The sequence below is a fragment of the Corallococcus exiguus genome, from assembly GCF_009909105.1.
Lineage (GTDB): Bacteria > Myxococcota > Myxococcia > Myxococcales > Myxococcaceae > Corallococcus > Corallococcus exiguus.
Genome location: NZ_JAAAPK010000001.1, coordinates 626,304 through 738,852, shown reverse-complemented (window position 1 = coordinate 738,852; position 112,549 = coordinate 626,304). Strand labels below are relative to the sequence as shown.

97 protein-coding genes and 1 tRNA gene (1 of these 98 running past the window's edge) are annotated in these 112,549 nt (G+C 70.7%); 48 read left to right on the top strand and 50 right to left on the bottom strand.

The annotated features are described in order from the left end of the window. Positions 1-31 precede the first annotated feature (31 nt). Entirely contained in the window at positions 32-448 is a 417-nt protein-coding gene (locus tag GTZ93_RS03060) for a VOC family protein (RefSeq protein WP_139923253.1), read from the bottom strand. Between the two features lie 105 nt (positions 449-553). Further along, a complete protein-coding gene (locus GTZ93_RS03055) occupies positions 554-1,705 on the bottom strand; it encodes a BMP family lipoprotein (protein ID WP_161662638.1) in 1,152 nt (383 codons plus the stop codon). A gap of 50 nt (positions 1,706-1,755) precedes the next feature. Between GTZ93_RS03055 and GTZ93_RS03050 the strand changes: the two genes are divergently transcribed. Then, positions 1,756-3,333, top strand: a complete 1,578-nt coding sequence (locus tag GTZ93_RS03050) for a hypothetical protein (protein ID WP_139919933.1) — start codon at positions 1,756-1,758, stop codon at positions 3,331-3,333. A gap of 3 nt (positions 3,334-3,336) precedes the next feature. Here GTZ93_RS03050 and GTZ93_RS03045 read toward each other — a convergent pair whose 3' ends face one another. Next, the gene (locus tag GTZ93_RS03045) at positions 3,337-4,308 is read right to left on the bottom strand and encodes a hypothetical protein (protein ID WP_139919934.1); all 972 of its coding nucleotides are present in this window, start codon (positions 4,306-4,308) and stop codon (positions 3,337-3,339) included. A 78-nt stretch (positions 4,309-4,386) separates the two neighbouring features. Here GTZ93_RS03045 and GTZ93_RS03040 point away from each other — a divergent pair, with 78 nt between their 5' ends. The 3 genes from GTZ93_RS03040 to GTZ93_RS03030 all read left to right on the top strand — a co-directional run bounded on the left by GTZ93_RS03040 (position 4,387) and on the right by GTZ93_RS03030 (position 8,980). Beyond that, positions 4,387-6,063 (top strand): amidase, encoded by a 1,677-nt coding sequence (locus GTZ93_RS03040; RefSeq protein WP_139919935.1) that lies wholly within the window; start codon positions 4,387-4,389, stop codon positions 6,061-6,063. Between the two features lie 147 nt (positions 6,064-6,210). Then, positions 6,211-7,797, top strand: coding sequence for a HEAT repeat domain-containing protein (locus GTZ93_RS03035; RefSeq protein ID WP_139919936.1), 1,587 nt, complete (start codon positions 6,211-6,213; stop codon positions 7,795-7,797). An 82-nt stretch (positions 7,798-7,879) separates the two neighbouring features. After that, a complete protein-coding gene (locus GTZ93_RS03030) occupies positions 7,880-8,980 on the top strand; it encodes a PE-PPE domain-containing protein (protein WP_139919937.1) in 1,101 nt (366 codons plus the stop codon). A gap of 36 nt (positions 8,981-9,016) precedes the next feature. Here the strand turns inward: GTZ93_RS03030 and GTZ93_RS03025 are convergent, their stop codons facing one another. Both GTZ93_RS03025 and GTZ93_RS03020 read right to left on the bottom strand, forming a co-directional pair. Then, positions 9,017-9,418, bottom strand: a complete 402-nt coding sequence (locus tag GTZ93_RS03025; protein WP_126934703.1) for a hypothetical protein — start codon at positions 9,416-9,418, stop codon at positions 9,017-9,019. Positions 9,419-9,550: 132 nt separating this feature from the next. Next, on the bottom strand, positions 9,551-10,090 hold the full coding sequence (locus tag GTZ93_RS03020; protein WP_121752088.1) for a nuclear transport factor 2 family protein: 540 nt from the start codon (positions 10,088-10,090) through the stop codon (positions 9,551-9,553). Between the two features lie 88 nt (positions 10,091-10,178). Here GTZ93_RS03020 and GTZ93_RS03015 point away from each other — a divergent pair, with 88 nt between their 5' ends. From GTZ93_RS03015 to GTZ93_RS03005, 3 genes are read left to right on the top strand one after another with little or no spacing between them, the layout of a single operon-like run. Then, on the top strand, positions 10,179-10,958 hold the full coding sequence (locus GTZ93_RS03015; RefSeq protein ID WP_139919938.1) for an alpha/beta fold hydrolase: 780 nt from the start codon (positions 10,179-10,181) through the stop codon (positions 10,956-10,958). Beyond that, positions 10,940-11,737, top strand: coding sequence for a ZIP family metal transporter (locus tag GTZ93_RS03010; RefSeq protein WP_139919939.1), 798 nt, complete (start codon positions 10,940-10,942; stop codon positions 11,735-11,737). The genes GTZ93_RS03015 and GTZ93_RS03010 overlap by 19 nt, the downstream gene beginning before the upstream one ends. Before the next feature lie 28 nt (positions 11,738-11,765). Then, the gene (locus GTZ93_RS03005; protein WP_121781578.1) at positions 11,766-12,566 is read left to right on the top strand and encodes an SDR family oxidoreductase; all 801 of its coding nucleotides are present in this window, start codon (positions 11,766-11,768) and stop codon (positions 12,564-12,566) included. Positions 12,567-12,568: 2 nt separating this feature from the next. On the opposite strand, the gene GTZ93_RS03000 is transcribed toward GTZ93_RS03005, so the two are convergent. The 4 genes from GTZ93_RS03000 to GTZ93_RS02985 all read right to left on the bottom strand — a co-directional run bounded on the left by GTZ93_RS03000 (position 12,569) and on the right by GTZ93_RS02985 (position 21,778). Beyond that, positions 12,569-14,929, bottom strand: coding sequence for a hypothetical protein (locus GTZ93_RS03000; RefSeq protein WP_139919940.1), 2,361 nt, complete (start codon positions 14,927-14,929; stop codon positions 12,569-12,571). Positions 14,930-15,130: 201 nt separating this feature from the next. Beyond that, positions 15,131-16,168, bottom strand: a complete 1,038-nt coding sequence (locus tag GTZ93_RS02995) for a trypsin-like peptidase domain-containing protein (protein ID WP_139919941.1) — start codon at positions 16,166-16,168, stop codon at positions 15,131-15,133. Between the two features lie 205 nt (positions 16,169-16,373). Continuing rightward, positions 16,374-18,749 (bottom strand): alpha-2-macroglobulin family protein, encoded by a 2,376-nt coding sequence (locus GTZ93_RS02990; protein ID WP_167547797.1) that lies wholly within the window; start codon positions 18,747-18,749, stop codon positions 16,374-16,376. Further along, on the bottom strand, positions 18,746-21,778 hold the full coding sequence (locus tag GTZ93_RS02985) for an MG2 domain-containing protein (RefSeq protein ID WP_306464238.1): 3,033 nt from the start codon (positions 21,776-21,778) through the stop codon (positions 18,746-18,748). Before GTZ93_RS02985 ends, GTZ93_RS02990 begins: the two co-directional genes overlap by 4 nt. Positions 21,779-21,960: 182 nt before the next feature. On the opposite strand from GTZ93_RS02985, the gene GTZ93_RS02980 reads away from it, so the two are divergent. Beyond that, a complete protein-coding gene (locus GTZ93_RS02980; RefSeq protein ID WP_139923248.1) occupies positions 21,961-23,148 on the top strand; it encodes a hypothetical protein in 1,188 nt (395 codons plus the stop codon). Between the two features lie 63 nt (positions 23,149-23,211). Here GTZ93_RS02980 and GTZ93_RS02975 read toward each other — a convergent pair whose 3' ends face one another. Both GTZ93_RS02975 and GTZ93_RS02970 read right to left on the bottom strand, forming a co-directional pair. After that, positions 23,212-23,502 carry a hypothetical protein gene (locus tag GTZ93_RS02975; RefSeq protein ID WP_139923246.1) on the bottom strand — a complete coding sequence of 97 codons (291 nt, stop codon included), beginning with the start codon at positions 23,500-23,502 and terminating at the stop codon, positions 23,212-23,214. Beyond that, positions 23,495-23,710, bottom strand: a complete 216-nt coding sequence (locus GTZ93_RS02970; RefSeq protein WP_233597148.1) for a hypothetical protein — start codon at positions 23,708-23,710, stop codon at positions 23,495-23,497. Before GTZ93_RS02970 ends, GTZ93_RS02975 begins: the two co-directional genes overlap by 8 nt. 277 nt (positions 23,711-23,987) lie before the next feature. Between GTZ93_RS02970 and GTZ93_RS02965 the strand changes: the two genes are divergently transcribed. Next, positions 23,988-24,197: a hypothetical protein gene (locus GTZ93_RS02965; protein ID WP_014393545.1), complete on the top strand. Its 210-nt coding sequence runs from the start codon at positions 23,988-23,990 to the stop codon at positions 24,195-24,197. Positions 24,198-24,230: 33 nt separating this feature from the next. Here the strand turns inward: GTZ93_RS02965 and GTZ93_RS02960 are convergent, their stop codons facing one another. Next, on the bottom strand, positions 24,231-25,136 hold the full coding sequence (locus GTZ93_RS02960; RefSeq protein WP_139923244.1) for an AEC family transporter: 906 nt from the start codon (positions 25,134-25,136) through the stop codon (positions 24,231-24,233). A gap of 242 nt (positions 25,137-25,378) precedes the next feature. On the opposite strand from GTZ93_RS02960, the gene GTZ93_RS02955 reads away from it, so the two are divergent. After that, entirely contained in the window at positions 25,379-26,632 is a 1,254-nt protein-coding gene (locus tag GTZ93_RS02955; protein WP_120598934.1) for an MDR family MFS transporter, read from the top strand. A gap of 66 nt (positions 26,633-26,698) precedes the next feature. On the opposite strand, the gene traC is transcribed toward GTZ93_RS02955, so the two are convergent. Beyond that, a complete protein-coding gene (traC, locus tag GTZ93_RS02950; protein ID WP_161662636.1) occupies positions 26,699-28,516 on the bottom strand; it encodes an outer membrane exchange accessory lipoprotein TraC in 1,818 nt (605 codons plus the stop codon). Positions 28,517-28,791: 275 nt separating this feature from the next. Between traC and GTZ93_RS02945 the strand changes: the two genes are divergently transcribed. Both GTZ93_RS02945 and GTZ93_RS02940 read left to right on the top strand, forming a co-directional pair. Next, positions 28,792-29,028 carry a hypothetical protein gene (locus tag GTZ93_RS02945; RefSeq protein ID WP_120581469.1) on the top strand — a complete coding sequence of 79 codons (237 nt, stop codon included), beginning with the start codon at positions 28,792-28,794 and terminating at the stop codon, positions 29,026-29,028. Between the two features lie 108 nt (positions 29,029-29,136). Further along, positions 29,137-29,928 carry an FRG domain-containing protein gene (locus tag GTZ93_RS02940; RefSeq protein ID WP_139923937.1) on the top strand — a complete coding sequence of 264 codons (792 nt, stop codon included), beginning with the start codon at positions 29,137-29,139 and terminating at the stop codon, positions 29,926-29,928. A 510-nt stretch (positions 29,929-30,438) separates the two neighbouring features. Here GTZ93_RS02940 and GTZ93_RS02935 read toward each other — a convergent pair. After that, positions 30,439-31,194, bottom strand: coding sequence for a hypothetical protein (locus GTZ93_RS02935; RefSeq protein WP_257979563.1), 756 nt, complete (start codon positions 31,192-31,194; stop codon positions 30,439-30,441). A 99-nt stretch (positions 31,195-31,293) separates the two neighbouring features. Next, positions 31,294-31,491, bottom strand: coding sequence for a hypothetical protein (locus tag GTZ93_RS02930; RefSeq protein WP_139923934.1), 198 nt, complete (start codon positions 31,489-31,491; stop codon positions 31,294-31,296). Between the two features lie 373 nt (positions 31,492-31,864). Here GTZ93_RS02930 and GTZ93_RS02925 point away from each other — a divergent pair, with 373 nt between their 5' ends. The 3 genes from GTZ93_RS02925 (at position 31,865) to GTZ93_RS02915 (ending at position 35,405) form a co-directional block, all read left to right on the top strand. After that, positions 31,865-33,676 (top strand): acyl-CoA dehydrogenase, encoded by a 1,812-nt coding sequence (locus GTZ93_RS02925; protein ID WP_139923381.1) that lies wholly within the window; start codon positions 31,865-31,867, stop codon positions 33,674-33,676. A 1-nt stretch (position 33,677) separates the two neighbouring features. Then, the gene (locus GTZ93_RS02920; protein ID WP_139923383.1) at positions 33,678-34,487 is read left to right on the top strand and encodes a hypothetical protein; all 810 of its coding nucleotides are present in this window, start codon (positions 33,678-33,680) and stop codon (positions 34,485-34,487) included. Positions 34,488-34,580: 93 nt separating this feature from the next. Further along, positions 34,581-35,405 (top strand): hypothetical protein, encoded by an 825-nt coding sequence (locus GTZ93_RS02915; RefSeq protein WP_257979521.1) that lies wholly within the window; start codon positions 34,581-34,583, stop codon positions 35,403-35,405. Positions 35,406-35,524: 119 nt separating this feature from the next. Here GTZ93_RS02915 and GTZ93_RS02910 read toward each other — a convergent pair whose 3' ends face one another. Beyond that, positions 35,525-37,741, bottom strand: coding sequence for a M4 family metallopeptidase (locus GTZ93_RS02910; protein ID WP_139923385.1), 2,217 nt, complete (start codon positions 37,739-37,741; stop codon positions 35,525-35,527). A 258-nt stretch (positions 37,742-37,999) separates the two neighbouring features. Between GTZ93_RS02910 and GTZ93_RS02905 the strand changes: the two genes are divergently transcribed. After that, the gene (locus tag GTZ93_RS02905) at positions 38,000-39,196 is read left to right on the top strand and encodes a DUF1615 domain-containing protein (RefSeq protein ID WP_161662635.1); all 1,197 of its coding nucleotides are present in this window, start codon (positions 38,000-38,002) and stop codon (positions 39,194-39,196) included. 18 nt (positions 39,197-39,214) lie between these two features. Here GTZ93_RS02905 and GTZ93_RS02900 read toward each other — a convergent pair whose 3' ends face one another. From GTZ93_RS02900 to GTZ93_RS02880, 5 genes are all read right to left on the bottom strand, one after another. Beyond that, positions 39,215-40,831: a hypothetical protein gene (locus GTZ93_RS02900; protein WP_139923176.1), complete on the bottom strand. Its 1,617-nt coding sequence runs from the start codon at positions 40,829-40,831 to the stop codon at positions 39,215-39,217. A gap of 162 nt (positions 40,832-40,993) precedes the next feature. Beyond that, positions 40,994-42,481, bottom strand: a complete 1,488-nt coding sequence (locus GTZ93_RS02895; RefSeq protein WP_257979508.1) for a M16 family metallopeptidase — start codon at positions 42,479-42,481, stop codon at positions 40,994-40,996. 35 nt (positions 42,482-42,516) lie between these two features. Continuing rightward, complete coding sequence (locus tag GTZ93_RS02890; RefSeq protein WP_139923180.1) at positions 42,517-43,923, bottom strand: M16 family metallopeptidase; 1,407 nt, start codon at positions 43,921-43,923, stop codon at positions 42,517-42,519. 96 nt (positions 43,924-44,019) lie between these two features. Continuing rightward, positions 44,020-44,562: a hypothetical protein gene (locus tag GTZ93_RS02885; RefSeq protein ID WP_139923182.1), complete on the bottom strand. Its 543-nt coding sequence runs from the start codon at positions 44,560-44,562 to the stop codon at positions 44,020-44,022. A gap of 103 nt (positions 44,563-44,665) precedes the next feature. Continuing rightward, complete coding sequence (locus GTZ93_RS02880; RefSeq protein WP_161662679.1) at positions 44,666-47,059, bottom strand: ABC transporter permease; 2,394 nt, start codon at positions 47,057-47,059, stop codon at positions 44,666-44,668. Positions 47,060-47,357: 298 nt separating this feature from the next. Here GTZ93_RS02880 and GTZ93_RS02875 point away from each other — a divergent pair, with 298 nt between their 5' ends. Next, positions 47,358-48,128, top strand: coding sequence for a hypothetical protein (locus GTZ93_RS02875; protein ID WP_139919159.1), 771 nt, complete (start codon positions 47,358-47,360; stop codon positions 48,126-48,128). Here GTZ93_RS02875 and GTZ93_RS02870 read toward each other — a convergent pair. Continuing rightward, the gene (locus GTZ93_RS02870) at positions 48,125-49,168 is read right to left on the bottom strand and encodes a sulfotransferase (RefSeq protein WP_139919158.1); all 1,044 of its coding nucleotides are present in this window, start codon (positions 49,166-49,168) and stop codon (positions 48,125-48,127) included. The two genes, GTZ93_RS02875 and GTZ93_RS02870, sit on opposite strands and share 4 nt — an antisense overlap. Positions 49,169-49,478: 310 nt before the next feature. Between GTZ93_RS02870 and GTZ93_RS02865 the strand changes: the two genes are divergently transcribed. From GTZ93_RS02865 to GTZ93_RS02830, 8 genes are all read left to right on the top strand, one after another. After that, a complete protein-coding gene (locus GTZ93_RS02865) occupies positions 49,479-49,946 on the top strand; it encodes a hypothetical protein (RefSeq protein WP_121751561.1) in 468 nt (155 codons plus the stop codon). 16 nt (positions 49,947-49,962) lie between these two features. Then, on the top strand, positions 49,963-51,237 hold the full coding sequence (locus GTZ93_RS02860) for a JmjC domain-containing protein (protein WP_120577424.1): 1,275 nt from the start codon (positions 49,963-49,965) through the stop codon (positions 51,235-51,237). Between the two features lie 4 nt (positions 51,238-51,241). After that, positions 51,242-51,511, top strand: a complete 270-nt coding sequence (locus GTZ93_RS02855) for an NHLP leader peptide family natural product precursor (RefSeq protein ID WP_158624421.1) — start codon at positions 51,242-51,244, stop codon at positions 51,509-51,511. A 62-nt stretch (positions 51,512-51,573) separates the two neighbouring features. Beyond that, entirely contained in the window at positions 51,574-52,116 is a 543-nt protein-coding gene (locus GTZ93_RS02850) for a 2OG-Fe(II) oxygenase family protein (RefSeq protein ID WP_161662634.1), read from the top strand. Continuing rightward, entirely contained in the window at positions 52,113-54,821 is a 2,709-nt protein-coding gene (locus GTZ93_RS02845; RefSeq protein ID WP_139919155.1) for a thiopeptide-type bacteriocin biosynthesis protein, read from the top strand. The genes GTZ93_RS02850 and GTZ93_RS02845 overlap by 4 nt, the downstream gene beginning before the upstream one ends. Before the next feature lie 196 nt (positions 54,822-55,017). Continuing rightward, positions 55,018-56,313, top strand: a complete 1,296-nt coding sequence (locus GTZ93_RS02840; protein ID WP_161662633.1) for a cupin domain-containing protein — start codon at positions 55,018-55,020, stop codon at positions 56,311-56,313. Next, on the top strand, positions 56,303-57,367 hold the full coding sequence (locus GTZ93_RS02835; RefSeq protein WP_139919153.1) for a sulfotransferase family protein: 1,065 nt from the start codon (positions 56,303-56,305) through the stop codon (positions 57,365-57,367). Before GTZ93_RS02840 ends, GTZ93_RS02835 begins: the two co-directional genes overlap by 11 nt. 25 nt (positions 57,368-57,392) lie before the next feature. After that, positions 57,393-58,586: a hypothetical protein gene (locus GTZ93_RS02830; RefSeq protein ID WP_139919152.1), complete on the top strand. Its 1,194-nt coding sequence runs from the start codon at positions 57,393-57,395 to the stop codon at positions 58,584-58,586. 19 nt (positions 58,587-58,605) lie between these two features. Here GTZ93_RS02830 and GTZ93_RS02825 read toward each other — a convergent pair whose 3' ends face one another. Both GTZ93_RS02825 and GTZ93_RS02820 read right to left on the bottom strand, forming a co-directional pair. Continuing rightward, on the bottom strand, positions 58,606-60,486 hold the full coding sequence (locus GTZ93_RS02825; RefSeq protein WP_257979231.1) for an ABC transporter ATP-binding protein: 1,881 nt from the start codon (positions 60,484-60,486) through the stop codon (positions 58,606-58,608). A 42-nt stretch (positions 60,487-60,528) separates the two neighbouring features. Beyond that, positions 60,529-61,398, bottom strand: a complete 870-nt coding sequence (locus GTZ93_RS02820; RefSeq protein WP_139919151.1) for a flavoprotein — start codon at positions 61,396-61,398, stop codon at positions 60,529-60,531. A 235-nt stretch (positions 61,399-61,633) separates the two neighbouring features. On the opposite strand from GTZ93_RS02820, the gene GTZ93_RS02815 reads away from it, so the two are divergent. Continuing rightward, the gene (locus GTZ93_RS02815) at positions 61,634-62,653 is read left to right on the top strand and encodes a radical SAM protein (RefSeq protein ID WP_139919150.1); all 1,020 of its coding nucleotides are present in this window, start codon (positions 61,634-61,636) and stop codon (positions 62,651-62,653) included. 63 nt (positions 62,654-62,716) lie between these two features. On the opposite strand, the gene GTZ93_RS02810 is transcribed toward GTZ93_RS02815, so the two are convergent. Then, a tRNA-Phe gene (locus GTZ93_RS02810) sits at positions 62,717-62,789 on the bottom strand. Positions 62,790-62,879: 90 nt separating this feature from the next. Beyond that, the gene (locus tag GTZ93_RS02805; RefSeq protein WP_139919149.1) at positions 62,880-63,683 is read right to left on the bottom strand and encodes a sigma-70 family RNA polymerase sigma factor; all 804 of its coding nucleotides are present in this window, start codon (positions 63,681-63,683) and stop codon (positions 62,880-62,882) included. A gap of 124 nt (positions 63,684-63,807) precedes the next feature. Here GTZ93_RS02805 and nhaR point away from each other — a divergent pair, with 124 nt between their 5' ends. Beyond that, positions 63,808-64,707, top strand: a complete 900-nt coding sequence (nhaR, locus tag GTZ93_RS02800; RefSeq protein ID WP_014393518.1) for a transcriptional activator NhaR — start codon at positions 63,808-63,810, stop codon at positions 64,705-64,707. Between the two features lie 6 nt (positions 64,708-64,713). On the opposite strand, the gene GTZ93_RS02795 is transcribed toward nhaR, so the two are convergent. Then, the gene (locus tag GTZ93_RS02795; protein ID WP_139919148.1) at positions 64,714-66,312 is read right to left on the bottom strand and encodes an amidohydrolase; all 1,599 of its coding nucleotides are present in this window, start codon (positions 66,310-66,312) and stop codon (positions 64,714-64,716) included. 11 nt (positions 66,313-66,323) lie between these two features. Beyond that, the gene (locus GTZ93_RS42595) at positions 66,324-66,449 is read right to left on the bottom strand and encodes a hypothetical protein (protein WP_257979230.1); all 126 of its coding nucleotides are present in this window, start codon (positions 66,447-66,449) and stop codon (positions 66,324-66,326) included. 343 nt (positions 66,450-66,792) lie between these two features. Here GTZ93_RS42595 and GTZ93_RS02785 point away from each other — a divergent pair, with 343 nt between their 5' ends. Beyond that, on the top strand, positions 66,793-68,127 hold the full coding sequence (locus tag GTZ93_RS02785) for an NfeD family protein (RefSeq protein WP_257979229.1): 1,335 nt from the start codon (positions 66,793-66,795) through the stop codon (positions 68,125-68,127). Then, positions 68,124-68,948, top strand: coding sequence for a slipin family protein (locus GTZ93_RS02780; protein ID WP_121751569.1), 825 nt, complete (start codon positions 68,124-68,126; stop codon positions 68,946-68,948). The genes GTZ93_RS02785 and GTZ93_RS02780 overlap by 4 nt, the downstream gene beginning before the upstream one ends. 80 nt (positions 68,949-69,028) lie before the next feature. Here GTZ93_RS02780 and GTZ93_RS02775 read toward each other — a convergent pair whose 3' ends face one another. Both GTZ93_RS02775 and GTZ93_RS02770 read right to left on the bottom strand, forming a co-directional pair. Next, complete coding sequence (locus tag GTZ93_RS02775; RefSeq protein ID WP_120577448.1) at positions 69,029-69,544, bottom strand: peptidylprolyl isomerase; 516 nt, start codon at positions 69,542-69,544, stop codon at positions 69,029-69,031. 139 nt (positions 69,545-69,683) lie between these two features. Next, positions 69,684-70,175, bottom strand: a complete 492-nt coding sequence (locus GTZ93_RS02770) for a DUF2721 domain-containing protein (RefSeq protein ID WP_120577438.1) — start codon at positions 70,173-70,175, stop codon at positions 69,684-69,686. Positions 70,176-70,290: 115 nt separating this feature from the next. On the opposite strand from GTZ93_RS02770, the gene GTZ93_RS02765 reads away from it, so the two are divergent. The 4 genes from GTZ93_RS02765 to GTZ93_RS02750 all read left to right on the top strand — a co-directional run bounded on the left by GTZ93_RS02765 (position 70,291) and on the right by GTZ93_RS02750 (position 75,429). Continuing rightward, on the top strand, positions 70,291-70,779 hold the full coding sequence (locus GTZ93_RS02765; protein ID WP_120577439.1) for a MerR family transcriptional regulator: 489 nt from the start codon (positions 70,291-70,293) through the stop codon (positions 70,777-70,779). After that, on the top strand, positions 70,776-73,499 hold the full coding sequence (locus GTZ93_RS02760) for a VIT domain-containing protein (RefSeq protein WP_139922129.1): 2,724 nt from the start codon (positions 70,776-70,778) through the stop codon (positions 73,497-73,499). The genes GTZ93_RS02765 and GTZ93_RS02760 overlap by 4 nt, the downstream gene beginning before the upstream one ends. A 101-nt stretch (positions 73,500-73,600) precedes the next feature. After that, complete coding sequence (locus tag GTZ93_RS02755) at positions 73,601-74,749, top strand: hypothetical protein (RefSeq protein ID WP_139922128.1); 1,149 nt, start codon at positions 73,601-73,603, stop codon at positions 74,747-74,749. A 41-nt stretch (positions 74,750-74,790) separates the two neighbouring features. After that, complete coding sequence (locus GTZ93_RS02750) at positions 74,791-75,429, top strand: phospholipid scramblase-related protein (RefSeq protein ID WP_120577442.1); 639 nt, start codon at positions 74,791-74,793, stop codon at positions 75,427-75,429. A gap of 3 nt (positions 75,430-75,432) precedes the next feature. On the opposite strand, the gene GTZ93_RS02745 is transcribed toward GTZ93_RS02750, so the two are convergent. Together GTZ93_RS02745 and GTZ93_RS02740 are read right to left on the bottom strand one after the other, a co-directional pair. Next, entirely contained in the window at positions 75,433-75,726 is a 294-nt protein-coding gene (locus GTZ93_RS02745; RefSeq protein ID WP_233597072.1) for a YkvA family protein, read from the bottom strand. A 93-nt stretch (positions 75,727-75,819) separates the two neighbouring features. Then, positions 75,820-76,875 (bottom strand): ABC transporter ATP-binding protein, encoded by a 1,056-nt coding sequence (locus tag GTZ93_RS02740; RefSeq protein WP_139922127.1) that lies wholly within the window; start codon positions 76,873-76,875, stop codon positions 75,820-75,822. A 179-nt stretch (positions 76,876-77,054) separates the two neighbouring features. Here GTZ93_RS02740 and GTZ93_RS02735 point away from each other — a divergent pair, with 179 nt between their 5' ends. Further along, on the top strand, positions 77,055-77,681 hold the full coding sequence (locus tag GTZ93_RS02735) for a nuclear transport factor 2 family protein (RefSeq protein WP_139922126.1): 627 nt from the start codon (positions 77,055-77,057) through the stop codon (positions 77,679-77,681). An 87-nt stretch (positions 77,682-77,768) separates the two neighbouring features. On the opposite strand, the gene gyrA is transcribed toward GTZ93_RS02735, so the two are convergent. The 3 genes from gyrA to GTZ93_RS02720 form a co-directional block, all read right to left on the bottom strand. Further along, entirely contained in the window at positions 77,769-80,582 is a 2,814-nt protein-coding gene (gyrA, locus tag GTZ93_RS02730; RefSeq protein WP_139922125.1) for a DNA gyrase subunit A, read from the bottom strand. 263 nt (positions 80,583-80,845) lie between these two features. Then, positions 80,846-81,610, bottom strand: a complete 765-nt coding sequence (locus GTZ93_RS02725) for a tetratricopeptide repeat protein (RefSeq protein ID WP_121758243.1) — start codon at positions 81,608-81,610, stop codon at positions 80,846-80,848. A gap of 90 nt (positions 81,611-81,700) precedes the next feature. After that, positions 81,701-82,546 carry a class I SAM-dependent methyltransferase gene (locus tag GTZ93_RS02720; RefSeq protein ID WP_161662631.1) on the bottom strand — a complete coding sequence of 282 codons (846 nt, stop codon included), beginning with the start codon at positions 82,544-82,546 and terminating at the stop codon, positions 81,701-81,703. 275 nt (positions 82,547-82,821) lie between these two features. Here GTZ93_RS02720 and GTZ93_RS02715 point away from each other — a divergent pair, with 275 nt between their 5' ends. The 3 genes from GTZ93_RS02715 (at position 82,822) to GTZ93_RS02705 (ending at position 85,434) form a co-directional block, all read left to right on the top strand. After that, positions 82,822-84,156: a M24 family metallopeptidase gene (locus GTZ93_RS02715; protein WP_121751579.1), complete on the top strand. Its 1,335-nt coding sequence runs from the start codon at positions 82,822-82,824 to the stop codon at positions 84,154-84,156. A 148-nt stretch (positions 84,157-84,304) separates the two neighbouring features. Further along, positions 84,305-84,664 (top strand): response regulator, encoded by a 360-nt coding sequence (locus GTZ93_RS02710; RefSeq protein WP_120594668.1) that lies wholly within the window; start codon positions 84,305-84,307, stop codon positions 84,662-84,664. A gap of 23 nt (positions 84,665-84,687) precedes the next feature. After that, a complete protein-coding gene (locus GTZ93_RS02705; RefSeq protein ID WP_139921432.1) occupies positions 84,688-85,434 on the top strand; it encodes an endonuclease/exonuclease/phosphatase family protein in 747 nt (248 codons plus the stop codon). Here the strand turns inward: GTZ93_RS02705 and GTZ93_RS02700 are convergent. The 7 genes from GTZ93_RS02700 to GTZ93_RS02670 are packed head-to-tail and all read right to left on the bottom strand — an operon-like array spanning position 85,410 to position 91,841. After that, the gene (locus GTZ93_RS02700) at positions 85,410-86,213 is read right to left on the bottom strand and encodes an acyl-CoA thioesterase (RefSeq protein WP_139921430.1); all 804 of its coding nucleotides are present in this window, start codon (positions 86,211-86,213) and stop codon (positions 85,410-85,412) included. The genes GTZ93_RS02705 and GTZ93_RS02700 overlap by 25 nt on opposite strands. A gap of 60 nt (positions 86,214-86,273) precedes the next feature. Then, positions 86,274-87,488, bottom strand: coding sequence for a hypothetical protein (locus GTZ93_RS42590; RefSeq protein ID WP_257979406.1), 1,215 nt, complete (start codon positions 87,486-87,488; stop codon positions 86,274-86,276). Positions 87,489-87,507: 19 nt separating this feature from the next. Continuing rightward, the gene (locus tag GTZ93_RS02690; RefSeq protein WP_161662630.1) at positions 87,508-89,124 is read right to left on the bottom strand and encodes a TIM44-like domain-containing protein; all 1,617 of its coding nucleotides are present in this window, start codon (positions 89,122-89,124) and stop codon (positions 87,508-87,510) included. Beyond that, a complete protein-coding gene (locus tag GTZ93_RS02685; RefSeq protein ID WP_120580051.1) occupies positions 89,121-89,750 on the bottom strand; it encodes a TPM domain-containing protein in 630 nt (209 codons plus the stop codon). Before GTZ93_RS02685 ends, GTZ93_RS02690 begins: the two co-directional genes overlap by 4 nt. Before the next feature lie 38 nt (positions 89,751-89,788). Continuing rightward, positions 89,789-90,469 carry a uracil-DNA glycosylase gene (locus tag GTZ93_RS02680; RefSeq protein ID WP_139921426.1) on the bottom strand — a complete coding sequence of 227 codons (681 nt, stop codon included), beginning with the start codon at positions 90,467-90,469 and terminating at the stop codon, positions 89,789-89,791. A gap of 56 nt (positions 90,470-90,525) precedes the next feature. Beyond that, the gene (locus GTZ93_RS02675; RefSeq protein WP_139921424.1) at positions 90,526-91,092 is read right to left on the bottom strand and encodes a hypothetical protein; all 567 of its coding nucleotides are present in this window, start codon (positions 91,090-91,092) and stop codon (positions 90,526-90,528) included. Further along, on the bottom strand, positions 91,089-91,841 hold the full coding sequence (locus GTZ93_RS02670) for a hypothetical protein (RefSeq protein ID WP_139921422.1): 753 nt from the start codon (positions 91,839-91,841) through the stop codon (positions 91,089-91,091). The genes GTZ93_RS02675 and GTZ93_RS02670 overlap by 4 nt, the downstream gene beginning before the upstream one ends. A 143-nt stretch (positions 91,842-91,984) precedes the next feature. Between GTZ93_RS02670 and GTZ93_RS02665 the strand changes: the two genes are divergently transcribed. The 5 genes from GTZ93_RS02665 (at position 91,985) to GTZ93_RS02645 (ending at position 98,921) form a co-directional block, all read left to right on the top strand. Next, positions 91,985-93,706: a CpaF family protein gene (locus GTZ93_RS02665; protein ID WP_161662629.1), complete on the top strand. Its 1,722-nt coding sequence runs from the start codon at positions 91,985-91,987 to the stop codon at positions 93,704-93,706. 181 nt (positions 93,707-93,887) lie between these two features. Beyond that, on the top strand, positions 93,888-94,856 hold the full coding sequence (locus tag GTZ93_RS02660) for a hypothetical protein (RefSeq protein ID WP_139923724.1): 969 nt from the start codon (positions 93,888-93,890) through the stop codon (positions 94,854-94,856). Then, entirely contained in the window at positions 94,847-96,583 is a 1,737-nt protein-coding gene (locus GTZ93_RS02655) for a hypothetical protein (RefSeq protein WP_161662628.1), read from the top strand. The genes GTZ93_RS02660 and GTZ93_RS02655 overlap by 10 nt, the downstream gene beginning before the upstream one ends. A gap of 140 nt (positions 96,584-96,723) precedes the next feature. Beyond that, a complete protein-coding gene (locus tag GTZ93_RS02650; RefSeq protein ID WP_161662627.1) occupies positions 96,724-98,430 on the top strand; it encodes a serine/threonine-protein kinase in 1,707 nt (568 codons plus the stop codon). An 8-nt stretch (positions 98,431-98,438) separates the two neighbouring features. Next, complete coding sequence (locus GTZ93_RS02645; protein WP_126932936.1) at positions 98,439-98,921, top strand: hypothetical protein; 483 nt, start codon at positions 98,439-98,441, stop codon at positions 98,919-98,921. 7 nt (positions 98,922-98,928) lie between these two features. On the opposite strand, the gene GTZ93_RS02640 is transcribed toward GTZ93_RS02645, so the two are convergent. Beyond that, complete coding sequence (locus GTZ93_RS02640) at positions 98,929-99,714, bottom strand: transglycosylase domain-containing protein (protein WP_139919889.1); 786 nt, start codon at positions 99,712-99,714, stop codon at positions 98,929-98,931. A 55-nt stretch (positions 99,715-99,769) separates the two neighbouring features. Between GTZ93_RS02640 and GTZ93_RS02635 the strand changes: the two genes are divergently transcribed. Then, a complete protein-coding gene (locus GTZ93_RS02635; protein ID WP_120575135.1) occupies positions 99,770-100,462 on the top strand; it encodes a ferredoxin reductase domain-containing protein in 693 nt (230 codons plus the stop codon). Here GTZ93_RS02635 and GTZ93_RS02630 read toward each other — a convergent pair. The 4 genes from GTZ93_RS02630 to GTZ93_RS02615 all read right to left on the bottom strand — a co-directional run bounded on the left by GTZ93_RS02630 (position 100,456) and on the right by GTZ93_RS02615 (position 106,114). Next, positions 100,456-102,096, bottom strand: a complete 1,641-nt coding sequence (locus GTZ93_RS02630) for a WD40 repeat domain-containing protein (RefSeq protein ID WP_139919888.1) — start codon at positions 102,094-102,096, stop codon at positions 100,456-100,458. The two genes, GTZ93_RS02635 and GTZ93_RS02630, sit on opposite strands and share 7 nt — an antisense overlap. Next, positions 102,093-104,237, bottom strand: a complete 2,145-nt coding sequence (locus GTZ93_RS02625) for a penicillin-binding protein activator (RefSeq protein WP_257979315.1) — start codon at positions 104,235-104,237, stop codon at positions 102,093-102,095. Before GTZ93_RS02625 ends, GTZ93_RS02630 begins: the two co-directional genes overlap by 4 nt. A 187-nt stretch (positions 104,238-104,424) precedes the next feature. Next, entirely contained in the window at positions 104,425-105,546 is a 1,122-nt protein-coding gene (dnaJ, locus tag GTZ93_RS02620) for a molecular chaperone DnaJ (RefSeq protein WP_120593915.1), read from the bottom strand. A gap of 127 nt (positions 105,547-105,673) precedes the next feature. Continuing rightward, on the bottom strand, positions 105,674-106,114 hold the full coding sequence (locus GTZ93_RS02615) for a hypothetical protein (RefSeq protein ID WP_139919886.1): 441 nt from the start codon (positions 106,112-106,114) through the stop codon (positions 105,674-105,676). Between the two features lie 159 nt (positions 106,115-106,273). On the opposite strand from GTZ93_RS02615, the gene GTZ93_RS02610 reads away from it, so the two are divergent. The 3 genes from GTZ93_RS02610 to GTZ93_RS02600 all read left to right on the top strand — a co-directional run bounded on the left by GTZ93_RS02610 (position 106,274) and on the right by GTZ93_RS02600 (position 109,571). Next, positions 106,274-108,037, top strand: coding sequence for an ABC transporter ATP-binding protein (locus GTZ93_RS02610; RefSeq protein WP_139919885.1), 1,764 nt, complete (start codon positions 106,274-106,276; stop codon positions 108,035-108,037). 45 nt (positions 108,038-108,082) lie between these two features. Then, the gene (locus GTZ93_RS02605; protein WP_233596700.1) at positions 108,083-108,556 is read left to right on the top strand and encodes a hypothetical protein; all 474 of its coding nucleotides are present in this window, start codon (positions 108,083-108,085) and stop codon (positions 108,554-108,556) included. Between the two features lie 82 nt (positions 108,557-108,638). Beyond that, a complete protein-coding gene (locus GTZ93_RS02600) occupies positions 108,639-109,571 on the top strand; it encodes a hypothetical protein (RefSeq protein WP_139919884.1) in 933 nt (310 codons plus the stop codon). On the opposite strand, the gene GTZ93_RS02595 is transcribed toward GTZ93_RS02600, so the two are convergent. Next, complete coding sequence (locus GTZ93_RS02595; RefSeq protein ID WP_257979314.1) at positions 109,540-110,232, bottom strand: hypothetical protein; 693 nt, start codon at positions 110,230-110,232, stop codon at positions 109,540-109,542. The two genes, GTZ93_RS02600 and GTZ93_RS02595, sit on opposite strands and share 32 nt — an antisense overlap. Before the next feature lie 145 nt (positions 110,233-110,377). On the opposite strand from GTZ93_RS02595, the gene GTZ93_RS02590 reads away from it, so the two are divergent. Continuing rightward, positions 110,378-111,139, top strand: a complete 762-nt coding sequence (locus tag GTZ93_RS02590) for a hypothetical protein (protein WP_139919882.1) — start codon at positions 110,378-110,380, stop codon at positions 111,137-111,139. 2 nt (positions 111,140-111,141) lie between these two features. Next, positions 111,142-111,696, top strand: a complete 555-nt coding sequence (locus GTZ93_RS02585) for a hypothetical protein (protein ID WP_169824949.1) — start codon at positions 111,142-111,144, stop codon at positions 111,694-111,696. Here the strand turns inward: GTZ93_RS02585 and GTZ93_RS02580 are convergent, their stop codons facing one another. Beyond that, positions 111,697-112,407 (bottom strand): hypothetical protein, encoded by a 711-nt coding sequence (locus GTZ93_RS02580; RefSeq protein WP_139919881.1) that lies wholly within the window; start codon positions 112,405-112,407, stop codon positions 111,697-111,699. Then, positions 112,407-112,549: the final stretch of a hypothetical protein gene (locus GTZ93_RS02575; RefSeq protein ID WP_139919880.1), read on the bottom strand. Its footprint extends 841 nt past the window's final position; 143 of the gene's 984 nt are visible here — the last part of the coding sequence; the start codon falls outside the window, past its right edge; the stop codon is at positions 112,407-112,409. Before GTZ93_RS02575 ends, GTZ93_RS02580 begins: the two co-directional genes overlap by 1 nt.

Below are 112,549 nucleotides of genomic sequence, written 5' to 3'. Positions count from 1 at the left end.
GCTGAAGCGACGCGAGCCGTGAATCTCCGGCTCAGCGTGCCCGCTTCGCCTCGTCCGGATCCAGCAACACCTGCTGCATATAGGTGGGGACGATCTGCCAGGACAGCCCGAAGCGGTCCTTGAGCCAGCCGCACTGCACCGGCTTGCCACCGCCCGCGATGAGCTTGTCCCACAGCTCATCCAGCTCCGCCTGCGTCTCACAGTCCACGCTCAGCGAGATGGCGTCCGTGAAGGGAACACCGGGTCCGCCGTTGAGCGCGACGAAGCGCTGTCCCGCGAGCTCGAACTCAATGGTCAGCACCTTGCCCTTGGGCTGGGGGCCCGCGTCCGTGGAGTGCGTGACGTTCAGGACCTTCGAGTCCTTGAAGACAGACGTGTAGAGGGCGACAGCCTCCTCCGCGTTGTTGTTGCACCACAGGTTGGTGACGATCTTCTGGGCAATGGCCATGGGGGACTCCTCCTGGCCGGAGGGTGGACGCGGCGTGCGCGCCGGGCAGCAGCACAAGGCTGGACCGCCCCCCTTCCCTCCGGTCGTCCGAGCAGGCGCCTGTGCTCAGGGATTGGCGCCAGCCGTCCCGGCGGGGACCGGCTGTGTGGGCACCTTCAGCTCCCCGGAGATGATGCGGGCCTTGAGCGCCTCCACCGTGCGCAGCGCCTCGTCCTTGCCCGGGAAGTCCAGCCGCACGGGAGCCAGCCCCATGCCGCCCTCCTTCAACCCGAGCGAGACATTCCCACCCTGGAACCGTCCCTGGCGCTGTTCGCGGATGGCCTCGTACACCACCAGGTCCACGTGCTTCACGACGGCGGACAGCACCGCCTCCGGCGCCAGGTGGGACGGGTCGGAGTCCACGCCAATCACAGACACGGTCTTGCCCGCCTCGCGCGCCTCCTTCACGGCCTGGATGGCCCCCAGGCCGTCCACGCCGGCCGCCGCGAAGATGACGTCCGTGTTCTTGAGCAACAGGTCCTGCCCCACCTGCTTGCCCAGGGCGAAGTCCGTGAAGCTGCCGGTGTAGTTCACCAGCACCGTGGCGTTCGGGTTCGTCGCGGCCACGCCGGCGCGGAAGCCGGCCTCGTAGCGCTGCACCAGGGGAATCTTCATCCCGCCCACCATGCCCACCCGGCCCGTCTTCGTGACGAGCCCGGCCAGGGCGCCCGCGAGGAAGCAACCCTCCTCCTCGCGGAACACCACCGTGCGCACGTTGGGCAGCGTGATGACCCGGCCCTGCGCGTCCAGCAACGGGCTGTCCACCAACAGGAAGGGCAGTGAGGGATTGCGCCGGGCCACCGTCTCCACGGCGTTCTCCAGCATGAAGCCCACGCCCATCGCCAGCGACACGCGCTGCTCCGCGAGCAGTTGGAGGTTCGGCTCGTAGTCCTCCGCCACGCGGCTCTGGAGGACCACCGGCGTGATGCCCAGCGGAATCATCTCCCACCCGCGCGCGGCGACGTCCGGCGCCAGCGAGGCCTTCCGCTCGGACGCGGTGGTGTCCTGATATCCAGCCTTCTCGTATTTCACTCCGCCGGCCCACTGCTCCAGTCCCCGCAGGGCGGAGTCATTGAAGGCGTGGTCGCCCCGGCCTCCCAGCCCCAGCACCAGGCCGATGGCGGGCTTGGAAGGCGCGGCCGGCGCCTCCTTCTTGCAGCCAGTAGCGACCGCCAGCAGACACACGACGAGGGGGAGGATTCGGCGGCGCGGGCTCATGACGCCGCGTAATATATCATGCGGCTTCTGGCGCTCCCCCAGGGTGGACGATGCTCTACTACTTCAAGTGTCAGAAGTGCCTGAACACCAGCGGCATCTTCCTGGAGAGTGAGTTGCCGGGCGACATGCCGACGTGCAACCACTGCACGAAGGAAGGCGGCAGCAGCAAGGTCGACAAGCTGTCGACGATGGCCTTCTTCTTCGGCTGCGCTGACTGCAAGGGCCGGTGGATGTACTCCGCGCCCAGCACCTACTCGGATGAGAAGGCGAACCGTCCGGACTGCCCGACGTGCGGACACAACCACTCCATCTTCTTCGTCCCGCTGACGACGGACGCCAACAAGGCCCAGAAGCGCAAGAAGGCCGGATTGCTCAACCCGGCGCGGCACGACGTCAGCGGCTCGCTCGACATCGCTCCGGACGCGGCGGTGCTGAACCTCAAGCGGCGGCGGCTGGACGACGGCTTCCAGGACGAGGTCCCCACCTTCAGCGTGAAGCCCGTGGAGGACGATGACGCCAAGGCGCGCATCGACACCGAGCGGGCCTACCAGAAGGTGAAGAGGCGGCGGCAGGACTACGACACGAAGTTCGGGGCACTGTCGAATGCACAGAACCCGAAGACGACGACCACGCACCCGGGCCGGGTGGTGTCACTCAACCAATACAAGACCCTGCTGACCCACCGGGAGACGGTCAACAGCACCAGCTATCCCCGTCTGAGCCAGTCCGCCCCCACGGTGGTGAACGCCGCGAAGATCGTCGGCCGCGACGCCGTCTGGGATTACCGCGAGCTGGGCCCCAACTCCTTCATGCGGCGGCTGTGCACGCTGCTCTACACCATCGACTTCGGCGGAGACTCGATGAACCCCGTCGAGCTCCAGGCCATGTGGGCGCACGGCTCGCTCTTCATCTCCTCCAACAACTACTCCTATGGGCTGGAGCTGGAGAACTCCCTGGGCACGCACGGGACGCTCAAGGCGCTGATTGGGCAGATCAAGATTGGCAAGACGGGCGCGGGGTCCATCAACTCCTCCAAGCGCAACCTGAAGAAGTCCCACACGGATCGACTGCCAGATTACAAGGCGGCCTTCGTCTCGAACACCGAGGCGGCCTATTCGGAGTACTTCCAATATCAATGGAAGTACATCTTCAAGCAGCTCCGGGCGTCGTTGAACTGCGCGAACCACGAACTCCTCACCATCACGAAGAACGGCGACGACTACACGGCCTGGACGGCGCCCGCGGTGGCTCCGGGCCGCGTCTACCTGGTCGTGCCGGAGCAGGGCCGCGGGACCTTCACGAAGAAGGACATCCACGCGGAGCAGATGTTCTATCCCATCCTCATGAACCTGGACGCGGCGGGACTGTTGAGCGAGTCATCCCCCGCGTTCATCGGTGGCGTGAAGACGCCCTGCCGGACCTGCTACGAGGTGCTCCAGGCGGCCTCCGGCGCGCTGGGCACCAAGCTCGTGCTGCCGACGGATGCCTCCGGACACTACTGGGAGGCGTCCGGCATGCACGTCCCGGGCACCGTCTTCCCGCCAGCCCATCAGACGATGGTGTTTGGCAAGCCGGGGTCGGACAAGATCTTCGACACGGAAGTGCCTCCGTCCCCCACGGGCCACTGACGCTCAGGCGTCATCGCCATACATGCCAATGGGGATCTTCGCCTTCACAGCCTCGATGACGGCCGCGGGGCACTTCGCCTCGGCCGCCGTCATGAGCGCCTTGGGCGATGCATGGAGGGTGACGGCGCCCAGGGAGTACTCGACGAGCGGCACCGCCATCTTGCAGGTGGTCTTCAGGTAGAAGCGCAGGTCCAGCGCCCCCCGGATGGCCTCCACGGCGTCCTGGAGGGCGACCTCCGCCGTGCGCGCGTTGTCCGCCTGCTGATACGCGGTGATCTGCTGCTGGCTCAGCAGCTCCGCGTAGACTCCCAGGACGTGCTCGGGGAGGTAGTGCACCTGGGCCTCGCCGTAGGGGATGGAGGCCGCGTTCAGGTAGGGCGCCTTGATGACGCCGCTCGGGAACGAAGTGCCGTCGTCCAGGACGATGTTCCGCTCCACACCGCGCTGCTTTCCAGTGGAGCTGACGTCGGGCCGGGTGCCATTCACCCGCTCCCGCATCTCCACGAGCTTCGCGCTGACCAGATCCCAGGTCCCCAGGGTCTTTCCATTGGCCTGCGGCGCCGCGGTGCGGGGGAACGCGCCGGGGTACTGGGTTTCGAGGACGTTCTTGGTGGGCAGCCCCAGGTCCCCCTTTCCCCAGCCAGCGAGCTCCGCCTGGTTGCTGATGACCACCCCCGGGCATTTGAAGGAGTCGTACTCCTGGATGGGCAGCCCCTGCAGCACGGTGAACGCCGCGTGCCAGTAGTTCTTGTCCAGCGAGGGCTCCACCGCGTCGATGCCCAGGTGGTAGTATTTGTACCTCGGGTGGATGTTGTATTTGATTTCATCCTCCACCCGCCGCGTCTTGCGGATGCAGAGCACCCGGGCGAACTCGGTGCGGATCCGCTCGGAGAGGGTGGCGACGCTCGCCTGACTCTCCGTCTTGGACAAGTGGTTGAAGCGCTTCGGGCGGGTGCCTCTGGCAATCTTGGGCATGACTTGAATCTACGAGCTGTTTCAGGCGCAGGGAACGACCTGATGCGTGGACGTGCATGGGGTGTAGGCTCGGGGGTCATGACCTACCGACGCGCTCCGGTGAAGGCTCCGCGACTCTCCGGCATGGCCCTCAAGGCCATGGTCAACACGCTGGAGCGGGGCGGCGTGGGCCCGGCACTGATGGAGAAGCTGATGCGGGACAGCGGCATCGAGCAGTGGCGCGAGCTGTCCGCCGGCGATGCTCCGCCCATCCAGTACCCGCTGCCCCCGGGTGCGCCGCCTTCCGAATCACAGACACCGGTGGAGCAGGCCGCGCGCGCCGCCGCCGCGTCGCCCGTGACGCCGAGGCAGGAGACGGTCGCGGCGTTCGCTCGCGCCTACCGGGACGGGAGCACGGATCCGGTGGCGGTGACGCGCAAGGTCCACGAGGCGATTGAACGGCTGGACGGCGGCGCGGACCGCCTGGGGCTCTTCATCGCTCGCAAGCCGGAGGAGGTGCTGCGGGCCGCGGAGGCGTCCGCGGAGCGGCTGCGCGCCGGAATGCCCTTGAGCGTGCTCGACGGTGTGCCCGTCGTCATCAAGGACGAGCTGGACCTGGCGGGCTTCCCCACGACGCTGGGCACCACGTTCCGCACCGAGCCGGCCCAAGCCGATTCCACCGTGGCCGCCCGGCTGAAGGCCGCGGGCGCGGTCATCCTGGGCAAGGCCAACATGCAGGAGATTGGCATCAACCCCATCGGGTTGAACCCGCACCACGGCGCCGCGCGCAACCCGTGGAGTCGGGGCCATATCACCGGAGGCAGCTCCAGCGGCTCTGGGGCCGTGGTGGCGGCGGGCCTGTGCCCGGTGAGCATTGGCGCGGACGGCGGCGGCTCCATCCGCATCCCCGCCGCGCTGTGCGGCATCGTCGGGCTCAAGGCCACCTGGGGCCGCATCCCGGAGACGGGCGTGCCACCGCTGTGCTGGAACGTGGCGCACGTGGGCCCCCTGGGCCTCACCGTCGACGACGTCGCGGCGGCGTATGCGATTGTGGCCGGACCGGATGGACACGACGTCGTCGCCCGGCAGCAACCTCCGCATCACCTGTCTGGCTATGAAGACGGCGCGTTGAAGGGCGTCCGGCTGGGAATCTGCACGCCTTATCTTGAAGACGCGGACGCGGACGTGGTCGCTCGCTGCCGCGAGGCCGTGCGCGCCCTCACCGACGCGGGCGCCACGGTGGTGGAGCTGCCCGCGCCGGACCTGAACACGATTCTCTGGACGCACAGCTGCATCATCCTGAGTGAGATGGCGGAGGCGATGCTGCCGCAGGTGAAGGCTCGCGCGTCGGTGTTCGGGCTCGACTCGCGCACCAACCTGGCGCTGGGGCGTCACTTCCGGGCCACGGACCTCATCCACGCGCTGCGGCACCGGCACCGGCTGACCCGCGAGCTGCTGGCGCTCATGGCGAACGTGGACGTCATCGTCACGCCCACGACGGCGAGCACCGCGCCCGCCATCCCCGAGGCGACGCTCCCCGCCGGAGAGTCGAACCTGCCGGTGGTGGACGCACTGATGCGCTTCATCCGCCTGGCGAACCTCACCGGCTGCCCTGCCCTCTCCGTGCCCGCGGGCTTCGACCGCGCGGGCCTGCCCGTGGGCGTGCACCTCATGGGGCGCCCCTACGAAGAGCACCTGCTGCTGCGTCTGGGCCGCGTGGTGGAGCGCGCGACGGAGCGCCGCACGCCGGGCATCCACGTCAGCGTCCTGCCCTGACACGGGGCGCTGGCTTGCGAGGCGATTCCAGGCTGGCTTAGCCTTGTCGTGAAGCCTGCACCCTCGCAGCCGGCCTCGCCCACCGGTCCCAATCCGGCGTCCACCTTGGCTTCCCTGCCAGTGCTGACATGGTCTTCGCGCGAGAACATGCGCATGCAGGTTCACGAACACCTGCAATCCCTCTCACCAGGGGAAGACCCCGTCCGGGAGAAGCTGCTGGACCTGCTCGGCCTGTTCGGTGGGCAGGAGCAACTTCCCTTCCTGGAGGCGCTGCTCCTCGACCGGACGGCAGGCTACCCCATCCGGGTCAGCGCCCTGAGGGCTGGCCTGCGGCTGGGACTCGACATGTCGGGCCCCGAACTCGTCAGGCTCCTGGAGGCCTCCATCGCGGAGGCATGCGGCGAAATCACCCACGACCCCTACGCCCCCGCGCTCGACGACCTCCTGCTCCTGATTCGCACGGACCAGGCCCTCGCCGATGCCAGGCGTTCCCTGCTTCGCATTCCACTGCGTTCCCTGGCGAACGCGCTCGCCCATGAGCGATGGCGCCCTCCTGGCCTGTTTCCGGCGCTGAAAAACTGGATGCACGCGCGCTGGGCCAGACAGCTCGCGCGACTCTCGCCGGAGGAGGTGGAGGCGGACCTTCGACTGCACTTGCGTGTGGCGGTCGCCACTTCGCCCCATCCCGAGTCCCAGGCGTTCGTGTCGCGCCAACTGCGAACACCGACGGCGGAAGCGCGGGAGCTCCTCTTCAGGATGCTCACGCCGGAAGCCATCGCATGGTGGACGGCGCCGCACCCCCAGGCCTTTCGACATGCCGCGGAGACGCTGCGGTTGCCATTGCCACTGCTGCTCTCCCACTTCGGTCCGGAGAGACTGCTCCGGCGGTTGGAGGACGTCGTGCGCGCCCAGCCACCGCCCCATTTACTCTCACACGCCGCCGCGGTGCTCGGCGCATGGACGGACGCGCACCCGCTGCTGCCACGCTGGCTGGACGACCCGGAGCTGACGGAGGCATTCCGCCGGACCTTGCTGGAACAGTTCCTGGGGCACGCGCGACCGGGCGACGTTCACTGGGGACGAGAGGCCATGACCCGCCCGGAGAACGCACCGCTGTTCCGCGTCCTGCTGCACCACCGGGTCCTGGCGCCAGCGCCTGGCGACCGGGAGGTGTTCCTGGAGGCCCTGCATGGCTCCGACGCGGTGGCGCAATGCTTCGCCATCGAGGGGCTGCTGGCCTTGAGGGAATCCGGCGATGGCTGGAGGGATCGGCTCATGTCCCTGCGTCAGGCCCGCCATCCCGCGCTGAGGATTCGCGCGGAGGCAGGGCTCGCTCGCGAAGGCCAGCCCGGCGCCTTGTTCGAGCTGCGGTGGACCGCGCGTGACGACGAGCCCTCGCTCCGCGCGGAGGCGGTGCGCTGGCTGGGGGAAGTGGCTGTCGAGGAGGGCCATCCCGTCATCGTGGACGCGCTCGAAGACCGGGGACAGGTGCGGAACCGAGAGGTCCCCCTGGGCTCGGACGAAGCCGTCTGGGCGCTCTCGCGGCGGGGAAAGCGGGAGGACCTCACCCTCCTGCTCCTGGCGTTCGTGGGTGGCAGCTACTCCTATGTGCTGGAGCGGCACCTCGCGTTCCATCTCGCGCGGCAGGAGGGGGCCTCTCCCGAACCGCCGCGTCCCCCCGCCTGCCGCCAATACGCGCTCGACCTCCTGGAGGCTGGCGCTCTCCACGGTTAGCGGTGGATCCGCTCCCAGGGCACAACTCCTTCTCTCATCTCCCGATAACCTTCTCGAACCGCGAGCACGGAAGGTCCGGGACATGTCCATCGACGGAGTGGGAAGAGGCGGAGTCCGGCAGGTGACGCCGCGCGCCGTGGAGGGACAGTCCGGCCCCGTGGCGAAGAACGCGCTCGCGCGCCCGCTGGCGGCCAAGGACGTCTTCGAGGCGAAGAGCGCCCAGTCCTCCAGCTCTGGCAACGCGAACCTGCCGCCCATCCAGTCCAACACGGGCACGGTGCAGGCCGGCACGGTGCAGCTGGATGACGCGACGAAGGTGGCTCGCGGCGCGCTGAAGATCGACTCGAACGCGGATCCGAAGACCTACGACGGCATGTACCTGGGCTCGGACGGTTACGCCTACCCGCCGGACAAGTTCTCCGTGTCGGAGGTGCCGCCGTTCAAGCCGGAGAAGCCCATCGCCTCCCCGACGCCGACGACGTACCACGTCAACGGCATCCTCACGCAGCCGCAGGGAGACGGGAACGCCACGGGCGAGGCCCAGAAGCTGGCGAACGAGACGGGCACCAACGTGGTGCCCATCTACAACGCCACGGAGGGACTGCCCGCGGACGTGACGCAGACGGGCATGGACCGGTTGGGCCTTGGCGACAACAAGGCGGCCCAGACGCTGGCGGACGCCATCTACCGGGACCTGCAGGCGGGCAAGAAGGTCAACGTCACCGGCTACAGCCAGGGTGGCGCCATCGTGTCGAGCGCGCTGCGCGACGTGGACAACCGCATCAAGGACGACATGGGCGGCTTCTGGGGGAACCTGCCCGTCTTCGGCGACGGCAACCGCGACAAGCGCGAGGCGCTGCTCGGGAACATCAACGTCTCGACCTTCGCGGGCGCGGGCAAGACGTTCCCGGACGGGCCCAAGTACACCTTCTACGTGAACAAGCAGGACCCCGTGCCCACGTGGCTGGGCACGCACGCGTTCAACCCGGTGACGGACATCGTGAGCGGCATCGCGTCCGGCCTCTTCCCCGGCATCGGCATCCTCAACGGCGGCCCGTCCACCCAGTATCCGGAAGGAGCCACCATCCACACCTTCGACTCCGCCGGGAACGGCGAAGTGTTCGCCCTGGATGGCAAGCACGGCATCGACACGTACCTGAACAACATCCAGGACGCGGTCTGAAGCCACCGGGGCGCGGTGCTCCTGCACGCCCCGGGATCACGGTGAGGCGGGCGCCTGCTCCTCGGTCCGCGTCCGGTTGGGACGGCGCTCGGGGACGGGCGCGACGCCGCCCACCCACTCCCAGTCCATGCCGTTCCACGCCTGTTCGCACCAGCGCAGGTCCGTGGCCAGCTCGCGCGCCTTGGTCCCGTGGGGGATGAGCGCCCAGCCCAGCCGGGACTGCTTGCACTCGCCGCTCTTGAACTTCAGCAGCCGGCGCTGACCCTGGGCCTCGGCGCGCTCCGCTTCCCAGAGCGCCTGGTTCCGCAGGCCGTCTCCCTGCGCGTCCACGCCGTTCCACTCACACCACGCCTGAACGTCCTTCAGTCGGACCAGCTTCGATCCCCGGGAGAGTTCCGTCACGGCCGCGACGAGAAGGTCGGGGGTGATGACACGCATGCGTTGGGGCCTCCGGTACAGCGCGGCGAAGGACTCCAACGTACAGCGTAGGAAATGGCGGAGGGCCTCAGCTCCGCCATGCGTTTGTCATGGTTCTGTCATGAAGCCCGGCATGACGCAGGCGGGCATGCGTCAGGGCTTCGGCGCGGGCTTGCTTGCAGGGGCGGGCGGTGTGGCTGCCTTGGCCTTCGAGTACGTGGCGATGCGGTTCGTTACCTCGCCCATCAAGTCATTGGGGATGGGGACGGAGAGGTTGTACTGGGCGATCTTCCAGCCGGCCGCGTCCTTCACCAGCACGCCGCTGCCGCGCGCGGGGCCCAGGTTGGGCGTGTCCAGCGCCTCGTCGAACCAGGCGACCTGGCCGTCCTTGGAGAAGAACACGTTGCGGGACACCGACTTGAACGACCACGCCTTGCCCTTGGAGAAGTAGGGCTTCGACCACGCGCGGAACTGGTCCACCGTCCAGCGCTCCTCGCCGTCCGTGCCCATGAAGACCGCGTCCGGCGTGAAGAAGGAGAAGTAGCGCGGCTCGTTGGCCACCGCCGCCGCGCGGTGCCAATCGTCCAGCACCGTGGCCACCGCGACCTTGGGGTCGGCCGGAGCCTGGGCCGCGGCCGGAGCAGCGACGGGGTTGGCGCCGAGCGCCAGCAACAACCAGGAGACGGATGCCATCGGGTTCACCTCGACGAAAGGGGGGTTCGCGGTATGAAGCGGCAGGCGTGCCTCCAGGTCAAGGCATGCGACACAAGGCGGTGGTGGCGTGGTGCTCGAAAGTTTTCAGGTGGGCACGGGGGATGTGCTCACGGTGATGTTGCACGGATTCCTCGGCACGGGCCGCAACCTGCGCTCGCTGGCCGTCGCGTGGACAAAAGCCGATCCGCGCCGCCGCATCCTCCTGCCCGACCTCACCGGCCACGGCACCTCCCCGGCCCTGCATCCGGACGCGGACCTGACCACGCTCGCGCGCGACGTGGTGGACACGCTCGACGCGCAGGGCTTCACCGGCGCCGTGGACTGGGTGGGCCACTCGCTGGGCGGCCGCGTGTCCCTGGCCGCCAGCCTGGAGTCCTCCGAGCGCGTGCGCAGCGTGGCGCTGCTCGACATCGCGCCCGGGCCCGTGCCGGTGAACCTGTCGGACAGCGGCGCGGTGCTGGACATCCTGCTGAAGGCCCCGCCGCGCGCGGACAGCCGCAAGGACCTGCGCGCGAACCTCACCGGAAACGGCCTGTCGGAGTCGCTGACGGACTGGATCCTCATGAACCTCACGCCCGACGGTGACGGCGTGCGCTGGCGCTTCGACCGCGACGCGCTCCTCCGGCTCCACCGCCGCGTCACCGGCGAGGACCTCTGGCCCGCGGTGGAGCGCCCCGTGCACCCGCCCCTGCGCTGCATCCGCGGCGGGCGCAGCCGGTACGTGTCAGATGAGAGCGCCCAGCGCCTGGAGGACGGCGGCTGCCCCGTGGCCTTCCTCCCGGACGCCGGCCACTTCGTGCACGTGGACAGTCCCCAGGACGTGCTCACGTGGCTGATGGCCCCCTGATGGATACACAGACCGTCCTGCTCGTCTTCGTCGCGGTGGGGCTGGACGGCCTGGCCGGGCTTGCGGGCGGTGTGTTGTCCGAACGTTGGCTGCAACGGCGGCTGCCCGCGCTGGTGGCCTTCGCCGCCGGAACGCTTTTGAGCGCGGTGTTCCTGGAGGTGCTGCCGAAGGCGGTGGAGGCCAAGGGCGATGCAGCCTTCGCGTGGGCCTTCGCCAGCTTCGTCGTGCTGACGTTCATGGAGTGGGCCCTGGGCCATCACCATCACGACGCGGAGGCCGCCGCCGGACACGCGCACGGCCATCATCATGCGCACCCGGTCTCGCCCACGCTGCCCACCGCGCTGCTCGCATCGGATGCGTTGCACAACGTGGGTGACGGTGCGGCGGTCGCGGCGGCCTTCCTCGTGTCTCCTCAAGCAGGCTTCGCCACCGCGTTCGCGGTCATCGTCCATGAGCTGCCGCAGGAGGTGGGCGACTACGCGCTCCTGCGCGCCGCGGGCTGGACTCGCGCGCGGTCGCTGGTCGCGTTGGGCGCGGTGCAGCTCACCGCCGCGGTGGGCGCCGCCGGCGTGTTGCTGGGCACGCGGTATCTGCCCTCGCTCCAGGGCACGGTGCTGGCCATCGCCGGAGGCTCGTTCCTCTACATCGGCGCGGTGGACCTGTTGCCGGAGCTGCGCCGGGGCCCGGACTCACGCCAGCGCGTGGTGGGCTTCCTGTGTGGCCTGCTGCTCATTGGCGGACTGCACTTCGCGGAAGCCTTCGCGGGAGGCCATGGCTGAAGGGCCGCGCCCCTGAGAGGATGGGGCCATGCAAGGAAAGACCGTGATTGTCACCGGGGCCTCCGCGGGCATCGGCGAGGCGCTGGCGGTGGCCCTGGCCGGCCGGGGCGCGAACGTGGCGCTGGCGGCGCGGGATGCCCAGGCGCTGGAGCGCGTGAAGGCGAAGTGCGAAGCCGCGGGCGGCAAGGCGCTGGCGGTGCCCACCGACGTGGGCGACCCGGAGGCGTGCCGCGGCCTGGTGGAGCGCACCGTGGAGGCGTTCGGCGGCGTGGACGTGCTCGTCAACAACGCGGGCATCACCATGCACTCGCGCTTCGAGGACGTGAAGGACCTGGGCCTCTATGAGCGCCTCATGCGCATCAACTACCTGGGCGCGGTGCACTGCACCTTCCACGCGCTGCCGTACATCAAGGCGCGCAAGGGATTGCTCGTCGCCGTGTCGTCGCTGACGGGCAAGACGGGCGTGCCCATGCGCACCGGCTACGCTGGCAGCAAGCACGCCATGCAGGGCTTCTTCGATTCGCTGCGCATCGAACTGTTGGGCACCGGCACGGACGTGCTCGTGGTGTCACCGGGCTTCGTGGCCACGGACATCCGCGCGCACGCGCTGGGTCCGGAGGGCCAGCCCCTGGGCCAGAGCCCTCGCGACGAAGCAGGCCCCACCATGGACGTGGACACCTGCGTGGCCCTCATCCTGCGCGCCATGGAGCGCCGCGACCGGGAGCTGGTGATGACGCTCACCGGCCGCGTGGGACTGGTGCTCAAGCTGGTGGCGCCGGCGCTGGTGGACAAGCTGGCCGCGCGCGCCATCCGCGGCAAGAAGGCCTGAGGCTACTTCTCCAGCCGCGACACCATGCCCCACAGGCCGTCGAAGGTGGCGTTGCCCACCTGATGCAGGCCGAAGCCCCAGAGGAAGGCGGTCATCCACCCACCGGAGCCACCCCACGTGGGCGCGAAGACGTCCAACACCTGGAGCCCCAGCAGCACCGCGATGATGGACATCATCCCCAGCACCGCGAGCTCCACCTTCCACAAGTCCCTCGAGCGCGGCAGGGGAATCCAATCCAGGTTCACCAGCGCGTCGGTGCTCGCCTTCGTCGATGACGGTGGCAGCGGGGAGAGGTTCCCGGTGGCGGGACCGCCGGGCAGCGGCGATGGCGACGGCTGCGGCGATTCCATGGCCGGCTGCGAGAAGGGGTCCAGCGTCACGGCGGAGGGGACGGACTCCAGGGCCAACCGGCCGCCCGTGGACACCGGGGGCGGCGGGAGCGTGACGTGGCGCGCGAAGTCCTCGCGGGCGGCGCGGTACTCCGCCGCGGCCAGGTTTGCTTCGCCCTTGTCCAACTGCTCTCGCGCCGCCGCCAGCCGCGCGTCCACCGCGGTTCGCCAGTCCGCCAGCGTGTTCAGGCCCCCTCCGGATTGCGCCTGGAGCTGCGTCAACGCCTCCTCCAGGTTGTCCACCAGCTCGCGCAGGTACAGCGCGTGCGCGGACTGGTAGTAGAGGTATGCCTCGTCCACGCTGGCGGACATGCGGGCCCGCGACCGGGCCAGCTGTTCGCCCACGCGCAGGCGCAGCGCCGCCCACTCCTCCTGCGTGAAGCCGCCGGGAAGCTCCTTCGCGGTGAAGGCGTCCTCCAGGTCCGTCAGGAGGATTTCGAGGAACGCCTCGCGCGCGGTCTCCACCAGCCGGCGCGACGCCTCCAGGTCGGGCCCCGGCAATTGCTGACGCGCGCGCAGCACGTACAGGGGCAGCTCGCCCTGGAGCCGGCGGCTCACGGGGTCATCCCCGCGCTGGGAGGACAGCGTCCTCGACTGCTGCTCCAGCTCCGTCAGCCGCGCCTCCAGCACCGCGCGGGCCACCGCCTCCAGGTCGAGCGTGCGCAGCAGTTGCACCTGTTCGGTGAAGTCCGCGGACGTGGCTTCATCATTCTGGAGCAGCGTCTCCACCGCCTTGAGCTTGCGCTCGGCGTCCAGCAGCGCCACGCCCTTGAGCCCCTCCAGCTGCCGCAGGAGCACGGACCAGAGGGAGAAGAGCTGGAGGCGCGCCTCGAAGAGGGCGAGCACGGAGTCCTGCACGACCAGCCCGCTCAGCGGCCGCTGGATGTCCGCGAGGAGCGCGTCCACCTGACGGCGCAGCGACGCGGCCACGGTGGCCTCGCGCTCCAGCGGACGGGCGGGCACCAGCGAGAGCAGCTTCTGTCTCGCGAACTCCGCGCGGCTGCGCAGGTTCACGCGAGGGCGCACGCGCTGCACGTAGAAGCGCACCGCCGCGGACGTCACCACGCCCAGGAAGATGAGGAACGCGCCGAACAGCGCGGGCGTCTTCACCCAGACGGTGAAGGCCTGCTCCACCGCCGCGCCCTCCGGCACCAGCAGCCGCACCGTGCCGGTGTACTCGCCGGACTCCGGCAGGTCGTCCACGTCCAGGCTCAGCAGGCCGGTGCCATAGGCGGGCACCTGGAGGATGCCTTCCTTCCCCGTGCCTTGCGGTTGGCCATCCGGTCCTCGGAAGAACCACTTCGCATCCTGCGCCTGCACGGGCGCGGCACCGTCACCCGAGCCGCCCGCCCTGCGGTCCAGTTGCACCACCGCCGCGGGCCCCACCGCGCCGCCCACGCCCGCCGTCTCCCGGAAGGTCAGCCGCACCGTGGCCTTGCCGGAGAACGGCCCCAGCGTCCAACCGCGCGCGGGGGCCACCGGATAGAACTGCACCGTGGGCGCCATCGCCACTCGCTGCACGACGAGCGGGGTGACTTCCCGCACGCCATCACCCAGGAGCACCACGCGGCCGTGGTAGTCGCCAGCCGCGGGCAGGTCCGCGGACAGCGTCACCGTCACCGGCTGCCGCACGGAGATGGGCACCTCCGCCGCGCCTTCCGTCGTGCCCACGCGCACCGTCACCGGCACCTGCGTGCCGTCCGCAGCGAGCAGCGGATCCACCAGCACCGTCACCCGCGTGACCTCCGCGCTCGCGTCGCGCGGTGACTCCGGAGACACGTCCGTGGGCGTGGGCAGCAGGTCCACGCGCAGCACCGTCTCCAGGTGGGCAGTGGACGTGCGCAGGCGCACCTGGTTGTTGGAGGACAGGCCGGCGAGGCCGAAGCGCGGCGCCGCGCCCGCGAGCATGGGCCACAGGCAGAGCACGGCGCACGCCAGTGTCACGCCCGTGGGGAGCAGGACCTTCGCGGCCATGGTGCTTCGAGCGGGAAGGCTCATGCGCGCGGACGATAGCAGTCCCCTCCTCCGCGCTCGCATGCGCGTCCACGCGTGCGGATCGGTGGCCTCGTCACAACACGGGTGTAGCAACCCCGCTTCCAGGCTCGCTGTGGGCGGCGCACCGCGCGAACCTGTCCGACTGTCGGACAGGTACTGGAAGACCGGGGCCCGGCCTCGTCACTCCCAGCCCAGGCGGCGCAGCACGCTCCCGGACAGGCTCCCGCGGATGGCGTCCAGGGGGATGCCCTCGTCGTCCTCGGCGGATTCGTGGCCGGGGCGCGGGTCTCCGCTGTGGTGCAGCGCGACCAGCTCCAGGTCCGGCGTGAAGCACGGCGACCCGGACGAGCCCGGGTGCGTGTTGGTGCAGTACGTGACTCGCGTCTGGGAGCGGTTGACCGTCTGGAACGTGTCCAGCGCCACCTGCATGGGCCGGCCCTTCGGGTGCTGCACCACGAGCGCCAGCGCGCCAGGCTCGAACGCCGTGGGCGACGACGGGGCCAGCGGGACGAAGCCGCGCGACTGGTCCCCCACCCGGTCCTCACCGGGGGCGTCCTGGATCTGAAGGAAGGCGTAGTCCAGCTCGTCGCGCGTGGCCTCGCGCGGACGCGGGTGCATCAGGTCCGCCGGGCTGTGCGGACTCTGCGCCAGGCACGCCGTCACCGCGTACACCCGGCCGGGATGCACCGCGATGCGGTCCGGCAGCACCTTCAAATCGAAGCGCACGCGCAGCGCCTCCAGCAGCCGGTGCTCGATGACGTGCGAGTTCGTCAGCACGATGTCCGGCGCCACCAGGAAGCCCGTGCCCAGCGCGCGGCCGCCTTCCAGCTCCACGCGGCACACGCGCCGCGACAGCGTGGTCAGCCGGTCGCGCCAGGCCTGCGGCGTCAGCACCAGCCTGGACTGTTGGACGATGCGCGCCAGGGCACTGCCGGACACGCTGCGCTGCACGGAGGACAGGTAGCCCTGCAGGAAACGGCGGATGCGCGGATGGCCCGGCGCCGCCGCGTGCGCGCCGCGCACCAGCACGTCCGTCCACCCCTCCGCCTCCGCGGTGCGCACGAGCGCCCGGGCCCGTGCCGCCCCCTCCCGTTCGACGGGGGGCACCAGGCTGCGGCCGCATTTCACCTCGACCATCCGGAGGAGCTCCTCCACCGAGGTGAACGCGCCCAGGAGGGCGTGGGTCAGTTCCTCCTGTTCGGAGCCTTCAAGCTCCATCCGTCTCCTCGCTGCCGCGCGATGCATTTCCGGCGTGCACCCTGAAGTGTACGCATGCGGGCAGCGATTGCACCGGGCGGGGGGCGCCCGGAGGGACGGGCCCCTGCCGCGCTTCCGGCGCGCATTCCACCTGCCACCGAGGCCGGACGGAAGGGACCTGCACCGGCGCCGTGAGTGGAGAATGACCCCACGGCACCGGAGGATGTCAGCGCACCGCCCAGGTGGTGGGCGGCAACGACGCGGTGATGTCCGGCCGGCCAGGCACACCCAGTCGCGCCGCGCCCGCCTGCAACGTCCCGGCGAGCGTGGGCAGCACGCGGAACTCCACCTGCACCAGCGCGCCCTGCTCCCTGGGAGAAAGGTCCAAGGACAACGCACCATCCTGCACATCCCAGGAGGTCACCTGTCCGGACGCCACGAGCGCGGCCAGGCTCGCGGGATCCACCTGCACGCCCGCGGGCAGCTCCTGCTGGAAGCGCAGCGGCAACGAGGACGGAGCACCCACCTGGACGCGCACGTTCGTCAGTTGTCCCACGCGCGCCTCCTTCGGCCCCGTCACGGCCAGCTGCAGGCCGCCCTTCACCTCGCTCTTCCAGGGCACCGCCGCGGACAGCGCCAGGGAGAAGCCCAGCCCCGGCACCGCGGGCTCCGCGCGCACGGTCCACGTGTGCGACCCCGCCGAGCCCGGCGCCGCGGCCTCCAGCGCCAGCACTTCGCGCAACGCCTTCGTGTCGTAGGTGCCCTCCGTGACGACCTGTCCGTCGCGCGCCACCGACACGCGCACCTGGGCAGGCAGCGGATCCTTGAAGAGGGCCAGCGCCGCGCGCAGCCCCACGCGGTTGGCCTGCCCATCCCCCCAGCCCAGGCCCGGCGTGTAGTGCGCGAGCAGCCAGGCGCCCAGGTCCGCGAGCGGCGCCTTCGCATCACCCTGGAGGGCGAGCACCGCCATCGCCGTGGCCTCCGCCTCCGAGGGCATCTCCCCGTCCGCGCGCACCGTGTCCGGCTCCACCGGCAGCCACGCGGTGCCGTCCGCGCCGGTCTTCAGCGCCTCGCGCACGCGGGTGCGCAGGGCGTCCGCCACGCCGCCCTCCGCGGAGCCCTCCGCCAGCAGCACCGCCGCCGTGTAGCCGTCCTTCACCTGCGGCAGGTAGCGCTCGAAGACGCCCGACGCGCGCACGGTGAAGGCCGCCGCGCGCTGCTTGCCCTCCGGGGTGCCCTGCGCCGCGCGCACCGTGCGGGCGCAGTTCGCCGTCGCCACCAGCAGCCGCTGGAGCGTCCAACCCTCACCGCCCTGGCAGGTGCCATCCGGCCGCTGCGCCTGGGCCACCTGAGCCACCAGCCGCTCGCCCAGCCGCGCGAGCACCGGGTTGTCCGGGTGGGCCAGCGCGCCCTCCGCGAGCCGCGTCGCCACCTCTATCGACGGCGCCCGCGCCGCGCGCAGCACCCGCTGCGTCGCCACCAGCGACAGCGCCTTCAGCGCCGCGGGGTCCGCCGTCTCGCCCAGCGACTTCAAGAGCTCCGGCGCCTGGCCCGCGAGCAGCAGCGCGTACGCGTCCCCGGCCACGTCCACGGGACGGCGCTCCACCGCCGCCAGCTCCGCGCGCACCATGCCCAGCGCGCCCGGGTACACCTGCAAGCGCACCCGCTCGCTGCCAACCTGCGCGTCCGCGGGGCCCACCAGGGACAACGTGCGCGGCGCCGCCAGCGAACCGCCGCGCGTCTGGACCACGGGCTGACCGGTGGCCCACACGTCGAAGTCACGCACCACCGCGTCCGTGTCCCCCAGCGAGGCGCGCAGCGTCACCGGCCCCGCGCCTCCGGCCTTCACCGTCACCAGCTCCACCACGCTGCCGCGCGCGGGCACCCGCACCGTGCGAGCGCCGGCCTCCACCTGCGCGCCCTTCACGTCCACCTTGAGCGAGGCCTCCACGGCCTTGTCCGTGGTGTTCACCACCTGCACCGGCAGGCGTACCGTGTCGCCCGCGCGCAGGAAGGGCGGCAGCACCGGATCCACGTACGTGGGCAGCGTGCCCGCGAAGGACGTCACCGCCCCCGCCTGCGCGCCGGAGCGAGAGTGCGCGAGCGCCAGCACCCGCCACTGCGTCAGCCGGTCCGGCACCGGCACCGGCACCGTCGCCGAGCCGTTCGCGTCCGTCACCACCAGCGGTTCGAAGAGGAACGTCTCCGGGAACCACGCGCGGGTGGGCGCCGCCGCGCCGTCGCGGTCCTTGCTGACGCCCCCTTCCTCCATCTCCGGCTCCGGAGGAGGTGCCGCCATCTCCATCACGGGCGCCGCGGCCATCGGAGCCTGGGCCGGTCCGCCGCCTCCCCGTGAACCGACGGACTCGTCGTCATAGGAGTTCGCCGAACCGAAGCTCTTCATCGTCTTGCGCTGCAGGCCCTCATCGCCGAAGCCTGGCGCACTCTTGGTCGCGACGAACTCATCCCCCGCGAGCGCCGCGGCGGAGCTCCCCATGAGGCGGCGGACCGACTCCCCAGTCACCACCGCGATCATCACCCCGCCCAGCACGAACCCCACCCCGAGGCCCACCGCCCCGGACATCCACGAGCGCTGCTTCATGGCGCCTCCCGGGCGACCCACGCGCCCCAGTTCACGACGTCCTCCGGCAACCGCGTTCCATTCACCACTACCGCGCGCGGATCCGTGAGGGCCAGCAGGTCCTCCGGCAACCGCGACAACCGCAGCTTGCGGCCGAACGCATCCGTCACCTTCTGCCCGCGCTGCTCGCAGGCGGCGAGCGACTCCGCCCACAGCCGCGCGAGCCCCGCGGGGTCCAACGTCTCACCCTCGGGCGCGGTCTCCTCCCACTTGCGCGTGCGCGCGTGCAGCTCCGTCAGCACCGCGTAGAAGGGCTCCGTCAGCTCCGCGTCCGGGGAGAAGGGGCTCGTGGCGCTCGCCGACAGGGGCGTCTCCACATCCTCCAGCGTGGGCACCGCCGTCACGCGCAAGAGCGCCGCCGCGGCCGCGTTCGCGCCCCGGATGCGCCCCATGGCCAGCGCCTGACCGTCCAGCACGCCGAAGGCCGGCGTAGCCACCGACGGAGCAGGCCTCAGCCCATCCAGCGCATCCGCGCCCGGCAGCGGCGCCAGCTGGGCGAGCGTCTCGTCCACGCCGAAGAGGCCCACTGCCGCCTCGCCGTCCTTGCCGTCCACGCGCGTGTGGACCTGGAGACGCGCCAGCTCCCCGGGCGCGTACGCGGGCTTGTCCGGAGACACCTCCACCGTCAGCGATGCGCGAGGCGCCACGTACACGCGCGCGGTCGCCGCCACGCCCTCCACCTGCGCCCAGCCCTCGAAGTCCTTGGGCAACGTGAAGTGCGCGGAGCGCGTGGCCGCGTCCAGCTTCTCCTTGAGCCGCGTCGGCCCCGCTACCAGCTCCAGCGTCTTGGGCAGCTCGCCCGTGAAGCCGGGGCCGCGCAGCAGCTCCACCTTCACGGACTCGCCCGCCTTCGCCAGCACCGGCGTCATGCGGAGGCGCAGCGGCGGCAGGCGCGCGGGGCGGAGCACGAACTTCGTCTCCCCCATGTCCTGGCCGTCCCACTTCGCGCGGACCTTCAACTCGTAGCCCAGGAACGTGGTGGCCTGGGGCGGACGGGGAATGCCGTTGCCGCCGTACGTCGGCTGCGTGATGAAGCGCACCACGCCCATGGCCTCCGACGGCCTGCGTCCCGCCAGCAGCTCCGCCTGCGTCGAGGCGGGAACGCGGATGCGCGCGAAGCGCTCCTTCACGCACGCCAGCACCGCCGCCGGGAGCGCGTCATCCGTCGCGGGCTCCGCCACCCAGGACAGCGCCAGCTCCGGCTTGTCCGCCCACCGCCGCCACGTCATCACGCCGGGCACCGCCACGGCGCGGTCCAGCGTGGGCGGCAGGCACGAGCGCGCATCCAGCGCGGCGACCGTCAGCCCCTCGCTCACGCCCCGCTCGTCCCCGAAGGCGACCTGCGTGTTCCAGCGAATCGAGGGCAGCCCTGGATCCATGACCTGGAAGCGCAGCTGGAGCATCCGCTCCGCGCGCGCCGGCAGTCCCCGCGCGCGCAGCGCCGACGCCATGCACGCCTCCAACCCCTCCTCCGCGCCGGCCACGTCCAGCACCTGCCCGGACGCGCCCACCCGCACCACGAACTCCGCCATGGAGGCGCCGGAGGACGGGCTGACGAAGCGCGCGCAGGGATGCAGCACCGGCAGCAGCCGCTCCAGCGCGAGCTGATCCTCCAGCGACGACTGCCCTCCCTGCGCGCCCAGCAGATCCCTCGACGACGCGAGCGACACGGGCGGCGGACGCGGCTGCACGCGCACCGGCAGCGGCGGCACCACCACGTTCACCGCGGGGCCCGGGTCCAACTGGAAGGCGGCCACGCCGTCCTCGTCCGCCACCGCGCTCACGCCCTTGTCGCGAGGGTCCCACGCGCGCGTCACCATCACCTCCGCGCCCGGCAGCACCTGGCCCGACGCAGTGGTGGCGCGCAGGTAGACGCGGTTGCTGAAGCCCGCCACCAGCCCGTCCTCCAGCTCCGTCACGGAGGACACGGCCACCGCGTCCTCGGACAGGAGGAGCGACACGCCGCCGCGCACCGGCTCGCCCGTGGGGTCCTTCGCCTCCAGGCTCGCGCTCAGCGTGGCCTGGCCGCGCAGGTCCTGGGGCACGCGCGGCAACGTCACGCGGAAGCGGCCGGCGGCATCCGTGCGAGCCTTCGTGGGCAGCTCGCCCCGGAGCCACTCCGTCGGAGGAGGCCATGCGCCCGCGTGGCTCCACGCCAGCGTCACGTCCGTGTCCGCCACCGGCGCGCCGGACGCGTAGGACACCTGCCCCGTCACCTCCGGCGTGTCGTTGGCGCGCCAGAAGGGCCGGGGGCTCTTCGCCTCCATCCGCAGGCGCGGCAGCGTGAAGGGCTCCACCGTGAAGGTCGCGTCACCGGAGGCGCCACCGCTGGTCCACGCCACCGACCACGTGCCCGTGGGCGCGCCCCGGTCCAACGGGAAATCCCCCGCCACCACGCCCCAGTTGCCCGCGGGCGCGCGCTCCTCCAGCACCACCTCGCCGGAAGGGTCCATCACCTTCCACGTCCCCGGCCGTCCATCGAGCGGCGACAGGTCCTTCGCGCGCAGCGCCACCGCGCGGAAGCGCACCCGGTGCCCGGGCTCGTAGAGGGGCCGGTCCGTCAGCACACGCACCCGCGCGGGCGCGTACAGGGGCAGCGCCGCGTCCACCGTGCCGGTGCCCAGCGGCGTGGTGAGGCGTGCGCGCAGCTGGTAGTCGCCGTCCGGCACCGCGGGCAGCGTCACCGGCGCCGACAGGGAACCGGAGTCTTCGCGCTCCCAGCGGCCCTTGGCATCCAGCGGCAGCGGCGTCTCCTTGCCGGCCGCGTCCACCAGGAACAGCGCCGCCGTGCCGCGGCCCACGAGTGCCTCGAGCTCGCGGCCCTCCGCGTCCATCCCGTGCGCCTGCGCCCAGACCGTCACCCGGCTGGAGGCGCCTCGCGCGAGCCCGCTGGCGGACATGCTCACCGTCTGGCGGAACTCGCCGTCCGGACACCACGGCACCTCCACGCCCTGGAACATCCAGGCGGACAGACACCGCCCGGAAGCCATGAAGGCCAGGCCTCCCCCCAGAAACAACAGCCCGAGCCCGCCGGCCACCCATCGCCGACGCTGGATGCCACCTGTCATGCGTTTTCTCCCCGTCTTTCCACTGTACGCCGGAAAGCGCGGAGCCGGTCCCCACCTCCCCCCGTTGACGTATCCGTCGGGCGGCTGAGCTAGGGTGATGCGTCATGGTCGTTTCGAAGAACCGTCCCCCGCAGGATGCCCTGCCGCCCCGCCTGGATGCGCTACTCGAAGCGTTGATGGACCGCGACTTCGCGACGCGGCTTCGCAAAGTCTACCAGGCGGCCGCGGTCGCCATCGACCGGCTGGGGCACCTGAGCATCGTGAAGTACGAGCCCACCACCGCCGAACCCGACGACGCCGCGGACCTGTCGTTGTGGGAGACCATGGCGCCCGCCATCGGCGAGACGCTGACGGACGTCAACAAGCTGGTGGCCGCCATCCGCGACGCCTTCCCGCCGCCCGCGCGCCCCGCCGCGTCCAACGACGGCGGCTGGGCCCCGCCGCCCGCGAGCTCCGACGAGCGCCTGTCGCAGGAAGCGGAGGCCGTGCTGCACGCCAGCGCGGAGCGCCTGTCCAAGCGCGTGCAGGAGCTGGGCGTGCAGATGCGCCGGCCGGAGGTGGTGAGCGACCGCTGGACGCTGATGTCGGAGCTGGCCGCGTCGCGCGCGGACTTCCGCAACCGCATCGGCGACCTCGTGTACCTCACCGCCGCGGCCTTCGCGGACGTGCGCCGCGAGGACGTGGTGCCCGGCTACACGAACCAGGTGGGCGCGCGCGTGGCCCTGCGAGGCGCCACGGCGGATCTGCGCCGCTCACTGCAGGGCCGCCTGGAGCGCGCCGCGAAGGCCACGGACGCGCAGCGGCCCGCGCTGGCGAGGCAGGCCGAGGAGAGCCTGGCCGCGTTCGTGTCCCTGCCCGCGTCGCTCGCGCTGAAGACGCCCACCAAGCGCGAAATCGTCGCGGCGCGAGGCCGGCTGCGCGAAGCGGGCACGCAGTCCGCGCTGGGGCCAGACGTGCTGCCCGGGCTCGTGGAGCCCTTCCTCGCGCTGATGGAAGAAGCCATGGAGGAGCTGACCCGCGCGTGGCTCACCGTGCACGACCGCGCCGTGTGGGCGGCGAGCGGTGTCCGGCTGGAGCAGGTGGACATGCACCTGGAGCTGGGGTCCCCCGGCGCGGCGCGCGTCCTGGAGGAGGCGGTGTCGGCGGCTGGCGCGCTCTCGGGCCGCTCGGCGCCCTTCGACGCCTTCCTGCGCAAGGGCCGTCAGGAGGCCTCGGAGGGGCTCAACGAGGTCGGCGCGCGCGACCTGCTCGCCCGCTTCCGCGAGCGGCTGGCCAGTCTGCCGTTCAGCTAGCGGGCCTCACGCCTCCACGGGGCCCGGGAACCTCCGGGCCCTGGAAGCGGACGGCCCGTCGATTCAGGGCTTCGCGGGCGTGGCCGTCGCGGGCAGCGCGGGGGCGTCCTTCTTCGGAGGCAGGATGCGCAGCTCCTCGAAGCGCTCCGCCAGCGTCTGCGGCGTCAGCTCTTCCTGCCACTGCTTGGGGTTGGTGTTCCACCCGAAGTCGGCCGGCACCTTGCCGCCGCCCTGGCTGGTGTAACCAATCATCTCCGGGAACTGCGCGGACCAACGGCCGCCCGGATCCGGCTCCTTGGTGACGTGCTGCCGGTTGGGGAGGATGAAGGGCTTGGGCTTGGGAGCATCACTCATGCAGCCAAGCCTCTCCGAAAGAGACCTCATTGGGTAGAGCCAAGCAGGGCTCCTGCCGCCTTCGCGCGTGGTTCTTGGGGGGCAGCACGCTCGGCCCCAGTTCGAACACCGCCGCGAAATAACGCGCCTGCGACTCGCTGCCGTACCGGTAGCGCCGCACGCCCGCCGAGTGCGCCACCTCCACCCGCCAGCCCTTCCGGTCGCACATGACCTTCACTGTGTTCCCTACACCCATCCCGCACCTCCCCCATCCCGTTGCTGTCCGAGGGGGTGCGCCATGAAATCCCCGTGCCAGCGCTCGCCAGCCCGCTCAAGAGGTTGCGGTGTCGACGGGTGAGCAGTCGGAGATCGGCCGGTAACCTTTGCAGGCTGCCTTGGAGGGCCGTCTTCTGTGCCCGAAAGGTGGGGCAAGGCGCCATACCGGGTCCTCGCGGGGAGGGAACCGGTCTGCTTGTGTCGGGCAGATCCTGCGTTAACTCAATGGCATGACCCAATTCGAGACCCAGAGCGGAGAGCGGTTCGCGGACTTCGATCTTCCCGAGGGCTGCATGATGTGTGGCGGCGCGGTCTCCATCCGGGCCACGCCAGCGGGTGCCCACGGCTATTGCCCGCACTGCCATGTGCTGTCGCGTCCACAGATGCGCGTGAAGCCCAATGGCGTCGAGCTCTCCTTCGAGACCACGGCGCTCGCCTGAAACGAATCGCCTGACGCCCGTGCCGCACGGGCGTCAGTGCACCAGGGACAGGAGCAGCGGCGCGGTGGCGAACGACAGCGGAATGCCCACGCCCACCATCAGCACCGCCAGGTCCGCGTCCAGGTCGTGCTCGGCGGCGAGGATGGCCGCCGTCACCATGGGCGCCATGGCGATTTGCAGCACCGTGGTCTGCTTCACCACCAGCTCAAGCCCGGGCATGAGCATCAGCAAGCCCAGCACCGCCAGCGGCGCGAGCACCAGCTTGTAGGACAGCCCCAGCGCGAGCGCCGGCACACGTGGCCAGAGCCCCTTCAGCCGCAGCTGGAAGCCCACGACGAACAGCGCCAGCGGCGTGAGCAGGTCGCCCAGCCGCTGCAGCACGGATTCCAGCCAGTCCGGGAAGGGAAAGGGGCGCAGGAGCAGCGCCAGCACCAGCGCCTGGAACGGGGCGAACCCCAGCACCTTGCGAGCGAGCGTGCGCACGGACAGCTCCGTCCGGGCGCTGGCCCTCGCCGCCGTCAGCGTGGCGAGCGTCGCCAGCACCAGGAACGAGCCCAGCTGATCCGCCACCACCGCCACCGGCACGCTCGAGGGCCCCAGGAGCGCGGCGGCCATGGGCAGGCCCACGAAGGCCGTATTGCCCAGCCCCGCGGTGAGGATGAGCGCCGTCACCGACTCGCGCGACAGCCCCAGCCGGGGCCCCAGCAGGCGAAGGAAGAGCACCGCCCCCACGAAGAGCAGCCACGGCGCCGCGGCGGCCACCACCAGCCCGGGCGCGAACTCCAGCCGGTGCATGGCGCGCAGCACCAGCGCCGGCAGCGACACGTTGAGGAGGAAGACGTTGAACGCGGGCGCCGTCCCTTCCGGGAACCGGCCGCTGCGTCGCGCCAGCACGCCCAAGACGAGGCACACCCCCAGAAGTCCGATGACCTGCCCCATGCCCGCCTTGCGTCCCGCCTTCCAGGGTGTGGATTGGCGCGGCAACCTGGAGGAGCCCGCCAACGATGTCCAGCGCCATGAAGGTGCGCCCGGGGAAGTCGCGTTTCGCGCGCGACTGGAATGCATGAGGCTCCAACCGCCCGTGTGAGCCAGAGGGCGCATGGAAACGCGCGGGGCGCGAGCGCATGCTGGCGCGCGCCCGCGGTCAGTCCCTCCTCTCCACGTCCGTCGGGCATCCCGCCATGAATCCCGTTGCCACGGTGTTGAGAGCGCTGGGCGGGGGTGGCCTGCCACGGACGTATTGGGTCCTGTGGGTGGGCACCTTCGTGAACCGGCTGGGGTCCTTCGTCGCGCCGTTCCTGGCGCTCTACCTCACGCGCGAGCGCGGCTTCAGCATCGAGCAGGCGGGCTTCATCGTGGCGCTCAACGGCGCGGGCGCGGTGCTGGCGGCGCCGCTGGGGGGCATGCTCGCGGACCGGGTGGGCCGGCGGCTGACGCTCGCGGGGGGCCTGTGGCTGGGGTCGGGGGCCATGCTGCTCATCGGCCACTCGGAGACGCCGGGGCGCATCGCGGTGGCGGCCTTCCTCCTGGGCATCCTGGGGGACCTGTACCGGCCGGCGGTGTCCGCGGCGGTGGCGGACCTGGTGCCGCCCCAGGACCGGGCGCGCGCGTACGGGTTGCTCTACTGGGTCATCAACCTGGGCTTCGCCATCGCGCTGCCGCTGGCGGGCCTGCTCGCGGGGATGGGCTACCGGCTGCTCTTCATCGCGGACGCGGTGACCACGTTCCTCTACGGCTGCTGCGTCTGGGCATTCGTGCCGGAGACGCGGCCCCCGGAGGCCCGCGCGGCGCACGCGGAGCACTCCCCGCTGGGGGCGGTGCTGACGCCCTTCCGTGACAGCGTGTACCTGGCCTTCTGCCTGCCGGTGTTCGCGCTGGCCCTGCTCTTCCACCAGAGCTTCATGAGCCTGCCGGTGACGCTGACCCAGCAGGGCCTGACGCCCGCCCAGTACGGGCTGGTGATGTCCGTCAACGGCGTGCTCATCGTCGCGCTCCAGCCGTTCGTCGTGCGCGGCGTGGGCCGGGTGCGCCGCTCCACCGCGCTGGCGGTGGCGGGCGTGCTCACCGCCGTGGGCTTCGGGCTGCACGCGCTGCCGGCCACCGTGCCGCTCGCGATGGCGGCCGTGGCGGTGTGGACGCTGGGCGAAATCGTCCACTCGCCGGTGGCGCCGTCGGTGGTGGCGGACCTGGCGCCGGCGGAGCTGCGCGGCAGCTACCAGGGCGCGTACCACATGATGTGGGGCCTGGCGTCCAGCGTCGCCCCCGCGTTGGGAGGAGCGATGCTGGGCCACGTGGGAGCCACCGCGCTGTGGGCGGGCTGCTTCTGCGTGGGCCTGGCCGCCGCCGCGTGGCACCTGACCATCGCGGGAGCGCGCAGGCGCCGGGTGGAGACGCTGAGGCTGGAGCGCCCGGAGATGAGCGCCAGCCTGGACTGAAGGGCGCGGCGGGCGCCCTGGCGCGAAGCCGGAGCGCACCGCGCCGGGTGAGGCAGGTGCGGCGGCCTACTGCCCGACGCCCAGGAGGGCCTCCGGCCGGGTGAGGCCGCGCGCGCGGGCGACGGGCTGGAGGATGTCCTGCGGGGGCGCGTCCGCGGTGAGCAGCAGCGCGCGCACGGCGGTCTCCACCACGTCCTCCGCGCCGGGGCGCACCATGCCGCGCCGGGCGTCCTCCACGCGCTTGCCGCGGTACAGGTCGAAGCGCTCCTTCACGTGCTTCGCCACGTCCGCCACGGCCTTGTCGCCCGCGTCCACGCGCAGCTCCAGCTCGTTGCGCAGCTGCACGGGGTCCGCGAGCACGCCGTAGCGGTCATAGCCCTTGTGCGCCAGGTCCTCGTGCAGCACCGCGTAGTCCTGCGTGTTGGGCGCGGGCACCTGCTGGGGCGTCAAGAGGTCGCGCATCACCGACGTCACCGTGGCCGTCACGGTGAGCCGGTGCAGCTGCACGTCGTAGACGAAGTCCGAGTACATGGGCTCCTCCACGGTGATGGGCTCGCGGAAGACGGAGTCGCGGTTGCGCTGCACCTCGGTGCGCTGGGTCTCCGCCTTGTCCAGGGCCACCTGCACCGCCACCTCCAGCACGCGCGCCGCCTTGGACTTCATCGACATCAGGCCTTCATCCTGGGTGCACTGCCCCGAGCACCGCTCCGGGTCGCACTCGCTGGGCACCTTGCCCGGGCTCTTCGCGTCGCGGGCCTCCTCGCCGCACTCCTGGATGGCCGCGCGGCACTCGCGCTTCTCCCGCTCACGGCAGCGTTCGGCGACGTCGCGCAGCGTGCCCAGCTCCAACTGGGCCTTGAGGTACTCGCGCAGCACGGCGGCCTGCTTGCGCTCCACGCCCTCCAGGGTGCGCTCCGCCTCCAGCAGCTTCTTCTCGTAGTCGCCGCGCTTGGGGTTGGGCACGGAGCGGTTGCCCGCGAGGTAGCGCTGGCTGCGCTGGGAATCCTCCACCGCCTTGAGCGGCAGCACGCGCTCCAGGGACAGGTCCAGCTTCACGCCCACGCGGCCCGGGGGCGCCTCCGTCACGACCTTCAGGGGCAGCTTCGTGGGGAGCGCCGAGGCCAGCCGTCCCGCGCTCAGCCGCTGGGCGACGTCGGGGGCCTGGGCGTTGTCCTCCACGGGCGTGGCCACCACCAGGAAGGCCACCTCGTCGCGCAGCCGCTGCCGCACGGACTCCGCGCGCTCACGGGCGGCGGTGGCACCCACGCGCTCCTGGTCCGCGCGCACGTAGGCCACCAGCGCGTTGCCCAGCTTGCCGGCCTTCTCCAGCGTCTCCGCGCTGGCGAAGAAACGCTTCGCCCACGCCACCTGCACGGCATCCACGCCCTTGCGAGCGTTCACATGGTCCGGCGCCACGGCCAGCACCGCGTCCAGCTCCGCTCGAGCGTCCTGGAGCTTCTCCTCCTTGAGCAGTCCCAGGGCCACCTGGACGCGCGCATCCAGCGTCTGGGCGAGCAGCGCGCGGGCCCCTTCATGGTCGGGGTTCAGCTCCAGCACGCGCACCAGCAGCTTGGTGGCGGACGGCAGGTCCCCGGAAGCGTGGGCGGCGCCGGCCTCCTGGTACACCTCCTCGCCCCACTCCCTGCGCACCGCGCGCAGCTTCACGGTGATTTCGGAGGCCTCCGGATCCGCGGCCAGGGCGCGCAGGTAGGCGGCTTCGGCTTCCGCCCAGTGGCGCTCCTTCACGGCGCCGTCGCCCTCGCGCACCGCGCGGGAGAAGGCGGAACAGCCGCTGAGCAGCACGAGCGACAGCAGGGCCAGGGCGCTCAGCCAGCGGGAGGAATCGCGGGGGGGTCGGGCGGCGGGGGAGCTCACGCGCTGCATTCTCGCGGGAAAGCGCTCCGGGCGTGAAGATTCCGACGGCCTGCCCGGCTGGTTGCTCCGCGTGAAGGCAGACATCCTGGCGGGACGGGCCAGGGCCGCCCGCCGTCATTAGGCTGTTGTGCCTTTTGAATGTGTCGCACCCACACGGTCTTCTGCTGGCAGCGATGAGCCGGGGTGCAAGCGTTCAGTGTCCAGGCGACGGACTGCCGGGAATGACGCGACGCACCAGTCAGTAGAGGGAATCAGCACCCACGAGGGGGGCTAGAGAGAACCCAATGCCTTGTCCACAGCCGCGTCCCACCAAGTTCCACCTCCCGCTGCGGGCCGATACCTTCTCCATCGAGGATCACCGCAACGTCCACTGCCGTTTCTACGGTGGCTGCATCGACGTGGCGGTCCGTCAGGACTGGGAGAGTTTCACCTGCGCCAAGTGCCCCATGTTCCAGCAGGACAAGGCACCAGGCGCCAGCTCGTTTGCCTTCACGCAGCCCGCGAACTTCGGGCAGCCGTAGGTGTCTTTGTTTCAAGCTCTGTGATTGAGCCGGCCGGGCGTCCTGGACGCCCGGCCCCTGCGTTCCAGGAGGACAGGGCCCACCTTGTCAGGCGGCGAGGGGGCAGCGATGGAGGAGCGTCGTGTCACATCCTGGTTGGAGTTGCAGGACCTGGTGTTCGCGGGCTCATGGAATGAACCGCTGGGCCGGTTCCGCACGAGCTTCGTGTTCCGGGGCGTTCCGGACGCGACGTTGGATTTGACGGCGACGCTCAACCGCCAGGGAGCATTCGTGCGGTTGGAGCGGGACCTGCTGCGGGCCTTCCGCAAGTACGCGCGAGGCGTGCCGGGCACGGAGCGGCTGACGTCCATCTGGGACTGGCTGGCGCTGGCGCAGCATCACGGGATGCCGACGCGGCTGTTGGATTGGACGTTCAGTCCCTATGTGGCGCTGCACTTCATGACGGAGCGCATGGACCTGCTGGAGCAGGACGGCGCGGTCTGGTGCGTGGACTATCACCAGACGAACCAGCAGTTGCCCCGACCGCTGCGTGAGCAGTTGCGGTTGGAGGGGGCGGACGTGTTCACGGCGGAGATGCTGGCGACGGTGGCCGGGGACCTGGCGACGTTCGACGGGCTGGGGGAGCACCCGTTCGTGTTGTTCTTCGAGCCGCCGTCGCTGGATGCGCGCATCGTGAATCAGTTCGCGCTGTTCTCGGTGATGAACGGGCCGGGGCTGAGCCTGAACGAGTTCCTGGGGCACCAGCACCAGGGCGTGCGCAGGCTGGTGGTGCCGGCGCGGCTCAAGTGGGAAATCAGGGACAAGCTCGACCAGGCGAACATCACCGAGCGGGTCCTCTTCCCCGGCCTGGACGGCCTCAGCCGCTGGCTGCGCCGCTACTACGCTCCGCGTCCCCGGTAGGAGCAGGTACCTGTGGCTCCGGCGCGGGCGGTGGGGCTGGTGCCTCTTGCGCGGGAGGCTCCGGAGGAGGCGCCGCATTTGGAGCCGATGACGGCCGGGCTTCCCCTGGCCCCAGCGGATCCTTCGCGACAACCTGGCCTTGAGGGGTGACCGCATAGACATCCCAACCATCCAGGAGGCGGAATCGCGGCCCACGGCACCGGCCGAAGTCGTGGATCACCCTCACGTAGTAGAGCCCCTCCGTCGGTCCCGTGAAGACCACAGCCACCAGTCCCTGCTCCGGGCTCGAACAACCTTCGAACAGGTGTGGATAGGGGTTGGTACGGATCAACTCGCGGATGGCACCTGCCGCCGCGAGAACAGCTCCTCCCTCCAGGGGTTGGCCCACGAGTTTCGCGGACTGCTCGTCAGGCCATTCGACAGTCCCCCTCCAGGCAGGAACCCGGGCGGCACATCCCGTCGCCATCACCACGAAGCCGAGCAGCGCACAGACCTTCTTCATCCCAGTTCCTATTCGGCCAGGAGTTGGACTGCTCCGTCCCGGCACAGCGGCGCGGAGTTGTAACGGGTTCGCGTCGGGATGCATGTTCCCAGAAGCCGCCAGCGGCGCTCCTGCTGGCTCCATTGTTCGATCTCACCCGTAGGAAAATAGCGAAGGAAGACGCGCGAACCATCCGTCCGCTCCGCGACGAGGGCCGAGGCCATCAGGAGGGCCTGGCCCTTGAACATCGCGGGAGCTGGGTTGCCCGGGATCATCCGGAACTCCGCCAACGCGGGCTTGCCTGCGAATGCATCCGTGGGCCACACCGTGAGGTCGAGGGTGGAGGGAGGCGTTCCGCACGGATGATTGTGGATATAGCCCACGATCCAGATCTGCTCGGCCGAATGCTCGCTGTCCGTCACATCGGATGACGGCTGGCATCCGTTATAGGACCCACGAAGCGGCTTCGTGACCCGCCAGGACAACGCATCCTCCGTCCCGGCGACGTAAACCGTCGAGCAATACTCCATGGAGAGTCCGACGATGGGCCGTTGACTGCTGGGGTCGCACGTCTTCGCACCAGGCAGTTTGAGCAACGCGTCGGCCACGTCCCTGAGCAGGTCGATGGGGATGGTGACATCGCCCGTCGGCATTTCGAACGAAGCGACTTCCGACCAGGGCCCCCGCACAGGTTCGCCCCGCCCAGGTTCGACGTAGCGCTCATTGGAGGAAGGCACGCTCGCGCAAGCCGTCATGAGCACGAGCAATGGCCAGAGACGTTTCATCAAGGGACCCGATCCACAGTAGCGGCTCATGCACCCGGCCGCGCACGGACCACCCTAGCCGCATGCCCCTTCAGGACCAATGCCCGGCCCATCGGGCTTTCACGCGTGCAAGGGTTCCCCACCCATGGGCCCGGACTCGTCCCGGTCGCGCCGTGACGCGCGCTCCGCGTCTTCCTTCGCCCACCGCGCGTCATCCTCGCGCGCGTTCTTGTGCGCGAGCACACCCCCCACGATGGCCCCACCTATCACCAGCATCATCACCAGGACTCCCACCACCACCGCGCCGACGATGAGCATCTGAACCACCTCCACCTCCAACTGTGCGTCGCGCCCGCCCCTCCCGCAGGCCTGAGCCGACACGCCCTGCGGGACCTTGTCTCCTTGTCTGTCCCCACCCGTGTCTGCGACCCCGGGGTCCCCCGCCTGGCAATGGACAGACGTGGGACGCACCTTTGCCAAAGAGCCGTTGGGACACCCCACATGGAGGTGCGCCAATGCCAGACACCACCGGCATCAAACGCCCCAGCCCCCCACCCCCTCCCTGGAAGCCCAAGCCCTCGTTGCCCCCGCCCGCCCCACGCCCGGACGCCGCTCCTCCCGCGTCCAACGGTGGATGCCCGCCGCACGACGACTTCGACGACCCCATCGCGTCCTGGTAGGGAACCAGGGCATGAGCGTGCCCCGCCCCAACCCCCTGCTGTCGGACCGCGACGTGGACTTCCAGCTCTACGAAGCGCTGGACACCACCGCCCTCTGCGCGCTGCCTGCCTTCCAGGAGCACTCGCGCGACACCTTCGCGCTCCTCCTGGACAGCACCCGCCGCTTCGCCCGCGAGGTGCTCGCCCCCACCTACCGGCCCATGGACGCCGCCCCGCCCGTCTTCGAACACGGCCGCGTGCGCGTCCATCCGGCCATGCGCTCGCTCTACGCAGGCATGGTCGACCTGGGCCTGCTCACCGCCACCCGCCCTCCCGACGTCGGCGGCCAGCAACTCCCCCTCACCGTGCACGCCGTGGCCAGCGCCTACCTCATGGCCGCCAACCTGAGCGCCTATGGCTACCTGGGCCTCACCATTGGCGCCGCGCACCTGCTGGAAGTGTTCGGCACGCCCTTCCTGCGCGACACCTTCATGGCCCGGCTGTACCGGGGCGAGTGGACCGGCACCATGGCCCTCACCGAGCCCCAGGCCGGCAGCAGCCTCGCGGACGTGAAGACGCGCGCCACGCCCGCGCCGGACGGCTCCTACCGTCTCCAGGGCTCCAAAATCTTCATCAGCGGCGGCGACCAGGACTTCACCGACAACGTCGTGCACCTCACCCTCGCCCGCATCGAGGGCGCGGAGGGCGGCACGCGCGGCGTGTCCCTCTTCGCCGTGCCCGCGCGCAGGCCGGAAGGGGACTCCTTCGTCCCCAACGACGTCCAGGTGGCCGGCGTCATCCACAAGATTGGCTGGCGCGGCCTGCCCAGCCTCGTCCTCAACTTCGGCGAAGCCAATGACTGTCACGGCTGGCTGGTGGGCCAGCCCGGACGCGGGCTCGCATGCATGTTCCAGATGATGAACGAGGCGCGCATCATGGTGGGCCTCAACGGCGTGTCCACCGCCGCCGTCGCCTACCAGGAGTCGCTTGCCTACGCGCGCGAGCGCCCCCAGGGCCGCCCCGCCGGCATCCGCGACACCACGCGCGCCCAGTCCCCCATCATCGAACACGCGGACGTGCGGCGCATGCTGCTGCGCCAGAAGGCCATCGTGGAGGGCGGCCTCGCGCTCCTGCTCACCGCCTCCACGCAGGCGGACCTCGCCCACCACGCCCCGGACGAAGCCACGCGCAAGCGCGCGCAGCTGCTCCTGGACCTGCTCACGCCCATCGCCAAGACGTTCCCCGCGGAGAAGGGCTTCGAAGCCAACGCGCTCGCGCTCCAGATTCACGGCGGCTACGGCTACTCCAGCGAGTACCTCCCGGAAGCGTGGCTGCGCGACCAGAAGCTCAACAGCATCCACGAGGGCACCACCGGCATCCAGGGCCTGGACCTGCTCGGCCGCAAGGCGGTGGCGGAGGGCGGCGCCGCGCTCCAGGCGCTCGACGAGGAGGTGCGGGCCACCACCGCCCGCGCCCGCGCCGCCGGAGTCGAGCCCGCGTGGAGCGACGCACTGGAGGACGCACTCCAGCAGGCCGCGGCCCTCACGCTGGAGCTGGGCGCGCGCGGCATGGCGGGGGAAGTGGACGTGATGCTCCGCCACAGCACGGACTTCCTGGAGCTCTTCAGCGTGGTGGCCGTGGCGTGGCGCTGGCTCGCGCAGGCCGCCGCCGCGAAGGAGGGACTCGCGCGCGCGTCCTCACCGGAGGACTCCGCCTTCTACGAGGGCAAGCTCGCCGCCGCGCAGTACTGGTTCGCGGTGGAGGTGCCGCGCGTGCCGCTGCTCGCCCACCTGTGCCGCACGGGCGAGGACTCCTACGCGCGCATGCGTCCGGACTGGTTCTGACATGTCCGTCTCCTTCCACCTGTGCCAGCCCGGCGCGGGCGCCTCGTGCGGCGCCTGCTGCGGCCTCTACAACTTCCAAGACCACTCGCGCGCGGCGCTGACCCGGCGGCTCACCACGCAGACGGAGCGGCTCTCCCGCACGCCCCACACGCCCGAGGCCTACGCGGAGGCCGCGCGCGAGCTCACCGCGAACCGGGACGCCCCCGCGCTCTTCCCCATCGTGCGGGTGTGTCCCCTGCTGGGATTCCTGGACGCGGAGCACGAACGCGTGGGCTGCCTGGGCCACCCCCTGGTGACAGGCGGCACGGACCTGCGCGACTGCGGCGTCTACCGCGCCACCATCTGTGAGACGTTCACCTGTCCGTCCTTCGGCTGGCTCACCGACGCACAGGCGAGGCTGGTCCAGGCCGCGTGCGCGGACTGGTACCTGTACGGACTCGTCATCACCGACGTGGAGTTCGTGCGCGGCTGCCTGAAGCTCCTCGAGTGGGAGCTGGGAGGCCCCGCGTCCCCGGACCTGCTGCGCGAGCGTCCCGAATCGCTCGCCGCCGTGCGCCGCCTCTTCGCCCTCAAGGAGACCGCGCCCGGCCGCGACGGCCAAGCCACCGTGTTCGGCCGCTTCACCCACGACACGGAAGGCGAACCCGCCCCGCGTTCACTCGACTACGCGGCGCTGGGCACGCGCGCCGCCCCCGAGGACGACGTGGTGCTGTGCCTGGGCTACACGCCCTCGGATGCGACGGAGCTGCTCACCGCCAGGGCGCTGGTGCGCGAGCACGTGCGCGCCGTGGCCGCCACGTTCCCCGCGTAGCCTCCGCCATCCAGAACCCAACACCCCGTCGCACGCCGGACGCTTGCAACGACAGGGGGTCGTCCGCAGGTTTGCCTGCGGGAGGGTTGGCGGATGGGTGGACGGTGGATGTGGTGGGGGATGGTGGGGCTGTGCTCGCTCGCTTCCGGCTGTCAGGAGCATGACACCGAGGACGCGGTGCCAGCGTCACCGACGACGATGCAGGCCCGCGACTCCGCGAGCGGCGGACTGATGGTGCCGGCCACGCCCGCGCTGGCGAGGAACACCGTGGACGGCGACCGCGCCCCCAGCGGCGACGCACTGCCCACGGCGAACGCGCAGGTGCCTCCGGACACGGCGCCGCCACCCGGTGCCCGGCCGCTGCCATGCCCCCGCGTGAGCGAGCCCGCGCAAGGCGCCACGGCGCAGGCCCCGGCCCGTCAGAACACCCAGGCCAACCCGAACGCCGCCCGGCCCCAGCAGGCCGCTCCGGCGAATCCGAACACCCAGCAGGCGAACGCCCCGCAGCGGCCCCAGGCCAACCCGGACGGCACGCCCGCGACGCAGGCGCCCGCCGAGGGTCGCGTGATGATTGGCGCCCAGGCCGTGCAGGCCAACGACGACGAGTCCTGGTACGAGGGCGCGGCCAAGGCGGCGCAGGCGGCGGTGACGGACACCTCCGCCAACCGGCCGCTGGAGCAGGTCGTCATCGCGTCCAGCACGGTGAGTGGCCGAGTGACACGCGTGGGCAGGGACACCCTGCACGTGCGCGACGGCGAGGGCACCGTCTACGAGCTCCAGCTCGACCAGCGCAGCCGCGGCCTGCGCCAGGGCCAGCGCGTGCCCCTCAAGGAGCTTGAGGAAGGCACGCCGGTGCGCGCGCAGTTCGTCCTCATGGGCGGCCGCACCGTCGCGCGCGACGTGCAGGTGAGGCGCTAGCCCGAGCTCCTTCCGACGTATGAAACGACGACACCCGGGAAGCCATGAGGGCTCCCCGGGTGCCTGTCTTCGTCCCAGCCCCCTTCACGCGAAGGGAGCAGGGCTGGATGCGGGTGCGGCTAGTAGACGGCCTTGAGCGTCACGCCCGAGTACGCCGAGTAGCCACGGAGCTTCACGTAGTACTTGCCCGCGGTCGTCTTGGAGAGGGTGCACGTCTCCACGTTGCCGGAGTTGTACGGACGGCAGTCGTACGAGGTGGTCGTCGGCGAGGAGCCGAACTTCACGTACAGGTCCGCGTCACCCGTGCCACCCGTGGTGGTGATGGTGACCGTCTTGTTCGCCGGCACGTCCAGGGTGATCCACTCGTTGGTGAACGAGCCGGAGGCGCCGGAGATGCCCGTCACCGGCACGTTGCTCTGCAGCACGTTGCCGCCGCCACCGCCGGGGGCCGTGAAGCTGCCCTTCAGCGTCACGTTCGAGTACGTGGCGTAGGCGTTCAGCATCACGTAGTAGGTGCCCGCCTGGATGTTGGTGATGGTGCACGTCTCCGCGTTGCCGCTGGCGTACGGACGGCAGTCGTAGGTCGAGGAGTCCGGCACCGCGCCGAACTTCACGTACAGGTCCGCGTCACCCGTGCCACCGGAGATGGTGAACGTCAGCGCCGTGGCGCCCGCGGGGACCACCAGCGAGTAGTACTTGCTGTTGCCCGAGCTGTCGGACACCGTCACCGCCGTGCCGTTGGTCAGCGGGGTGGAGGTCGGGGGCGTCACCGTGCCACCCACGCCCACCGCTTCCCAGGCGGCCTTCACCGCGTCCTGCGTGGCCTGGTCGTAGCCCAGGTCCGAGGCCGCCTGGATGGTCCACGTCTTCGCCTGCGCGAACGTGGTGCCCGCCGTGTAGATGTCGGTGTTGGCCTTGTACCAGATGCGAGCGGCCTTCTCGACGCCGATGGCCGGCACGTTGATGGTGCTGCGACCGCGCGGGTGCACGCCGCCCTTGGAGAGCAGCGCGAACGCCAGGTTCGGCACACCGGAGCTGTAGTGCACGTCCGTGCCGGACGTCACGTTGGCCGCCCAGTCCTTGGACGCGCCGTCCTTCGCCGGGTCGTCCATGTAGCGCAGGGCGTCGTTCGCCGTGCCCGGCGTCCAGACGTCCTCGCCCACCATCCAGATGGCCGCGGCCGTGCTCCAGTTGTTCACGCGGCTCTCGCAGACGGCGCCGAACGTGTCGGACATCGCCTCGTTGAGACCGCCGGACTGGCCGGAGTACGTGAGGTTGGACTCGTACTCCGTCACGGCGTGGGTCAGCTCGTGGACGGTGACGTCCGCGTCCTTGCCCAGCTCGATGGAGTTCACGCCGTCGCCATCGCCGTACACCATCTGGGTGCCGTCCCAGTAGGCGTTCACGTAGTTGGTGCTGTAGTGCACCGTGCTGATGAGCGTCGCGCCCGCGTTGTTCAGCGAGTCGCGGTTGAACAGCACCTTGTAGCAGTCGTAGGTGTAGCCCAGCATGTCGTAGTTGGTGTCGACATGCGAGTCACCGGTGGCCGCGCCGCCCTCGCTGCGCTTGAGCGTGCCCGGGGTGCTGGTGCCGTTGTTCGCGCTGTAGACCTTGCGGTTGAGCGCGGAGTGGATCTGCGGGGCGCGCAGCACGACGGAGCCGTCCTGGGCGCTCACGTACACGCGGTCGCGCAGCGGCATCAGGTCGTTCTCACCCGTCACCGTCACTTCGTACGCCAGGCGCAGCGCGCCTTCCTCGGTGCGCACGTACACCAGGCGGGGAGCACCCTGGGCCTCCAGGCCCGTGCCCACCGTCGCGCTCAGCGCCGCCTCACGCGCGGACGCGGCCGCGATGCGCGGCAGCGCGGACACGTTCAGGCCGTCGCGCGCGGAGCCGTTGGCGCGGAACACCGTGCCGTCCGGACGCACGTGCACCACCAGCTCACCGCCGACCACTTCCAGGCCGTTCTTCGTCTGCGTGAAGCGCAGGTGCTGGTTGCCCTGCTCGTCGGTGTTCGACTTGCGCAGCACCATGTCGTCCGCGTTCAGCCGGAACGCCGGGGCCACGCCCGCGACCGCCTGGCGGCTCGCGTCCAGCGTGTTCAGCGTCCGCTCCACCCGGCCCAGCTCGCCCCGGATGCTGTCCGGGATGCCGTCCGCGTGCACGCCCAGCACCTGCGCGCCACCGAGCGCGTTCAGCGTGCTCTGGATGTCCTCGCCCGACTTCTCCTGCTCAGGCGCCTGAACCTCCTCGCCCGAGGAGCCCTGCGTACCGCACGCCGTCAGAGCCACGCCCAACCAGGCCGCGCCAATCGTCTTCAACAGTCGATGAGCCAACGCGATACCTCCATGAAGAAACAGCGGGATGATACGTGACACACTTGAAATCATCAGAGCAACTACTTTTTGGAGAAAGTACGTTTAGCCACTTTCACCCGCCCTGCCGAACAAGCCCAGAGAACCTGAATTGCCGTTCTGGAAAATTTCAACAGCTTTGCAGCTCTTCACCGGCTCTCCCGAGGAAACGGGCCTGCCGCCAGGATGTCTCAAAAAATGTTTCATGAGACGGGCGAGAGGATGCATCAGGGGGCTGACATGACGCGGAACGCCGGGCGCCGGTGGACGGGAGGGCTGTGCGTGGGGGTGCTGCTGGCGCTCACGGCCTGCGCGTCGCGGGCGCCGGTGGTGACGCAGGTGCCAGCGCCGCCCACGTTGTCGGTGGCGCAGGTGGCGCGGCTGCTGCCCGCGAAGGTGAAGGGGGCGGAGCGCGAGGGTTGGGCGGGCGACGTGCTGGCGGCCCTGGACGCGGAGGCGATTCCCGCCGCGGCGCCGGAGGTGTGTCAGGTGCTGGCCATCATCGAACAGGAGTCCGGCTTCCAGGCGGACCCCGCGGTGCCGGGGCTGCCCAGGATGGTGCGTCAGAAGCTGGACGGCACGGCGGGACGGCTGGGTCCCCTGGGACGCAGGCTGCTGGCGGACGTCCTCGCGGCGAAGCCGAAGGGGGCGAAGCGCACCTTCGGGGCGCGGCTGGACACCCTGCGCACGGAGCGGGACCTGGACCGGCTCTTCCGGGACATGCTGGCGTACTACGAAGCGGAGTACCCGGCGGCGTACGCGGCCGCGGACCTGGCCAGCTCGCTGTTCGGCCCGTCCTCGTTCGCGGGGCAGAACCCCGTTACCACCGCGGGCTCCATGCAGGTCAGCGTGCGCTACGCGGTGGCGAAGGCGGGCCCGGACGCGGATCCGGTGGCGGTGCGCGAGTCGCTCTACACGCGCGCGGGAGGCGTGCGCTACGGCACCTCCCGGCTGCTGGGCTTCGAGGCCGCGTACGACGCACCGCTCTACCGCTTCGCGGACTTCAACAGCGGCGTCTACAGCTCGCGCAATGCGGCGCTACAGGCCCAGGTCAGCCGGCTCACCGGCGTCGCCCTGGCGACCGACGGCGACCTCCAGCTGTATGACAAGGACGGTGAGCCGCGCGGCGAGGACAGCCAGAGCCTCAAGGCGCTGCTCCTCTTCCGTCAGCGCTACGCGCCGGACCTGAGCGAGCGCCGGGTGCGCCGGGACGTGGAGGAGGAGAAGACAGCGGACTTCGAGAAGACGGACACGTACCTGGCGGTGAAGCGCGTGTACGCGAACCGGACGGGACAGGCGCCCGCCTACGCCCAGCTGCCCCAGGTGACGCTCAAGAGCGTGAAGCTGAGCGGGGAGCGCTCCACCGCGTGGTTCGCGAAGTCGGTGGACGCCCGCTACCAGCAGTGCATGGCCCGCCACCGCCAGCCTGCGCGATAGCGGGCCGCCACGTCGCGACTACGGCGTGGTGAAGACGGCGCTGAACGTGTCCGCGGTGATGATGGGCAGCAGCTCCCCGGTGACGTACGGCGCGCGCGAGGGCTCGTAGTTCGGCGAACCCTCCGCCATCACGCGCACGTAGTAGGTCGACCCGGGCAGCAGCAGACCCGGCGGCAGGCGGACCTGCGTCCGGTCACCGGGCACGTAGAAGCGCACCGTCGGGTTGGCGGCGAAGGTGTCGATCAGCTGGATGACGGACACGGTGTAGTTCCGGGGCGTGCCCATGACGGGGGCTCGCCAGTCGATGACCGGCTGGTTGGAGCCCACGACGCGCGACACGTAGGCATCCACGCCGTCGATGCGCAGCTCCCGCGGCGGTGAGACGGACGGCTGGATGGGACCCGCGATGAGGTGGTCCAGCCGGTCGGTGACGTAGATGTTGCCGCTGGGGTAGTGGGTCCGGCCCCCAACGACGACGGGCGTCGCGGACCGGAACGAATAGCCGACGGAGCCCACCACGCCCCAGTTGGACGGATAGGGATTGCCGTAGGCGAGCCGGCTCGCGATGACGCCATTCTCACCGCGTGGCAGCCACATGTTGAAGAGCTCTCCCTGGTAGCCCACCCAGCCGTGCTGGTAGCCGAACGGCGCGGGCACCAGCGCCATGGAGGGATAGCTGAGCGTGCCGCTGGGGTTCGCGTCCGAGCGCCAACGGGTGAACTCGTTCAGGCGCCATTCCAGGGAGAAGGGCGTCTGCCTCACGGGCGCCAACGTGGCCTCGAGCGGCAGCGAAGTGGTGCCGTCCGGGGTGAACGAGAACGACGGCAGGTGCGCGCTGCTCACCACGGACTGGTACGCCAGGGTCCCGCCGCTCGGCAGCGTGCCGGCCTGCACGGAGTTGAGCTGGTTCACGTAGATGCGGTCGCCCTTCGACGCATCCAGGACGGGCGCTCCGTAGCCGGTGCTGAAGTACGCGTAGGCGTACGGGTCGACGATGGACGTGTCACCGGCCTGGGTCCACAGGGACGACGTGCTGTAGAGGTCCACGTCCGCGCTGATGAGCTGCACGGAGCTGCCCGGCTCGGAGATGGACGTGTAGTCCTGCCACGGATCCAGGTTGAAGAGCTCCGCCGACATGGGGGACTCGGTGACGGGCACGTAGACGGCGTCCGGCCGGCCAATGCGGTTGACGCCCAGGTCGAAGCGGCGCTCGCGCGTCAGGAAGTAGTGCCGGCTCGAGCGCAGGAAGTACTCACCGTCCGGAACGTTGTCGAAGCGCATGCCCCCCGCCACCGGAGTGCCGGTGTACCGGTCGAAGTCGACGCCGTTGGGAACGAGGATCTCCAGGTCGCGGCCGGCCAGGTTCTGGGGAACGACCGTCACCCCGGCGCTGGAGTGGAAGCGCGTGTCCGCCGTCACCAGCACGGACGTGCCCGCGTCCACCGGCTCCGTGCCGGCGTCGGGCTCACCACAGCCCGGCAGCATGTCCTCGTTGGCGATGACCGCGGTCCCCTCGCGAGGGTCCAGGGCGATTTCGGGAGGGTTCACCTCCTCGGAGGAAGGCGCGGCTTCCCCGCAGCCCAGCCAGGCCGCGCAGGTGGGGACGAGCAACAAAGACAGACGTCGCAAGGACATGGATGCCCCTTCGTGACAAGAATTTGGCAGTGTTTGTCCGGTCCCGGCCCCAACCAGACGCTGCCACCTATACGCGAAGGGTCTGACTTCCTGGATATTTAATTTTTAATGGGTAATTCAGGTGGGCGCGCTTCAAGGCTTGCGCCCACCTCCGTCTGACATTTATCGGCCCGGCGCCGTCGGCGGGGCGAAGCGCTTGTCGGAGATCTTCATCTCCGTGACGGGACCGTACTTGCGGGCCACGTCGCGCAGGGCCTCCGCCTTGCCAATGAGGACGAACGTCAGGTCCTCCTGGGCGGGCAAGACGCGCTGGAGCACGGTGTGCACGCTGCCGCGGGTGGCCGCGGACACGGCGTCCGCGAACCCGTTCACGTCCTGTGCGTCCAGTCCGTAGAACGCCAGCTCCGACAGCTTCATGGCCAGCTGCTCCCCGGTCTCCAGCGTCGGCGGGAACTGCCCCAGCACATAGGCCTTGGCGGAGGCGAGCATGGCGTCATCCATGCCGTCCTGGCGGTAGCGCGCGAGCACATCCAGCGCCAGGTCGATGGCACGGCCCGTGGTGGCCGTCTGGGTATAGGACGTCAGGACGACGGTGCCGGGCTGGAGGGCCGGGGCCAGCGCGGAGCGCGCACCGTAGGTGAGGCCGGTCTTCACGCGCAGCTCGGTGTTGAGCAGCGAGGTGAAGCGGCCGCCCAGCACGGTGTTGCCCAGCTCCGCCACGACGCGGTCCGGGTCGGTGCGGCGGATACCGGTGTTGCCGATGGAGAAGTAGGTCTGGGTGGCGTCGGGCTTGTCCACCAGCAGCACGTGGCGGCCCTTCGTGGGCGCGGTGGCGGGCACGGCGGCGAGCGACTGTGCCGCCGGGGCCCATCCGCCCAGCGCGGCCTCCAGCTTCGCGGCCAGCTGCTTCGCGTCGAAGTCGCCCACGACGGAGAGGATGAGCCGGTCTCCGCCCAGGTTCGCCTTCGCCCAGCCGAGCACGTCGCTCCGGCTGATGCCCGGCAGCGACGCCTCACTGCCCACCGCGGATCCGCCGTATGGGTGCGACGGGAAGTGGAAGGCGTTGAAGTACACGCCGATGAGCATGCGCGGGTCGCCGTCCTTGGCGGAGGCGATCTCCGACACGCGCAGCGCGCGGGCCTTCTCCAGCTCCTGCGCGTCGAAGCGAGGGCGCACGAGCATGTCCGACAGCAGCTCCACCATCAGCGCGGTGTCGCGGGACTGGAAGCTGCCGTTGAGGACGAGCGCCTCGCGTGCGGGCACGACGTCCAGCTCGCCGCCCACGCCGTCCACGGCGTCGGCGAACTGCTGGGCGTTGCGAGAGCCCGCGCCCTTCTGGAGCAGCTCGGCGGTGAGCGCGGCCAGGCCTTCCTTGCCGGCGGGGTCGGTGACAGCGCCGCCCTTGAGCCATGCGCTGAAGGACACCAGTGGCAGCTCGTGCTTCTCCACGAGGAGCAGCCGCACGCCGTTCTTCAGCGTGACGGAGGTCGTCTCCGGCAGCGTCACGCCCTTCGTGGACAGCGGGACCACGGGCGCGGGCGTGGCCGGTGCCGGGGCTTCCGGCGGCGTGGGCGCGGAGGAAGGAGCGGGCGTCGGCGCGGTCGCGCACGCGGAGGTGAACAGCAGCGCGGCGAGGGTGGAGCGCATCATGTGGGGACCCGAGAAACGAAGGCGGAAGGAAGCACTCATCGCGCGGACTCCTTGCTGGCCGGGGCAGCGGGAGCCGTGGTGGGGACGAGCCAGCCCACGGTGCGGTGGTCGGGGTTGAAGATGCGGGCGGCCAGCGCCTTCACGCCGTCGCGGGTGACCTGCTCGTAGCGCGAGGGCGCGTCGAACAGGGCCTTCCAGTCTCCCCGGAAGGTGGCGGCGTTCCCCAGCTCGCGGGAGCGGCCGCTGTTGGTCTCCAGCTTGCGCCAGAAGGTGGCCAGGGCCACGTTGCGCGCCTTGCGCAGCTCCGCGTCGGTGACGCCGTCCTTCACCACGCGAGCCAGCTCCGCGGTGAGCAGCGCCTCCGTCTTCGCCAGGTCACCGCCCGGCGTCAGGTCCACGGAGAACCAGACGAGCGACGGGTCGAATCCCCCGGCCGTGGAGCTCCGGACGCGGATGGCGACGCGCGCCTCGTCCACCAGCTTGCGGTGCAGGCGCGACGAGTCCCCGTGCGAGAGGATGAGCCCCAGCAGCTCCAGCGTCTCCATGTCCGGGTCGTTGGCGGCGAGGCCGTGGTAGGCGACCTGGAGCAGCGGGGACTGCGCCAGCTTCTTCACGACGATGCGCCGCTCGCCCTGCTGTTCGGGTTCCTTGGTGCGCACGGGCTCTGGCGCGGGCTGCGCGGGGATGGTGCCCAGCGTGGCCTCCACCTGCTCGAAGACGCGGGCTGGATCCAGGTCGCCCGCGAGGACGAGCGTGGCGTTGTTGGGGGCGTAGTACGTCTTGAAGTACTGCTGGAGGTCCTCCATGCGCCAGGACTCGATGTCGGACGGCCAGCCGATGACGGGAATCTGGTACGGGTGCGCGACGAAGGCGGTGGCCTGCAGCTGCTCCTGGAGCGCGCCGCTGTTGTCATTGTCCACGCCCGAGCGGCGCTCGGAGTAGACGACACCGCGCTCGGACTCGATGACCTTGGGGTCGAAGGAGAGCGACTGGAGCCGGTCCTGTTCCAGGTCCAGGATGAGGGGCAGCGCGGAGGCCGGGAACCAGTCCAGGTAGACGGTGACGTCCTCGGAGGTGAAGGCGTTGTTGGAGCCGCCGTTGGCCTCCATGACGCGGTCGAACTCACCGGGGCCGTACTTCTTCGCGCCGTTGAACATCATGTGCTCGAAGAAGTGGGACAGGCCGGTGATGCCGGGGCGCTCGTTGCGGCTGCCCACGCGGAACCAGTTGGCGAGCGCCACGTTGGGGATGTCGTGGTCCGGCCAGACGATGACGGTGAGCCCGTTCTTCAGCGTGCGGGCCTGGATGTCCGAGCCCAGCTTCGCGACGGGGGTGGAGGCGGCGGCGGGCTTCGCGGAAGGCTCGGCGACGGCCTGGGCCCCGGCCTGGGGCGCACCCAGGAGGGCCAGACAGGCGAACCACGACAACGGTGGACGGAACATCCGTGCTCCTGGGGAGGGACCACTGCGGCGCCCGGGAACGGGCGGCCACGCACCCTATTCCAGAAACGCCGCGTGGGTGTCCCCGAGGAGCGAGCGTCAGGCGCCCAGCACCTGCCGCAGCACGGCCTGGAAGTAGTTCGTGCTGCCGACGTGGCCCGCGTGCAGCTTGGCGGACTGGTGGAGTCGCTGGGCCACGGCCTCGAACTCCGCCTGGCTGACATCGCGCAGGGACAGGTACAGGCGGGCGGCGGCGCGCAGGTAGGAGAAGAGCGCGTTCTTGTGGTGGCCGTCGGGCCGGCGCACGAGGTGCCGGTAGAGCTGGGAGAACTCCTGGTCGACCTCGGCGTGGCGGGTGTCGCGGCAGAAGCCGGCGGCGGTGGCCTCGATGAGGAAGAAGAACGGCTCGTACTCCGGGAAGGGCGGCCGGCTGAAGTCAGGGGGCTGCTTGTCGCCGGTCCACAGCGCGGAGATGGGCTGCAGGCGCACGTGGGCCGTGACGTCGCCGAAGCGCACGGGCACCTCGTCGCCCACGACCTTCACCTGGCCCTGCTCGTCCCGTTCCACGGGGATGAACAGGCGCATGGGGTCCTCCACCTTCACGCCCGCCTTCTCCAGCTCCGCCACCACGTTCGCGTCCATTGCGTTGATGAACCTCCGGGACACCCATCTACCGCGTCGCGCCCGGATGTGCACCCGGTGCGTCGGCCGGGAGGCCCCAGGCCAGCGACAGGGCAAGCCCCCATCAGTCCGAGCGGATGGCCAGGAGCGGATCCACCCGGGTGGCCCGGCGGGCCGGGAGCCAGCAGGCCAGCAGCGCCACCGCCCCGAGCAGCACCGCCACGCCTCCGAACGTGAGGGGGTCGTGGGCCGTGACGCCGTAGAGCTGGCTCTCCAGGACGCGAGCCAGCGCCAGCGCACCCGCGAGCCCCAGCCCGATGCCCGCGCCCGCCAGCAACGCACCGTGCCCCATGACGAGCCAGAGCACATCCGCGGAGCGCGCACCCAGGGCCATGCGGATTCCAATTTCCCGCGTCTGTTGCGACACCAGATAGGAGATGACGCCGTAGAGCCCCGCCGACGAGAGCACCAGCGCCACGACGGCGAAGCCCCCCAGCAGCCACAGCACCAGCCGCCGCATGCCAAGCGACTGCTCAATGACCTGCTCCATCGTCAGCGCACGGTGGACCGGCACGTCCGAATCCAGCCGCCGCACCACCTCCCGGAGCGCCGGCGTAAGCCCTTCTGGGCCCCCCCCGGTACGCAGCACCAGCACCATCCCGTTGTCGCCCCAAGGCCTGCCGTAGGGGACGTGCAGCTCCGCGAGCGGCACCTTGTCCAGCCCGGCCTGGCGCACGTCGCCCACCACCCCCACGATGGTGGCCGCCCCCCCGGCGAACAGGAGCCTGCGTCCCAGCGCGCTCCCTTCCGGGAAGTGCCGGCGCGCCAGGGTCTCGTTCACGATGACGACCGGCGGCTGTCCGGGCTCCGCGTCCCGGGCGGTGAAGTCCCGTCCCGCGAGCAGCGGAATCTCCAGCGCGGAGAAGTAACCGGGACTGGAGGCGCGGCGCTCCGCCGACGGAGTCTCCCCGGGGTCCGGGGGCGGCTCGCCCTCCACCGTGTAGCGCAAGTTGCTCCAGGCCCGCTGGATGGGCAGCAGCGAGGTCATCCCCGCGGCACGCACTCCCGGCAGTGCCCGCACCTGCTCGAGCACCGGCTCGAACAGGCGCCGCGGCAGGTCCCCGTCCGCGAACCGCTCCCGGGGGATGGCCAGGTGCGCGGTCAGGACATGGTCCACCGCGAACCCAGGGGACGTCCCCATCAGCTGGAAGAAAGCCCGTCCCAGCAACCCCGCCCCCACCAGCAGGACGAGCGTGAGCCCCAGCTCCGCCACCACCAGGGCCCCCCGCAGACGCCGGTTGGCGCGGGAACTCCCCCCAGGGGCCCCCGCCCCCGCGAGCCCCCCGCGCACATCGAGCCGGGTCGCCCGCAGCGCCGGCCCCAGTCCGAAGGCGAGGCCGCTGGCCACCGACACCCCCAGAACGAAGAGGAGCGACGTCCCGTCCAGCGAGATGGCCTCCCGGTGCGGGAGGGGCGTCACCGTCAACGAGAGCAGCGCGGACAGCCCCCACCCGGCGAGCAGGACGCCCAGCCCCCCTCCCACCAGCGCCAGCAACAGGCTCTCCACGAGGAACTGCCGGACAAGCCGGCCCCGCCGCGCCCCCAACGCCACGCGGATCGCCAGCTCCTGCTGACGGGCACCCGCGCGCGCCAGCAACAGGTTCGCGACGTTGGTACAGGCAATCAGCAGGACGAGCCCGACGGCGCCGAGCAGCACCTGGAGCGGCGTGCGCCACGCACGGGTCTCCATCTGGGACAGCGAGAGCACCGCCGCCCCCCGCCCCTTCTGCGCCGCCGGGTACAGGGCCTCCATCCGCGCGGCCAGCTGTTTGAGCAGCGCGTCCGCCTGCTCCACGGACACGCCCTTCCCCAGCCGAGCGCGCACCGTGAGGATGTGGCTGCGATTGGGCGCCTCCGAGTCCGCGGGGGTCTCCAGGGGGAGCCACACGTCCATCTCCTGGGAGAACGAGGCCGGCATCACCCCCACCACCGTGCGGGACACCCCATCCATCACCAGCGTCCGGCCCAGCACCGAGGGGTCCGCGCCAAAACGCCGCCGCCACATTGCCTCGCCCAGGACCGCCACGGGCGCCCGGCCGGGCAGGTCCTCCCCGGACTCGAAGGTGCGCCCGAGCAGCGGCGCAACCCCATGGACGGCGAAGTAGTCCGCGGTGCCTCGCGTGGCCATCAGACGCTCGGGCGCGGCCTCCCCCGAGAGGATGACACCCCCTTCCGTGAAAGCCGTCATCCGCTCGAAGGTGGCGGTCTGCTGCTTCCACTCCAGGAAGGTGGGCCAGGACACCATCCCCCCGCCGTTGCGCTCCCCCAGCACCACCAGCCGCTCGGGGTCTGGGTAGGACAGCGGGCGCAGCAACACGCCGTTGACCACGCTGAAGACCAGGCCATTGGCTCCAATGCCTAGCGCCAGACAGAGCACGGCGATGATGACGAAGCCGGGAGCACGCCGCAGGGTCCGTGCCGCGAATCGTACGTCCTGCTTCAAATCATCCCACCACATGGCGCGCACGTGTCCTTTCTCTTCCGGGCCGCTGGCGGCGGCGGAAACCCTGTCAAGGACTGGCAGGGCCTCTTCACGCCCGATACGCTAGCACCTGATGGAGGACGCAAGCCCTTGAATCCTCCCTCATTCCGCCCGCAACCGCTTTCAATTCCAGGCCATTCCCATGCACCCACTCCGCGTCGCGCAACGCACGGCGATCCTCGGGCTCACGGGATACTCCCAGCTCTTCATTCCACCTATTCCAAACAATTTCACATTCATCCTCTTTCCCACCGGCACGGACGCTGAACAGCAGATGGATAGGGTTCGCGTCCTCAACGCGCCCCTGAACCAGGCCAACCTGCTGCTGCACGAGTGCTGCCGAGAGCTCGCGGCGCGCATGGGGGGCGGCCCGTTCCCCGCCCTGGAGGAGGCGCTGGAGGGATGGCGGCGGCAGATTGACGGGCGCACCAACCTGCGCAGCGTGGAGTACGCGGAAGCCGCCCTGGCGGCGCTGGACCAGCGCTTGTCACCCCGGCGTGCCCGCACGGAGATCGCCCGGCGGCGCCCCGACATCATCACGGCCTTCACCCGCGCTCCCGTGGACGTGAAGGGGCTGCTGCGCATCAACCTGTACCTCCCGGAGGAGGCGCTGGAGGACTCCCTGTCCGGCCTCATTCGCGGGGTCTTCGCGACGCCGGCCTCCTTCGGGTTGGTGGAGCGGCTGGAGGTGGCCAAGGTCCGGGTGGAGCCCTCCATCGCCGTCACCTATCCCACGCTCATCCTCTATTTGAGGGCCCACGCGAACCAGCCGGCGCTGCGGCCGAGGGTCGAAGCCCTCCTCCGGGGACTGGCCTCGCTCCTGGAACCGTTCAGGCGCGCCTCGCTCGCGGACGCCACGTACGCGGACCAATGGCACCCCAGCGCCACCGCGACCCAGGGGCTGCGCCTGCACAAGCGCTACCTGCACCTGCTGGCGCTGCTGAGCCGGGTCTACGACCGGCGGTCGAACTTCGCCTACCTGAAGGCACCTCCTTCGCGCGCCTCCAGCTTTCCCGGCGTGCTCGACCGCGTCCGGACCCGCTAGCGGAGCCGGCGGGGATGCCGGTCAAGCACGGAGAAGGCTGGCAGCGCCCAGCGCTCCGCCGCGCGCTCCACCGCCGGTCCCGCGACGCGCCGCTTGAGGGCGGTGTCCCCGGTGAAGGCCCGCTGGCCACTGGGGTCCTTGGAGTACACCCGCAGGCTCTTCTCGACGCGCGCCTGCTCCGCCCGGGTGGGCCGGACGCCGAAGGCCTCCATCACCGCGCGGATCCGCGGCAGGTCGATGTCCTCGTAGTTGAGCAGGGAGGCACGCCCGTCCGCGCTTCGCGCCGCGGCCGAGCAGAAGCTCCCCACCACCCGCGCGCAGTATTCCTCGGGCGTCATGTCCGCGAGCTGCTCCCCGCTCCAGCCAAAGTGCAGGGTCTTCCAGTCCGCGGGCATTCGCATCCAGCCCGGAGGCCGTGACAGGTTCGAGACCATGACGTCGACCGGGTTCCGGTAGACGAAGAGCCACGGCACGTCCGGCCACAGCCTCCGGATGACGTCGAGCTGCACGCTGTTGCGGCTGGTGAACTTCACGAAGTATCGCCGGTCGCCGGGCCGCCGCCGCTGCCCGAAGATGCGCACCATGCTGCGGAGCAACGCGTCGCGCCTCGCCTCCCAGTCTTCGCGCTCGCCCGGCCACACGCTGGGGGAGTACGGCGTCAGCAGCGTGCACAGCGGCTCTGGTTCGCCAGGGACGATGCTTCCGTCCAGGCACCGCAAGGCGTTCTGGACCAGCGTCGAGCCACAGCGGGACATGTGGAAGATGAACCCGGAAGGCTTGAGCGCGTCCAGGACGTCCCCCACCAGGTTCACCGTCCCCAGGCTCGTGCGGTTGCGGGTGATGCGCGGCTCACGCCGCATCAGCGCCTCCACCGCGTGCCGGTAGAAGGGGGCCTCCTCGTAGTGTTCCCCGGCCTGGAGCCACAGCACGCGCGGGACGTCGGCCTCCAACCGGACCGCGGCCGGAAGCCAGCCCTTCCAGAGTCTGGCCATGACGGCGCGGGAGGGCATGGGCAGGGGGTGCTGGATCTGGACGCTCATTCGAGAGGACACCTGCGCGAAGGGGACCGGATGAAAGGACTTGCTTGAACAGACGCGACCACGCGCGAACTCTAGCCATGGCGCGCCCCCGGGGGAAATGCCTGCCATCCCACGCCAGGATTGGCGGAATTTTGCAATGATTGCCCCCAATCCACCCAGGCCCTTCAAATAACGCCTGACGCCCTTGCAATCCACGACAATGCCTGTGTAGCTTGTCTTTGATGCAGAGCGCGCCGGGTGAGCGCCTGCCTTCAGTGATTGGAAGGGTCACCCGGGACACGCAAACACAAACGAAGTGCCCGGAGGAATCATGGCCAGCACGACAGGCAGGCGCACCACGACGACGTCCTCGAAGTCCGCCACGCGCACCGCCCAGAAGATGATCAAGCCCGCGGCGGCGCAGGGTCGCGGCCAGCGCACGAAGTCCGTCGTGACGCGCTCCCGCAGCACGGTCACGCCGCAGCTGGCCGCGGAGCCGGTCTTCGCCTGGGCCGAACTCAAGCCCCTGCTCAAGGCGCGGGCCCGCAACGATCCGGACTTCCGCAAGAAGTTGCTGGCCCACCCGGAGGCGGCCTTCGAGGAGGCCGTGGGCTATCCGCTGCCCAAGGGCCTGCGCCTGCAGCCCTTCGAGGAGACGCCCCAGCAGCTCTACATCATCGTTCCCAGGAGCGAGCGCAAGCTGACGGCCCTGGAGATCGAGGTCGTCCAGAGCGGCCTCGATTTCCCGCCGTCCTGCCCCGAGGACTGCCCCGGCGACAGCAACCCGCCGTCCTGCTAGGGCGCCCCGTCCCTCCGTGAAGCCCCGACCTCGCTCCGCCCGTGTCGCGCGGCAGGAAGCGTTCGCGCCTCCGGTCCATGCGCCGAGCCTCGAAGCCCTGCTCGGAGGCCTGACGCCAGTGGCCTTCCTTGCGGACCACTGGGAGCAGCGGGTCTACCACCTCTCCCGAGGGCAGCCGGACTTCTACGCGCCGCTGCTGCCCCGGGCGGAGATCGATCATCTGATCGCCTCCGCGCTCGCGCTGGACCCCACCAGCGTGGAGCTGCTGCCTCGCGCGCGGCCGGGGGACGCCGGGCGTCCCCTGGACGCCCAGCGCCTCCAGGAGGGCTACGACGCGGGCAACACCCTGCGCGTCAACGCGGCCCACCGGTTCCTGGGCCCGCTGCGCCAGCTCCGGGGACACCTGGAGCAGGGACTCGGCGCGCTGGTGAACGTCAACCTCTACTGCGCCCCCGCCCGTTCGGAGACGGCGCAGGTGCACTTCGACCGGCACTGCTTCGTGTTGCAGGTGTCTGGCCGGCGGAAGTGGAGCCTGTCGCCGCGGGAGACGGACCTGCCGCTCGAGTACGTCCCGCCCTTCCGCTTCGAGGACCTGGAGGATTCGCGCGGCTTCCGCACCCCCCGGTTCCAGCCGGCGGGGAGCGACGGCCCCACCGAGCACTTCGTGCTGGAGGCGGGAGACCTGCTCTACCTGCCCCGGGGCCACGTCCACGAGTCGCGCGCGGATGGCACCCATTCGGTCCACCTGACGCTCGGGTTCAAGACGCTCACGTACGTGGACTGCCTGGCGTCCGCCCTGTACCAGTTGGCCCACCGGGAGCCCGCCCTGCGCCGCTCCCTGCCGCCCGGCTTCCTCCTCGGAGGCACCGTCCAGGAAGAGGTGCACGAGGAACTCCGCCGGCTGGGGGAGCGGCTGCCCCAGGCGCTCGACGTGGAGGCAGCGGTCACCGACATCGCCCGGGCCTTCCTTCACAAGCGCGGCCAGCTCACGGGGATGACGCTGGGCGCGGAGGACGACGCGGCCCACCTGGGCCTCCAGGACCGGGTCGAGCGGCGGGCGGGGCAACTCCTGCACTACAGCGAGGGCGCGGGCAAGGCGCGGCTCCAGTTCGGACAACGGACCGTGTCGGTGCCGGCGGACTTCGGTGAAGCCCTGCGGTTCATCCAGCGAACCCCCCGCTTCCAGGTGCGGGCGCTACCGGGGCCACTGGATGACGAGGGCCGGCTCGCGCTGGTGGGCCGGCTGACCCGCGAGGGCCTGCTCTACGCCTTGCGCCAAGAGGAGGACTGACGGGATGGAGCGGCACTGGGAAAGCCCATGGCAGGCATTGAAGGTCGCGATCGCCCGGCGCGCGCGCGTCGATCCCCTCTTCCGCATGAAGCTGCTGGCGACCCCCCGGCGTGTCATCAAGGAGGTGCTCGGTGTCGACCTCCCGCCTGGGATTGCGCTGCACATGAAGGAAGAGGCGCCGCGGACCCTCTACCTGACGGTGCCGCCCAGCGCCGAGCCCCCCCGGGGACGGAGCCGTGGGCGCGCCCGCTCACGCCAGGGGGGGCGCCCATGAGCGCGGCCGGAAAACGTGCGCGCGCGCCAGCGCCGCGACCTTCGCGGCAGGTCGAGGCCTTCATGCCCCTGGAGGTGGGAATCGCCCTGGGCAAGCTCTTCACCCGCCAGCAGGCGAAGCGCATCGTGGCGCTGGCGAAGCAGTCCCCGGACTGGGATGCCGCGACGGTGCTGAACCGGGAGGGCAAGGTGCTGAAGCCCCAGGTCCGCTCGGCGCGGGTGCTGACCGAGAAGGTCCTCCCGGAGGCTTTCGCGGACTTCCGGGAGCGGCTCCAGTTGGCGCTGGCTGGCGCGGACTGGCTGCCCTGGAGGCACCTCATGCTGACGCCGCTGCAACTGGTCCGCTACGGCGTGAACGACTTCTACCGGCTCCACCGGGATGACCGCCCCGGCGGCAAGCGCCGCCTGTCCATCGTCTGCTACCTCAACGACGACTTCGACGGCGGAGAGACAGCCTTTCCCAAGCTGGACATCCGCGTCCAACCGCATGGCGGCATGGCCGTGCTCTTCGACTCCAGCCTGCTCCATGGCGCCGAGCGGGTCTCGCGCGGGGAGAAGTTCGTCTTCGTGGCGTGGTTGGCGACGCAGCCCGAAGAGGGCCCGTGACGCCGGGGGCCGCACCCGAGGCGTCCCTGGCCGGGATGGCGAGGCGGCTGGGACTCGGGGCGCTGGAGTTGGAGTCCCTGGTGCACGGCGCGCTGCGCCTGCCCGCCCTGGCTCCGGGCCTCCTGGCGGAGCTCCAGGCCCTGGCCCGGGACGACCCGGGTCAGGAGGCGGCGGCGCTCCACACCTGGCTGGAGGAGCAGCTCCAGCGTCCGGAGCTGCGTCCGCTCATCGCCACGGCCAGCCCCCAACTGCTCCAGTACTGGGAGGGCGGGGGGAAGGATGACGCCGCCCGGGGCGCCCTGCTGCGCTACCTGCTGCGCGCCGCCTCGCGCTGCACACCGGTGGGGTTGCTCGCGTGGGCGGCGGCGGCGCGCTTCGACGCACCGGAGGGCTGCTGGCCGGACCTCCGCGCGCTGCCCATTCGCGTCGCGGGACTCCAGGCGAACACCGGACACCGCCGGGTGCTGGCCTCGGAGCGCGTCCTCGCCCGTCGCGGCAACCGCATCGTGGCGGCGGAAGCGCACTCCCAGGAAGAGGCGCTCCTCGACTTCCGCGAAGAGCTGTGGCGCGAGCTGCGCGGCATCCATCCAGACCGCGGGCGCTCCCCCGTCCAGGAACAACTGGTGCGGGTGAGGCTGCTCGACACTGTCGCGCAGCCGGAGCTGACCGAGCGGTTCCTGAAGCCCGGTGAAGTGGACTCCTTCCAAGGCGTGACGGCGGCGGTCGTCGCCGAAACGGTCCCCCTGCCGGCATCGGTGCGGCGGGCCATCGCCCACCGGGCACTGGCGTTGCTGTCGTGCCAGTCGCTCCCCGACAGCGCCCGCAGGCTCCGGACCTATCACCGCCTGTTCCGGGACCGCTTCACGGACGAATGGGTCTGCGCCGCGGAGCTGGCGGATCCGCTCATCAGCGGACTGCCCGCGCCATGGGAGGCCGACCTGGAGCCCCCGTCACCCGCCGACGAGGCCCGTGCCCGCTGGCTGGCCACCGTGTACCACCGGGGCATGGCCGCCGGGGGGCGGGCCGTCCTCGAGGATGACGAGCTCTCGCGCTTCGCCGCCCCCGCCGCGCGGGAGGTTCCCGTCGCGGACGGGTTCGAGGCGGGCTGTCTGCTCGTCGCCTCCAGCCAGGCCGACCTGGAGCGGGGAGCGTTCACGCTCGTCCCAGGGAGCCTGCACGGCTCGGGCGCGCCGCATCGCTCGCTCGGGAGGTTCCTGGGGTGTCTGCCCCAGACCTTCCGCGACGAGGTCCTGGGCCACCAGCGGACCTGGGAGGGGGAGCGGGGAGCCCTGCACGCGGAGGTGGTCTGGACACGCGCGGACTCGCCTCCCTCGCTGCGCTGGGCCGCGCATGCCTGGTCGAGCGAGGTGATCTGCAACGGCGCTCCCCGGATGGCCTCCCGGCGGCGGGTCCTCCCCGAGGACGTGATGGTGCGGGCGGCGCCGGAGGGCTTCGTCTTCGCGCTCCGCGACGGCACGCCGCTGGTGCTGCACCAGGGTCACATGCTGGCCCCCCGCGCGAGCCCGCGCGTCGCGAGGCTGCTCCTGGAACTGGCGATGGAGGGCGCTCGCCATCCGGGAGGCTTCGACTGGCGGGAACTCGGAAACCTTCCCCGCCTGCCGCGCCTCACCTGGCGGGGGCAGATCCTCTGTCTGGCGCGCTGGCGGCCCGGCGGGCCGTACTCGCGGGAGCGCGCCGGGGCCCTGCGCGACTGGCGCGAGGCGAATGGCGTCCCCCGCGTCGTCTGCCTCGTGGAGAACGAGCGGCGGCTCCCCATCGACCTGGAGTCCCACTGGGGACGGACGGAGCTCCTCCGCGCGAGCCGGTCCGCCGCGGCCTCCTGCTATCTGGAAGAGGCGCCCTGGCTGGAAGAGGCCACCGCGAGGACCGTGGTGTGCGAGGTGGTCCCCAGCTTCCGCCGCCGGCTGCCCGCCCCGGCTCCGCGCCAACAACGGCCCCCCACCGACGGGACGCGGATCCACCGGCAGTGGCGCTCCTTCACCCTCTTCGCCGATGAGGCGGCGCAGCGCAGGCTGCTCGTCGCCTTGCGCCCCATGCTCCCCGCCAGCCCCGGTGACTGGCACTACGTCCGCTTCCAGGAAGGGCCCCGTCGGCTGGTCCGCCTGCGCTGGCGTGGCGAGTCCCCGCTCGACCGTTTCGAGTCCCTGCTCGACCTCGCGCTTGAGCACGGCGCCACGGACGTCCGCCAGGAGACCTTCCGCCCGGAGACCTTCCGCTATGGCGGCGCCGACGCGCTGGACGCCGCGCTCCGCGTCTTCACCTGGGACAGCGACTCCGCGCTCGGGAGCTGGGGCGCGGGCAGGGAGCCGGAGCGGCTGCTCATCGAAACGGGAGCGGTGATGGCCGCCTACCTGGAGCTGCTCCTGGGCCGTGCCGCGGGCGCCGCCGCGTGCCGCGAGCGTTCCCGGCGAACCGAGGTCGCGCCCCTCATCCGCCGGATCCGCGCCCGGCAGGACCTGCTGGAACGGCTGGGGAGGGACGCCCCCCCTCGGGCGCTGGTGGAGCTGCTGCGGGCATGGCGCGACGCCACTCCCAACGCGGGACCTCGTGAGGCGCTGTCCTTCACGCACATGGCCGCGAACCGCCGGCTGGGTTCACGGCGGGGACAGGAAAGCGTGGCACTGGCCCTCGCGGAAACGCTGCTCCAGGCCCGGATGCGCGCCGAACCCCAATCCTCGCGCTGAATGGCAACCGCCCCCGGCCGTCGTCTCCGTAATTCTTTACCATGACGGCTCAATGACGGGTCATTTCCCCGGAAACCCTTCACGCTTTCACTTGTCAGACACACAGCACCAGAACAATGATTGCCCGGGTCCTCCATCCGCCTGGGAAAGCCATGCATTGCCATCCACCCTCCCGCCAGGCCCGACTCCCTCTCCCGTGAAACCCAGACTCCGCTCCGCCCGGACCACGCGGCGGCAAGCCCTCGCGCCCGCCAGCTATGCCCCAAGCCTGGAGGCGCTGCTCGGAGACCTGACGCCAGAGGCCTTCCTGGCGGACCATTGGGAGAAGCGTTTCTACCGTCTTTCCCGGGGCCAGCCGGACTTCTACGCCCCCCTGCTGTCCCAGGCCGGGCTCGACCACCTGGTCGCCTCGGCCCTCGCGCTGGACCCGACCGCGGTCGAGCTGCTGCGCTCCGACCTGCCGCGCAACAGGATGAAGGACCCGACCCGCGCCCCCGACGCACAGCTCCTCCAGGCGGGCTACGAAGCCGGCAGCACGCTCCGGGTGAACGCGGCCCACCGCTTCTCGACCTCCATCCGCGACCTGTGCTTGTCATTGGAGCAGCGCCTCAGCGCGCCGGTGAACGTCAACCTCTACTGCTCACCGGCCAGGTCCCAGGGGGTGCAGGCCCACTTCGACCGCCACGACGTCCTCGTGCTCCAGGTGGCCGGCCGCAAGACGTGGAGCCTGAGCCCTCCGCCGGTGGACCTGCCGCTCGAGTACGTCCCGCCCTTCCGCTTCGAGAACCTGGAGGACGCCCAGCGCTTCCGCGTCACGCGCCACCAGCCCTCGCAGGTGGACAACTCGTCGCCGACCCAGCGCTTCACGCTGGAGCCGGGGGACCTGCTCTACCTGCCTCGGGGCCATGTCCACGAGGCCCGGACGGATGGCGGCCATTCGCTCCACCTGACGGTGGGCTTCAAATCCATCACCTACGCGGACTGCCTGGCCTCCGCCGTCTTCCAGCGGGCCCACCAGGAGCCCCGCCTGCGCCGCGGGCTGCCTCCGGGCTTCGCCAGCGACAGCGCCGCCTGGGATGAATTGCGCGGGGAGTTCCGCCGGCTGGGTGAGGCGCTGTTCCAGTCGCTCGACCCGGACGCGGCGGTCTCCGAGGTCGTCGAGGTCCTGATGAGGAGCCGCTCGCGCGTGTCGGGGTTGACGCTGGGCTCCGAGGAAGACGCGGCCCGTGTCCACGTGCGCAGCCAGGTCCAGCGGCGGTTCGGGCCCCTGATGCGCTACCGCGAAGGCGACGGCAAGGCCACGCTCCAGTTCGGCCAGCGGGCCGTGTCGGTGCCGGCGGACTTCGGCGAGGCGCTGCGCTTCATCTTGCGGACGCCGCGCTTCCAGGTGGGTGAGCTTCCGGGGCCCCTGGATGACGAGGGCAGGGTGACGCTCGTGCGCCGGCTGACCCACGAGGGGTTGTTCCACATCGTGTCGTCCAATGACGGGTGACTCCATGGGCGCGAAGCTGGTGCATCCCATCCCCCCGCCGCCCCGGGGCGCCATGGCGGCGCTCTGGGAGGGGTGGATTCCCGCCTGGGACCGTCTGGCCGAGGAGCCCCGCGGCATCGAATGGATCAACGAGGCGGGGCGCTTCCAGGAAGGGCCCTTCTACGACGAGTCCATCGCGCTCCTGCTCCAGCGCCATCCGCGCATCGGGCGCAACGTCAGCAGTCCGGCCACGGTCCATCAGGTGGCGGAAGCCATCGACGGGCTATCGCCCTCCGGCTTCATCTTCCACATGTCCCGGTGCGGCTCGACGCTGGTGCAGAACGCGCTGCGCTGCCTGGACGGCACCCTCGTTCCCGGCGAGCCCGACGTCCTGTCGTCGCTCCTGCTGGCCTCGGTGCCGGGCCCCAGGCCCCGGGGCGCGGCCGCCGCGGCGCAGGCGGAGCGGGACGCCCTGCTTCGCAGTCTGGTCAGGGTCTTCGGCCGGCGCCGCACGAAGCGCGACCGCCGGCTCTTCATCAAGTTCGCCAGCCTGGAGACCGTCCGTCTGGATGTCGTCCGCAGGCTCTGGCCGGACGTGCCGTGGCTCTTCATCTACCGGGACCCCGTGGACGTCGTGGTGTCCAACATGGCCCGCCCCTCCGGTTGGATGGACCGGCCCACACCGGAGCAGGTCAAACGGTACTTTGGCTGGGGTCCCCGGACCGTGGACGCCATGACGCGCGAGGAGTACTGCGCGCGAGCCGTCAGCCATTTCTGCGGAGTGGCCGCTGACAGCGCGGATGCGAAGGCCCACCTGCTCAACTACGAGGACATCGACCTGGAGCGGCTGGTGGCGGTCATGGATGCGTTTGGCGTCCACCCCACCCGGGCGGAGCGGGCGCGCGTCGAGAAGAGCCTGCGGGTGTACTCCAAGGACCCGCGGGGCAAGCGCCGCTTCATCGCGGACACCGCGCTCAAGCGGCGCATCGCGGGCCCCGCCGTCCATGACGCCGTCAAGCAATGGGCCCTGCCGGCCTACCGGCTGCTGAACCGGCACCGCAGGCGGATCCGCTAGGAGCGGCCCAAATCAAGGAGGCGCTGTGTCCAACCTCGTGGTGAACCCCTTCGCATCCATCGAGCTCACCCGCGAGCGCTCCGCCCCGGTCGGGCTCCGGGTCTCCGCGCCGTTTCCCGGGAGAGGAAGGCTGACGACCGCCATCGACAGCCGGCTGCACCCTCGGCTGTTCCAGTCGCTCCGGACGCTGGCGGAGAGCGCCCGGAGCCACGTCCGCGGCCGCCTGGAGTTGGACGAGACCGAGGTGTCGGTCCTGCGCGAGGCCGGATACCTGGTCCCGCCCTCGGAGGTTCCCCAGGCCCCGCGCTTCGGCTGCCTCCTGGGAGAAGACCTCCCGGCGGCGGGCCGCAAGCCGCGTCTCGCGCCCGGCACCGTCGTGGTGACGGGCTTCAAGCTGCTGACGGCGCCCCCACGGCTTCCTCGGGAGAAGCGCCATCTGGGCCTGCTCGGACTGACCGGGCGCTTCCCACTCGCGCTGGTGCGCGATGCCGTCACCGGCATCACCGCCGTCCACGAGGTCCCCGACTGGCTTGTCGGGGCCTGCACCCGGCTGCGGCCTGGCGGACCCGCGCCCACGCTCACGCCCCGGGAGTTCCAGGCGCTGAGGGCCGCGCGCATCCTCCTCTCCCAGGAGGAGCTCACCCGGGAGCGGGCCACCTGGCGCTACGCGCTCGACTCCGCGCGCATCCTCCTGGAGCACCGGGGCTATGCCAACATGGCGGGGCTCTTCCACCCCGCGCAGATGAAAGCCCTCCGCGCCTACTACCGGGGCCTCGTGAGCAGCGGGCTGCTGGTGCTGGGAGACCCCCAGAGCTTGCGCTACGTGCGGCACAACGACCCGGTCTCCAGCTTCTTCCACGAACAGCTCGCGGGCGTCGTGTCGAACCTCTTCGATGTCGAAGCCCGGCCCTCCTACAACTACCTGGGCTGCTACCAGCCCGGCGCGCGGCTCGCCCGCCACACCGACCGGGCGCAGTGCCGGTTCAGCGGAACCCTGCTGGTCGACTTCACGTCAGGCCGGACGGGGCCCGGCAGTTGGCCGCTCGTCTTCAGTCCGCCTGGCGGCAGGCCGGGCACCCTCCACCAGACATCGGGCGAGTGTGCGTTCTACCGTGGCTGCGACATCCCCCACGCCCGCCCCACGCTCCCCGAGGGCTGCCGCTCCACGTCCCTGTTCCTGCACTATGTGCCCCGGACATTCCGGGGGGCGCTGAGCTGAGGCCGGGCAGTCCGCGGGCTCAGCGCCCCGCGCGTCCCGAAGCAGGCTCGTCGCCGTGGCCGTCCGCATGGAGCTGGAAGAGATGCGCGTACTGTCCACCACGGCGAAGCAGTTCTTCGTGGGAGCCCAGCTCCTGGATCTCCCCGTTGTGCAGCACGACGACGCGGTCGGCGATCCGCACCGTGGAGAACCGGTGGGAGATGATGAGCGCGGTCCGGTCCTCGGCGAGGGCCCGGAAGCTCTCGAAGAAGCGCTGCTCGGCGCGGGCATCGAGGCTCGCCGTCGGCTCGTCCAGGATGAGCGCCTCCGCGTCGCGCATGAAGGCGCGGCTGACAGCCAGCTTCTGCCATTGCCCCACGGACAGGTCCTGGCCTGACTCGAACCACAGGCCCAGCAGCGTGTCGAGCTTCCGGGGCAGCGACTCGATGAGCGTGCTGGCACCGCCTTTCTCCGCCGCCGCCTGGATCCGCGCCGCGTCCTGCCAGTGCTGGGTGTCCCCCAGCCCGATGTTGTCGGCGGCGCTGAACTGGTAGCGGACGAAGTCCTGGAACACCGCGCTGAAGCGGGAGCGGAGGTCGCCGGGGTCCATGTCCCGCAGGTCGACGCCGCCGTAGGTGATGGACCCCTCCGTCGGCTCGTAGAAGCGCAGCAGCAACTTCACGAAGGTGCTCTTGCCCGCCCCGTTCTCCCCGACGACGGCGAGCTTCTCCCCCGCGGGGAGGGTCAGGTTGACGTGCCGCAGCGCCCACCCCTGCTGTCCCGCGTACCGGAACGACACGTCGCGGAACTCGATGGTCTGGGCCCGCCCCCGCACCGGGCTCCGCGGGGGAAGCACGCGCGCGCCCTCCTGGTCCGTGGGCACCGCGAGATACTGGAACAGGTCCGACATGAAGAGCGACTCCCGGTAGACGGACCCGATGGACAGCAGGGTCGCCTGGAGCGCCGTCTGCCCCTGCCGGAAGACCGCGATATAGAGAATCATCTCCCCCAGGGTGAGGACGCCCATGACGGTCCGGGCCACCACGAACGCATAGCACCCGTAGAAGGCGAGGATGGACAGCGCCCCGAAGCCCAGCCCGAAGGACAAACGCCGCCGCTCGTACTTCCGGTCCCGCTCGTAGAACAACCGGGCCAACCGCTGGTAGCGGTCCAGGATGATGGAGCCCAGGCCATACAGCTTGACCTCCTTGGCATGGTTGTCCCGCGTGAGCAGCCATTCCAGATAGTCGAGCCGCCGCGCGGCCCCCGCGCGCTCCGAGTGGAGCTCGAACGACTCGCGGGCGAGGCGTGCCTCCACGAAGAAGGCCGGCAGAGACGCCGCGACCAGGATGAGCGCGCTCCAGGGCGACAAGGCCAGGAGGAGCGCCGCGTAGCTCGCGAGCGTGACACCGTGCTGCACGGTCGAGAACAGGTTCACGACAATCACCAGGGGCCGGCTGTCCGCCACCCGCCGCGCCTTCTGCATCGTGTCGTGGACCTGGGGGTCCTCGAAGTGGCGCAGCTCCAACGCCAACGCCTTGTGAAGGATCTTGAGGTTGGTGGCGGTGGTGAGGCGCGCCTGGAGGACCTCGTGGACGAGCGCGATGAGCCGGCCCAGGGCGGCGGAGACAAGGACGAGCGCGAACTCCAGCGCCACCAGCCACAAGGTGTGGGAGGAGAGGGCCTCGCTCCGGGTCTTCGTGGCGGCCAGGACCCCATCGACGACGAGCTTTCCCACGTAGACGATGGCCGGCGGGAGCAGCGCCGCGAGCAGCGTCAGCCCCGCGCTCCACACCATGGAGGCCCGGTCCGCCTCCCAGGCGAGGCGAACGGTGGCACGCACCTGGGAGAGCACCGTCGCGAGCGACCGGACGCGAAGGCGTCCGTCACGCAAGAGCCGCTGGAAGGGAAAGACAGCCACCCGGGAACCCTCCTTGATGCGCGATGAGCGCCCATCCACGACTCACTCCCGCGAAACCTCGCGCGTCCGGGGCTTGCCGGCGGCCACGGCCGTCAAGGTCGCGAGCATGGCCCCGTCCAGCAGCCCCTGTGTCCCGAAGCCCAGACGTGGAGGCTCGCCCCGCGCAAGCCAGGCGACCTCCAGCCCCCGGTGAGGCTCCACGACATGGACGCCATCCGCGACGATGCGAGCCACGTTGCGCTGGACCGCGGGATGGTCCCACATGGCCTCGTTCATGGAGGGCACGACGATGACGGGGGCGCGGGTCGCGGTCACCACGAGTGACACCAGGTCGGAGCAGGCCCCCTGGGCCAGCCTGGCGATGGCGTGGGCGGAAGCAGGGCAGACAACGACAAGGTCGGCGGTGTCGGCGAGTTCGATGTGAGGGACCCGCACCTCTCCCCGGCGCGCGGACGCGCTTCCCCAGACCTGGATGCCGTGGGCCTCGAAGGCAGCGGGCGCCACGAAGGGCCGGGCCGCTCGCGTCACCACCACGTCGATCCTCCTGGCGAAAGGTTGGAGACGCGCGATGGAGGGGAGCATGTAGGCGCTGGCCACGGCCCCGGTCAGCCCGAACACGACCTTGCCGAGCGGTAGCTGTCCTCGCGCCTTGTGCCGGGGGGAGGACTTCGCGTCCAGCGCGTCCAGGGTCCGGCCCTCGGTGAGGCAACCGGCCTTCGCGAGCGCCTCCAGCACGGCAGGGCCGTTCTCCAGCTTCGCGGCGCCACGGCGCAGCTCGCGGCCAGAAAGCGGCACCGAGGCCAGACGGATCAACTCCGCGACGATCGCCGCGTCGGCACGGCGCAATTCCAGTGCCTCACGCCCGGAGACGACCAGACACCCGTCGGAGCGGCGCAGGACGGTGCAGGCCATGTTGCGAACATAGAAACACTCATCCTGAATGGGAATGACGACCTCCCGCTCTGCCCTGAGCAGACATTTCCTGTCAGCATGGAGATGGCCGGACCCCGAATCCCTGACGTTCCGGCCCCCCCTACAATGGCAATGCCTTCTAGCGTATTGCTTCGAATCCAGCCATCCCTGAAAGGCTCCCGCGAACGCGAGGGCCTCCGCGTCTCTCCACCTGTTCGGTCCAGGCTGTCAGCCCATGCAAAAGACAGTGACCCAAGGCAGCCCGTACTCTCGCGCGCTCGTCTGGCTTGTGACATACCGTTGCCCGCTGCTCTGCACTCACTGCCACTCCGAATCCGGCAGGCGCCCTTCCCGGCAGCTCCCGCCCCAGAAGATGCAGCAACTGGTCGACGTCCTGCTCTCCATGCGTTTGCGCCAGGTGACATTCTCTGGCGGGGAGCCGCTCACCGTCCCAGGGCTGACAGGGATTGCCGAACGCCTGTCCAATGCCGGTGTCCAGACAATCCTTTATACGAGTGGCTGGGGGATGACCGAGGCGCTGGCGCGGCGGCTCGGCGAAGTCTTTCACGAGGTCCATGTCAGCCTGGATGGCGCGACGGCGGACGTCCACGACAGGATTCGGGGACGTCCCGGCAGCTTCGTCCGGACCCTGGCGGCGCTGGAGCTGCTCAACCAGCACGCCTCCAGCGGGATGCGGCTCGACATCGAATGCGTGGTGGTCCGCAGCAATCACGACCAACTCGAGCGCTTCTGCACGGAGGTGGCGCCCCGCTTCCCGAGGCTTCGCCATCTGGTGTTGGGGGCCGTCGCGCCCTCGGGGCTGGCGACACGGGAGACCTTCGCCAGCCAGGAGTTCCTGACCGACGACGAGATGCACGCCCTGGACGACCCGGCGGTCACCGCGAGGCTGCAGGCGCTCGCGCCACCGGGCGTGGCGGTCCAGACGACCAGCAACTTCAGCCTCAAGACAGGCCGTGGCTGCTGGTACATCCAGCCGGACGGCGACGTGCAAGCGATGCCGTCCTACGAAGGCGCAGTCGGGAACCTGCTGAGTGAGCCACCCGAGCTCCTGTGGAGCCGCTGCCAGGAGCGGCGCGGAGATCCCTTCGTCCGCTCGATGCTGGATGGGGCGCGGACCGTCCAGGAATGGGTGGAGGCGGTGCGGCGCATCGACCTGCGCTTCGGGAGCGAGGAAGACCAGGCGCGCATTGGTGCGCGTGCAGCGCATCCGGCACCGGCGCGTGCGAGCCGCTGACGTCAGAAACGACGAAGGGCGCCGGACCGGAGTCCGACGCCCTTCAGATTCTTCTTACTGGTGTGCCCAAGGGCGGAATCGAACCACCGACACGGGGATTTTCAGTCCCCTGCTCTACCGACTGAGCTACTTGGGCGTACCGCGCACCGCGAGCGGCAGCGCCGATTTACGGTCACTGGCCCGCGACGTCAACCTCTTTCCGCCAGCCCTCCTCCTCGCTCGACACTCAGGCCGCCAGCCGGGGCGCTTCGCTGTCCCAGGCCGTGCAGCCCGCCGTCAGCCGCTGGCGCAGCTTCTGGCGCAGCCCCTGCTCGATCTGCCGGATGCGCACCGCCGTCACCCCGAAGCGCTTCGCCAGGAACTCCGCGCTCACCCCGTCCTCCACCAGCATCCGCTCCTTCACCAGCGCCCGCTCCCTCGCGTCCAGCTCCGGCCAGGCCGCCGCCACGCTCTGGTGCAGCTTCTCCGCCCAGGCGCCCCGGTCCGCCTGCTCCTCCGCCGAGTCCTCGTCCGACTCCAGCATGTCCAGCCGCGTCACGTCCCCCTCCAGGCCCAGGGGCGCGTTCAGGGACACGTCCTTCGCCAGCGCGTCCGTCCCCCGCACCACGTCCTCCTCCTTCTTGCCCAGCGACTCGGCCAGCCGCTTCGTCACCTCCGGGTGGCCCTCGCCCCAGCGGGCCTCCAGCCGCGCCCGCTCGCGCCGGAGCTGGAAGACGATCCACGGCGCGCGGCCCCCCGCCATACTCCAGGTGCGGGACACGTACGCCCGGATGCGCGCGCGGATCCACTGCTGCGCGTAGGCACCGAACGGCACTCCCCGCTCCTCGAACCGGCGCGCCGCCTCCACCAGGCCGACGTTGCCCTCCGACATCAGCTCCTCCAGCGACAGGCCCGTCCAGCGGTACTTCCAGGCCAGCCGGCGGACCAGCTCCAGGTGCCCCCGCACCCGCATCTCCACTTCCGCCGAGTCCACCTCGGTCGTCTCCACACCCTCCACCGTGGACTCGAGCTCCTCGTAGATGGCTTCCATGACGCGTACCTCCCCAATCAGTCCCCCGCGCACCCATCGCGCGGTGACGGACGTAGAGATAAGCGGGGACGACACTTTAAAAAATGAGCTAGTTTGGATGAAAACCTTCGGTTATTTCTAAGTCATGGCGTGGCTCAACTACCACCATCTCCTGTATTTCTGGACGGTTGCGCGGGCGGGCAGCATCGCCAAGGCGAGCGAAGAGCTACACCTCGCCCAGCCCACCATCAGCGCCCAAATCAAGCTGCTGGAGGAGTCGCTGGGCCACCAGCTCTTCGAGCGCAAGGGCCGCAAGCTCGTCCTGTCCGACGTGGGCCGCACCGTCATGCGCTACGCGGACGAGATCTTCCGCCTGGGCAACGAGCTGAAGAACGTCGTCTCCGGCCTGCCCACCGGCCAGCAGCTGCGCCTCAACGTGGGCGTGCTCGACGTCATCCCCAAGCTCGTCGCCGAGCAGCTGCTCAAGCCCGCGCTGGATGCCGGGCCCTCGCTGCGCATCATCTGCCGCGAGAGCCCCCTGCCCCAATTGCTCGCACAGCTGGCGCTGCATGAGCTGGACGTGGTGCTCGCGGACGCGCCTGGCTCCGAGCCCGTCAGCGTCCGGTCCTTCAACCACCTGCTGGGTAAGTGCGGCGTGACGTTCTTCGCCGCCCAACCCCTCGCGCACCTGCGCAAGGACTTCCCGCGCTCGCTCGACGGCGCTCCCATGCTGCTGCCGTCGGAGGAGTCGTCGGTGCGCCGCTCGCTGGATCTGTGGTTCGAGCGGCTCGGCATCCGGCCCCTCATCGCTGGTGACTTCGACGACAGCGCGCTGCTCCAGGCCTTCGGACAGAAGGGGCACGGCATCTTCGCCATGCCCTCCATCATCGACGCCGAGGTGCAACGGCAGTTCAACGTCACCGCCATCGGGCACACCGACGAAATCGAGCAGTGCTTCTACGCCATCACCGTGGAGCGCCGCCTGCGCCACCCCGCCGTCGTCGCCATCGCCGAGGCCGCGCGCTCGCACATCTTCGGCGGGTGAGCCGCGTCACCCGTCCGCCCGGAACACCTCCGCGCCCGCCACCACCGTGGCCAGCACGCGCGCGTCCACCAGCGCCGCTGCGGGCCCCTCCAGCGGATCCTCCGACAGCGCGACGAAGTCCGCGTCCAGGCCGGGCTTCAGCCTTCCGCGCCGCGCCTCCTCGAAGGACGCCCACGCGGGCCCCACCGTGAAGCCCTCCAGCGCCTCCGCCGCGCTCAGGCGCTCCTCCGGATACCAGCCGCCCTCCGGCCAGCCCTTCGCGTCCTGCCGCGTGCGCGCCGCGTAGAGCCCCGCGAGCACGTCCGGGTTCTCGATGGGGAAGTCACTGCCCAGCGCCAGGTGCGCGCCCGCGTCCTTCAACCTGCGCCAGGCGTAGGCCCCCCGGAGCCGCTCGCGCCCCAGCCGCGTCTCCGCCCACGGCATGTCACTGGTGGCGTGCGTGGGTTGCACGCTGGCCACCAGGCCCGCCGCGCCCAACCTCCGGATGTCCTCCAGCCGCAGAATCTGCGCGTGCTCCACGCGGTGACGCAGGGCCTTCGTGCCCGTCCGCTCCGCGCCTCGCAGGAGGACGTCCACGACCAATGTATTGGCACGGTCTCCAATGGCGTGGATGCACACCTGGAAGCCCTTCGCCATGAAGGCCTGTGCCCGTGCCTCGAGTTCCTCGGGCGAGAGGAGCAACAGGCCGCGCTGGCCGGGCTCGTCGCTGTAGTCGTCGTGCAGCGCCGCGCCCCGGCTTCCCAGCGCTCCATCCGCCAGGAACTTCACCGAGCGCATGGACAGGTGACGCCCCTGCCACGGCCCCTGATCCAGATAGCCGTGACGCTGTTCCCCCTGCCCCGCCGCCATCGCATACACGCGCAGGGGCAAGGTCCCCGCGGCGTCCCAGTCCTGCAACATGCGGAAGGCCTGCAGGTCCATGCCCGCGTCGTGCACGCCCGTGAGCCCGACCTGCGCGCACCGCTCCAGGGCGGCTCGCAACCGGGTCTCCAGTTGCTGGCGCGTGGGCGCGGGAATGGCGGCCTCCACCACGTCCATCGCGTTGTCCACGAGGACGCCGGTGGGCTCGCCGTTCGCGTCCTTGAGGATGCGGCCGCCTGGCGGATCCAGCGTGTCCCGCGTGATGCCCGCGCGGCGCAGTGCCTCGCCGTTCACCCAGGCCGCGTGATGATCCACCCGCATGAGGAACACCGGCGTCGTGGGGAAGCGCGCATCCAGTTCCTCGCGGCCAGGGAACACGGCGCCGGGCCACTCGTTCTGGTCCCACCCCTTGCCGAGCAACCAGTCCCCCTGGAAGCTCGACGCGGGCGCCTTCGCCAGACGCTGGAGGACGTCCTCCACCGAGGGCGCCTTCTCCAGGCGCACCGTGGTCAGGCTCTTCCCCAGACCGTGCAGGTGCGCGTGCGCGTCCACCAGGCCGGGCACCACCGTGGCGCGGCCCAGGTCCACTTCACGCGCGCCAGGCCCCGCGGCGGCGCGCGCTTCCGCGAGCGTCCCCACCGCGAGCACCCTTCCGTCGCGCACCGCCAATGCTTCCGCGCGCGGACGCTCCGCATCGAGCGTCCACACGCGCTCCGCCTTGTAGACCGTGGTCTCCGCCGTCATGGCGCGAAAGACTACCCGCCGCCCTCGGGGAAGCCACCGTCCACGTCCGGCGCATTGACGGGACCCGCGGGGCCCGCCGGTTCGTTGGGCACGTTCTGGATGACTTCGCGGTTCGTGTCCGGGCCCTGGATGGGCATCTGGTCCTCAGTCCCCGGGGGCTGGGTGGTCCTGCAAGCTCCCGCCCCAACAGCGGACAGGCCCAGAGCAGCAATGATCAGCACGGCACGGCGCATGAAACCTCCTGGAAGAAGAGCGAGAGGCTGACCCTAAGGAGGTGCGTCCTTCTCCAGCAACGCGCATCCCCTCCATCGTCCAGGACTGGATGCACAAGCGGGGCGCCGGGCCCTCCCTGCCCGCCTGCCCTCCAAGCCCCCGGCTTCAAGACCCGGTCATCCGAAGGTCCGATGCACATCGTTGTCCGAGTGCGTGTGCGCGAGGGGCACGCATTCGGGGGCGGACATGCGGGACCACGTCGACAGGATGAGCTGGCGCCGTCACGTCCTCTGGGGCTGGCTCCTGGCCTTCCTCTTCGTGGGCCTCGCCGCTCCGGCGGCGCCCGCGTCGCCGTCCTTCGTCGCGCGGTGCGAGCTGGAGGGCGTGGTGGATGCCGGCTCGGGCGCGTACCTCACGGACTGCGTGAAGCGCGCGGAGGACGGGGGAGCCTCGGCGCTGCTCGTGCGGCTGGACACTCCGGGTGGTTCATTGGACGCCACCCGCACCGTGGTGCGCGCGTTCCTGGGCTCGCGCGTTCCCGTGCTCGTGTGGGTGGGACCTTCCGGCTCACGTGCAGGCAGCGCGGGCGTGTTCATCGCGCTCGCATCGAATGTGAGCGCCATGGCTCCGGGGACGAACATCGGTGCGGCGCACCCCGTGGGGCTTGGCGGTGAAGACGTGGAGCAGGTGGGTGGCGAGGAACTCGCCCGCAAGGTGGAGAACGACACGGTCGCCTTCGCGGAGGGCATCGCCCGGCAGCGGGGCCGCAATCCGGAGTGGGCCGCGGCCGCCGTGCGCGACAGCGCCAGCGTTCCCGCGGACCGCGCCGTGGAGCTTCGCGTGGTGGAGCTCGTCGCTCCCACCGAGGCCGACTTCCTCTCCGCCGTCGATGGCCGCCGCGTGGAGGTCGCGAATGGAGACACCGTGACGCTCGCCACCCGCGAGGCCCGCGTGGTGTCGCTGGAGCCGGGGCTGTCACAGCGGGTGGTGCATGCGCTCGCGCAGCCGTCGCTCATCTACCTGCTGTTCCTCGTCGCGGCGCTGGGCCTGGTGGTGGAGCTGTCCCATCCGGGCGCGGTGGCGCCGGGGCTCATTGGCTGCGTGGCGCTGGTGCTGGCGTTGATGGCGTCGGCGACGCTGCCGGTGCGCTCGGGGGCGCTGGTGCTGATGCTGGTGGGCGTGGGGCTCATCCTCGCGGAGCTGTTCGTCACCAGCGGACTGCTGGGCGCGGCGGGCGTGGGGCTGTTGATATTGGGCGGCGTGTTCCTGGTGGATCGCTTCGAACCGGGCTGGTTCGTGGAGCCATCCTTCCGCTTGTCGTGGGGCGTGATGCTGCCCACGGCGCTCGTGTTCGCGGGGACCGCGGCCTTCATCGCGTACCGCAGCGCCCAGACACGCAAGCTGCCACAGCGGGGCGGCGACGCGGGGCTCGTGGGCGAGGCCGGCACGGCGCTGGGCCTCGTCACGCCCTCGGGCGGCGAGGTGTTCGTCCACGGCGAGCGCTGGCGCGCCGTCTCCTTCACTCCCATCCGCGAGGGCGCCCGGGTCGTGGTGCGCGCCGTGGAAGGGCTCACCCTCACCGTCGCGGAGTCGATGCCATGAACGAGCTGGTTGGAGCGCTGGGTTGGCTCATCCCCGTGGCGCTGCTGTTTCTTCTCTTCATCTCCGGCGTGCGCATCGTCACCGAGTACCAGAACGGCGTCGTGTTCCGGCTGGGCCGCTACGTGGGACTCAAGCGCGCGGGCTTCCGCTGGCTCATCCCCTTCGTCGAGCGGATGGTCATCATCGACCTGCGAACGGTGGCGCGCGACGTGCCCCCGCAGGACGTCATCACCAAGGACAACGTCAGCGTGAAGGTCAACGCCGTCGTCTACTTCCGCGTCATCCAGGCGGACAAGGCCGTGCTCCAGGTGGAGGACTACCTCTACGCCACCAGCCAGATTGCGCAGACCACGCTGCGCGCCATCCTGGGCCAGGTGGAGCTGGACGACCTCTTGTCCCAGCGCGAGCGCATCAACCACGAATTGCAGCAGGTGCTCGACGCGCGCACCGACCCGTGGGGCGTGAAGGTCTCCAACGTGGAGGTGAAGCACATCGACCTGCCGTTTGAGATGCAGCGGGCCATCGCGCGGCAGGCCGAGGCCGAACGCGAGCGCCGCGCGAAGATCATCGCCGCGGAAGGCGAACACCAGGCCGCGGAGAAGCTCGCCCTGGCCGCGGACGTGCTCAGCCGCAACCCCGCCACGCTCCAGCTGCGCTACCTGCAGACGCTGGTGGAGATCACCAGCGGCGGCAACCACACCATCCTGCCCATCCCCCTGGAGCTGCTGCGCGCGTTCGGCGCCGTGCCCGCGCGGCCCTTCCGCCCGGAGGAGGCCCGCGAGGAGGAGGAGGACGAGGACGCGTCCCACGGGCCGTCTTGAAACGCCTCCGGCGGAAACGACGAAGGTCCACCCGCGCGCGAGGCACGGATGGACCTTTCGGGTGAGACGCAGCGGCGGGATTACAGCTGGCCGCTGTCCTCGATCTTCACGGGCTGGCGCGTCGCGCCGGACTGGCTGCCCACGCCTTCAATCTTCTTCACCACGTCCATGCCCTCGACGACCTTGCCGAAGACGACGTGCTTGCCGTCGAGCCAATCCGTCTTGGCCGTGGTGAGGAAGAACTGCGAGCCGTTGCTGTTGGGGCCGGCGTTGGCCATGGAGAGGATGCCCGGGCCCGTGTGCTTGTGCTTGAAGTTCTCGTCCGCGAACTTCTCACCGTAGATGGACTCGCCGCCGTAGCCATTGCCGAGCGTGATGTCGCCGCCCTGGCACATGAAGTTCGGGATGACGCGGTGGAAGGGCGTGCCCTTGAAGTGCAGCGCCTTGCCACCGCGGCCGGTGCCCTTCTCGCCCGTGCACAGGGCGCGGAAGTTCTCGGCGGTCTTGGGGACGTCGTCGGAGAACAGCTCCATCACGATGCGGCCGGCGGGCTGGCCACCAATCGACATGTCGAAGAAGACCTGGGCGTTTGCCATGTTCACGTGCTCCACGGTGAGGGTTGAGCCTGAGAGGCTGCGGAATCCTGCGCGATACCAGGCGCGCGGGCCGGGACCTACCAGACCCGCGCGTCTCGGAGGCACCCGCTAGCACCTTCGCGTGCGCTGCGGAACAAATTCAGGGCGCTGGCGGGTCGCCCGGCCGCCCGTCGCGGAAGAGCTCCGCGCCCTCCAACGTGATGGCGCGGCGGCTCAAACGCAGCGACGCCAGGGCCAGCACCGCCGTGGAACCCAACAGCCCCACGCCCAGGGAGAAGGACATCACCGGCAGCCCCTCCGGCACCGCGACGCTGCGGCGCAGCAGGTACAGGAGCGACGTCACCACGAAGGACAAGAGCGCCGCGTAGGTGAAGCCAATGGCCCGGGCGAGGATGGCGTGGCGGCGGTCCATGATGGCCACCTCCTCGCGCAGGAGCGAACGGCGCGCATGGCCCTCCGGCAGCGTGCGCCACTCCCGGACCATGTCCCGCATCCGCGCGGTGATGCGCGAAATCTGATTGTCCAGGCCGGTGGCCAGGATGCCGCACCCGGACACCATCACCGCGGGCGTCACCGCCGTACCAATGAGCTGGATGGAGGAGGGGTCCAGGCCGTCCACGCCGACGTTCATGCCCCCTTCTGTCCCACCGCCCGCCCGGCCGCCACCCCCTGCATCCCGACACCATCACTGACAAATCGCCACCGTAGTCTTGACACCACAACTGTCACAACCTACTGTCAGGTTCGTGAGCACGCCCAAGACACAGACGGAGTGGAAGCTGACCGCGCTGGCGGAGGAGGTGGGCATCTCGCCTCGCACGGTCCGCTATTACGTCCAGCGGGGCCTCCTGCCCGCGCCGCCCTTCAAGGGGCCGGACACGGTCTACGGAGAGGAGCACCGGGTGCGGCTCAAGGCCATCCGGGTGCTCCAGGCGAGGTTCCTGCCACTGGACGCCATCCAGGCGGAGCTCTTGCGGTTGTCGCCGGAGGAGCTGCGCCGGCTGGCGGAGTCGCCGGTGGGCTCGGGGACGTTGCCGGTACCGGAGGACGTCCTCCGGATGCCCCCGAAGCGGCCGGGAAAAGACCCGACGGTGGAGGTGGCGCGTTACCAGCGCTGGCTCCTGGCGCCGGGGTTGGAATTGCACGTGTCGGAGCAGGCGGAAGCGAAGGTCCGGGCGCTGGCCGAGCGGGTGCGCGCCCTCATCGAGGAGTTCCAGGAAGGAACGCGGTCATGAACGAGCAGGCGAAGTGTGGGCTGTTCACGCGGGACGGGGCCCAGGTGCCCCTGCAGGGAGTGGAAGTCTCCGGTGAGCTGCTCGGGGGGCACGCGCGGGTGCGCGTGACGCAGCGCTACCGCAACGACGAGAAGAAGCCGGTGGAGGCCATCTACACCTTCCCCCTGCCCTCCGACGCGACGCTCAGCGCCTTCTCCATGACGTGCGCGGGCCGCCGCGTGGCCGGCGTGGTGAAGGAGCGCGAGGCGGCCTTCCGCGCCTACGACGACGCCATCACCGAAGGTCACGGCGCGGCGCTGCTGGACCAGGAGCGCGCCAACGTCTTCACCGCGCAGGTGGGCAACCTGCTGCCGGGCGAGGAGACGCTGGTGGAGGTGGAGTTCCTGCAGACGCTCACCGCGGAAGAAGGCAGCGTGCGCTGGATGCTGCCCACGCTGGTGGCGCCCCGGTACATGCCCGGCGCGGTGCACGGCGACCGCACGGGCCACGGCAGCGCGGCCCCCACGACGCGGGTGCCGGACGCGGACCGCATCTCCCCGCCCACGAGCATGAACGTGGACTACGGGCTGCGCATGGACCTGCTCATCGACGTGGGCCGTGACGTGGTGGTGGAGAGCCCGTCCCACCGCATCACCGCCACCCGGGACGGCACCCGCACGCGGGTGACCCTGCAGCGCGATTCGTTCCTCAAGAACTTCGCGGGCAACGAGGTGGCGCTGGACCGCGACGTGGTGCTCACGATGCGCAACGCCAACCCGGACGTGATGCTCACGCCCGTGGTCACCCACCGGAAGGCGGAAGGCCCCGGCACGTTCGCGCTCACGGTGGTGCCGGACCTGCTGAACCTGGCGACGACGCCGCCCCGGCAGGAGGTGGTGTTCGTGGTGGACACGTCCGGCTCCATGGACGGCGACAGCCTGCCCCAGGCCCAGGCCGCGCTCCGGCTGTGCCTGCGCCACCTGCGTGAAGGCGACCGCTTCAACGTCATCGCGTTCGAGAACTCGTTCCGCTCCTTCTCTCCGCAGACGGTGCAGTTCACCCAGCGCACGCTGGAGCAGGCGGACGCGTGGGTCGCGGGGCTGAGGGCCTACGGCGGCACGGAGCTGCTGGAGCCGATGGTCACCGCGATGAAGGCCGCGCCGGACGGCGTGGTGGTGCTGCTGACGGACGGCCAGGTCGGCAACGAGAACGAGATCCTCGAGGCGGTGCTCGCGGCGCGCGGGACGGGGCGGGTGTTCTCGTTCGGCATCGGCACCAACGTGAGCGACGCGCTGCTGCGCGACCTGGCGCGCCGCACGGATGGCGCGGTGGAGTTCATCCACCCGGGAGAGCGCATCGACGAGAAGGTGGTGGCGCAGTTCTCGCGGGCACTCGCGCCGCGCGTCACCGACCTGGAGGTGCGCTTCGACGGTGTGGAGGCCAGCGAGCTGGCGCCGGCCACGCTGCCGCCGCTGGTGGATGGCACGCCGTGGACGCTCTTCGGGCGCTATGCGCAGGCGGGCACGGGCAGCGTGACGCTGAAGGGGAAGTCGGGCCGTGAGCCCTTCTCCCTCACGGTGCGGTTGGATTTGCCCGCGCTGTCGGACCGGCCGGTGGTGGAGAAGTTGTGGGCCGCCGAGCGCATCCGAGGCTGGATGGACGCGGGGCTGGTGGGCCGGCGCGCGGAGGCGATGAAGGAGCGCATCGTCCGGCTCGCCGTCGAGCACCAGCTGGCCACGCAGTACACGTCCTTCGTGGTGGTGGAGGAGCGCCAGGGCGACCGCCGTGCATCCGGCACGCCGGACACGCGCGTGGTGCCGGTGAACGCGCCCGCGGGCTGGAGCATGTTCAACCAGGCCGCTCGGGACATGGACGACGAGCACGTGCCGGAGGGCGGGCTCGTGGACGCGCTCCCGCCGGCGCGGGCGCCCGTGATGAAGCGGATGGCTTCGAAGTCGATGCCCGCGCCCGGAGGGATGCCCGGGGCGGTCGGCCGTTCCCGGGGCGGCGCGGTGCCCCCGCCGCCTCCAAGCCTGTCCGCGCCCTCGCCCGCTCCCGCGCGCGACCTGGGGCCGGAGCCCACCACCGGGTCGTCCTTCCAGGCGGAGTTCGCGGATGGCTCCGGGCCCGGGGGCGCCAGCGCGCCCATGGAGCGCAGGGAGCAGGAGTCCGCGAAGAGCGCGAAGAAGGACAAGGGCGGGTTCTTCGACCGGCTGATGTCCGCCGCGAAGCCGCGCAAGGACGCCGCCATGCAGAGCGCCCCGGAGCTGGAGCGCGTCGTCAAGGAGAAGGCGGAGGTGGTCTACGAGCAGGAGGAGGAGTCCCTGCCGCTGTCCGTGGCGGAGGCCTCCATCCCCACCGAGGACGTGGGCGGCATCCTGGGCCAGCAGCTCGCGAACGGGCTGTGGGCCGGCACGGGTGAAGGACCGGAGCCGGTGCGTCAGGCTCGCGCCACAGCGCGGGTGCTGTTGGTGCTCCTGCGCGAGGGCATCACCAGCAGCCACCCGCTGCACGGCGCGCAGGTGAAGAAGGCCGTGGACGCGCTGCTCGCGCTGGCCTCGCAGCTGGGCCAGGCGCCGGACGTGGCGGAGCTGGCGCTGGGCGTGGCGTGGCTGGTGGCGGCGGGTCCGCGTACGCGGGGCCGCATCGAGCAGGCCGCGAAGCCCCTTCCGGGTCTGGACGGGCGGCTGGGGGACATGGCCGCGCTCCGCCAGCACATGGAGACGTTGGCGACGCGGTAGGCCGCCGCGTGGCGTCACCCGGGCCCCGGGCCTCCTTTCCAGGAGGACCGGGGTCCCGGGTCTCCCGTCTTTCCGCGGGGGTGACTAGGGTGGGAGCCTGCATGGTCCTCGCGCCCTTCTTCCTGGCCGTCCTCGTCGCAGCGCAGCCCGGTCCTTCGCCCCGGGAAGGCGCGGCACCTCCCGCCGTTACGTCTTCCGGGCCCGTCTCCGCGCCGCCGCTCGTGTCGAGTGACGAAGCCTGCGCCGCCGAGTCCGACTACGCGGCGGGCTTCGACGCGTTGGTGCACGGACAGGAGGCGCAGGCCCTGGAGTTGTTGGAGCGCGTGATGCAGGTGTGCCCCGGGCATCCGTACGCACCGGAGCTGGCGCGGCTGGCGCGGACGCGGATGGAGCCGGGCGCGCGGCTGGCGCAGGACACGCTGGCGCGGCCGGTGGTGGCGGAGCCAGGGGTGACTTCGCAGGAGGGACCGTCGCAGCAGGCCCGGGCGTCGTTGACCGTCGTGCAGACGCTGCACGGCATCACCCAGGGCGTCATGCTGTGCTCCATCTCCAACTGCCAGGACGGGCGCGCGTACGTGGCGGTGGCGCTCCTGGGCGGCGGCGCGGGGGCGGCGATTTCGATGCTCGCCACCCGGAGCGGGCTGACGCGGGGCCAGGCGGCGGCCATCAACTCCGGCACGGTGTGGGGCTTCGGCTACGGCCTTGCGTCCGGAAGCTCGTTCGACCTGGAGGGAGAGAGCTCCACGGGGGCGGTGATGGCGGGGGCGCTGGGCTTCACGGGCCTGGGCATCCTGGTGGCGGAGTTCGCGCGGCCCACCGCGGGCCAGGTGTCGCTGGCGAACTCCGGCGGCCTGTGGGCGGGCGTGGTGGCGGGGCTGGTGATGGCCACCCAGAGCGGTGAGACGCGCGACTTCATCGCCATCGAGCAGGGCGTGGTGGGCGCGGGCCTGCTCACCTTCGCGCTGGTGGGGCGCAACCTGGACATCTCCCAGGGCCGGGTGCTGCTCATCGACGCGGGCGGCATCCTGGGCGGCCTGGTGGGCTTGAGCGCGATGTTCCTGGCGCTGGACAGCGACCACGGGGACGCGCTGCTGGTGGGCACCGCCGTGGGCGTGCTGGCCGGCCTGGGGACCGCGACCTTCCTCACGCGTGACTTCGATGCACCAGACAACACTCCGACCGTCTCTGTCGCCCCGGCGGCCATGGGGCGGCATGGGGGGATGGGGCTCGCGGTGCTCGGGCAGTTCTAGACTGCGGCCGCAGTCCTCCTTCGGCCTTCCCGGAGCCGCCCATGCCCGACGAGTCCCAGGCGCTGACCCTCTTGCGTGACGAGCACACGTTGCGCGTGCGACAGGTGAAGGAGTGGGGCGAAATCCTCACGGGCTTCGAGGGCCGCAACCGCTACGAGGTGGTGGGCGACGACGGACGCCCGCTCTTCTTCGCGGGCGAGGTGGGCAGCGGGCTGGGCCTGTTCCTCCTGCGCGGCTTCCTCAAGGCGAAGCGGCCCTTCAAGATGGAGCTCAAGTCCGCGCGCGGGGAGACGCTCCTGCGGCTGCGCCGCCCGTGGCGCTTCTGGCTGTCCCGGCTGGAGGTGGAGGACGGCGAGGGACGGCACCTGGGCGCCATCCAGCAGCGCTTCCGCTTCTTCACCCGCGCCTACGACGTGCTCGGGCCCAACGACGAAGAGCTGGCCCACTTGAGCGGGCCGTTCTTCAGGCCCTGGACGTTCAACGTGGAGCAGCAGGGCCGCGAGGTGGGGACCATCGCGAAGAAGTGGAGCGGGTTCGGCAAGGAGATGTTCACGGACGCCGACAACTTCGGCGTCCGGTTCAACGGCCTGCACGACCCGCACGTGCGGACGCTGGTGGTGGCCGCGACGTTCCTCATCGACTTCGTGCACTTCGAGGACCGCCGCGGCGGCAACGACTGACGGCTAGGAGTGCCGGCGCAGCGTGGGCACGCGCGTCTGGCCCTCCTCGTCACGCGGGAGTCCATCGAACGCGGGCTCACCGGCGGGCGGGGCGGGGCGCCAGCGCTGGACCTCGCGCACCATGAAGAAGGCCGCGGCGGACAGCACGCCCAGGTCGTCCAGCCAGCCGAACACGGGGATGAAGTCCGGAATCGCGTCCACGGGCGACACGAAGTACAGGACGGCCAGCAGCCCGGACAGCTTGCGCCACGTCGCCACCCGAGGGTCGCGCACGTAGTGGAAGAAGCGGGTTCCCATTCCTCGAAGGCCTGCGATGTTCATACCCCTCCCTACGCATGGGGGACGCGGGTGATTGCACCATCCGTGCCGGGCGCTTGCACGCCTGGTGTGCTAGCGGCCGGCGCCAGATGTCTCCTCCAGCACGTCCGCGCGGCCCGCGACCTCTAGCCGGGCGCGGCTGCCTTCGCGAAAAGGGGCCGAGGAGGCGGCGCGCACCACCAGCGCCATGCCCGCGCAGGACACGGTGAAGTCCACGTGCGCGCCCCGGAAGGCGCGCTCCAGCACCTCCGCTCGCAGGGCTCCGCCCACCGCGACGCCGTCCGTGTCGGGGACGAGCCGCAGCGCTTCCGGGCGCAGGGAGAGCATCACCTCGCCGCGCGCCTCCGTGCTCAGCGGCAGGTTGCCCAGCGCCGTGCGCGCGACGCGACCGAAGGCTGAACCGGGCAGCAGGTTGGTGCCGCCCAGGAAGTACGCGGCGAAGGCGCTGCGCGGTGCTTCGTAGACGGACTCGGGTGCGCCCTGCTGCTCCACCGTGCCCCCACGCAGCAGCACCAGCCGGTCCGCGAAGGCCAGCGCGTCCCCCACGTCGTGCGTGGCGAAGAGCACCGCGGTGCCTCGTGCCTTGAGCACGCGGCGCCACTCTCCGAGGACGTTGGCGCGCAGGCCGGCGTCCATGCCGGCGAAGGGTTCATCCAGCACCAGCAGCTTCGTGCCAGAGGCCAGCGCGCGCGCCAGCAACACGCGCTGCCGCTGTCCCCGTGAGAGTGTTCCGCAGGTGCGCGCTTCCAGGTCTTCCAGCTGGAACAGCGCCAGCATGCCGCGCGCGTGCGCCAGGCCTTCGCCCTTGGGCTGCACGCCCATCACCACGTCGCGCACGGTGAGGCCGGATTCGAGCTCCGCGTCGTGGAGGACGCGGCGCAGCGGACGCTGCTCCGGGGGCACGAACACGTCCGGCCCGGCGACCACGCGGCCCGCGAGCGTGATGGTGCCGGACGTCGGCTGCTCCAGGCCCGCAACCAGCCGCAGCAGCGCCGTCTTCCCGGAGCCGGAGGTGCCCATCAGCGCCACCGCGTCCCCCGGCTCCAGCGCCAGCGACACGTCGCGCACCGCGGGGGTGGCGGCGCCGAGGAACTTCAGGGTGAGGGCATCGAGCGAGAGGAAGGCCATGACGGCGGGCACACTACGGTGCGGCACCGGCCGGGCCAAGCACCGGCCACCCGACCCGGTCCCAACCTGTCCGACTGTCGGACAGGCTCGTGCGGTGCGCTCCGTGGAGGGGAATCCCAGCGAGGGCTTCCGCGCCGTGGGATTAGGCTCTTCGCCTTCCCCTTTTTCCGGGAGTCCCCATGTCGCGCCTGCTCGTCGCTTGTGCCGTCCTGCTGGGAACCGCGTCCTTCGCCCAGGCCCCCGCGGCCTCTCCGTCGCAGCCCAAGGCCGCGGCCGCCGCTCCGGAGAAGCCAAATCCGATCAAGGCCTCCGCGGAGCGCACCCAGGCCGCGCTCGCCCAACTGCCCAAGGCGAAGCCCGAGGACGTGAAGTCCCAGGACGCCATCCTCAAGGCGCTCTACGACGTCATCAGCGGACCGGCGGGCGCGCCACGCGACTGGCAGCGCTTCCGCTCCCTCTTCTATCCAGGTGCCCAGCTCATCCCGCTGGGGAAGCCGCCGGGCGCGACCACGCTGGCGGCCCGCCCCATCACCCCGGAGGACTACGTGACGTGGGGCCAGGAGAGCACCGCGACGCATGGCTTCTTCGAGAAGGAGATTGCGCGCCAGACGCACGCCTTCGGCGCGCTGGTGCAGGTCATGAGCACCTATGAGGCGCGCGGCACGCAGGACGGGCCGCTCATCGCCAAGGGCGTCAACAGCATCCAGCTCTTCAACGACGGCCAGCGCTGGTGGGTGATGAACATCTTCTGGATCGACGAGAAGACCGCCGGCCTCACCGTGCCCAAGGACCTCACCCAGAAGTAGTCCCCCCGCACCAACGAAGAGGGCCGGGTCCCGGAGCGCGCATCCCGCGTCCCGTGCCCGGCCCTCCCGTGCTTCTACCGCCTGGACTCAGCCTTCCGAGCCGGGCTCACCTTCCGTGCTGGCCGGGCCAGCCTCGTCCGCCGGAGCCTCCGGCGAAGACTCCTCCACCGGCGCGGCCTCCGACGAAGCCTCGGCGCTGGCCCCTTCCACTGGTGAGGTGGCCTCCGTCTCCTCCTCGGACTCCTCGCCTTCGGGCAGCTTGGAGATGGCCATCACCTTCTCCTCGCCGTTCTCCAGCGCGATGAGGCGCACGCCCTGCGTGTTGCGGCCGATGACGGAGATCTCCTTCACCTTCATGCGGATGAGCATGCCGCCGTTGGTGACGATCATCACCTCGTCGCTGTCCTTCACCTGCACCACGCCCACCACGCGGCCGTTCCGCTCGGTGGCCTTGATGTCGATGATGCCCTTGCCGCCACGGCCCTGCTGCCGGTACTCGGCGCCTTCGGTGCGCTTGCCGTAACCGTTCTCCGTCACGGTGAGGATGGCGCTGCTCTGCTCCGCGGGCGCCTGGCCCTCCTCCGGCTCCTTGTCCAGGAGGTCCGCGCCCACCACCTCGTCGCCGTCCTCCAGCGTGATTCCCTTCACGCCGTAGGCCTGACGGCCCATGGAGCGGACATCCTCTTCCTTGAAGCGGATGCTCATGCCCGTGGCCGTGGACAGGAGGATGTCCTTGGTGCCGTCGGTGATCATGACGCCCACCAGCTCGTCGCCCTCGTCGATGCCCAGCGCGATGATGCCGCTGGCGCGGACGCTTTCGAACGCGCTCAGGTCCGTGCGCTTCACCACGCCCTTCTTCGTGACGAAGAAGACGTAGCGGTTCTCCGGGAAGTCGCGCGTCACCAGCACCTGCGCCAGCCGCTCCCCTTCCCCGAACTGCACCAGGTTCACGATGGCCTTGCCGCGCGACGTGCGGCTGCCCTGCGGAATCTGGTGCACCTTCAGCGAGTACAGCTTGCCCTTCGTGGTGATGGGCATGAGGTACGCGTGCGTGCTGGCCACGAACACCTTGGTGACGAAGTCGTCCTCCTTCGTCCCCGCGCCCGTCTTGCCGCGCCCGCCGCGCTTCTGCGCGCGGTACTCCGACAGGGGCGAGCGCTTCACGTAGCCCGTGTGCGACAGCGTGACCACCATCGTCTCTTCCGCGATGAGGTCCTCGCGGGTGAGGTCATCCACCGCGCCGGTGATCTCCGTGCGGCGCTTGTCGCCGTAGCGCTCGCGGATCTCCATCAGCTCCGCCTTGATGACGGAGAGCAGGCTCTTCTCATTGGCGAGGATGTCGCGCAGGCGCGCGATGTCGCGCACCAGCCCGATCAGCTCCTTGAAGAGCTCCTCGCGCTGCAGGCCGGTGAGGCGCTGCAGGCGCATCTCCAGGATGTTCTGCGCCTGGTCCTCGCTGAAGCCCGCGCCCTCGTACTTGTGCTCCAGGCCGCCGTAGGCCGGCTCCTCGTTGCGCGCGCGGCTGACCAGCAGCTCCATCTGCGCCTTGGCCTTCGCGTAGTCGATGCGGTCCAGGTTCTGGAAGCGCTCGCGCGTGTACAGCTCCGGCGACAGGATGTTCATCAGGCCCCAGCGCGCTTCATCCGGGTCACGCGACGCGCGGATGAGGCTGACCACCAGGTCGATGAGGTCCTGCGCGACGAGCAGGCCTTCCACGATGTGCATGCGCGAGAGCGCCTTGCGCAGCTCGTAGCGCGTGCGGCGCGTCACCACGTCGCGGCGGTGCGCGATGAAGCGGTCCAGCAGCTCCTTCAGGTTGAGCGTGCGCGGCTGCCCGCCGTCGATGGCCAGCATTACCGCGCCGAACGTCGTCTCCATCTGCGTCATGGAGAAGAGGTTGTTGAGCACCACCTGGTTGATGGCGTCGCGCTTGAGCTCGATGACGATGCGCATGCCCTGACGGTCGCTCTCGTCACGGATGTCGCTGATGCCCTCCAGCTTCTTCTCGCGCACCAGCTCGGCGATCTTCTCGATGAGCCGGGCCTTGTTCACCTGGTAGGGGATCTCCGTGACGATGATGGCCTCACGGTCGCCCTTCTTGTTCGTTTCAATCTCCGTGCGCGCGCGGATGGTCATGGCCCCGCGGCCCGTCTCGTAGGCGCGGCGGATGCCATCGCGGCCGGTGATGATGGCGGCGGTGGGGAAGTCCGGCCCCTCGATGAACTCCATCAGGTCCAGGACGGTGCAGTCCGGGTTGTCGATGAGGTGCAGCGTCCCGGTCACGACCTCGTTCATGTTGTGCGGCGGGATGTTGGTGGTCATGCCCACCGCGATGCCGCTGCTGCCGTTGACGAGGAGGTTGGGGAACTTGGCCGGCAGGACGAGCGGCTCTTCCAGCGAGTCGTCGTAGTTGGGGCCGAACTCGACGGTCTCCTTGTCGATGTCCCCCAGGAGGTCCTCCGCCAGCCGCTCCATGCGCACTTCCGTGTAACGCATGGCCGCCGGCGAGTCGCCGTCCACCGAGCCGAAGTTGCCCTGGCCGTCCACCAGCAGGTAGCGAAGGCTCCACTCCTGCGCCAGGCGCACCATGGCGTCGTAGACGGAAGAGTCGCCGTGCGGGTGGTACTTACCGATGACGTCACCCACCACGCGCGCGCTCTTCTTGTAGGCGCGGTTGTGGAGGTTGCCCAGGTCGTTCATCGCGAAGAGGACGCGACGGTGGACGGGCTTCAGGCCGTCGCGCACGTCTGGCAGCGCGCGGCCGATGATGACGGACATCGAGTAGTCGAGATACGAGCGGCGCATCTCGTCTTCGATGTTGATGGGAATGAGCTCTCCAGCGCCGCTCGACGGAGGAGGCGCGGGGGGCGTTGCCGGCGTGTCGGTGGTGTCGTCAGCCATGGGCTCTGGAAGGTGCGGACGGGCCCCTCACGTGGGGGGCTCCGCCCGATGGGAGAGTGTTCGTAACCCCCGGATTTCCCTCAGTCAATAAGGGAAACAGGGGGGATTCGCCCCGGCTGCCCGCCCGCCCGGTTCCAGGGGTCGGAAAGGGCCTTTCCGGGGCACCCGGAGGGAACATCCGGGCGGTGCGTTTTCAGCCCCACCGGAGGCCGTTTCCGGGCCCGCGTCCGGGGCCCGTTTCCAGGCCGTTCCGGGCCCGTTTTTCAGGCCTTGGGGCGGAGGTTCGCGGCCAGCCGTTCGGCCTCCGCGCCCACGCCGCCCTCGGGGTCCTTGGCCTTCGCGGTTTCGAACGCGGCGAGCGCCCCTTCGCGGTCCCCGCGGAGCCTCAGGGCCACGCCCACGTTGAGGTGCGCGGAGGCGTTGTCGCGGTCCATGGCGAGCGCCTCGCGGAACAGCGTGAGCGCCTGGTCCACGTCGCCGGACAGGAGCGCCTCGCGGCCCGCCTGGACGCGCTTGTCCGCGTCGTTGACCAGCTCCACCTCGAACACGCTCTTGCCCACCACGTTGGCCACGAGCACGCGCAGGATGCCGCCCCAGTAGAAGGACAGGCCCTCCGCGGCGACGACGGCGGCCAGGGGCAGGTCGGGCAGCAGCTGCTTGCCCCGGAACTTGAAGCGGACCTTGGTGTAGCGGCCCTTGTTGGTCCAGTGGACCAGCTCGCCGCGGAGCTTCTGGAAGCCGGCCTCCAGCTGGGCCGGGTCGATTTCGAAGGGCAGCACCCGGCCCTTCGGCTCGCCCGCGGGCAGGCTCTTGGGCGTGGACTCGCGGGGGTCGGCCACGGGGCCGGAGTCGAAGACGGGCTCGGCCTCCAGCACGGGGGGCTTCGGAGAGGAGGCGGAGGCGCGACGGGGCTCCACCTTCTCCACCTTCGCCTTCACTGGCCGGGCCGGTGTCTTCGCGGGCGCGGCGGGGCGCGCGGGCTGCTTCTTGGCCTTCGCGGGGGACTTGCGGGATGCCGTCTTTGCCATGAGGCCACTCTAAGCGACCCACTCCCCCGCCGCTCGTGAAGTCGCGCGAAGACGAAGTCGTGAAGACGAAGTCGTTCGGAGACGGCGGCGCTAGACAGGGCCTGGACGGTGGCCCCAGACGCCCACCATGAGGCTGGGCACCAGCACGCCGCCGTTGGAGCGCAGCTCGGCGGTGAGGCGGGCGGCCAGCGTGTCGATGTCCACCTCCATGGCCAGCGCCACGCCCAGCCGCTCCATGTGGGGCAGGAGCGTGCGCACGGTCTCCACCAAGGCGTGCGTGGTCTCCGCGTCCGGCGTCACGCCCAGCCGCCCGCCCACCACGCCGTCATCCACCACCAGCCCGGCCCGCCGCAGCGTGGACACCAGCTCCAGGCCCATGTGGACCTTGATGCCCACGCGTTCGCAGGTGGGCAGCATCCAGTTCCAGACCCGGTTGAACAGCGGCAGCTTCGGGTGCGCCAGGCCCATGGCCGCCAGCTCCAGTTCGTGCAGCGCCAGCACGCCGCCGGGGCGCAGGTGCTCCACCATGCGGCGGACGAACGTCACCGGGTCCGGCTGGAACATCACCACCAGCCGGCCGACGATGGCGTCGAAGGGGGCGCCGACGGGCAGGGACTCCAGACTGCTCTGCTGGAAGCGCACGTGGGGCAGGCCGCGCGACTCGGCGCGGCGCTGGGCGCAGGCGAGGACGCGGGCCTCGCGGTCCACGCCCACCACCTCGCCCGTGGGGCCCACCAGCTCCGCGGCGAGGAAGGACACGTCCCCCACGCCGCAGCCCACGTCCAGCACGCGCATCCCGGGCTTCAAGCCGGCCCCGCGCAGCACTCCCTCCGTCAGTGGCGAGTACACCTGGGCCTGGAGCATCAGCCGTCGCAGCTCCCGGTCCTCGTTGCCCTGGACGTACTCCGCGGCGGAACTCATTTCTTCGACACGCATGTGCGACTCCGGGGTTGGAGACGACGCGCACGGTCGCAAGCCCTGGCGCCGTTCGCGCCCTCCCGGCGGTCCCGACGCAATGACAGACAGCCATCCGCGCCCGAGACCCGGGGGCAGGGCCATGTCCATCCACGAACAGGCTCACGTCCCGGACATGTCTCTTGTGATTCCGGGACTTCCGGGTGAAGCACCTGCGCGGTGCACGGCGTGTGGGTTGTCGCGCGGCGTGGCCGTGAAACAATCCGCGCCCTCCCCCCACCAGGAAGAGCGCATCCATGACGCGTGTCCGGCCCGTCCTCCTCTCCGCCCTGCTCGCTGCCTCCCTCGCCCACGCCGCGCCCGCCGTGCCCGCCGCGGAAGGCGCGTGGCCTCGCGTGCGCAAGGAGCGCCTCCAGAAGCTGCTGCCCCAGGCCATGGCCCGCGCGGGCGTGGACGCGTGGGTGGTGCTCTGCCGTGAGAACGACAACGACCCGCTCGCGGCCCACGTGGGCGGGGAGAACGCGGGCGGCACCGCCGCGTTCCTGTTCCTGCGCGACGGCGACTCGCTGCGCTCCACCGCGCTCTCCCCCGAGGGCGAGGCCACCGCGCTCCGGGACATGGGCGTGGTGGACGAGGTGGTGGCCTTCGAGCGCGGCGCGGACGTGAACGCGCTCATCGCCGCGCGCCTCACCCAGGCGAAGCCGGCGAAGGTGGCCATCAATTCGTCGGAGCGGATGTCCATCGCGGACGGCCTGTCCGCCACGCAGCGCGCGAAGCTGGAGGCGGCGCTGTCCCCCGCGCTGCGCAAGAAGCTGGTGTCCTCCGAGGACCTGGTCTCCGAGTGGCTGTCCGTGAAGACGCCCGAGGAGGTGGACATCATGCGCAAGGCCGCGGACATCACCGCGAAGCTGGAGGAGGAGGCGTACCGCACCGTGGTGCCCGGCAAGACGCGGGACTCGGACGTGGCGCGCTTCCTCAAGAAGCGCATCGCGGAGCTGGGCGTGGGTGACGGGTGGCAGCCGGACCAGAACCCCAACGTGAACAGCGGGCCCACGCGCGGGCACTCGAACGCCACCGACCGCGTCATCCAGCCGGGGGACTTCATCCAGACGGACTTCGGCATCCGCGTGGGAGGCACGTGGGTGACGGACATCCAGCGCTTCGCGTACGTGCTGGCGCCGGGGGAGAAGCAGCCTCCCGCGGAGGCGCTGGCGAAGTGGGAGAAGTCGAAGAAGGGCAGCCGCATCGCGCTCGCGGCGATGAAGCCCGGCGTGCGCGGCTACGACGTGGACAAGGCCCAGCGCGACTGGATGCGCGAAGCGGGCTCCGAGCCCGTGATGTGGGGCACCGGCCATCCCGTGGGCTACTGGGCCCATGACGCAGGCCCCGCCCTGTCCGGCGCGGCGTCCGGCAAGCCGCCCGCGGGCTCCTCGCTGCGCAAGCTCCAGCCCGGGCAGGTGTTCGCCTTCGACGGCTTCTACGCGTGGAAGGACGGCAGCAGCCCGGACGCGCTGCGCATCCTCTCCGTGGAGGAGATGGCCGTCGTCACGGAGACCGGCGCCGAATACCTCAACCCACCCCAGGAGCAGCTCATCCTCATCCCCTCTCCTGTCACGGCCGCGAAACAGTGAGGGCCTGAGGCCCGCCAAGCGCCCACACCCTACGACGTGGGTGGCCCCGACCCCGGCAACTCGCACCGTGGGGGTGTGGCGCGCGGACGCGCGGGCTCGGATACACTCGTGCGCATCGCGCGCGCCGCTCAGGCGCTGGAGGAGCGCCATGCCAACCGTGCTGGTCATCGACGATGACCTCTTCGTGCTCGCGACCGTGGGAGACACCTTGCGGGACGCGGGCTACACGGTGCTCACGGTGCAGTCCCCCGCCGAGGCCTTCCACCTGGACCTCACCGGCATCGCCGCCATCCTGTGCGACTACAACATGCCGGACATGAACGGCTCCGACGTGCTCGTCGCCATGCGCGAGCTGCAGGAGTGCCGCGCGCCGTTCATCTTCCTCACCGGCCACTCGGACCTGGATGACCTGCTTCCCGTGGCCATCCGCTACGGCGCGGAGCTGCTGCCCAAGCCGGTGGACCCCGCGGAGCTGACGCGGCTGTTGCGCAAGCAGATCGCCGCCTGAGCCGTTCCGAGTTCGCCGGGCCCGTGCGACTCAAGGTCCTCACCCTGAACGTGGCGCACGGTGCGCCGTTCGCCGTGCCCATGCCCTTCCTGCGCGGGCGGTCCGCGCTGCTGGGCACGCTGGACCGGGTGGCGGCGCTGCTCGCCCGTGAAGGCGCGGACGTGGTGGCGTTGCAGGAGGCGGACCGGTCCAGCCTCTTCAGTGGACGGGTGGATCAGGTGGCCCGCATCGCGGAGCAGGCCGGGTATCCGCACGTGCATCACGGCGTGCACTCCGGCGTTCCGGGACTGTTCGCGCAGGGCACCGCGCTGCTGAGCCGGCAGCCGCTGGAGTCACGCGACACGGCGCATTTCGGCCGCGACCGGCGCGTGGACAAGGGCTACGTCGTGGCCACGCTCGCCGGGGAGCGCGGGCCGGAGGTCGTGTCCCTGCACCTGGATCCGTTCTCCGCGGCGGTGCGGCGGAGGCAGGTGGACCAGCTCATCCACGCCCTGCGCCAGCGGCCACAGCGGCCTCGCCTGGTGATGGGTGACTTCAACGCGGAGGACGTGGACGGCCCCGTGGCCCGCCTGTGCGCGGAGCTGGGACTGCACACGCCCTCCGAAGGCGAGCCCACGTATCCCGTTCCGCACGCGCGTCAGCGCCTGGACCAGGTGCTCATCTCCCACGCCCTGCGCTTCACCCGCTACGAGCGCCTGCCCGACGCCGTCTCCGACCACCACGCCGTGGTGGCCGAGCTGACGCTTCAGCCGAGCACGGCGACGAGCTGACGGCACTGCGCGAGCAGCGTGCCGTCCTCCGCCCAGAGGAGCTGGGTCTCCTCCGTGTAGCCCTCCGCGGCCTGGCGCGAGCGGCCGGTGCGCAGGTAGTGCGCGTCCGGCGCGATGCCCTTCACCGGGAACGGCTGGAAGAACTGCACGCTGAAGTCCACCGACGCCGCAGCGCGGAAGCCGTCCAGCCGAGACAGCACGGACGGCGGATACGCATCCATCAACCCCACGCACAGCGCCGGGTCCAGTGCCGTGGGAACGCGAGGCCGCAGCCACCCGCCGACCTCCGCCTCGGGCCCGCCCGAGTACGGCGCCGAGCCCACGCAGTAGCGGTACTCGAAGAAGCGGCAGAAGTCCGGCATGGGCACGTCGTCAGGGACGGGCGTGAGCGTCCCGGGCGCGGGCACCTTCGGCATGACGAAGTCCATGTACTCGGGAGCCCCACCGCGAGCGGCGCCAAAGGTCGCCGTGGCGACGGCCACCACGACGCCGCCGCTCTCCACTCGCGCGGTGGCGTGGGTGACGAACTTGCCGGCGCGCTCGATGCGCGTGTGCAGGTCCGCCACGCCCTCCACAGCGGGCGAGCAGAAGTGCACGGTGAACGAGCGCACCTGCCGTTGGGGGTCGTTCAGCTGGTGCTCCATCGCACGTAGCACCTGCCCCGCCACCACGCCGCCGTACGCACCCCGGCCCTGATACCAGGGCGCCTCGTAGCGCGAGCGGTAGTGCCCGGGTTCCAGCGGTTCAACGAGGGTGGCGACGAGGAAGGGCGCGGTCATGATGCACCGCATCCTAGTGTTCCCGGCGTGGATGTCCCGGGGAGATGCGGGCCCCCGGCGCTACTGGGTGACCAGCTCGCGCAACGTGGTGGTCTGCTTGAGGGGCATCCAGCTGAAGACGCCCTTGCTCAAGCGGGGGTACAGGCTTCCGGGCTCCGCCAGGTAGAGGGAGCTGAAGACCTCAGCGCCGGGACGCTTCTCCGTGGTGGAGACGAGCGTCTCCTGCCCCTTCCCATCACTGTCGGAGAAGACGACCGTGATGGCCGCCAGCCCCGACGGTGGTTCCATGTCGCCGTCATGGACCGTGACGCCGTCACGCGGCTTGGGAACAAGCCAGCTCACGGGGAGCTCCACCTCGAACCGGTCGGGAGCGGTCCACCGGATGGAGGGAAGCGCCTTGTCCTTGCGGCCGGGAGGCTGGAACCACGTGGCGACGGGCTTGCCGTCGGCGGTGCGCGCCACGCCCAGCTGCACCGCGCGCTTGGAGTCCACGTCCGGTTCGCGCCACCACAGCTCCAGGTGATCCGCGCCGAGGACGGCCTTCGCGCTGGCATCCGCCGCGGGCACCGGCTGGTCGTCATGGAGCGTCGCGAGGAGCGTCACCGTGGAGCCCTTGCGCAGCCACTGCACCTTCAGGCCCGCGTCCGCGTCGCCGCTCCAGTTCTTCTTCCCCCAGCTCACCCAGACCGGCGCGGGCGGCGCGGGTTCCTGCGTACCGGAGGCGAGCATCGAGGCGGACCGGTTCGGGACAGGGTCCTCGGTCTGCGATTCGGAGTATTCGTAGGACGAGAGCTCCGTCCGCTGGGAGACCAGGTCCATGCTCCACGCGTGGTACCTGTCACCGGTGTTGCCTCCCACCAGCAGGGGCCCCTTGTTGTCGAACAGCAGGGACACCGCCCCCACGTAGCCCGTCAGGCCATTGCCGCCAAGGGAGAGGGAATTCGGCCTGCCCTTCGTCTTCGATGACGGCGCGCTCGGACACCCGACATGCTCAATCGGGCCCAGCCCATCGCCACGCATGGCGAAGCGCTCGCCGGTGGCCAGCCCCACCAGGACGACGGGCGTCGTGGTGCCGGGCCCTTCTGGCTCCTTGAAGTCGTAACAGACGACGTCGTCCTCCCGGCCATCCCCGTCGAGGTCGAGCTGGAAGCGCTCGCGGACCTCCGGCTTCTCCGCCTTCACGCGCGCATCGAACCAATCCCCGAAGGACTGTGGAGCCGAGGCGGCCGGAGTGGCCGTGACGAGGAGACCGAGCAACGAAAACCAGTGGGACATGTGCATGAAGGACCGTGGCTCAGCCCTGGTACGACTCGTCCTGTTCGATGCGGCTGAGCACCCAGTCGAACTCGCCGGACGTCACGCGCGCCTGGCAGTGCGTGCAGTGGCCCGCCATGTTGATGGACAGCGGGGCGCCGCACGACGGGCACTTCTTCTGCGTGGAGGGCTTGCCCCGCACGCCCCGGCCGCGGATGAGCGTCCAGTACTCGCTGTAGGCGCGCTCGCGGGAACGGCTGCCACCCACGACCTGTCCGTCCTGGTCCCGCACCGTGTAGTCCAGGCTGGACGCGAACACGCGCAGGGTGACGGCGTCGAAGTACTCATCCCGCGTCACGCGCGCGAGCACCAGGTTCGTGATGTGCGCGTTCTCCGTGATGTTGCGCAGGCCCGCCTCACGGTAGGCGTTGATCCAGTACAGCTGCGTCTGGAAGAGGTTGTCGCTGAGGAAGGGCCGCATGCCCTTCCATTCGCGCGCGGCCCACGCGGTCTGCATCTCGTGGAAGATGAACTCCAGGCGCTTGCGCAGCGCCAGCGGCGTCGCTTCCGGGTCGTCATGCAGCAGCGCGTTCAGCCGCTCCTGCGAGCGCGAGTCCTTGATGGTGGGCAGCTCCGTGCCCTGCTCCTCCGTGGTGCCGGTGAGCTGGGGGCCGCGCCGCTCGCGCTCCTGCGACGCCACGCGCGTCACCACCCAGTCGAACTCGCCGGTGTTCACCACCGTGTCGCAGTACGAGCACTTGTGGCCGTGCACGGACTCCAGTGGCGCGCCGCAGTTCGGGCACTTGAAGGCGCGCACGTCCTCCGGAGGCCGGGACTTCGCGGACGCGTCGCGCTCCAGCAGCCACTCCTCCGCGACGTACCAGCTCTGCTCGGAGCCGGAGGAGACCTCCGTGTAGTTGGCCTCGAAGCGCAGGACGACGCGGACGCGCTGGCTGTTCGCGCTGATGCCCTCCACGGATTCGTACGTGACGGCGCCCACCACCACGGCCTTCACCGCGTCCGGAGTGCCCAGTTCGTGGAGCGAGTCGATGGCGCCGTCGGACAGCCAGCCGCCCAGTGTGTCCAGGCGGCCACCGCCGCGCGCCTCGTGCACGCGGGCGAAGAGCGAATAGACGAAGTCCTCGAAGAGGACGATGGAGAACTCGGGGTCCAACGGATGCACCGACCCGTCCGAACCCTTGGGCCCCACGCGGGCCAGGCGCGCGAGCTTCGTGCGCAGCGAACCCTGGCGCTGGGGCGGCGGAGGCGCATGGGGCGCGGTGGTGCTCCAGTCCCTCTGCCCCGCGCCCATCTTCATGTTCATGACGACGATGGCGACCACGCCCATGACGACGATGAGCAGGCAGAAGCCCCCGAACGCTCCGCCTCCACCCGAGGACGACGAGCTACTGGAGCTGTAGTGGGGGCCGGAGCTGTACGAGGATCGGCTGCTGCTGGAGCCGAAGGAGGACGACGAGCTGCGGCTGCTCGACGAACTCCGGCTGCTCGATGAACTGCGGCTGCTCGACGAGCTGCGGCTGGAGCCCCGATAGGAGCTACCCCCGCCGGGGCGCGCGTCGGCGTCCGGGATGGAGGCGAGGCCCAGCCCGAGGAACAGCGCGACCGCGAGAAGGAGGACGGAGTGGGAGCGCCTCACGCCACGGCTCCGGGCATGTCCGGCAGTTCATTCACGTCATCCTCCAGGCGGGGCAGCACGCGCGAAAGCGGTGCCTGGATGCGGCGCAGGGCCTGGAGAAAGGGCTCGGGCGCGGTGGACGCGGTCAGCGCGGCGGACAGCTGCGTGAGCGCGTCCTGCCACTCGGCGCCCATGAGCGAGGTGTCCACGCCGTAGTCGGTGACGACCTCCACGCGGCGCTCGAAGAGGGAGACGAACACCAGGATGCCGGTGCGGCGCGACGTGTGCGAAACGCCCAGCTCCGTGAACGCGGCCTTCGCGGCGGTGCGCACGGAGTCCTCCTGGAGCTTGCGCGGGGTGAGCGCGCGGCGCAGCGACGGCAGCAGGCGGCCGCCCATCACGCCCGCGGCGTAGGCCAGGAGCACGACGGGCGGGAAGGCGAAGAGGTGGACCTCCTGCGGGATGAACAGGAGGACCAACAGCATGACGAAGGCGACGGCCGCGCCCAGCCGTGCATCGGTGTGGGCGTAGTCGCCGGAGGCGCGGCGCACGGACACCACCACCTCCGCGGCGGTCTGGGACTCAATGGCCGCGACGGCTTCAGCGGCCTGGGTGCGTGCGGCGTCTTCGAGGAAGGTCGTGGCCATCGTGGGCAGGCACTATAGCCAACCCACGCGACACGCTCCTATGAGGGCAGCTGCCAGTCGATGGTGTGCTGGCCGTGCTTCTTCAGCGCGGCGTTGGTGGTGCTGTACGGCTTGCTGCCGAAGAAACCCTTGCTCGCGGACAGCGGCGAGGGGTGCACGCCCTCCAGGACGACGTGGCGCTTCTCGTCGATGAGGGCCTTCTTCTTCTGCGCGGGCTTGCCCCAGAGGAGGAAGACGACCGGGTCCTCCTTGGCGCTGACGGCGCGGATGACGGCGTCGGTGAAGGGCTCCCAGCCGTGCTTCGCGTGGCTGTTGGGGGAGGCCTGGCGCACGGTGAGCACGGTGTTGAGCAGGAACACGCCCTGCTTCGCCCAAGGGATGAGCGACCCGTCGCGAGGCTTCGGCGCGCCCACGTCGCTCTGGAGTTCCTTGAACATGTTCACGAGCGAAGGCGGAGCAGGCACGCCGGGCTGGACGGAGAAGGCGAGTCCATGGGCCTGACCCGGGCCGTGGTAGGGGTCCTGGCCCAGGAGCAGCACGCGCACGTCCGCGTAGGGCGTGAAGCGGAACGCGGAGAACACATCCTCCTCCGCTGGGAACACGGTCTGTTCCTGGCGTTCCTTGCGCACGAACTTCTCCAGCTCCGTGAACGACGGAGCATGGATGGCGTCATGCAGTACTTCCTTCCAGTCCTCGGGCAACCCATCGGCCAGGCTCATTGCGTCCCTCCGTGGGCCGCACCCTAGACCAGCGCGCGCGTCCTGAGGGGGCCCGCTTAGGGATTGGGGCTCCCGGCGTCCAGCCATTGGGCTGGAAACGAGGGCTGCGGTTCGCCCCAGGAGGTGTCTCCCACGGGGATGGACGGGTTCGAAGGGCCGGTGGGCACACCTGCATCGGGGCTGACAGGGGCGCGCGTTCCATCCGGCTCGCCATCGTGAAGCCGCCGCAGGATGCGTCCGTCCGACAGTCGAACCGCGTACGTGACACCGCCGTCCAGCAACAGCCTGCCGGGTTCACAGGCACGCGGGTCCAGGTCCATGCGGATGAAGACGATGTCCCCTTCACGGAGGAGCCTGAAGCGATGGGCCTCTCTCTTGCTCCAACAGGACAGTCCCTCCTGCTGGCGGGGAAGGAAGTCATCGGCCGCCACGACCATGGCCCGAAGCAGATTCCCTTCCAGCGAGTACGGCTGCCCCGGAGCCCCGATGGTCAGCGCCTCTCGCGCGAACATCTCCGGGAAGACGATGGAGCGGTCCTCCGACGCCAGCGAATCGGACGGACTCGCCTCGCGTCGCATGCACCCGAAGCACAAGACCGCACCCACGAGCAGCAGCCGCTTCATGGTCCCGCCCCTTTCAGGCAGGGGCCCTGGAGTTTCTGGAGGGTGAAGTCCAATGCGTCCGCATCGTGCCATGTGACGCGCCCCGTCTGCTCGCATTGCCATCCCGCCGATGCGGTGCGTGTCCACTTCAGCAACTGACCCGTGAGGGGAATGTACTGGTGGAAGCCATCACACGACGCGGGCTCCATCGCATTGGAGAAGAACGCGACGATGGAGAGCCTCACGCGTCCGCCCTTCGTTTCGGTCTCGAAGCCATGCACCCGGCCCTCGGAGACGATGAAGCGCAGGTCATTCGAGGACAGCGCACTGCCATAGGGATGGTTGTGGAGGGCGTAGATGTAGCGAATCGAGTCGGCGGGATACCGCGCATCCGCGACCTTGGAGGGCAGCAGGCAACTCTTGCTCCGCTGAGCGGGATCGACCTTCGACTGGTCGGTGAGCCGGCTGACGGCGTACTGATGCTCCGGCGTGTAGTACAGCCATGCGCAGTACTCGCTGGAGACGCGCCAGTGGGTGCTGAAGCTGGGATGATCCGGGCGGCCCGCGCTGGCGTGGGGCTTCGAGAGAATCTTTCCACACGCGGCCAGGAGCGCATCCGAGGCCGACTCGAACGGCCCCAGCAGGGGACCCGGGATTTCCTCCAGGAAGGGAGCCCCGGGCTCTGGCCGCACGAGGTCCGGGTCGAGCACTGCGGAGGACGCGCAGCCCCCAAGCCAGCACACCAGGCAGCACCACCAGGGACCGCGCATGGGCTGGCACCCCTTCCTCGGGAACGGAGGGCGGATGACCACCTCCGGGTGGCATCGTGCCGGAACGCCGCACCGGAAAGCGAGCAGGCACTCAAGGCGGGAGCTTGGGGCCCGGGCCGGAGCGCGCTAGCCTTGCTCCCGCCATGACGATGTACACCGAGTCGCTCCGCGCCTTCCTCAAGCCCGTCCTCCTCTACCTGGACGACGAGTCGGTGTCGGAAATCATGATCAACGGCCCCACCGACGTGTGGATCGAACGCAAGGGCCGGTTGATCAAAACGGATGCCTCCTTCTCCGAAGAAGGTCTGATCGGCGCCGCGCGCAACATGGCCCAGTTCGTGGGCCGTCCCCTGACCGAGGAGCGCCCCCGCCTGGACGCGCGTCTGCCCGACGGCAGCCGCATCCACGTGGTGATTCCGCCCATCGCGCGCAACGGCACCACGATTTCCATCCGCAAGTTCTTCAAGGACAAGCTGAGCATCGACTCGCTGTTGAAGTTCAAGTCGCTGACCAAGCCCATGGCGCGCCTCATCGAGGCCGGCATCGCCACCAAGCTCAACATGCTGGTGGCCGGCGGCACGGGCTCCGGAAAGACGACGCTGCTCAACATCGTCTCGTCCCTCATCCCGGACGAGGAGCGCATCCTCACCATCGAGGACTCCGCCGAGCTCCAGCTCAACCAGTCCCACATCGTGGCCTTCGAATCCCGCCCCGCCGACAAGTTCGGCAAGGGCGCCGTGGACATGGGAGACCTGCTGCACTCCGCGCTGCGTCTGCGCCCCGACCGCATCGTGGTGGGCGAGGTGCGCGGCGGCGAGGCCTTCCACCTCATGCAGGCCATGAACACCGGCCACGGCGGCTCGCTGGCCACCACGCACGCGAACACGCCCACGGACACGCTGCGCCGCATTGAATCCCTGTGCCTCATGTCGTCCGTGGAGCTGCCCATGGTCGCCGTGCGCGCCCAGGTGGCCAGCGCCATCAACTTCGTCATCTGCTGCGAACGCCTCCACGACGGCAGCCGCAAGACGATTGCCCTGTCGGAGGTGCTGCCCCTCAACGAGAAGGGCGAGTACCGCACCCAGGACATCTTCGTCTTCACGCCCGTCGCCAAGGACGAGCACGAGAACATCCTGGGCTACCACGCGCCCACCGGCATCATCCCCAACTTCATCCAGAAGGCGCGCGCGTACGGCTTCGACGACCTGGACGACGCCTTCTTCGACCCCGCCACCTACGGCGTGCCGCCCCCGCCCAGCTTCCAGGTGGGCGAGGCGTACACCCTGCGCTGGGCCCCCTCGCTGAAGCACCGCGAGCAGGGACTGCCGGACCCCGCGCACTTCAAGGAGGACTGGGCGAAGTTCGAGCAGGTGCTCCGCAACGCGGCCCCGGACGGCCCCGTCGCTGGCCCCAAGCCGGCGGCGACCCCGCCCAAGCCCGCCGCCGCTCCGGCTCCGCCGCCCGCGAAGGCCGCTCCGGCGCTGCGGCCCTCGACGCCGCCGCGCCCGCCGCCTCCGCAGGACGACGACAAGACGCCGCCGCCCACGCGCAACCCGTTCGCGGAGCAGGAGGACACCCGCTCCACGCCGCCCTCCGAGCCATTGGTGCAGGTGTCCGAGGACCTGCTCGCGGAGGCCCCGCCCGCGCGCAACACGCCGCCGCCGCGCCGGCCGCCGCCCGCCCCCGCGCGTCCCGGCACCCCGCCGGCAAACACGCTGCGAGCGGGTGCCACGCCCACGCGCCGTCCGCCGGGCCCCCCCCCGCCGCCCTCGGATGAGGACGAGGACGACGACCGGCCGAAGACGGAGCTGAACACGTCGGAGAAGACGCAGATCCGCCCGGTTCCGGATCGTACGCGCCGGTAGCCGCCCAAAGGCGAGGGGACCCTGTCCGGGCTTCCCCGGCCACGGCGACGTGAAACCTCCACGCGGGAGGCCCGGCGCCGGACACCGGTGTCGCCCCCGGGTGGGTGGGGCCCTGTCCCACCACACGGGTCTGCGAATCCTGACCTTGCGAGGAGGACGGGTCAGGGGAGAAAGTGCTCCCGTGTTGATCCCCTTCCTCGCCGCGCTCACCCTGGTGGTCGCCCAGGCGCCCGCACCCGCTTCCTCCGCGAAACCCGTCACCGTCTTGCTGGCGCCCACGGACGTGACGCGGGGAACGCCGCGCTACCTCGTTGGAACCGCCCAGGAGCACGTGGCCGAGCAGCTCAAGGCCCGCGGCCTGGAGGTGATCCGCGTGGAGGACGTGACGCGCACGCTTCCGAAGAAGAAGCGCACGGCGATGATGCGCTGCAACCGCACGCAACCGTCCTGCATCGCGTCGCTGGGCCTGGCGGCGAAGACGGACGTGGTGATGGTGACGGAGATTGGCCCGTACCTGAACGCGTACAAGGCGGGCGTGCGCGTGTACACGGCGCAGGATGGCGCGCCGCTGGTCGAGCAGTCGGTCCCTGGCGTGAGCGAGGACCAGGTGCTGGACGCGCTCAACAAGTCGCTGGACGTGGTGGTGCCGCGCACGCTGCGGGTGCTGCGTCCGGAGCCGGTGGCGCCGCCGGTGACGCCTCCCGTGGCGCAGCAGACGCCCAACGTGACGCCGGGCGTGAAGCAGCCGCTGCCGGGGCCGGACCTGACGCCGGGAGTGCAGCCGCCCACCGAACTGGGACTGACGGACACGCCGACGGTGGAGACGCCGGGACGCCGCAAGTGGGCCTGGGTGCCGGCGGCGGGTGGCGTGGTGCTCGCGGGCGTGGGGACGGTGTTCTTCGTGCAGTCGCGGAGCAAGCTCAGCGACCTGAACAACAACGAGTATCCGAACCTGCAGGACGCGGCGAAGCTGCGCGACTCCGGCAAGCGTTCGCAGACGATTGGCGCGGTGGGTATCGGCGTGGGCGCGGCGGCCATCGCGGCGGGCGCGCTGATGTACTTCCTGCCGGTGCAGCAGACGAACGTTCAGCCGTCCGTGACGCTCACGCCCCAGGGCGGTGGTCTGAGCTTCGCTGGGACGTGGCAGTGAGCACGGGGAAAGCCATGCGGAACCTCTGGAAGGTCGGCGCGCTGGGCGCGGTGTTCGGTGCGGTGCTCAGCGTCGGCGGCTGCAGTGACTTCGACGCGGCCTATGAAAACTGTCAGGGCGAGGGCCGCTGCGGACCGCAGGCGAGCGGGGACGGTGGGGCGGATGCCGGTGATGCGGGCGACGGTGGAGACGTCACGCCTCCTCCCTGCGGAGACGGCGGCGTGGACTACCCCGACCTGACCGGCTTCGACAACGACTGCGACGGCATCGACGGTGTCGCGGACGCGGGCTACTTCGTGCATCCGACGGACGGCCGGGACGACGGCAACGATGGAACCCGCGAGCGGCCCTTCCAGACCCTGGCTCGCGCCCTCCGGGAGATCCGTGACGGAGGCACGGGGCGCAACATCGTGTACCTGGGCACCGGTACGTACAACGAGGCAGCGCCCGCGGTGGACATGCCTGTTTCGCTCTACGGCGGATACACGTGGCGCGGGAACCAGTTCTGGGATCGGTTCAAGGATGGCGGCGGCACCACGTTCTTCGACGGCGGCACGCTGGCATTCACAGTTCGTGACACGACGGACGCAGAGGTGGTGCTGGATTCGCTCCACATCGCCTCCGCGAATGCCCCCAACGCGGGCGAGCCTTCTATCGCCGTTCGGGTCATTCGTGCTTCAGCAGTGCGATTCAGCAACACGATCGTCGAGGCGGGTCAGGGAGGCCGCGGTACGGAAGGCGCGGACGGGGATGGAGGCAGCGCGGGGCATGACGGAGGCACCGGAGAAAATGCGACTGGTCCAACGCCGGGATACAGGGGGTCGAGCGGCGCTGCGCCCACTTGCGCATTCAGTACCGCCAATGCCGGTGGCAACGGGGGTACTGGTAAAGCGGGTAGCGCGGGCACTCCCGGCGAAGTGGGTGCACCCAACACGCCTGGCGGTCGAGCCGGAGTCGTGGGTCAGAAGGTAGATGCCGGCAACAACATCTCCACCTGTGTTGGTGGAGCTGGGGCGGATGGCGATGCCGGCGTTGCTGGAGCTCCAGGTGATGCAGGAACCGCTGGCAGTGGCATGGGTGTGATCGACCCTGTTCAGGTGACCTGGCAGATGCTCGCGCAACAGATGGGTAGCGCCGGCGCGGCAGGCAAGCCCGGTGCTGGCGGTGGTGGTGGTGGTTCGGGAGGTGCGTGCGCGGAAGACATTCATCCATCGCAGATTGGCGCCGCAGGAGGTGGAGGAGGCGGCGGGAGCGGAGGATGCGGAGGCCAACAAGGAACAGGTGGAGGCGGTGGCGGCGCATCCATCGCAGTACTGCTGCTCCAAGCCGACGTCACCGTCAGCAATGATTCCAAGCTGACCACACACGGTGGTGGGAATGGCGGCGCCGGGACTCAAGGAGGAGCTGGCGGCGAAGGCGGGCTGGGTGGGTCTCCAGGGTTGCGCTCCGACCTCCGCGTAGACGCCGGTTCCAACGAGTCCTACTTCACTTACGGAGGATTCAGCGGCCGGGGCGGCAATGGCGGTTCCGGCGGACAGGGCGGTCCGGGCGGCGGTGGCGCGGGTGGGCCCTCCATTGGCGTCTGGTGCTTGCTGGACGCGGGAGTCACGGTGGACGAGAGCAGCAGCGTCTCGCCCGGCAATGGCGGCGAGGGTGGCGCGAGCACGGGCAATCGGGGCAGCACGGGTACCCAGGCTCCAACCTTCGATTGCCGCACCACGCCCTGACCCACCACATCGCCCGCTGTGTGACACCAGCGGGTGAGAAAACGCGACCCGGGGGCAAGTGCCTGTTTGCTTGCCCGGCGTGCCCCGGGCCCTGACTTCGCTTCCCGGGATTTCACCTGTTACGCTCCCCCGTGGTGGAGATGTCATCCGAGTTGATCTGCGAAACCTGCGGCCTCACCGTTCCGTCCGAGACGGCGGTGTGCCCTCGCGATGGCACCGTCGTGCTGTCGTCGTTCCATCCGACTCCACCGGAACCGAAGGTCATCGTGGAGCACCCCGGTACTGAAGCCACCGCCATCACCGACCCCCTCATCGGCCTGAAGCTGGGCGAGTACGAGCTGCGCTCGCGCATTGGCGTGGGCGGCATGGGGCTCGTCTACGACGGCATCCAGCCCCTCATCGGCAAGCGCGTCGCCGTGAAGGTGCTGCGCCCCGAGCTGGCGCACTCGTCCGAACAGGTGGCCCGCCTCCTCGCGGAGGCCCGCGCCGTCAACGCCATCCGCCACCGCGGCATCATCGACATCTTCGGCTTCGGCCAGCTCCCGGACGGCCGCCAGTACATCGTCATGGAGTACCTGGATGGCCAGCCGCTGGACGCCATCCTCGCGGAGAAGGGCCGCCTCCCCGTCCCGGAGGCCCTGTCCCTCCTGGATGAAGTGCTCGCCGCCCTGGGTGCCGCGCACGGCGCGGGCGTGGTGCACCGCGACCTGAAGCCCAGCAACATCTTCCTCGTGCGCCAGCCAGACGGCACGCGCTACGTGAAGCTGCTGGACTTCGGGCTCGCCAAGCGCGGCGAAGGGCCCACCGTCCGCACCGCGCAGACGCGCACCGACATGGTCGTCGGCACTCCGGAGTACATGGCGCCCGAGCAGGCCCGCGGCCAGTCCGTGGGACCCATGACGGACCTGTACGCCATGGGCGTCGTCACCTTCGAAATCATCACCGGCCGGCTGCCCTTCATCGGCAGCTCCCCGGTGGACCTGCTCATGAAGCACGTGGAGGCGCGCCCTCCCCGGCCGTCGGAGTTCGTCCCCGACCTGCCGCCCGCCGTGGACGCCTTCATCCTGCAGATGCTCACCAAGGACCCGGAGACGCGCCCCAACTCCGCGGATGCCCTGCGTCAGCACCTGTCCAAGCTGCGCCGCACCCTCCGCGCCACGCGCACCAACCCCACCGCGCCCGCTCCCGTCGAGCCCGCGCCGCCCAAGCCCGCGGTCGCCGTCAGCGACGCGGACGCGCGCCGCCCCACCACCCAGGTACCTCCGCCGGTCCCGCCGGACGACCTGATGGTGCCGCAGGAAGAGACGTCGTCCCTGCGCCGCCTGGTCCCCATCGCCGTGGGCGCGGCCGTGCTGTTCGCCGCCGTGGGCGTGGTCATCGCCACGCGCGGAGGGAGCGAGGCGCCTCCGCCGGTCGTCGCCGTCGCCACTCCGCCGCCTCCCGCCCCGAAGGTGGAACCCACGCCGCCCCCGCCCGCGCCGGAGGTCGTCGCCGCGCCCGTGCTGGAGCCCGCTCCCGCGCCTGCCGTCGAGGAGCCCCCTCCGGCGAAACCGGTGCCGCCCACCGTCAAGGCCGTGGCCGTGAAGACCGTCCGCGACGTCCCGGCGCCCAAGCGCACGGAGTCCTCGAGCGAGTCCGCCGTGAAGAATCTGATCCTCGACACCGTGAAGCAGGTCGAGAACAGCCCCCTGTACGCCGACAACAAGGTCCACAAGGGGCTCACCCAGCAGGCCGCCCTCAACTACCTGGACAAGCAGATCAAGCGGCTGGAGAACGCGGACGACGCGGCGGGCCGCGCGGATATCCTCAGCGAGCTCCGCGGCTGGAAGCAGCAGTACCTCAAGTAGCCCACGCCATGACCGCGCCCCCGGGTCCTGCGCTGCTCGCGGTGGACCTGGGCCTGCGCTGCGGGCTCGCGCGCTTCGGCGCGGACGGGCGGCTTCAGTGGTACCGCTCGCAGAACCTCGGCACGCACGCGCGGCTCAAGCGCGCGGTGCCCGCCGTGCTCCAGGACGCGTCTCCGCTCGCGTGGCTCGTGCTGGAGGGCGGTGGCCCCATCGCGGATGTCTGGGAGCGCGAGGCCCTGCGCCGCGCCCTGCCCGTGCTTCGCGTGGCCGCGGAGGACTGGCGGCACCGGCTGCTCTACGCACGGGAGCAGCGCAGCGGCTCGCTGGCCAAGGACGCCGCGGACACACTCGCGCGGCGGGTCATCGACTGGTCCCACGCGCCCCGCCCCACCTCGCTGCGCCACGACGCCGCGGAGGCCATCCTGCTGGGCCTGTGGGGCGCGCTGGAGGTGGGCTGGCTTCCGCAGGTGCCCGCGGAAGTCCGGCGCTGACCGCCCGCTACTTCACCGATACGCACGCCACCGGCTGCGCGATGGCGTTGCGCGCGCGCTCCTCGCTCACCAGCGCGTAGCCCGCCAGGTCCTGCAACAGCATGTCGCGGTTCTGCCGGATGAGGCCCGCGTTCTTGCACGCCTTGATGTCGCCGTAATACCCGTACGGCGGCAGCGCGAGCTGCAGCTCCGCCAGCTCCGACAACTGGAGCTCTCCCAGCTCGCGGTGGAAGAGCTTGCGGGCCGCGTCCTCCACGCCGACGACGCCGCGCTCGAAGCGGATGATGGACAGGTCGTACGCGACGAGCTGATCCTTCTGGAAGAAGGCGTGCAGCCGGTGCGCGGCCACGGACAGCTGCAGGTCCCCCTCGATGCCCATCTCCCGCGCGATGCGCATGGCCAGCCGCCGCTCGCAGGACCCGTCCCCCGGAGGCGCGGTGCCCAACGTCACGCCGGCGAACAGGCGCCACGCCCACGCGCGCCCATCCTCGCGCGGCGTCTGGAAGTAGGTGGGGCACTCAATCTGGCGGATATAGAGCGCCACCAGGTCCTTGGGCATCCGCGAGAAGTCCGGCCGCGTGAACGTCACCGCCGAGCGGTCCCGGATGCCCTGGTCCATCCGGCCGGCCAGGACACTCATCCGGTCGCCCTCGATGCGATGGCGCAGCTGGCTCTCGACGTCGAACTCGCTCTCCAGCCGCGGCAGCTTGCTGGCCGTGTAGAGGTACGTGATCGGAATCACCACGCCGGCCAGGCCGACGAGGAACATGAACAGCCAGAACACGGTCTTCACGGGCACGACTCTAGCAGGGCAGGCACGTGCCAGGAGGACGGGTTAGAAAGTCCCCATGAGCGACTGGCACACAGCCACCGTCACCGCCCGCACCCCCGCGGCGGATGGCCTCACCGATTGGGTGCTCGACATCGGCGGGACGCCGCTCGTGGGCTCGCACGCCCATCCGGGACAGTACGTGCAGCTGCGCCTTCCCGGTGGGCAGCCGGGCATGTTCGCCATCGCCTCGCCGCCCGCCCTCAACAGCACGCGGTGGGAGTTCCTCCTCAAGGACGAAGGCACGCTGCCGTCCGCGCTCCTGCACCTGCCGCTGGGCGCGCACGTGGAGGTGACGCGTCCGGCGGGCCCTGGCTTCCCCATGGAGAAGGCGCGCGGCCGCGACCTGCTGCTGTTCGCCAGCGGCTCCGGCATCTCCGCCATCCGCCCCGTCATCGCCGCCGTGCGACAGGAGCGCGGCGCCTATGGCCGGGTGACGCTGTACTTCGGCGCGCGCACGGCGGGCGGCTTCGCGTACCAGCACGAACTGCAGCAGTGGCTGGAAGACGGCGTGCGCGTGCTGTGCACCGTGAGCCGCCCCGGCGCCAGCGGCTGGCAGGGCCTCACCGGCTACGTGCAGGCCCACCTGGGCGAGGAGCCGCTGGAACACGCCATCGCGTTCGTGTGCGGCCCCTCGGACATGGTGCAGGACGTGATGGCCCAGCTGGCCCAGCGCGGCGTTCCGCGCAGCGCCGTGTTCCTCAACTACTGAGCCGCGCGCGCCTCGACCGCGGGGGACGCGTAGCGCACGCCCACCACCACCGCCGCCGGGTCGCTCTCCTGGCTGCCGGTGGCCTTCTGCGGCGTCCACGCGGCCACGCCCAGTTGATGCCCCTCTGGCGAGAAGCGCACGCGCCGCACGGACCAGCCGAACTCCAGCTCACCCGCCGCTTCCGGCGCGCCCTCGGCGAAGAGATACACGCGCCGGTCCCATCCGCCCGACGCCAGCGAGCGCCCATCCGGCGCGATGGCAGCGGTGGACACCACGCCGTGGTGCAGCTCCCACTTGCGCAGCACCTGACCGGAGACCGCGTCCACCAGCGCGCCCGCGTTCCACGGGCCCTGGGGCTCCTGGATGCCCTTGCGCTCGCGCTCGTACACCGTGCGGTTGCGCTCCGCCTTCTCCTGGCTGAAGGCCACGCCCAGCCGCTTTCCCCGCGCGTCCACGGTGACGTCGTTGACGTGCGCCGGGAAGGTGAAGTCCAGCCGAGGCGAGAGCGCCCGTGCCATCGCCGTGCTCGCCCCCTCCGGAGCGCCGCCCTTGAGCGTGAACACCGCCTCCGCCGTCGTCTCGTCGAAGACCGTGTCCACGCGCTCGGCGAAGGGCGCGCCCAGCACGCCCTGGCTGCCCTGCGGCACGCACGCGTCACACACCGCCACGTCCACGCCCGGCAGCGTCAGCTGCTTGAAGCGCAGCGTGCGTCCACGCGACAGCCGCGCCACGGTGTTGCCCAGCGCGCCCGGCACGGTGACGGTGTCCTTCAGGAACGCCACGTCGATACCGGACGCCGTGGCCGCCGCCGTGGTGAGCACCACCACCGGCGTGCGCGAATCCAGCGCCAGCACCACCGGCGGCCCGCTGTCCACGCGGCCCTGCACCGCAGCGAAGCCGCCGCGCCGCTCGAAGTGCGTGCGCGCCACGTCCGGCTTCAGCACCTGCTCCGGCGTGTCCGACGCGCGCACGTGCCCGTCCCAGCCGCCCGAGTACAGCGTCCCGTCCGCCGCGAACGCCAGCGCGCTCACCGGCCCCACGTGCAGCCGCGCCTCCGCGCCGAACGCCAGCTCCGGCACGGACAGCAGGGACACCAGGCCCTGCGCGCTGCCCACCGCCAGCCACTTGCCATCCGGGTGGAAGGCCACCGACACCAGCGGCTCCTCCGTGGCGAGCGCCACCACCTGCGAGCCCGTCGCCGCGTCGAAGAGCTGCACCGCGCCGCTGCGGCTCACCGTGGCCACGCGCGAGCCGTCCGGCGAGAACGTCACGCCCTCCAGGTCGTACTGCTGGACGTTGACCGAGGGATCCGCGCGCATCACCGGCGCGCGGGCGTCACCGGACTTCGCCGCGGCGGGCGACAGGTCCCAGATGGAGACGTGGTACGCCTTGTCCCCCAGGCGCGTGTACGCCACGCGCTGGCCGCGCGGCGCGAAGTCCAGCGCCCAGATGAAGTCCTTGCGGTTGAGCACGGTGGGCTCCCCGTCGAAGCCCTCCACCGCGCCGGAGAGGAAGCCTCCGGACGTGGACTCCAACCGGCCCAGCGTGTCCGGCGCCAGACCCGCGGCCGTGTGCGCGCAGCCCGTGAGCGTCAGCACGCCCGCGAGGACGAAGCCCCCGGTGCGCTGTCTCATGAACCCGACCCGCGGACGGCGGCCTTCTCCTTGTCCACGTTGATCTCGTTCACGCCCTTGTTGTCCACGGACAGCAGGAACAGCTGCTTGTCCGCTTCACGCTTGTCGTTGAACGAGGTGCGGCCGGTGGCGCCGTCGAAGTCCTTCAGCCCCGCCAGCGCCTCACGCATCGCCGCGCGCGTGTTGGGCCGCTGCTTGTCCAGCACCTGCCGCACCATGCGCGCCGAGTCGTAGCCGATGGCCTCCAGCAGGCCCGGGTCGCGGCCCGTCTCGCGGTACGCGTCGCGGTAGCTCTTCACGAACTTCTGCGTGGCCGGCCGCTGCGAGTCCACGAAGAAGCCGTCCACGTACACCGAGCAGGTGACGAACTTGCCGCCGCGCTCCAGGAGCTCCGGCAGGCCCGAGCGGCCCTTGGGGCTGGACCACTGGTTGGTGCCGAAGAGCGTGACGGTCTTCAGGTCCTTCTTGCCCGTCGTCTTGCGGATGCGCTCCAGGTCGCGCGGGTCGCACGCGTTGGTGACGATGTCCTCCACCGCGAGCGCGGGCGTCACCAGGCTCACCCGGCGCCAGTCGTCCGGGATGAAGAGGCCCTCGAAGTCGATGATGGGCTCCACGCCGCTGCGTGCCTTCTCCATGGCCTTGCGGCGGCGGTACGCGTCCGTGATCTTCTCGCCCTGCACGTCGCGCACGGCCTCCGCGTAGTCGCCGCGGTCCTCCAGGTAGTAGCGGCCCACCAGGCGCTTCGCTTCACCGGTGAACGTGGTCTGGTCGTACGAGTACGACTCCGCGCCGCGCATCACGCCGCCGCGTGACACCACGTCGTCCCAGAACTCGTTGGCCAGCTCCACACCGTAGGGGATGTTCGGGTAGAGCACCGCGAAGCGCTTGTAGCCCTTCACGTTCATCGCGTAGTCCGCGATGGCGCGCGCCTGCGCGGAGTTCGTCAGCATGTTGCGGAAGACGTACGGGCCAATGTCCGTGATGCCCTCCTGACGGCTGAGCGTCAGCAGCGGCACCTGGAGTTCCTCCGCCAGCAGCGCCGCGCGCTTGGTGTCGTCCACCAGCAGCGGGCCCAGGGCCACGATGGCGCCATCGTCGAACGCGAGCTGCTCCATCGCCGTGCCCGTCTTGTTGACGTCGCCCTGCGTGTCCTTCACCACCAGCTCGATGTCGCTGCCCTGCAGGCCCAGCTTCACGCCGCGCAGCACCGCCTCGCCGATGGGCTGGTAGCGGCCCGACATGGGCAGCAGCACCGCCACGGTGCGCGGACGCACCTCCACGCGGCGGGTCGCACGCGCGAGCAGCTCCTTGGCCTGCGGCGCGAAGGTGCTGTTGGGCGCATCTCGCAGGAACGTCTGGAGCGTCTCCTCCAGGCGGGACCAGTCGCGCAGGTGGTAGTAGATGCGCGCCAGCTTGAACTGGAGCACCGGCCACGCGGGGTTGGACGGGGACAGCCCCTCCTGCACGCGGGCGATGTCGAGGAAGCTGGCGCGGCCCTCCACCAGCTGCTCCACCTTCTTCACCGCGGCGGCCTTCTCCTCATCCGTCCGGGCGTCGCCCGCCTCTTTGACAGCGGAGGACAGCGCCTGCGTGTACAGGCCCGCGCCCTCCGCCGCGCGCGCGGCCTCCCTCAGCAGCTGCTCCTTCTCCGCGCCCTCCGCGCGCTCCGCCAGGCTGGTGAGCGTCTGGTACGCGTCGCGGTAGGCGCCCACCTCCATGGCGGAGACGGCCAGCTTGTGCTTGGCGTCATCGGCCTGGGCGTAGAGGGGGTTCTCGAAGAGCAGCTCGTTGAAGCTCTTGCGCGCGTTCGCGTAGTCCCTCGCCTCGAAGTAGAGGACGCCCGCGTTGTAGAGCGCGTCCTGGCCGGCGGTGGTGGCGGGGTACGCCTTGCGCACGGACAGGTAGGCCTCCGCGGCCTGCTTCTTGTCCGGGTTCGACTGCGCCTGGGTGCGAGCCTGCGCGAGCGCGGCGTTCGCGGTGGCGTCCTGCTTCACCTCCACGCGCGGGCGATTGGGCTGGGTGGAGTCACCCCCGGAGGTGTCGTCCCGGCTGTCAGTACGGGAAGGCGTCTTGGGGCAGGCGGTCAACGTCAGGGCCAGCGCGGCGACGAGCGCGCGGCGCGATGCGGAGAGGACTTCCATGGCGAGGTGCATAGCAGCGCGGGTGCGGCTCCGTCGACACTTGAGCGGGGGGAAGATTCCCCTGGAACGTCCGCTTCAGTGCACCGCGCATGCCCGCGTGCGTCACCGAGGGGAAACCCCTGCCCTCCCCACTCCGTGCGGCCCCGGAGCCACGCCACCGCGTGGCCCCGGCCGCACGCCCGGCCACCTAGCCGAAGAGTTCCTTCACCTTGTCGAAGAAGGTCTTCGACTGGGGATGGGTCTCCTCGCCGGACACCTCCGCGAAGCGCTCCAGCAACTCGCGCTGCTTGGAGGACAGCTCCGTGGGCGTTTCGATGATGACGCGCACGTGCTGATCCCCGCGCTGCTGGCTGTGCAGGTGCGGGATGCCCTTGCCGCGCAGGCGGAACACCTTGCCGGACTGGGTCCCCTGCGGAATGGTCATCTTCACCTTGCCGTCCAGCGTGGGCACGTCGATCTTCGCGCCCAGCGCCGCCTGCGTGAAGGACACCGGCACCTCGCAGAAGACCTCGTACTCCTCGCGCTGGAACAGCGGGTGCTCGCGCACGATGACCGTCACGTACAGGTCACCCGGAGGCGCGCCCCGGTCTCCCGGCTCACCCATGCCGGACAAACGCACGCGCGTGCCGTTGTCCACGCCGCCCGGGATGGCGACCTCGATGACCTCTTCCGACGGCGTCTTCCCGGAGCCCCTGCACTTGGCGCACGGATCCGGAATGGTGGCGCCCGAACCGCCGCAGTCACCGCACGGCCGCGACACCGCGAAGAAGCCCTGCGAGTAGCGCAGCTCCCCGCTGCCGCCGCACGCCGCGCACTGCCGGGGCGCCGCGCCGCTCTTGCTGCCGGAGCCGGAGCAGGTCTCGCACTTCTTCGGACGCGGGATGGTCACCTTCGGGCGGCAGCCGAACGCCGCCTCCTCGAAGCTGATCTCCAGGTTGTAGCGCAGGTCCGCGCCCCGGCTCTGGCGCTGCCGGCCACGCCCGCCACCACCCCCGAAGATGTCGCCGAAAATCTCTCCGAAGATGTCGTTGATGTTGACGCCCTGGAAGCCGCCGCCCGCGTCCCCGAAGGGATTGCCCGCGTGTCCGAAACGGTCGTACTTCGTGCGCCGGTCTGGATCGCTCAGGACCTCGTAGGCCTCCGAGGCTTCCTTGAACTTCTCCTCGGCCTCGTGGTTCCCGGGGTTGCGGTCCGGGTGGTACTGCAACGCGACCTTCCGGAACGCGCTTTTCAGGTCCTGCGCCGTAACGCTCTTCTGGACGCCGAGGACCTCGTAGTAGTCGCGCTTCTGCCCTGCGGCCCCTGCCATTGAATCGAACCCCTGGAATTTGCTGGCGTTTTCAAGCTGCGTAGAGAATCGGAGTCACTATAACGCAGCGAAACACGCCAGCAATCCAGGCCGGGGTCCAACCCTGTGTGACGCAGGGGGTCTGCCGCTACACGGTCCAGACACGGTTGACCGTCAGCTCCATGCGGGCGAGCCGGCGCTTGAGGGCCGGGTCCACGGGGCCGTTCAGGGACCACTTGGGGACCACGAAGTGCAGCTCCGCGTTGTAGAGCTTCGCGGCGCTCGCCAGCAGGCTCCAGCGATTCTCCGCGGTCGGATCATCCACCATGCCCGGGGTGACGATCTCCAGGATGATGGGCGTGCGGGCGGAGTCGGACTGGCGACAGGTGAAGTCCGGCCGGTGGTCCTCGATGGTTCCGGAGAGCACGGGCGGCGGCATGAAGCCAGGGAGCCGGGCCTTGATGTCCGAGTAACCAATGGTCCGGAAGTACTCGGCCATCAGCCAGAGCAGACGGCGGCGATCTTCGTCATCCACGACCGACTCGCAGCCGGGATTGAACAGGACTTCTTTCTCAGTGTTGGTTTCCATGGCGCATCTCAAGCTGTCCGCGTGTGTGGGATGCGGCAACGCAGGCGGGCGCGAGCGCTCCCTGACCGGCCGTGGGGCGGGCGGCCATGCACGCACGCTTCCCACTTCCCTTTCACTTGGACGACACCGTCGCCTCGGTGACAGAGTGCGCCCCCTCCCGTGGCCCCCCGTCCCTCCGCGCACGTCTATCGCCGGCTCCTGGGCTACCTGAGCCCGTACCGCCGGTTGCTTCTCGCGGGCACGCTCGCCTCGCTCACCGCCGCGGCCGCTACCGCCGCGTACGCGTGGATCGTCGGGCCCCTGCTGCGCGCCGTCCTCACCGGCGCCCCCGTCACCGTCGCGGGGATGACCCTGGCGCCGGAGGCCCTGCTGTCCCGGCTGCCCCTGCTGGTCGTCGCGGTGGCGCTGGTGAAGGCCACCGCCCAGTTCCTTCAGGGGGGCCTGATGCAGCGGTTGGGCCAGCGGGTGATGGCCGACCTGAGGGGCTTCCTCTACGGCCGCCTGCTCGCCCAGCCTCCGGCTTTCTTCGAGCAGCGCCACTCTGGCGAACTTGTCTCCCGGTTCACCTCGGACGTACCCCTGGTGGAGTTCTCCGTCACCCAGGCGCTGTCATCGTACGTAAGGGATGGGCTCCAGATTTGCGCACTGCTGGCGACCTGCTTCCTCATCGACGCGAAACTCTTTCTCTTCACGTTCGTCGTCGTGCCCGTGACGGTGGTGCCGGTCAGCCGCTTCGCGCGGTCGCTCAAGAAGGTGGCCACCCGCTCGCAGGCCAACTTGGGCGCGCTCAGCGCCATCACCGCCGAGCAGCTGCAGAACCTCCCCGTGGTGCAGGCCTACGGCACGGTGCCCCGCGCGCTGGAGTCCTTCGACGCGGAGGCGGAGGCGTACCTCACGGAGATGCGCCGCTCGCTCTTCATCCGCGGCGCCTTCAGCCCCACGGTGGAGCTGTTGGGCATCGTCGGCGTGGCGGTGGCGGTGGCGTGGGGCGCTCGCGCGGTGTCCATGGACCCGACGCTGGCCGGGCGGCTCCTGTCCTTCATGGCGGCGGCGCTGCTGCTCTACCAGCCGGTGAAGTCACTGAGCGGCACGCTGTCCCAGGTGCTCACCGGGCTGGCGGCGGCGGAGCGCCTGTTCTCGCTCGCGGACTCGCCGGTGCCACCGGACGTGGGCGCGGAGGCCCCTCCCCTGTCGCGCGCCCTGGAGCTGTCCGGCGTGCGCGCCACCTACTCGGACGGACGCGAGGCCCTGAAGGGCGTGGACCTGACGATTCCCGCCGGCGCTCGCGTGGCGCTGGTGGGCCCGTCCGGCGCGGGCAAGACGACGTTGTTCTCCGTGCTGCTGGGCTTCCTGCCGCCGAGCGGCGGTGAAGTGAAGTGGGACGGCGTGCCGCTGTCCTCGCTCAAGGCGTCCAGCGTGCGCGCGCAGCTGGCGTGGGTGCCGCAGGAGCCGGTGCTCTTCTCCGGCACCGTGCGCCACAACCTGCGCCTGGGCCAGCCGGACGCGACGGACGACGCGCTGTGGGAGGCGCTGCGGCTGGCGCACGCGGAGGACTTCGTGCGGGCGCTGCCCGGCGGCCTGGATGAGCCCGTGGGCGAGCGGGGCAGCCGCCTGTCCGGCGGACAACGGCAGCGGCTGGCCCTGGCGCGCGCCTTCCTGCGCCGCCCGTCACTGCTGCTGCTGGATGAGCCCACGAGCGCCCTGGACGCCACCAGCGAGGCGGCGGTGGGCGCGGGACTCCAGGCGCTGATGAAGGGCCGCACGGTGCTGGTCATCGCGCACCGGCTCAGCACCGTGCGCGACGCGGACCTCATCGCCGTGGTGGAGGGCGGACAGGTGGTGGAGGCCGGCACGCACGAGCAGCTGCTCGCGCTGCGGGGCCGCTATGCGCGCCTGTTGGGCGAAGGCGCCGTCGCCGCCTGAACGCCGCCCCGCGGGGCCATGGCCTTCGCTTCCGAAGGGGTGTTCATGGGTCCCGTGCCCATTCGCTCCACGCCATCGCTGACCTTGCGCGACCGGGCACGCCCTGCGAGCCTTCCGCCCTGGCCCATGCCCCAGACGCCGCCCCGCGAACGAGAGCCGCTGTCGCTCAACGCGCTCCTGCTGGTGCCCGCCCTGCTGCTGGCCGCGGGCGCGTGCGTCGCGGTGGCCGCCCGGCACTTCGCGCTGGCCGCCGCGTTCACCGGCACGCTGGTGCTCGTCCCGCTCGTCTTCCGGCTGTGGACGCGGCCCTGGTACCGGGGGCTCGTGCTGCGCGGCCTGGGCCTGTTCATCGCGGGCATGCACCTGCCCATGCTCACCGGTGGCGTGCTCGCCTACGGGCGCATCGGCTGCGAAGGCGCGGACTGCGGCCAGACACTTCTCTGGAGCATCGTGCTGGCTCCCGTGGCCGGCGCCGTCTGCTCTGTCGTGTACTGGCTCGTGGGCCGTCCCCCCGTCTGAATTACAAGGAATCACAGACCCCCTATTCTCACTGGAAATGCTTGTTCCAGTCAGACCTCACGTCGCGCCCGGGCCGTTCGTCGTGGCGTTGGCCGTCCCCACCACGGTGTGCGTGCTGGGGAGCACGCTGCCGGTGCTCCTGGGCAGTCCCGCCGGCCTGATGAGCGTGGTGAGCTCCGCGGGGCCCTTCGCGGCGCTGCTGGTGCTGACGCTGGTGGTGGAGGTGCCCCTGCTCATGCTGGCGACGGGCTCCACGCTGATGGGCCGCACGGTGCCGCTGGCGGTGATGGTGGGCATGGCGACGGTGCCGTGGACGCTGGGGCTGCTGGGCACGGAGGTGGCGCTGGAGCGGATGCAGGTGGCGCTGCCGATGGTGTCCGCCACGGACGCGGGCATCGCGTTGACGGCGGGGCTGGGCAAGGCGATGGCCCCCCGGCTGCTGGGTGCATGGACGAGCGCGGTGCTGCTGGGCGCGCTGTCGGTGGCGCTGGGCATGGCGCGCTACAACACGGCGCGCGCGGTCCACGACAACACGCGCCGCAGTCTGCTGCTGGGCAGCCTGGTGTCCGCGGCGCTGGCGGGCATGGCGGTGGTGGGCACGCTGGAGGCGCACCACCTCTTCACACTGCTGTCCCGGCTGTCTCGGGCTCCCGGCGCGCTCCGCCCGGACCTGATGGCGGAGGGCATGGCGCAGGCGGCGCGGCTGCGCACGGTGCGCTGGAGCTGCTTCTCCTGTCTGCTGGTGCTGGGCTTCGCCTGGCTGATGACGTACCGCGCGGCGGAGGCCCGGCGGACCCGCGCGCTGGAGTGGGTGGGCGGCCTGGTGCTCACCGCCGCGGTGGCCGTCCTGCTGGTGCTGGACGCGCACCCGCTGCACACCACGCTGGGCCCGGAGCGCGTCACCACCGGCCGCAGGACGTCCGGCCCCGTTCCCACCGACGCGGACGTGACACACCTGATGGGCGAGCGCTCGCCCGTGCGGCTCAGCTTCCCCGCGTCAGCACGTACAGCATGACGAGCCCCACCACGACGGCGAAGCCGAAGACGGCCACCATCACCAGCCCCTCCGACTTGCGCACCACCGGGGGCAGGACCTCGTTGGGCAGCGGCTGACCGTGCCGCAGCACCACGGGCTCCGGCTCCGGGGCCACCCGCGGCGCGGGCGCTGCTGAAGCGGCGGCGGGAACGGCCTCGCGCGGAGGCGGTGCCACCGGCGTGAAGGTCACGGTCCGGGTGGCGACGGTGTCCCGCGTGCCGGGATTGCGGCCTGGCTGCTCCGCCAGGTGCTCTGGCGACGTGACGCTGGACATCTCCAGCCCCTCGCGCGCGAGCGCCAGCACGCGCTGCATGTGCAGGATGTAACGGTCCTGGCCCTCGTAGGTGGCGAGCGCCTGCGCGGCGCGCACCAGCCGCTGCGGCACCAGCTCCGGGTCCGCGCGCACCTCCGTGGACACGGGCCGCGCCTCGCCGGCTTCCACCCGGCCCGTGCGCACGCCCTGTCCGCTGGCCCAGATGCAGTGTTCATCCAAGAGTGTCAGCTCCTGGCGGCGCACCCGGCCGTCCTCGTCCACCAGGGACATCAGCTCCGCGCCCTGGGGAGACAGGTGCCAGACGGTGCGCAGGCCGTTCTCCCCCAGCGGTCCTTCCACCGCGCGAGCGCGGTAGAGTTCCTGCATCGCGGACTTCAAGGGGTCGGACGAAGTTTCCACGGCCATGACTGCCGCAGAGTAGGGGCGCCGCGCCCGAAACGGAAGCGACGCCCGCTCCGGTGTGATTGCCCCGTGCGCGGATGCCCGCCTTGTGCCTACCGTCCATTCCACGATGAGCCGTTCCAAGAACCGAGCCCCCGACTTCATCCGCCAGTTCGAGGGTGCACAGACGCTCGACGGACTGCTGGAGCTGGCTGGCAGTCCCTGCGACACCGCCGACGTGCTCGAGCGCATGCAGGAGGCGCGCGCGGAAGGCGCCGATGCCGGCCAGGTGATTCCCACCCTCTTCGACGGGGAGCCCCGCTTCCCGGACCCGGAGCTGGCGCGCCGCCTGTACCAGAACCTGCTGGGACTCTGGGACGTGGTGCTGGAGGGAAAGACGGTGCGGCCGGAGGACGGCCCCCGCCCGCCGCGCCCGAAGAAGGAGCGGCTGCAGCCACCCACGCCCTTCCATCCGGACGAGCCCTCCGGCGAATTCGTGGAGGCCGCCTGGCGTTACCTGGAGGACGACGACAAGGCGCGCACGCGGCTGATGCATGCCTACGAGAACCGGCAGGACAGCCTGCTGGGTGCGCTTGACGCCGCTGGCCTCACGGACGAAGGTTATGGGGTCGCCCGCCACCTGCTCTTCGAGCTGCACTCCATGCTGGAGCTGGGCTGGCCGCCGGGGCTCTCGGCCGTGGATGCCAGGGCCCTGGACAGGGAACCGGATGCGCCGCCCGCGCCGGATGCCCTCCAGGAGTACGTGACGGAAGCGCTGTTCGAGGCGGAGCAGGACGAGGAGCACCCCCTCGCCCCCGAGGAGCTGGCGCAGGTGCGCACCCTCGTCCGGCGGGGACTGGTCGCGCTGTGGCGCGCCCGCAAGGGGAGATGAAGATGGCCCGAGACGACAACGACGGTGGTGGCTTCACCGGCAAGCGCAACAAGTCCTACCGCGAGTTGGACGCGCAGCGCGGCAAGAGCAAGTACCACTCGCGCCAGGACGACCCGGCGCAGCAGAAGCTGGAGCGCAGCGCCAGCTACCAGAAATACAAGACGGCCGCGGACGCCCTCTTCACCGGCGGCGAGCTGCCGGAAGGGCTCGCGAAGACGTTCGACCCCGAAGGCAAGCGCAAGGCCCAGAAGGACGCCCTGCGCAAGGTGCAGGAGTCGGAGACGCGCGCGGACTGGGTGAAGGGCGTGGTGGACTACCTGGAGAAGTATCCGGACCTGCCCGAGGACGCGTACTTCCTCGACAGCCTGCTGGACCACCCGCGCGAGCGCATCGTGGACAAGGCGCTGGCGAAGCTGGAGTCGCTCCAGGAGGCGGGCACGCTCCAGAAGAAGCTGCCCAAGAGCCTGGACCAGCGGCTGAAGTCCATCGAGCTCACCAGCCTGGACCCCGACATGCAGGGCCGCGCGAAGGTGCTGCGCGAGAAGCTGCGCGCCTGATCAGCGCGCGCGCTGCTGGTGGATGAGCACCACGTCGCGCTGACCCTCCTTGGAGGGCTGGTGCGTGAGCCGCAGCTCCGCGCCGGGCCGCGAGTACAGGCCGGGCTCGTCGCCGCGCTTCCACCCGGCCTTCGCCAGGGCGTCGTCGTAGAAGGCCTCCACCTGCTGCCCCGTGAGCGGCACCTGGAAGGTCAGCGTGCGTGAGCCCTCCGCGTTGACGCGCAGCACGCCGTTCGCTTGCGGCGGCAGCGGCGCGAAGTCCCCCGCCGCTTCCTGTGGACGCGCCAGCGCGTGGTTGGCCTCACCCAGGTACAGCGTAGTGGTGCCATCCGGCCGCGGCATCATCACCACGGTGTAGGTGATGCGCCGCTTTGGATCCAATGCGGTGAGCATGGCCGCGTTGTTCGCGTACTGCGCCTGCTCCTTGCCGGGCGGCACGTAGAGGCCGCCGTCGCGGAACGCGTCCGCGAAGCGCTGCACCAGGTCCCGGATGTTCTCCTTCACGTGCGCCGCGCGCAGCGCCACCGGGATGCCACCCGCCTCCACGATGTCGCTGGACTCCACGTGGGCGATGACCTGGAGCCGGGGCCACGCGAAGCGCGGCGCGGCCTGCTGCACGCCCGCGTCCGGCACGCCCGCGTCGGGAGCCGCCTGGGCGGACAGCCCCAGCAGCAGCGAGAGCACCGCTCCCGCCACGCGCCCGGCGCGCATCAATGCGGCACGCCTCCCAGCCATTTGTTGCGCCGGCCGTCGTTCCGGTAGGTGGGGGAGAGGTTGTCCGCCACGAAGGGGGTGGTCTCCCAGACGGTCTGGTTGCCCGCGTGCGAGCCACCGATGCTCTGCTCGTAGTTGC

Bases quoted from the DNA above. Each gene is read 5' to 3' on its own strand.
- GTZ93_RS03060 (WP_139923253.1), bottom strand. From the start codon at position 448: ATGGCCATTGCCCAGAAGATCGTCACCAACCTGTGGTGCAACAACAAC.
- GTZ93_RS03055 (WP_161662638.1), bottom strand. From the start codon at position 1,705: ATGAGCCCGCGCCGCCGAATCCTCCCCCTCGTCGTGTGTCTGCTGGCG.
- GTZ93_RS03050 (WP_139919933.1), top strand. From the start codon at position 1,756: ATGCTCTACTACTTCAAGTGTCAGAAGTGCCTGAACACCAGCGGCATC.
- GTZ93_RS03045 (WP_139919934.1), bottom strand. From the start codon at position 4,308: ATGCCCAAGATTGCCAGAGGCACCCGCCCGAAGCGCTTCAACCACTTG.
- GTZ93_RS03040 (WP_139919935.1), top strand. From the start codon at position 4,387: ATGACCTACCGACGCGCTCCGGTGAAGGCTCCGCGACTCTCCGGCATG.
- GTZ93_RS03035 (WP_139919936.1), top strand. From the start codon at position 6,211: ATGCGCATGCAGGTTCACGAACACCTGCAATCCCTCTCACCAGGGGAA.
- GTZ93_RS03030 (WP_139919937.1), top strand. From the start codon at position 7,880: ATGTCCATCGACGGAGTGGGAAGAGGCGGAGTCCGGCAGGTGACGCCG.
- GTZ93_RS03025 (WP_126934703.1), bottom strand. From the start codon at position 9,418: ATGCGTGTCATCACCCCCGACCTTCTCGTCGCGGCCGTGACGGAACTC.
- GTZ93_RS03020 (WP_121752088.1), bottom strand. From the start codon at position 10,090: ATGGCATCCGTCTCCTGGTTGTTGCTGGCGCTCGGCGCCAACCCCGTC.
- GTZ93_RS03005 (WP_121781578.1), top strand. From the start codon at position 11,766: ATGCAAGGAAAGACCGTGATTGTCACCGGGGCCTCCGCGGGCATCGGC.
- GTZ93_RS03000 (WP_139919940.1), bottom strand. From the start codon at position 14,929: ATGGCCGCGAAGGTCCTGCTCCCCACGGGCGTGACACTGGCGTGCGCC.
- GTZ93_RS02995 (WP_139919941.1), bottom strand. From the start codon at position 16,168: ATGGAGCTTGAAGGCTCCGAACAGGAGGAACTGACCCACGCCCTCCTG.
- GTZ93_RS02990 (WP_167547797.1), bottom strand. From the start codon at position 18,749: ATGAAGCAGCGCTCGTGGATGTCCGGGGCGGTGGGCCTCGGGGTGGGG.
- GTZ93_RS02985 (WP_306464238.1), bottom strand. From the start codon at position 21,778: ATGGCTTCCGGGCGGTGTCTGTCCGCCTGGATGTTCCAGGGCGTGGAG.
- GTZ93_RS02980 (WP_139923248.1), top strand. From the start codon at position 21,961: ATGGTCGTTTCGAAGAACCGTCCCCCGCAGGATGCCCTGCCGCCCCGC.
- GTZ93_RS02975 (WP_139923246.1), bottom strand. From the start codon at position 23,502: ATGAGTGATGCTCCCAAGCCCAAGCCCTTCATCCTCCCCAACCGGCAG.
- GTZ93_RS02970 (WP_233597148.1), bottom strand. From the start codon at position 23,710: ATGTGCGACCGGAAGGGCTGGCGGGTGGAGGTGGCGCACTCGGCGGGC.
- GTZ93_RS02965 (WP_014393545.1), top strand. From the start codon at position 23,988: ATGACCCAATTCGAGACCCAGAGCGGAGAGCGGTTCGCGGACTTCGAT.
- GTZ93_RS02960 (WP_139923244.1), bottom strand. From the start codon at position 25,136: ATGGGGCAGGTCATCGGACTTCTGGGGGTGTGCCTCGTCTTGGGCGTG.
- GTZ93_RS02955 (WP_120598934.1), top strand. From the start codon at position 25,379: ATGAATCCCGTTGCCACGGTGTTGAGAGCGCTGGGCGGGGGTGGCCTG.
- traC (WP_161662636.1), bottom strand. From the start codon at position 28,516: ATGCAGCGCGTGAGCTCCCCCGCCGCCCGACCCCCCCGCGATTCCTCC.
- GTZ93_RS02945 (WP_120581469.1), top strand. From the start codon at position 28,792: ATGCCTTGTCCACAGCCGCGTCCCACCAAGTTCCACCTCCCGCTGCGG.
- GTZ93_RS02940 (WP_139923937.1), top strand. From the start codon at position 29,137: ATGGAGGAGCGTCGTGTCACATCCTGGTTGGAGTTGCAGGACCTGGTG.
- GTZ93_RS02935 (WP_257979563.1), bottom strand. From the start codon at position 31,194: ATGAAACGTCTCTGGCCATTGCTCGTGCTCATGACGGCTTGCGCGAGC.
- GTZ93_RS02930 (WP_139923934.1), bottom strand. From the start codon at position 31,491: ATGCTCATCGTCGGCGCGGTGGTGGTGGGAGTCCTGGTGATGATGCTG.
- GTZ93_RS02925 (WP_139923381.1), top strand. From the start codon at position 31,865: ATGAGCGTGCCCCGCCCCAACCCCCTGCTGTCGGACCGCGACGTGGAC.
- GTZ93_RS02920 (WP_139923383.1), top strand. From the start codon at position 33,678: ATGTCCGTCTCCTTCCACCTGTGCCAGCCCGGCGCGGGCGCCTCGTGC.
- GTZ93_RS02915 (WP_257979521.1), top strand. From the start codon at position 34,581: ATGGGTGGACGGTGGATGTGGTGGGGGATGGTGGGGCTGTGCTCGCTC.
- GTZ93_RS02905 (WP_161662635.1), top strand. From the start codon at position 38,000: ATGACGCGGAACGCCGGGCGCCGGTGGACGGGAGGGCTGTGCGTGGGG.
- GTZ93_RS02900 (WP_139923176.1), bottom strand. From the start codon at position 40,831: ATGTCCTTGCGACGTCTGTCTTTGTTGCTCGTCCCCACCTGCGCGGCC.
- GTZ93_RS02895 (WP_257979508.1), bottom strand. From the start codon at position 42,481: ATGATGCGCTCCACCCTCGCCGCGCTGCTGTTCACCTCCGCGTGCGCG.
- GTZ93_RS02890 (WP_139923180.1), bottom strand. From the start codon at position 43,923: ATGTTCCGTCCACCGTTGTCGTGGTTCGCCTGTCTGGCCCTCCTGGGT.
- GTZ93_RS02885 (WP_139923182.1), bottom strand. From the start codon at position 44,562: ATGGACGCGAACGTGGTGGCGGAGCTGGAGAAGGCGGGCGTGAAGGTG.
- GTZ93_RS02880 (WP_161662679.1), bottom strand. From the start codon at position 47,059: ATGTGGTGGGATGATTTGAAGCAGGACGTACGATTCGCGGCACGGACC.
- GTZ93_RS02875 (WP_139919159.1), top strand. From the start codon at position 47,358: ATGGATAGGGTTCGCGTCCTCAACGCGCCCCTGAACCAGGCCAACCTG.
- GTZ93_RS02870 (WP_139919158.1), bottom strand. From the start codon at position 49,168: ATGAGCGTCCAGATCCAGCACCCCCTGCCCATGCCCTCCCGCGCCGTC.
- GTZ93_RS02865 (WP_121751561.1), top strand. From the start codon at position 49,479: ATGGCCAGCACGACAGGCAGGCGCACCACGACGACGTCCTCGAAGTCC.
- GTZ93_RS02855 (WP_158624421.1), top strand. From the start codon at position 51,242: ATGGAGCGGCACTGGGAAAGCCCATGGCAGGCATTGAAGGTCGCGATC.
- GTZ93_RS02850 (WP_161662634.1), top strand. From the start codon at position 51,574: ATGCCCCTGGAGGTGGGAATCGCCCTGGGCAAGCTCTTCACCCGCCAG.
- GTZ93_RS02835 (WP_139919153.1), top strand. From the start codon at position 56,303: ATGACGGGTGACTCCATGGGCGCGAAGCTGGTGCATCCCATCCCCCCG.
- GTZ93_RS02820 (WP_139919151.1), bottom strand. From the start codon at position 61,398: ATGGCCTGCACCGTCCTGCGCCGCTCCGACGGGTGTCTGGTCGTCTCC.
- GTZ93_RS02815 (WP_139919150.1), top strand. From the start codon at position 61,634: ATGCAAAAGACAGTGACCCAAGGCAGCCCGTACTCTCGCGCGCTCGTC.
- GTZ93_RS02805 (WP_139919149.1), bottom strand. From the start codon at position 63,683: ATGGAAGCCATCTACGAGGAGCTCGAGTCCACGGTGGAGGGTGTGGAG.
- nhaR (WP_014393518.1), top strand. From the start codon at position 63,808: ATGGCGTGGCTCAACTACCACCATCTCCTGTATTTCTGGACGGTTGCG.
- GTZ93_RS02795 (WP_139919148.1), bottom strand. From the start codon at position 66,312: ATGACGGCGGAGACCACGGTCTACAAGGCGGAGCGCGTGTGGACGCTC.
- GTZ93_RS42595 (WP_257979230.1), bottom strand. From the start codon at position 66,449: ATGCCCATCCAGGGCCCGGACACGAACCGCGAAGTCATCCAGAACGTG.
- GTZ93_RS02785 (WP_257979229.1), top strand. From the start codon at position 66,793: ATGAGCTGGCGCCGTCACGTCCTCTGGGGCTGGCTCCTGGCCTTCCTC.
- GTZ93_RS02780 (WP_121751569.1), top strand. From the start codon at position 68,124: ATGAACGAGCTGGTTGGAGCGCTGGGTTGGCTCATCCCCGTGGCGCTG.
- GTZ93_RS02775 (WP_120577448.1), bottom strand. From the start codon at position 69,544: ATGGCAAACGCCCAGGTCTTCTTCGACATGTCGATTGGTGGCCAGCCC.
- GTZ93_RS02770 (WP_120577438.1), bottom strand. From the start codon at position 70,175: ATGAACGTCGGCGTGGACGGCCTGGACCCCTCCTCCATCCAGCTCATT.
- GTZ93_RS02760 (WP_139922129.1), top strand. From the start codon at position 70,776: ATGAACGAGCAGGCGAAGTGTGGGCTGTTCACGCGGGACGGGGCCCAG.
- GTZ93_RS02755 (WP_139922128.1), top strand. From the start codon at position 73,601: ATGGTCCTCGCGCCCTTCTTCCTGGCCGTCCTCGTCGCAGCGCAGCCC.
- GTZ93_RS02750 (WP_120577442.1), top strand. From the start codon at position 74,791: ATGCCCGACGAGTCCCAGGCGCTGACCCTCTTGCGTGACGAGCACACG.
- GTZ93_RS02745 (WP_233597072.1), bottom strand. From the start codon at position 75,726: ATGGGAACCCGCTTCTTCCACTACGTGCGCGACCCTCGGGTGGCGACG.
- GTZ93_RS02740 (WP_139922127.1), bottom strand. From the start codon at position 76,875: ATGGCCTTCCTCTCGCTCGATGCCCTCACCCTGAAGTTCCTCGGCGCC.
- GTZ93_RS02735 (WP_139922126.1), top strand. From the start codon at position 77,055: ATGTCGCGCCTGCTCGTCGCTTGTGCCGTCCTGCTGGGAACCGCGTCC.
- gyrA (WP_139922125.1), bottom strand. From the start codon at position 80,582: ATGGCTGACGACACCACCGACACGCCGGCAACGCCCCCCGCGCCTCCT.
- GTZ93_RS02725 (WP_121758243.1), bottom strand. From the start codon at position 81,610: ATGGCAAAGACGGCATCCCGCAAGTCCCCCGCGAAGGCCAAGAAGCAG.
- GTZ93_RS02720 (WP_161662631.1), bottom strand. From the start codon at position 82,546: ATGCGTGTCGAAGAAATGAGTTCCGCCGCGGAGTACGTCCAGGGCAAC.
- GTZ93_RS02715 (WP_121751579.1), top strand. From the start codon at position 82,822: ATGACGCGTGTCCGGCCCGTCCTCCTCTCCGCCCTGCTCGCTGCCTCC.
- GTZ93_RS02710 (WP_120594668.1), top strand. From the start codon at position 84,305: ATGCCAACCGTGCTGGTCATCGACGATGACCTCTTCGTGCTCGCGACC.
- GTZ93_RS02700 (WP_139921430.1), bottom strand. From the start codon at position 86,213: ATGACCGCGCCCTTCCTCGTCGCCACCCTCGTTGAACCGCTGGAACCC.
- GTZ93_RS42590 (WP_257979406.1), bottom strand. From the start codon at position 87,488: ATGTCCCACTGGTTTTCGTTGCTCGGTCTCCTCGTCACGGCCACTCCG.
- GTZ93_RS02685 (WP_120580051.1), bottom strand. From the start codon at position 89,750: ATGGCCACGACCTTCCTCGAAGACGCCGCACGCACCCAGGCCGCTGAA.
- GTZ93_RS02680 (WP_139921426.1), bottom strand. From the start codon at position 90,469: ATGAGCCTGGCCGATGGGTTGCCCGAGGACTGGAAGGAAGTACTGCAT.
- GTZ93_RS02675 (WP_139921424.1), bottom strand. From the start codon at position 91,092: ATGAAGCGGCTGCTGCTCGTGGGTGCGGTCTTGTGCTTCGGGTGCATG.
- GTZ93_RS02670 (WP_139921422.1), bottom strand. From the start codon at position 91,841: ATGCGCGGTCCCTGGTGGTGCTGCCTGGTGTGCTGGCTTGGGGGCTGC.
- GTZ93_RS02665 (WP_161662629.1), top strand. From the start codon at position 91,985: ATGACGATGTACACCGAGTCGCTCCGCGCCTTCCTCAAGCCCGTCCTC.
- GTZ93_RS02650 (WP_161662627.1), top strand. From the start codon at position 96,724: ATGTCATCCGAGTTGATCTGCGAAACCTGCGGCCTCACCGTTCCGTCC.
- GTZ93_RS02645 (WP_126932936.1), top strand. From the start codon at position 98,439: ATGACCGCGCCCCCGGGTCCTGCGCTGCTCGCGGTGGACCTGGGCCTG.
- GTZ93_RS02635 (WP_120575135.1), top strand. From the start codon at position 99,770: ATGAGCGACTGGCACACAGCCACCGTCACCGCCCGCACCCCCGCGGCG.
- GTZ93_RS02630 (WP_139919888.1), bottom strand. From the start codon at position 102,096: ATGAGACAGCGCACCGGGGGCTTCGTCCTCGCGGGCGTGCTGACGCTC.
- GTZ93_RS02625 (WP_257979315.1), bottom strand. From the start codon at position 104,237: ATGGAAGTCCTCTCCGCATCGCGCCGCGCGCTCGTCGCCGCGCTGGCC.
- dnaJ (WP_120593915.1), bottom strand. From the start codon at position 105,546: ATGGCAGGGGCCGCAGGGCAGAAGCGCGACTACTACGAGGTCCTCGGC.
- GTZ93_RS02615 (WP_139919886.1), bottom strand. From the start codon at position 106,114: ATGGAAACCAACACTGAGAAAGAAGTCCTGTTCAATCCCGGCTGCGAG.
- GTZ93_RS02605 (WP_233596700.1), top strand. From the start codon at position 108,083: ATGGGTCCCGTGCCCATTCGCTCCACGCCATCGCTGACCTTGCGCGAC.
- GTZ93_RS02595 (WP_257979314.1), bottom strand. From the start codon at position 110,232: ATGCAGGAACTCTACCGCGCTCGCGCGGTGGAAGGACCGCTGGGGGAG.
- GTZ93_RS02590 (WP_139919882.1), top strand. From the start codon at position 110,378: ATGAGCCGTTCCAAGAACCGAGCCCCCGACTTCATCCGCCAGTTCGAG.
- GTZ93_RS02585 (WP_169824949.1), top strand. From the start codon at position 111,142: ATGGCCCGAGACGACAACGACGGTGGTGGCTTCACCGGCAAGCGCAAC.
- GTZ93_RS02580 (WP_139919881.1), bottom strand. From the start codon at position 112,407: ATGCGCGCCGGGCGCGTGGCGGGAGCGGTGCTCTCGCTGCTGCTGGGG.